Source organism: Capilliphycus salinus ALCB114379 (assembly GCF_047276495.1).
Taxonomy (GTDB): Bacteria; Cyanobacteriota; Cyanobacteriia; order Cyanobacteriales; family Microcoleaceae; genus Capilliphycus; species Capilliphycus salinus.
Window position 1 is genome coordinate 4655042 of record NZ_CP178543.1, and the last position, 115343, is coordinate 4770384.

General features: G+C 43.4%; 85 protein-coding genes, 1 tRNA gene, 1 pseudogene and 1 riboswitch (2 of these 88 running past the window's edge). Of the genes and pseudogenes, 35 read left to right on the top strand and 52 right to left on the bottom strand.

Translation table 11 applies throughout. The features are described from left to right. The 3 genes from ACL6C3_RS18800 to ACL6C3_RS18810 form a co-directional block, all read right to left on the bottom strand. Positions 1 to 1067, bottom strand: the start of a protein-coding gene (locus ACL6C3_RS18800) for a transporter substrate-binding protein (RefSeq protein WP_413160562.1). It extends 2881 nt beyond the left edge of the window; 1067 of the gene's 3948 nt are visible here — the first part of the coding sequence; its start codon is at positions 1065 to 1067; its stop codon lies beyond the left edge, outside the window. Positions 1068 to 1616: 549 nt separating this feature from the next. Next, on the bottom strand, positions 1617 to 3212 hold the full coding sequence (locus ACL6C3_RS18805; protein ID WP_413160563.1) for a protein kinase domain-containing protein: 1596 nt from the start codon (positions 3210 to 3212) through the stop codon (positions 1617 to 1619). A gap of 82 nt (positions 3213 to 3294) precedes the next feature. Beyond that, on the bottom strand, positions 3295 to 4593 hold the full coding sequence (locus ACL6C3_RS18810; protein WP_413160564.1) for an ABC transporter substrate-binding protein: 1299 nt from the start codon (positions 4591 to 4593) through the stop codon (positions 3295 to 3297). 43 nt (positions 4594 to 4636) lie between these two features. Here ACL6C3_RS18810 and ACL6C3_RS18815 point away from each other — a divergent pair, with 43 nt between their 5' ends. Continuing rightward, positions 4637 to 5389 carry a class I SAM-dependent methyltransferase gene (locus tag ACL6C3_RS18815; RefSeq protein WP_413160565.1) on the top strand — a complete coding sequence of 251 codons (753 nt, stop codon included), beginning with the start codon at positions 4637 to 4639 and terminating at the stop codon, positions 5387 to 5389. Here ACL6C3_RS18815 and ACL6C3_RS18820 read toward each other — a convergent pair. Further along, the gene (locus ACL6C3_RS18820) at positions 5372 to 6040 is read right to left on the bottom strand and encodes a cupin (RefSeq protein WP_413160566.1); all 669 of its coding nucleotides are present in this window, start codon (positions 6038 to 6040) and stop codon (positions 5372 to 5374) included. The two genes, ACL6C3_RS18815 and ACL6C3_RS18820, sit on opposite strands and share 18 nt — an antisense overlap. Positions 6041 to 6343: 303 nt before the next feature. On the opposite strand from ACL6C3_RS18820, the gene ACL6C3_RS18825 reads away from it, so the two are divergent. The 3 genes from ACL6C3_RS18825 (at position 6344) to ACL6C3_RS18835 (ending at position 8548) form a co-directional block, all read left to right on the top strand. Beyond that, a complete protein-coding gene (locus tag ACL6C3_RS18825; RefSeq protein WP_413160567.1) occupies positions 6344 to 6868 on the top strand; it encodes a TlpA family protein disulfide reductase in 525 nt (174 codons plus the stop codon). 49 nt (positions 6869 to 6917) lie between these two features. Continuing rightward, complete coding sequence (locus ACL6C3_RS18830; protein WP_413160568.1) at positions 6918 to 7769, top strand: cytochrome c biogenesis CcdA family protein; 852 nt, start codon at positions 6918 to 6920, stop codon at positions 7767 to 7769. A 74-nt stretch (positions 7770 to 7843) separates the two neighbouring features. Continuing rightward, on the top strand, positions 7844 to 8548 hold the full coding sequence (locus ACL6C3_RS18835) for a calcium-binding protein (protein WP_413160569.1): 705 nt from the start codon (positions 7844 to 7846) through the stop codon (positions 8546 to 8548). 57 nt (positions 8549 to 8605) lie between these two features. Here the strand turns inward: ACL6C3_RS18835 and ACL6C3_RS18840 are convergent, their stop codons facing one another. The 7 genes from ACL6C3_RS18840 to ACL6C3_RS18870 form a co-directional block, all read right to left on the bottom strand. Next, positions 8606 to 9415, bottom strand: a complete 810-nt coding sequence (locus tag ACL6C3_RS18840) for an HAD family hydrolase (RefSeq protein ID WP_413160570.1) — start codon at positions 9413 to 9415, stop codon at positions 8606 to 8608. A 53-nt stretch (positions 9416 to 9468) separates the two neighbouring features. Then, a tRNA-Ser gene (locus ACL6C3_RS18845) sits at positions 9469 to 9559 on the bottom strand. Positions 9560 to 9605: 46 nt separating this feature from the next. Next, on the bottom strand, positions 9606 to 12098 hold the full coding sequence (locus tag ACL6C3_RS18850; RefSeq protein WP_413160571.1) for a ComEC/Rec2 family competence protein: 2493 nt from the start codon (positions 12096 to 12098) through the stop codon (positions 9606 to 9608). A 25-nt stretch (positions 12099 to 12123) separates the two neighbouring features. Continuing rightward, positions 12124 to 12600: a DUF4079 domain-containing protein gene (locus ACL6C3_RS18855; protein WP_413160572.1), complete on the bottom strand. Its 477-nt coding sequence runs from the start codon at positions 12598 to 12600 to the stop codon at positions 12124 to 12126. Between the two features lie 136 nt (positions 12601 to 12736). After that, on the bottom strand, positions 12737 to 13615 hold the full coding sequence (locus tag ACL6C3_RS18860) for a YihY/virulence factor BrkB family protein (protein WP_413160573.1): 879 nt from the start codon (positions 13613 to 13615) through the stop codon (positions 12737 to 12739). Between the two features lie 70 nt (positions 13616 to 13685). Further along, positions 13686 to 14984 (bottom strand): response regulator, encoded by a 1299-nt coding sequence (locus tag ACL6C3_RS18865; protein ID WP_413160574.1) that lies wholly within the window; start codon positions 14982 to 14984, stop codon positions 13686 to 13688. A 63-nt stretch (positions 14985 to 15047) separates the two neighbouring features. Further along, positions 15048 to 16853 (bottom strand): EAL domain-containing protein, encoded by a 1806-nt coding sequence (locus ACL6C3_RS18870; RefSeq protein WP_413160575.1) that lies wholly within the window; start codon positions 16851 to 16853, stop codon positions 15048 to 15050. A gap of 645 nt (positions 16854 to 17498) precedes the next feature. Between ACL6C3_RS18870 and ACL6C3_RS18875 the strand changes: the two genes are divergently transcribed. From ACL6C3_RS18875 to ACL6C3_RS18915, 9 genes are all read left to right on the top strand, one after another. Next, positions 17499 to 18500 carry a response regulator gene (locus tag ACL6C3_RS18875; RefSeq protein ID WP_413160576.1) on the top strand — a complete coding sequence of 334 codons (1002 nt, stop codon included), beginning with the start codon at positions 17499 to 17501 and terminating at the stop codon, positions 18498 to 18500. Then, a complete protein-coding gene (locus ACL6C3_RS18880; protein ID WP_413160577.1) occupies positions 18478 to 18663 on the top strand; it encodes a hypothetical protein in 186 nt (61 codons plus the stop codon). The genes ACL6C3_RS18875 and ACL6C3_RS18880 overlap by 23 nt, the downstream gene beginning before the upstream one ends. A gap of 80 nt (positions 18664 to 18743) precedes the next feature. Then, positions 18744 to 19130 (top strand): response regulator transcription factor, encoded by a 387-nt coding sequence (locus ACL6C3_RS18885; protein ID WP_413160578.1) that lies wholly within the window; start codon positions 18744 to 18746, stop codon positions 19128 to 19130. A 564-nt stretch (positions 19131 to 19694) separates the two neighbouring features. Next, a complete protein-coding gene (locus ACL6C3_RS18890) occupies positions 19695 to 20936 on the top strand; it encodes a response regulator (protein WP_413160579.1) in 1242 nt (413 codons plus the stop codon). Between the two features lie 295 nt (positions 20937 to 21231). After that, positions 21232 to 21759, top strand: a complete 528-nt coding sequence (locus tag ACL6C3_RS18895) for a chemotaxis protein CheW (protein WP_413160580.1) — start codon at positions 21232 to 21234, stop codon at positions 21757 to 21759. Positions 21760 to 21843: 84 nt separating this feature from the next. Beyond that, entirely contained in the window at positions 21844 to 23232 is a 1389-nt protein-coding gene (locus ACL6C3_RS18900) for a GAF domain-containing protein (RefSeq protein WP_413160581.1), read from the top strand. Beyond that, positions 23165 to 25801, top strand: coding sequence for a GAF domain-containing protein (locus ACL6C3_RS18905; protein WP_413160582.1), 2637 nt, complete (start codon positions 23165 to 23167; stop codon positions 25799 to 25801). Before ACL6C3_RS18900 ends, ACL6C3_RS18905 begins: the two co-directional genes overlap by 68 nt. A 104-nt stretch (positions 25802 to 25905) precedes the next feature. Next, positions 25906 to 28833 carry a response regulator gene (locus ACL6C3_RS18910; RefSeq protein ID WP_413160583.1) on the top strand — a complete coding sequence of 976 codons (2928 nt, stop codon included), beginning with the start codon at positions 25906 to 25908 and terminating at the stop codon, positions 28831 to 28833. Positions 28834 to 29349: 516 nt separating this feature from the next. Beyond that, a complete protein-coding gene (locus ACL6C3_RS18915; protein WP_413160584.1) occupies positions 29350 to 29631 on the top strand; it encodes a hypothetical protein in 282 nt (93 codons plus the stop codon). An 81-nt stretch (positions 29632 to 29712) separates the two neighbouring features. On the opposite strand, the gene ACL6C3_RS18920 is transcribed toward ACL6C3_RS18915, so the two are convergent. Together ACL6C3_RS18920 and ACL6C3_RS18925 are read right to left on the bottom strand one after the other, a co-directional pair. Beyond that, positions 29713 to 32313, bottom strand: coding sequence for an endonuclease MutS2 (locus tag ACL6C3_RS18920; RefSeq protein ID WP_413160585.1), 2601 nt, complete (start codon positions 32311 to 32313; stop codon positions 29713 to 29715). 198 nt (positions 32314 to 32511) lie between these two features. After that, positions 32512 to 32778 carry a type II toxin-antitoxin system ParD family antitoxin gene (locus ACL6C3_RS18925; protein ID WP_413160586.1) on the bottom strand — a complete coding sequence of 89 codons (267 nt, stop codon included), beginning with the start codon at positions 32776 to 32778 and terminating at the stop codon, positions 32512 to 32514. Positions 32779 to 32983: 205 nt separating this feature from the next. Between ACL6C3_RS18925 and ACL6C3_RS18930 the strand changes: the two genes are divergently transcribed. Continuing rightward, the gene (locus ACL6C3_RS18930; RefSeq protein WP_413160587.1) at positions 32984 to 36232 is read left to right on the top strand and encodes a PAS domain S-box protein; all 3249 of its coding nucleotides are present in this window, start codon (positions 32984 to 32986) and stop codon (positions 36230 to 36232) included. Here ACL6C3_RS18930 and ACL6C3_RS18935 read toward each other — a convergent pair. The 4 genes from ACL6C3_RS18935 to ACL6C3_RS18950 form a co-directional block, all read right to left on the bottom strand. Then, a complete protein-coding gene (locus ACL6C3_RS18935; RefSeq protein ID WP_413160588.1) occupies positions 36229 to 36690 on the bottom strand; it encodes an EVE domain-containing protein in 462 nt (153 codons plus the stop codon). The two genes, ACL6C3_RS18930 and ACL6C3_RS18935, sit on opposite strands and share 4 nt — an antisense overlap. 233 nt (positions 36691 to 36923) lie before the next feature. After that, complete coding sequence (locus tag ACL6C3_RS18940) at positions 36924 to 39314, bottom strand: FHA domain-containing protein (RefSeq protein WP_413160589.1); 2391 nt, start codon at positions 39312 to 39314, stop codon at positions 36924 to 36926. 145 nt (positions 39315 to 39459) lie between these two features. Continuing rightward, on the bottom strand, positions 39460 to 39795 hold the full coding sequence (locus ACL6C3_RS18945; RefSeq protein ID WP_413160590.1) for a hypothetical protein: 336 nt from the start codon (positions 39793 to 39795) through the stop codon (positions 39460 to 39462). A gap of 199 nt (positions 39796 to 39994) precedes the next feature. After that, positions 39995 to 41239, bottom strand: coding sequence for an RNA-guided endonuclease InsQ/TnpB family protein (locus ACL6C3_RS18950; RefSeq protein ID WP_413160591.1), 1245 nt, complete (start codon positions 41237 to 41239; stop codon positions 39995 to 39997). 228 nt (positions 41240 to 41467) lie between these two features. Here ACL6C3_RS18950 and ACL6C3_RS18955 point away from each other — a divergent pair, with 228 nt between their 5' ends. Beyond that, the gene (locus ACL6C3_RS18955) at positions 41468 to 41674 is read left to right on the top strand and encodes a transposase (protein ID WP_413168367.1); all 207 of its coding nucleotides are present in this window, start codon (positions 41468 to 41470) and stop codon (positions 41672 to 41674) included. A 231-nt stretch (positions 41675 to 41905) separates the two neighbouring features. Then, the gene (locus ACL6C3_RS18960) at positions 41906 to 42199 is read left to right on the top strand and encodes a hypothetical protein (protein WP_413160592.1); all 294 of its coding nucleotides are present in this window, start codon (positions 41906 to 41908) and stop codon (positions 42197 to 42199) included. Between the two features lie 23 nt (positions 42200 to 42222). Here the strand turns inward: ACL6C3_RS18960 and ACL6C3_RS18965 are convergent, their stop codons facing one another. The 6 genes and pseudogenes from ACL6C3_RS18965 to ACL6C3_RS18990 all read right to left on the bottom strand — a co-directional run bounded on the left by ACL6C3_RS18965 (position 42223) and on the right by ACL6C3_RS18990 (position 52275). Beyond that, entirely contained in the window at positions 42223 to 44196 is a 1974-nt protein-coding gene (locus ACL6C3_RS18965) for an adenylate/guanylate cyclase domain-containing protein (RefSeq protein ID WP_413160593.1), read from the bottom strand. Continuing rightward, a complete protein-coding gene (locus ACL6C3_RS18970) occupies positions 44193 to 46922 on the bottom strand; it encodes a PAS domain-containing protein (protein ID WP_413160594.1) in 2730 nt (909 codons plus the stop codon). The genes ACL6C3_RS18965 and ACL6C3_RS18970 overlap by 4 nt, the downstream gene beginning before the upstream one ends. Before the next feature lie 204 nt (positions 46923 to 47126). Further along, positions 47127 to 47240, bottom strand: a pseudogene (locus ACL6C3_RS18975) (histidine kinase); the annotation flags it as partial. After that, positions 47218 to 47979, bottom strand: a complete 762-nt coding sequence (locus ACL6C3_RS18980; protein ID WP_413160595.1) for a response regulator — start codon at positions 47977 to 47979, stop codon at positions 47218 to 47220. The pseudogene ACL6C3_RS18975 and the gene ACL6C3_RS18980, both read right to left, overlap by 23 nt. A gap of 10 nt (positions 47980 to 47989) precedes the next feature. Further along, complete coding sequence (locus ACL6C3_RS18985) at positions 47990 to 49195, bottom strand: response regulator (RefSeq protein WP_413160596.1); 1206 nt, start codon at positions 49193 to 49195, stop codon at positions 47990 to 47992. 326 nt (positions 49196 to 49521) lie between these two features. Further along, a complete protein-coding gene (locus ACL6C3_RS18990) occupies positions 49522 to 52275 on the bottom strand; it encodes a bifunctional acetate--CoA ligase family protein/GNAT family N-acetyltransferase (protein WP_413160597.1) in 2754 nt (917 codons plus the stop codon). A gap of 409 nt (positions 52276 to 52684) precedes the next feature. Between ACL6C3_RS18990 and pflB the strand changes: the two genes are divergently transcribed. From pflB to adhE, 3 genes are all read left to right on the top strand, one after another. Then, positions 52685 to 54913: a formate C-acetyltransferase gene (gene pflB, locus ACL6C3_RS18995; RefSeq protein ID WP_413160598.1), complete on the top strand. Its 2229-nt coding sequence runs from the start codon at positions 52685 to 52687 to the stop codon at positions 54911 to 54913. Between the two features lie 385 nt (positions 54914 to 55298). Then, positions 55299 to 56063 (top strand): pyruvate formate-lyase-activating protein, encoded by a 765-nt coding sequence (gene pflA / locus ACL6C3_RS19000; protein WP_413160599.1) that lies wholly within the window; start codon positions 55299 to 55301, stop codon positions 56061 to 56063. A gap of 419 nt (positions 56064 to 56482) precedes the next feature. Continuing rightward, positions 56483 to 59143, top strand: coding sequence for a bifunctional acetaldehyde-CoA/alcohol dehydrogenase (gene adhE / locus ACL6C3_RS19005; protein WP_413160600.1), 2661 nt, complete (start codon positions 56483 to 56485; stop codon positions 59141 to 59143). 258 nt (positions 59144 to 59401) lie between these two features. On the opposite strand, the gene ACL6C3_RS19010 is transcribed toward adhE, so the two are convergent. The 3 genes from ACL6C3_RS19010 to ACL6C3_RS19020 all read right to left on the bottom strand — a co-directional run bounded on the left by ACL6C3_RS19010 (position 59402) and on the right by ACL6C3_RS19020 (position 60846). Further along, the gene (locus tag ACL6C3_RS19010; RefSeq protein WP_413160601.1) at positions 59402 to 59671 is read right to left on the bottom strand and encodes a hypothetical protein; all 270 of its coding nucleotides are present in this window, start codon (positions 59669 to 59671) and stop codon (positions 59402 to 59404) included. Positions 59672 to 59908: 237 nt separating this feature from the next. Then, entirely contained in the window at positions 59909 to 60076 is a 168-nt protein-coding gene (locus tag ACL6C3_RS19015) for a hypothetical protein (protein ID WP_413160602.1), read from the bottom strand. Beyond that, complete coding sequence (locus ACL6C3_RS19020) at positions 60073 to 60846, bottom strand: class I SAM-dependent methyltransferase (protein ID WP_413160603.1); 774 nt, start codon at positions 60844 to 60846, stop codon at positions 60073 to 60075. The genes ACL6C3_RS19015 and ACL6C3_RS19020 overlap by 4 nt, the downstream gene beginning before the upstream one ends. 58 nt (positions 60847 to 60904) lie before the next feature. Between ACL6C3_RS19020 and ACL6C3_RS19025 the strand changes: the two genes are divergently transcribed. The 5 genes from ACL6C3_RS19025 to ACL6C3_RS19045 are packed head-to-tail and all read left to right on the top strand — an operon-like array spanning position 60905 to position 65131. Next, positions 60905 to 61225 carry a nucleotide pyrophosphohydrolase gene (locus ACL6C3_RS19025; RefSeq protein WP_413160604.1) on the top strand — a complete coding sequence of 107 codons (321 nt, stop codon included), beginning with the start codon at positions 60905 to 60907 and terminating at the stop codon, positions 61223 to 61225. A 36-nt stretch (positions 61226 to 61261) separates the two neighbouring features. Continuing rightward, positions 61262 to 62911 (top strand): WG repeat-containing protein, encoded by a 1650-nt coding sequence (locus ACL6C3_RS19030; protein ID WP_413160605.1) that lies wholly within the window; start codon positions 61262 to 61264, stop codon positions 62909 to 62911. A gap of 36 nt (positions 62912 to 62947) precedes the next feature. Further along, positions 62948 to 63436: a GNAT family N-acetyltransferase gene (locus ACL6C3_RS19035; protein ID WP_413160606.1), complete on the top strand. Its 489-nt coding sequence runs from the start codon at positions 62948 to 62950 to the stop codon at positions 63434 to 63436. Further along, complete coding sequence (gene pdxA / locus ACL6C3_RS19040) at positions 63426 to 64463, top strand: 4-hydroxythreonine-4-phosphate dehydrogenase PdxA (protein ID WP_413160607.1); 1038 nt, start codon at positions 63426 to 63428, stop codon at positions 64461 to 64463. The genes ACL6C3_RS19035 and pdxA overlap by 11 nt, the downstream gene beginning before the upstream one ends. 38 nt (positions 64464 to 64501) lie before the next feature. Further along, the gene (locus ACL6C3_RS19045; protein ID WP_413168368.1) at positions 64502 to 65131 is read left to right on the top strand and encodes a Uma2 family endonuclease; all 630 of its coding nucleotides are present in this window, start codon (positions 64502 to 64504) and stop codon (positions 65129 to 65131) included. Here ACL6C3_RS19045 and ACL6C3_RS19050 read toward each other — a convergent pair. The 5 genes from ACL6C3_RS19050 to speE all read right to left on the bottom strand — a co-directional run bounded on the left by ACL6C3_RS19050 (position 65112) and on the right by speE (position 72966). Next, positions 65112 to 66689, bottom strand: a complete 1578-nt coding sequence (locus ACL6C3_RS19050; RefSeq protein ID WP_413160608.1) for a VanZ family protein — start codon at positions 66687 to 66689, stop codon at positions 65112 to 65114. The genes ACL6C3_RS19045 and ACL6C3_RS19050 overlap by 20 nt on opposite strands. Before the next feature lie 233 nt (positions 66690 to 66922). Next, positions 66923 to 69022: a nucleotide-binding protein gene (locus tag ACL6C3_RS19055; protein WP_413160609.1), complete on the bottom strand. Its 2100-nt coding sequence runs from the start codon at positions 69020 to 69022 to the stop codon at positions 66923 to 66925. 768 nt (positions 69023 to 69790) lie between these two features. Next, positions 69791 to 70663: an EI24 domain-containing protein gene (locus ACL6C3_RS19060; protein WP_413160610.1), complete on the bottom strand. Its 873-nt coding sequence runs from the start codon at positions 70661 to 70663 to the stop codon at positions 69791 to 69793. 19 nt (positions 70664 to 70682) lie between these two features. After that, entirely contained in the window at positions 70683 to 71744 is a 1062-nt protein-coding gene (locus ACL6C3_RS19065; protein ID WP_413160611.1) for a branched-chain amino acid aminotransferase, read from the bottom strand. A 274-nt stretch (positions 71745 to 72018) separates the two neighbouring features. Continuing rightward, a complete protein-coding gene (speE, locus tag ACL6C3_RS19070; protein ID WP_413160612.1) occupies positions 72019 to 72966 on the bottom strand; it encodes a polyamine aminopropyltransferase in 948 nt (315 codons plus the stop codon). 457 nt (positions 72967 to 73423) lie between these two features. Between speE and ACL6C3_RS19075 the strand changes: the two genes are divergently transcribed. Then, positions 73424 to 74224: a class I SAM-dependent methyltransferase gene (locus ACL6C3_RS19075; RefSeq protein ID WP_413160613.1), complete on the top strand. Its 801-nt coding sequence runs from the start codon at positions 73424 to 73426 to the stop codon at positions 74222 to 74224. Between the two features lie 47 nt (positions 74225 to 74271). Here the strand turns inward: ACL6C3_RS19075 and murG are convergent, their stop codons facing one another. Next, entirely contained in the window at positions 74272 to 75345 is a 1074-nt protein-coding gene (gene murG / locus ACL6C3_RS19080; RefSeq protein ID WP_413160614.1) for an undecaprenyldiphospho-muramoylpentapeptide beta-N-acetylglucosaminyltransferase, read from the bottom strand. Between the two features lie 178 nt (positions 75346 to 75523). On the opposite strand from murG, the gene ACL6C3_RS19085 reads away from it, so the two are divergent. Further along, complete coding sequence (locus ACL6C3_RS19085; RefSeq protein ID WP_413160615.1) at positions 75524 to 76354, top strand: nuclear transport factor 2 family protein; 831 nt, start codon at positions 75524 to 75526, stop codon at positions 76352 to 76354. A 345-nt stretch (positions 76355 to 76699) separates the two neighbouring features. Here the strand turns inward: ACL6C3_RS19085 and ACL6C3_RS19090 are convergent, their stop codons facing one another. Then, complete coding sequence (locus tag ACL6C3_RS19090) at positions 76700 to 77512, bottom strand: hypothetical protein (RefSeq protein ID WP_413160616.1); 813 nt, start codon at positions 77510 to 77512, stop codon at positions 76700 to 76702. A gap of 1008 nt (positions 77513 to 78520) precedes the next feature. Here ACL6C3_RS19090 and ACL6C3_RS19095 point away from each other — a divergent pair. Then, the gene (locus ACL6C3_RS19095; RefSeq protein ID WP_413160617.1) at positions 78521 to 79258 is read left to right on the top strand and encodes a M50 family metallopeptidase; all 738 of its coding nucleotides are present in this window, start codon (positions 78521 to 78523) and stop codon (positions 79256 to 79258) included. Positions 79259 to 79352: 94 nt separating this feature from the next. After that, on the top strand, positions 79353 to 81440 hold the full coding sequence (pta, locus tag ACL6C3_RS19100; protein WP_413160618.1) for a phosphate acetyltransferase: 2088 nt from the start codon (positions 79353 to 79355) through the stop codon (positions 81438 to 81440). Here pta and ACL6C3_RS19105 read toward each other — a convergent pair. From ACL6C3_RS19105 to ACL6C3_RS19115, 3 genes are all read right to left on the bottom strand, one after another. After that, entirely contained in the window at positions 81434 to 86914 is a 5481-nt protein-coding gene (locus tag ACL6C3_RS19105; protein ID WP_413160619.1) for an AAA family ATPase, read from the bottom strand. The genes pta and ACL6C3_RS19105 overlap by 7 nt on opposite strands. Positions 86915 to 87184: 270 nt before the next feature. Then, complete coding sequence (locus ACL6C3_RS19110) at positions 87185 to 88129, bottom strand: SPFH domain-containing protein (RefSeq protein WP_413160620.1); 945 nt, start codon at positions 88127 to 88129, stop codon at positions 87185 to 87187. Positions 88130 to 88304: 175 nt separating this feature from the next. Continuing rightward, complete coding sequence (locus ACL6C3_RS19115; RefSeq protein ID WP_413160621.1) at positions 88305 to 88742, bottom strand: NfeD family protein; 438 nt, start codon at positions 88740 to 88742, stop codon at positions 88305 to 88307. A gap of 165 nt (positions 88743 to 88907) precedes the next feature. Here ACL6C3_RS19115 and ACL6C3_RS19120 point away from each other — a divergent pair, with 165 nt between their 5' ends. Then, entirely contained in the window at positions 88908 to 90842 is a 1935-nt protein-coding gene (locus tag ACL6C3_RS19120; RefSeq protein WP_413160622.1) for a PP2C family protein-serine/threonine phosphatase, read from the top strand. A 267-nt stretch (positions 90843 to 91109) separates the two neighbouring features. Here the strand turns inward: ACL6C3_RS19120 and tnpA are convergent, their stop codons facing one another. Then, positions 91110 to 91523, bottom strand: a complete 414-nt coding sequence (gene tnpA, locus ACL6C3_RS19125; RefSeq protein WP_413160623.1) for an IS200/IS605 family transposase — start codon at positions 91521 to 91523, stop codon at positions 91110 to 91112. 136 nt (positions 91524 to 91659) lie between these two features. On the opposite strand from tnpA, the gene ACL6C3_RS19130 reads away from it, so the two are divergent. Beyond that, on the top strand, positions 91660 to 91989 hold the full coding sequence (locus ACL6C3_RS19130; protein ID WP_413160624.1) for a hypothetical protein: 330 nt from the start codon (positions 91660 to 91662) through the stop codon (positions 91987 to 91989). 32 nt (positions 91990 to 92021) lie between these two features. After that, a complete protein-coding gene (locus tag ACL6C3_RS19135; RefSeq protein ID WP_413160625.1) occupies positions 92022 to 92390 on the top strand; it encodes a hypothetical protein in 369 nt (122 codons plus the stop codon). A gap of 112 nt (positions 92391 to 92502) precedes the next feature. Here ACL6C3_RS19135 and ACL6C3_RS19140 read toward each other — a convergent pair whose 3' ends face one another. The 11 genes from ACL6C3_RS19140 to ACL6C3_RS19190 all read right to left on the bottom strand — a co-directional run bounded on the left by ACL6C3_RS19140 (position 92503) and on the right by ACL6C3_RS19190 (position 103384). Beyond that, on the bottom strand, positions 92503 to 93492 hold the full coding sequence (locus ACL6C3_RS19140; RefSeq protein ID WP_413160626.1) for a methyltransferase domain-containing protein: 990 nt from the start codon (positions 93490 to 93492) through the stop codon (positions 92503 to 92505). Positions 93493 to 93628: 136 nt separating this feature from the next. Continuing rightward, complete coding sequence (locus ACL6C3_RS19145; protein ID WP_413160627.1) at positions 93629 to 94078, bottom strand: hypothetical protein; 450 nt, start codon at positions 94076 to 94078, stop codon at positions 93629 to 93631. Positions 94079 to 94137: 59 nt separating this feature from the next. Further along, entirely contained in the window at positions 94138 to 96471 is a 2334-nt protein-coding gene (metE, locus tag ACL6C3_RS19150; RefSeq protein WP_413160628.1) for a 5-methyltetrahydropteroyltriglutamate--homocysteine S-methyltransferase, read from the bottom strand. A 64-nt stretch (positions 96472 to 96535) separates the two neighbouring features. After that, complete coding sequence (locus ACL6C3_RS19155; RefSeq protein ID WP_413160629.1) at positions 96536 to 97192, bottom strand: hypothetical protein; 657 nt, start codon at positions 97190 to 97192, stop codon at positions 96536 to 96538. A 65-nt stretch (positions 97193 to 97257) separates the two neighbouring features. Continuing rightward, complete coding sequence (locus ACL6C3_RS19160) at positions 97258 to 98226, bottom strand: hypothetical protein (RefSeq protein ID WP_413160630.1); 969 nt, start codon at positions 98224 to 98226, stop codon at positions 97258 to 97260. A gap of 66 nt (positions 98227 to 98292) precedes the next feature. Beyond that, positions 98293 to 98673: a DUF1636 domain-containing protein gene (locus ACL6C3_RS19165; RefSeq protein WP_413160631.1), complete on the bottom strand. Its 381-nt coding sequence runs from the start codon at positions 98671 to 98673 to the stop codon at positions 98293 to 98295. Positions 98674 to 98948: 275 nt separating this feature from the next. Then, positions 98949 to 99097: riboswitch (cobalamin riboswitch) on the bottom strand. 209 nt (positions 99098 to 99306) lie between these two features. Then, complete coding sequence (locus ACL6C3_RS19170) at positions 99307 to 99804, bottom strand: DsrE family protein (RefSeq protein ID WP_413160632.1); 498 nt, start codon at positions 99802 to 99804, stop codon at positions 99307 to 99309. Positions 99805 to 100024: 220 nt separating this feature from the next. Next, positions 100025 to 100696 (bottom strand): restriction endonuclease, encoded by a 672-nt coding sequence (locus tag ACL6C3_RS19175; RefSeq protein WP_413160633.1) that lies wholly within the window; start codon positions 100694 to 100696, stop codon positions 100025 to 100027. 18 nt (positions 100697 to 100714) lie between these two features. Next, positions 100715 to 101872 carry a DNA cytosine methyltransferase gene (locus ACL6C3_RS19180; protein WP_413160634.1) on the bottom strand — a complete coding sequence of 386 codons (1158 nt, stop codon included), beginning with the start codon at positions 101870 to 101872 and terminating at the stop codon, positions 100715 to 100717. A gap of 40 nt (positions 101873 to 101912) precedes the next feature. Further along, the gene (gene murQ, locus ACL6C3_RS19185) at positions 101913 to 102830 is read right to left on the bottom strand and encodes an N-acetylmuramic acid 6-phosphate etherase (RefSeq protein ID WP_413160635.1); all 918 of its coding nucleotides are present in this window, start codon (positions 102828 to 102830) and stop codon (positions 101913 to 101915) included. Positions 102831 to 102985: 155 nt separating this feature from the next. After that, positions 102986 to 103384, bottom strand: coding sequence for a DUF3110 domain-containing protein (locus ACL6C3_RS19190; RefSeq protein WP_413160636.1), 399 nt, complete (start codon positions 103382 to 103384; stop codon positions 102986 to 102988). Between the two features lie 227 nt (positions 103385 to 103611). On the opposite strand from ACL6C3_RS19190, the gene ACL6C3_RS19195 reads away from it, so the two are divergent. After that, entirely contained in the window at positions 103612 to 104730 is a 1119-nt protein-coding gene (locus tag ACL6C3_RS19195; RefSeq protein ID WP_413160637.1) for a class I SAM-dependent methyltransferase, read from the top strand. A gap of 197 nt (positions 104731 to 104927) precedes the next feature. Continuing rightward, positions 104928 to 105698: a calcium-binding protein gene (locus ACL6C3_RS19200; protein ID WP_413160638.1), complete on the top strand. Its 771-nt coding sequence runs from the start codon at positions 104928 to 104930 to the stop codon at positions 105696 to 105698. A gap of 268 nt (positions 105699 to 105966) precedes the next feature. On the opposite strand, the gene ACL6C3_RS19205 is transcribed toward ACL6C3_RS19200, so the two are convergent. After that, positions 105967 to 106908: a peptidoglycan DD-metalloendopeptidase family protein gene (locus tag ACL6C3_RS19205; protein WP_413160639.1), complete on the bottom strand. Its 942-nt coding sequence runs from the start codon at positions 106906 to 106908 to the stop codon at positions 105967 to 105969. A 522-nt stretch (positions 106909 to 107430) separates the two neighbouring features. Between ACL6C3_RS19205 and ACL6C3_RS19210 the strand changes: the two genes are divergently transcribed. Next, complete coding sequence (locus ACL6C3_RS19210) at positions 107431 to 108639, top strand: HhoA/HhoB/HtrA family serine endopeptidase (protein ID WP_413160640.1); 1209 nt, start codon at positions 107431 to 107433, stop codon at positions 108637 to 108639. 28 nt (positions 108640 to 108667) lie between these two features. On the opposite strand, the gene ACL6C3_RS19215 is transcribed toward ACL6C3_RS19210, so the two are convergent. Continuing rightward, complete coding sequence (locus tag ACL6C3_RS19215; RefSeq protein ID WP_413168369.1) at positions 108668 to 109024, bottom strand: DUF760 domain-containing protein; 357 nt, start codon at positions 109022 to 109024, stop codon at positions 108668 to 108670. A gap of 1128 nt (positions 109025 to 110152) precedes the next feature. Between ACL6C3_RS19215 and ACL6C3_RS19220 the strand changes: the two genes are divergently transcribed. Then, positions 110153 to 110860, top strand: a complete 708-nt coding sequence (locus ACL6C3_RS19220; RefSeq protein ID WP_413160641.1) for a response regulator transcription factor — start codon at positions 110153 to 110155, stop codon at positions 110858 to 110860. 15 nt (positions 110861 to 110875) lie between these two features. On the opposite strand, the gene ACL6C3_RS19225 is transcribed toward ACL6C3_RS19220, so the two are convergent. Together ACL6C3_RS19225 and ACL6C3_RS19230 are read right to left on the bottom strand one after the other, a co-directional pair. After that, positions 110876 to 111988 carry a response regulator gene (locus ACL6C3_RS19225; RefSeq protein ID WP_413160642.1) on the bottom strand — a complete coding sequence of 371 codons (1113 nt, stop codon included), beginning with the start codon at positions 111986 to 111988 and terminating at the stop codon, positions 110876 to 110878. 65 nt (positions 111989 to 112053) lie between these two features. Then, positions 112054 to 115343: the 3' portion of a PAS domain S-box protein gene (locus ACL6C3_RS19230; protein WP_413160643.1), read on the bottom strand. 628 nt of this gene lie beyond the right edge of the window; the window shows 3290 of its 3918 coding nt (coding positions 629–3918); the start codon falls outside the window, past its right edge; its stop codon occupies positions 112054 to 112056.

Sequence of the window (115343 nt, forward strand, 5' to 3'; positions counted from 1 at the left end):
AAGGGTTTAATTCGATTCGGTGTAGAGTATATCACTTCAAATTGTCCGTTGGGTAAGGCTTGACCAATCCGACAAACTTTGGAAACATGATGATTGGGTTTGATACAGACAAATCCTCCCGGAGCCGCAAAACTGACTCCGTAGGCCGCTACCCGAATGCGATCGCAATCAAAGGAATTTGCCAATTCTACCGCCTGTTTCCACAGATAAACTTGGGTGTAAGCCGCTTCGATGGGATCGCTCGTTACCCGATGTTGGCCATATCGGGCTTGAAAGTTGGCGACAAATTGCCGATTTTCTGGAGTGTCGAGATTTTGAAAGTAACTCCAGCAGCTTAAATGACCCACTGCGGCTTCTCCGATTTCTTGCAGTTCCGTTTCCGTCACCGAGGTGGCCAGAATCGGGATGTCTTCGCGGCTTAAACCCGCCTGTTGAAATTGACGGTAAAACGCTACGTTGCTATCCCCGGTTAACGTGTTGAAAATTAGATCCGGTTGGGCTTGTCGGATACGAGTAATAATTGCGCTAAAATCCTGGGTTCCCAGAGGTGCATAGGCTTCACCGACGACCTTTCCTCCCAGTGCGTTGAGTTGAATTTTGACTAATTTATTCACCGTATGGGGGAAAACATAGTCCGAACCCAGTAAATAAAATCTTGATCCCAGATTTTGCATTAACCAATTGACCGTCGGTTCGACTTGTTGGTTGGCGCAAGATCCGGTATGAAAAATATTCGGGGAGTTTTCTAATCCTTCGTAGTGGACGGGATACCACAGTTGAGCATTGTAGGCTTCCACAACCGGTTTGACGGCTTGACGGGCGGCTGACGTCCAACAGCCAAACAGAGTCGAAACCCGATCGTGCTGAATCAGTTTTGTCGCTTGGGCCGCAAATTTGGCCGGATCGGATGCGCCGTCTGCAATGACGGGTTCGATCACCTGGCCTAAGACACCTCCGGATTGATTAATTTCAGCGATCGCCATTAATTCAGCATCAACGAGCGGAGATTCGCTAATTGCCATCGTCCCACTCAGTGAATGCAATATTCCGACTCGTACACCTGGCATAGCTTGTCATTGGTTTAAAGAACAATCACCCCGGACGGGGTTTTCTGTTTGCACCCTGTTGTTCTAGAACCGATTTATGTCGAATACCATCGCACATCACGCTTGAATTTCAAATAGGCGGTGGGTGTAGATTGCTTAAATCTACTCCGGCGCACGATCCTAGAAATCCTTTGGATACATTGACTTTTTGGCTATGGAGACATTGTAGGCAATGTCTGTTGATCTACCCATCACCCCTCTCGAATGGCTTTAAGTGCTTTTTCTTTTCAGAATCTTTCACTCTTAGCCATTCCCAAATAAAACTTCCCTGAGATAAAAATAGTTCAGAAGCACAGTGATCATGCTTCCTAATCTTTCAATCCAATTTGAGTTTTTCGCTTCAACTGTACCCACATTTTATAGCATTTGGAGAACAGTTTTTAGGTTAAAAATCGATAAACAATCGGCGATTCTCTGGATGCTCACCCCGAGCCTGTAGATTTCATAATCTTTCTATATTACCATTTTTGTCAAAAATATTAACGATTTTTTAGAGAAGTTAACACTACTTTACACAATTCCGCAATCAACCACCCGCTCGGACATGATCTGAGCGTGTCGCCACCACTGGCCCGAACCCACAATCCCCATGCGGGACGGTAAATGGCCAATGGGAGCCGAACGATCAAATCTAAAGCCGGCTGTTGGGTGATGAGGATTGTAACTCAACCAACCGAGGCTGGCGCAAAATAGAGCATAATCCCCCTCAACCTCCTCATAAATGCGAGTCTGGACGCTAAAGCCAAACTGTCCGCGACTGTACTTGACCCACAGGCGATCGATTGTTTGCAAATCCTGACAAGGCAATTTTTTTAACTCTTGGGGATGAAGATAACAAGAACTCCGATAACCCAACGCCTGACCCAAAACCAACCAAGTTTCCTCATCTGCGGCTTTCCACTGGTGAGTCGCCAAAAGACGCTGTAACTTGGTATAATCGACCCCAACCGCCGAATCAAGCTCATCGTTCAAAGGACTCAAAGCCGGTAAAAATTGACTGACAATATCCGGTAATCTCCAACCCGATAAAGACAGAGACTCCGAAGATCTTTGGCGAGACGGCGATCGCTTCACCGGAGTCAACCCTGTAGAAGTCGAAAGTTTTGGCTTATTCATCGCTTGTAAAACAATATCGGCGCTGGCGTAGCGATCTTCTAGCTTAAAAGCAACCAAACCATCCAAAATCTTCCCCAAACGTTCACTCACCCGATGTTGAGACGTCAGAAACTCACGCCAAACCCAACATTGCTTATCCTCATCGTACAACTGCCAAGGCGAAACACCCGTCAGCAAATACAAACAACTCGCCCCCAACCCATACAAATCACTCGCCGCAAACGCCTTACCTCGGGTTTGTTCCGGCGCCATAAACTCGGGAGAACCCACCACCGTTCCCGTTTGGTTCATCGCCGTCTCACTCAGCAGTTTCGCCACCCCAAAATCAATTAAAACCCATTGCTGTTCCTTGCGGCGTACAGGCGGCAAATTTACAGAAACCGATGATAAACTGGTCTTAGAAAGAGCGCTGCGAGAAACAATCAATTCGACCGGTTCAAACGCCCCAATTTCCCCTTCCCCACTCAGGGCAGAACGTCGTAAAATATTGGCAGGTTTGATATCGCGATGGACAATTTGGCGATCGTGAATATATTTCAACACCGGCAGCAAACCCCGCAACAGATCCCAAATTTGCGCCTCGTTAAAGATCCCCTTTTGTTCAAATTCTTGCTCTAAGGTTTTTCCGGCAATGTATTCTTCAACCAGAAAAAGCTGTTGATTTTGTTCAAAATGCGCCAACAGTTGCGGAATTTGCGGATGTTCGCCCAACTGTTCCAAACGCACCGCCTCCTGACGAAACAGTTTAGCCGCTTTTGAGTAACGGTTAACTTGGCGCGCGCCAAAAACAAATTGTTTGATCGCACAGGGCGGTTTAGAAGGAATTTGTTCGTCAACCGCCAAGTAGGTTTTACCAAAACCCCCCTCTCCTAAAAGCTGAATGGGACGATAACGATTTTGCAATAACAGATGTTCGCCGCAACTTTGACAAAATTTTGCTGTATCAGGGTTAACAGGATGCAGACATTGAGGATTAATACAGTAACTCATAACAGATGGTTCCACAGACAAGTTGAATCTCGATCAATATTTTGCCCGGAAGAAGGCAATACGCGATCGGATCGCATCTAGGTTAAAGCATCAGTTTCAGCCGACTTTCCGCCTGTTTTAACGCATCTTGGGGGTTTTCTCCGAGTAAAGACGCTTCGATCGCCCGTCCTAAATTTTCCGATATACGACGGTATCCGGCAAGAATTGGCCGCGATCGCGCCCAGGCCATCTGTTTTAAAAAGATTTGTAAACTCGGTTGTTCGGATAAAAAATCTTGATACTTTTGACTCTGACGGGTTTTCAAATTCACGGGTAAATATCCGGTTCCCAAACTCCACTCGGTTTGAAATTCCTCACTCAACACGTATTCTAAAAACGTCAGGGCGGCTTCTTGCTGTTGGGAGGTGGTTTTCATCACAAACAAATGTTCGCCCCCGACAACGGTCGCCTGTTGGTCTTTGGCGGGAATGGGAAACACGCCGTAATCAATTCCCGCAGACTGCAAAAATCCTAACGTCCAAGGCCCGGTAATTTGCATTGCCACTTTACCGGAAATAAAGTTATCCTGTTCGTAGCCCCGCTCAGGGGGAGAAAGAATCGCCGAACCGTCTTTGAGGAGATCGGACCAAAACTCCAAAGCGGCTAAAGCACCCGGATTCACTAAATCTACTTCGTCATTTTCAATTAATTCTCCATTGGCGCTGTACATAAAGGGTAGCCAGGTAAAAACCGTCCATTCTCCTTTTCCCAGAGGTAAAACTATCCCGTGTCGGTCGAGTTTTCCGTCGCCATCGATATCTTGAGTGAGTTTTTGGGCGGCTTCTGTAAATTCTTCCCAGGTTAAAGGGAGTTTGGTAATTCCCGCTTTTTCAAACAAACTCGGACGATAAAATATAGCGGTATTATTGGTAGCCATCGGAACAGACCAAGTGTGTCCGTTCAGTTCCATTGCTGGCAATAAAGCCGGATCAATTTCTGCTTTAATGGGGGATTTATTCAGCCATTCTTCTATCGGTTCAATGGCGTCGAGTTCAACCAATTGGCCTGTAATTTGCGGACTGTACCACAGAATATCGGGTGAGGCGTTTCCGACAACGGCCGTTAAAATTTTTGGCATTTGTTGATCGGGTTGACCGATATAATAGGCGTTGACGTTAATTTTGGGATGGGTTAGATTAAATTGATCGACTAATTTTTGAAAGACATCTCGGTTGGGCGGGGGATTAATTCCGTGCCAAAGGGTTAAATTGATCGCCCCCGCTTCCGTTGGGGTTTGAGGTTGACAACCGCCACAGATCAACAAGCATATACAGAGGAGAATCACTCCCCAGGTTGTTAACCCCCGATGAGAAATTGGCAAAGACCGAGAGAACATTTCCATGATAAGATTTTATTTTTGGAACTACCTGAGTTTTTTCTTGCTCATGTTATCATTTTCAAAGCCTAGTATTTTACAGAGCTATCAGCAGGATGCTTTTCATCTCAAACAGCACTTGCAAGATTATTTTAACTTGGATCGAACCACTCTCGAAGCACAACTCAAGTCGGGTCAGCAATTGCTCGCCGAACTGGGTCATCGGGATTTTGACTGGGAAAATGCTACTCTATTTTACCGCGAAAAAGTCGGTGAGATGTATTTATTTGAGTTGGGCGCCTGGCATCTGTCGAGTCAAGACTACATCGGAGATACCTTGCGAATCATTGGCGATCATGCTCAAGGGGATGTGTTAGACTTTGGTGGGGGAATTGGCACTCATGCGATCGCTGCGGCTTTGTCTCCCGAAGTGGAACGGGTGATTTATTGCGATATTAATCCCATTAATCAAGCTTTTGTTAGCTATCGGGTGGAACAATTGGGACTGAGTGATAAAGTTAAGATTCGGTCGGAGATTTCATTAGAAAATCAGTTTGATACGATTCTTTGTTTTGATGTTCTCGAACATTTACCCGATCCCTCTCAACAGTTGCTCACGTTTCATAAGTTGATGCGCGATGAAGCTAAAATTATTCTCAATTGGTATTTTTTTAAAGGGGAAAATCAAGAATTTCCTTTTCATTTAGATGATCCGGAAAAAATCGAGCTATTTTTGAGAACCATTCAGCGTCATTTTCTGGAAGTTTTTCATCCCTATTTAATTACCGCTCGCTGTTATCGCAAGTTAATTCTTCCAAACTAATCTCAATTTTAATCGAAGTTCTCTAACCCGGGGGGAGATTGAAAAGACGTTGGCTGTATGGCGATCGCGATTAAACTCGAACCTCTGGTTAAAGTTAGTTTCACCGTACAGGTTAAAGCTAATTGTGGGTTCGTTTCCGATGACTTCGACTTGATGAATGGCATCGGGCATTAAACACAGAATATCACCGGAAGTCAAAACTTGTTCGCCAACTAATTTGATTTGATCGGGGTGTTCAGAAGTTGGCGATCGCTGCCAAAAGGTGTTTTTTTCCTCTCCACTCAACATCGCTACAACTCCCCAGGTAGCGTGATTGTGAATCGGCGAAACACTCCCCGGAGACCAAACAACCGTTTGAATTGTAATCGGAAAATCCTGTTCGTTATAAAGCATTAAAACAGACCAACCCGTTACCGGATCGGGGGGTAAAAAATTAAACTGCAACCACTCAGAACGATTGAGTAAACGACGAACGAGGGGACAAATGAGGTGCAGTCGCTTTTGGTCGTCTTCAACTTGTTCGAGAATATCTTCTAAATCGGTAAGAAAGCGATAAAGCCGATAGGGACGGGATAACTCGCGATCGCGATTGTCTATATCCATTCTAACACATTGCCCCTCATTGTTCGCCAACCAATCTTGTTTGGTCATAACTTTTGACGCCTATTTTTGCGGGAGACTAAACAGATATACTGCTAGCAATGATGCGGGTTAAAAGTGATTTTTCGCTAAAGCCAAGATGAGTTTTTGCTGAGAAATCCTCGAATTGATTGCGGAAGCTTTCACGAGAAAATCATCAGAGTTTCATCAGCCATCAAGCTTGCTTTCATCTTCTACTCATTTTTCGATCCGTTAATGGAGTCAGCTTAAAACAACGACACCGAGAAGAACACTTCTTAACCGTCTAATTAACCGTCTAAAGCCATTTCATTTCAGGTCAAAAAGGATAATTCCATGAAAGTTCAATATCTTGCTACTCTTGCATCCATTTCACTGTTGAGTTTTGGGGCGATCGCAGGTTATGCAAATCCCTGTGCTGCTAAAACTCCCTCAAATACCCGAACAGAAATTAGCACAAATCCCTGTGCGGGCGCAAATCCCTGTGCATCCAAATCTCAGGTTGGTTCAGTTGGCGCACCTCTAGCTGAGGAACTTCAGGGAAAACCTGTGGTGGTTGATATGTTTGCGACCTGGTGTTCGGCTTGCAAAAACATCGCCCCAACTCTAACACAACTCAAAAAAGAATATGAAGGCAAAGCCCATTTTATTGTATTAGATGTCAGCGATCAATCAACCACCGCCAAAGCAGAAGCCAAAGCCAAACAGTTAGGACTCGGGCAATTTTTTGCAGCGAACAAAAGTCAAACCGGTACGGTGACGATTATTGACCCCGCCACAGGTAACATCCTCGCCCAACACAAAAATAACCCGAATCTCGCCGCTTATACCCAAGTTATTGATGCTGCTATTGGGCAATAAATCGGAGAAACTCTCAGTCTGAATTTTGGGCGAATCTCGGGAGAATATTATGAAATTAAGACCTCAGTTATCCGCTGAGAAAACGGTTGAAAAAGGGTTTAAACTCTCGAAAAAATGGCTGATTTATGGGGGATTGGGACTGCTTGCTTTGATTGTCGTGATTACTTTTGGAACGGTCATCAGCACCCCCATTGAACGGGCAATTTCCATCATTGAAAATCGATATCAGCAGTGGTTTATTCAACAAAATACAGCCAATCCCTTTGTATTGCTACCCCTGGCGTTTTTGGGCGGAATCCTGGCCAGCGTATCTCCCTGTATTTTGGCACTGTTGCCCGTCAACCTCAGCTACATCGGCACATTGAAGATTAAATCTCGGTGGGATGCCTTGACAAAAGCGGGTTTGTTTGTATTGGGTGCCGTCACCATTTTGAGTTTATTTGGCTTGGTTTCCTCCTTTGCGGGGGCGGTCATGGTCGAATACCGGGGCTACATCAATATTATCGTCGGTCTGCTGATGGCGGTCATGGGTTTGTGGTTAGTCGGGGTGGTTCAACTCCCTCTACCCCAAACGAACGTGAATTTACCTGGGGCTGGCCCCTACGGGGTGGGATTAACTTTTGCGTTGGTGAGTTCCCCCTGTGCGAGTCCGGTGTTATTTGCGGTGTTGGCTTATGCTGCGGCGACGGGATCTCAGGTTTTAGGGACACTGACAATGGTGAGTTATGCCCTTGGATACACGCTGTTGATTTTCCTCGCCAGTTTGTTTACTGGATTAATCAAACAAAGCAGACGGTTATTGCAACATTCTGAGGGGATTATTCGCTTCGGAAGTCTGGCTTTGATTTTAACTGGAATTTACTACCTTTTTACAGGTCTGAAATGGTTTTCTTGGGGATAAGAACCTAAGTTAATTGGGGTGCCAAATCTTCAAAAGGTCTGATTGTGTTAACGATATTGAAGGAAAGGTAACTGATGACTTCTTTAGGAACAAACGGCGACGATAATTTACTCGGAAGCGATTTTGCAGATTCTATCTTTGGTTTGGATGGAAATGATGTTATCCGAGGAGGCGGGGGAAATGATACCCTATTTGGTGGGCCTGGTAATGATTCGTTAACGGGAAATAATGCCAACTCTGTAACGGGTTTTGCGGGTGATGACTATATTTTTGCGGGTAAAGGAAGCGATCGCCTTGATGGTTTGGGAGGTAATGATACTCTTTTTGGTGATATCGACAGCGATCAAGTTTTTGGTGGCGACGGGTTGGATTTAGTTTTTGGGAATCAGTCTGAGGATACTCTCGATGGGGGTGATGATAATGATACTCTATTTGGCGGTCAGGGAAATGATAGTATAGCGGGAAGTTTGGGTGATGATTGGTTGTTTGGAGATGGCGGGAATGATACTTTGTTTGGGGGAAATGGTAATGATAAATTTGTTTTCAAGCCGGGAGATGGAACAGATATTATTATTAATTATAGTGCGGGTGATAGTATTGTTTTTGATGCCAGCGATGGAATTACTGCGGGTAGTGTAACGCTTGTGGATGGAACGGGTGCTAATAATGGCAGTTTGTTAATTAATTTGATTTCAACGGGTGAAACGTTGGCGATCTTACAAACGACTTCGGTTGCAGAATTTAATAGTATTGGTTTGATTGAAGTTGTGGAAATCTAATTGATCTTAAAAACCCGGTTTCTCCAATAAACTGGGTTTTTGGAACTAATCTCTGTTTTAACAACCGGGTTTCTCGAATAAACTGGGGTTTTGGGGTGTATTTTTGGTGAGTAATTCTGCAAGTTCACAAAATCCATTTACTTCTTCAGTTGAGGTTACATAAGCGGGTTTATAATTGAGATATTCGCTATAGTGTAAAATATTGGCAACGCCGACGGAGTGGGGGAATTTTTCCGGGTTAAATAGGCTTTCGTCGTTGGGACTATCGCCGACGGTTATAATATTTTCGGTGGAGAGTTGGGGGAAATATTGTGATAAAACTTTTAGTAATCCGGTGGCTTTATCTTGGGTTTGGGGTTTAATATGACATTGAACGGTACTGTAAGTAAAACCCCAATTTTTTTCGTGACAAATCTCGGCTAAGGTTTGCAGTTGGGATTGAGTTAATCCCCCCACATCAAACGTCCAGTCGGTGAGGCGAAAGGGGTTATCGGTTGATTCTTTGAGATGGGGAAATTGGGATTTTAAACGGTTGAAAACTTCGGCTAATTGTTGGCGATGTTCGGTGATATTGGGAATTGAAACTAACAATTCCGGAGTATCATTTGTACTCCCATAAAACAGTCCGCCATTTTCGGCGATCGCCCCGGAAACCGGAAGATAATTGTTTAACGCTTGTACCCATCCCGCCGATCGCCCGGTAATTAAAATCACCTCTATTCCGGCTTGAGTTAAACTTTCAATAGCTGCGATTAATTTTGGGGTAAACTTTCCCCCTGCGGTGAGGGTGCCATCAACATCGCTGGCGATCAGACGGATATTTGAGGATAAATTGGCGATCGCAGTCGAAACAGGTTTGAGGGTCATCCGTTGGGCGGTCAGTTGAGTTCAAAAACAATCCGACATCTAAATCTGATCAACGGAGAGGGTGGGATTCGAACCCACGAGGAGCCATACAACCCCTAACAGATTTCGAGTCTGTCGCATTCAACCAAACTCTGCCACCTCTCCAATTTGCGGGAAAACGGGTTAACGTTTCACCCATTACTGTATTGTATCATAAAAAAGAACCATCGGTTTGATCCGAGTGCAAAGTCGTTTCAAATCCGGCGGTGGGAGTCCATTGCACCGCACCATCGCGCCCCGTCCAAAACACCTGAGTTTTTCGCTCGCGCAACAGTTCAAGAGTTTCTGGGTCAATGGTATTGGAGGAGGCGATCGCAATTTTCGGCTGAAGTACCCTCAACATTTTGGGGTCGAGGCGATTTCCCGACCACCACAAAACTTGAGTTGGGCTGATAATTTCGGCTTGTAAAAGTTTAATTTGGTTATCGATATTAACATCGCCCAATAGCATCCATTTGAGGTCGCCAATAAAGAATTCTACAATGGGAGCTTCGGCGTCGATCAGTTCAATTTCAATCGAACCCAACTCCAAAGATTCTTCAACAGTCAGGGGTAAATAAATCCCCTGGCGAGACTCAATTGATTTTTGAATCGCAACCGAACTGACATAATAAGCTTGTTTAGAAGCGGGATTATCATAAAAAATTTGAACGGGTAATTTTTCTAAAATAATCGGCCAGCCAATACTTAATCCCAAGCGGGAATGAGTAGAGATAGAAAAATCAATCGAATTGACCCCTTGTTTTTGCAAAAAAGGTAAAACCGTGTAGCGAGCGGTATCTTGACCGCCACTATTAACTAAAGTAATATTGCCCCGATCTTGAATCACTAAAATCGGTTCTCCCGAAGTTGCCAAAACCGTAGCCTGAAATTGAGAAGCTTGATTGTACCAAATGGGAACCACAGCGATCGCCAGCGCCAAAGTCAAAGCGATCGTCGCCGGATGCAGTATCCCCGAAAATAGCCCCAAAGAAGTAGAATAGTCCTGTCTTCTGGCCTCTCGATATCTGCCGATCAGTAAAACAAAACCCAGGAGACTGTAGAGGGCGATCAGTTGAAATTCCGAGATCGACCCCACCGCCATCGAGTTTCCGGGGCGCTGGCTAAAAAAGCGAACCAGAGCGAGTAAAGCTTCGACGGGATACTCTAAAAAGGCAGAAAGAGCGGTTCCCCCCGTCGGCCAAAACAGGGCAACCATTCCCGAAAATAGGCCCCCCAAAGTAATTCCGGCCACAAGGGGAACTGTAATCACATTCACCAAAATGCTGTAGGGGGAAACCACGTTAAAAACGTAGAGTTGTAGCGGTACCGTCCAGATAGAAGCCGCCAGGGGAACGGCGAATAGAGAGGCGATCGCCGGGGGCATCCAGTCCAAGCGTTTGAGAATGGGGGGGACACTGACCAATAATCCCAGAGTGGCTAAAAAGCTAAATTGAAATCCCAAGTCCCAAATCCACAAAGGATTCCACAGCAGCAAGGCTACAGCCACGCCCACCAACACACTCAGGGGCCTGATTTGACGGTTTGTGGCAAATCCGATCAAAGCGGCAAATCCCATCAAAGCCGCCCGTAAGACCGAAGGAGAGGCCCCCGTTAAGCCCACATAGACGAGTAAGGCAACGGCGCCGATGGTCAAGCGCTGGCGGGGGGTGACGGTTCGGGTGAGAGCCAGTACCACCCCCAACACCAGGGAAACGTGAAATCCCGAGGCGGCCAAGATGTGGGCCAACCCGACTTGGACAAACTGATCGCGAACATCGTAGGGTAAATCCACGGCTCGGCGTCCCAACACCATCGCACTGACAACCGGGCCTTTAGGAATGCCCAAGGCTCGGGTTTGGGCGCGAACAATCCGCTGTCGAATTGCCCACCATCCCCAACGTTGACCGGAGGTGGATTTGACGGGGGTCAGGTAGCGGCCTTGGAGTCCGGCAAAGGCGCCCTGACGGGCCAGGTAAGCGCGAAAATCGAAGGCGCCGGGGTTGGATGGGGGTTGGGGTTTGTAGAGGTTTCCGGTAACGGCGATCGCGGCGCCGGGATGGAGGCCTGTGGCTTGGAGAAGGGGAACGGTGATGTAGAGTTTACCGCTGACGTCCCGGCTGACTTTGATCGGCTGATCGTTGCCCATGATTTCGTTGACTTGGGCGGCTTTGAGCCAAAATTGCGCCCGTCCCGAACGGGTGAGATGGGGGGGAGTGGTGACTTGGCCGCGAACGGTGATAATTAATTCCGGGGCGTCGTTATCGGTGATCAGTTGGCTGATGTCGTTGGGGGCAGGAGCGGGGGTGCGAATTTGCAGGTAGAGGCTGGCGGCGACGGCGATTAATCCGGCAAACAGCCAAACCGTTTCGGGAATGGGGGGGCTGTAAGGCGGGGGGGCGCCGGTGCGGGAACGAGAAAAGGAGGTCGGGGAGGTTTGTTCGACCTCGACCTCAAGATTTGCGGTGGTTTTGGCTTCTACTTTTTGGCGTCGGGGTTTCATCTGCGCCTGACGCTGTTTGCGGGTGAAAAACTCTCGCACCATTGTGGCGATCGCCAGCAGCAGAGCCAGGGCTAATACTCCTGATCTTCCCCAGGCAACGGCGCTACAGAGCAACCCCAGAATATAAGCCAAACCGAATATAATGACCGCCGTTTGATTCATTACTGCTTGGGACGCAGACCCTAAATTAGATGGACAAGCCCAACTTTAGCCCCAGTATGCCATGAATCAGCATCAGGCCGACAGCTAGGGTACCGATGTAGGCGTGGCTGATCCGCAGAGAATCTTTGTTTCCGCCAAAGCCGCTGAAGGCAATTACACCGTTGAGGGCGAGTAGACCCAGTAAGGCGGTACCGGTCCAAAAGTGTGGACTTTCGAGGATGGGTTGTCTTTGCATGACCAGGGAGAGGAGTCCGCCCGTATAGCCCAAGGCCATGAAGAGAAACATCCAAGGTGCGATTTGACGATGGGACGCGCGGCTTTTCAGCGAGACTTCTTTATCGCTGCTGATTCGTCCTTGCCATCCGGTGTAGGCTACGGCACTTCCCATCGCCAGAACGACTATTCCCATCATCACGGGATGTCCCCAATGGGTGATGGGTTCGGGAATCCCTAAACTTCGGAACTGACTCGCGATAGGTTCCAAGAGTTCGCTTAGATTCATCTTCTGCCCTCAAACAAAATTAATTGATTTTGACGTTTTTGATCGGATTTGATCATATTTGATCATACAGTTGATCGTCACTTTTGGAAGTTTTTCCCCGAGATTTATTCTGGGGTTGATCTCCTGTCCTCGGTGCCTATTCCCGAGTTAGGGTGGCGTTTTTGTTCGGTCTAATTTGCGAACCGTAGCGCCGCGACCACACTTGCGTAAATTCGGCGCCAAACAGGAAAATTTGAGTCGAATAAAATATCCAGATTAACACAACCACAAACGATCCGGCTGCGCCGTAGGCCGAGCCGATGCTGCTGTTGCCCAGGTAGAGGCTGATTAATGATTTGCCAATGGTAAATAAAATGGCGGTCATCAAAGCCCCGACGGTGACATCTTTCCAGGCGATTCTTACATCGGGTAAGACTCGATAAATTTGGCCGAAAAGTAGGGTGGTTAAGCCTAAGGAAATTGCTAAATCTATGAATGACCAGACGAAACTCGGGATGAATAAATGTTTTTCTAGCCAGCTTGTTGTGGCGGTTAAGACTGCACTAATAATTAGAGAGAGTAATAAGACAAATCCAATCCCTAAGACCATTAAAATTGATAAAATACGGGTTTGGATGAATCCTCTGACCGCTTGTCCGGGTTTCGGTTCGACTCCCCAAATTAGATTTAGGGCTTGTTTGAGTTGAGCAAAAACGGTGGTGGCTCCAAACAAAATGGTGACAATGGCGACGATGGTGGCGGTAATATTGGAGCTAGGACTAAATTGGTTTTGTAAGATGGTACGAATAGACTCGGCGTTTTCCGGGCCGAAAAAAGATTCTAATTGAGCAAAAACTTGATCTTGGGCGATTTGTTCCCCGACAATAAAACCAACGACTGCAATCACTAAAATTAAAATCGGTGCAATTGAAAAGATCATATAATAGGACAGGGCAGCGGCCAGGATGGGAACTTTATCCTGTTGCCATTCGTTAAAGGTTTCTTTCAGCAGACTCCAAATGGTATTGAGGTTCACGATGGTTCGGGAAAATCAGCAAAATTACAGTTGAGTTGAGCAGCCGGCAGATGAGATCTTTTCGCCGCTCTCAGCTTATTTTACCTTGATTAATTGGGATTTCTACAATAAACTCAGCCCCCTCTCCAAAAACGGAATTAAAATTCAGTTTTCCCCGATGTTTTTCGACAACGATTTGATAACTGGTCATTAACCCCAGTCCGCTCCCTTTTCCGACGGCTTTGGTTGTGAAAAAAGGATCGAATAAACGAGACTTCACGTCGGAAGAAATGCCAATTCCGTTATCTTTGATGCGGATGGCGACCGAGTTTTCATCTGGGAATTCTGTTGTCACCCAAATTGTCGGATTGTTCGACTCCATTTTCCCCTGGGCGAGTTTGGCTTCGATCGCATCAATCGCGTTATTTAATAAGTTTAAAAACACCTGATTCAGTTGACTGGCATAACAGGTGATTTTGGGAAGTTCATCGTAATTTTTAATAATTTTAATTTCGCCTTGATGATGGGGAAGTTTGAGCCGATGTTCTAATAAAAGTAAGGTGCTATTGATTCCTTCGTGAAGATTGACTAATTTAATGTCGGATTCATCTAAGCGAGAAAAAATCCGTAAAGCGAGAATGATTGTACAAATTCGATTCACTCCATTTTTCATGGATGCAATGATTTGATGCACGTCGGAAATCAGAAAATCTAAATCGATTTCTTCGGTCATGTCCTCAATCGCTTGGCTCGGTTGTGGATATTCGTCTTGGTAGAGTTTGATTAATTTGATCAGGTCTTGAATGTATTGGTGGGCGGGTTCGATATTTCCCGAGATAAAGCTAATGGGGTTGTTGATTTCATGGGCAATTCCCGCCACTAATTGCATTAAACTGACCATTTTTTCATGCTGAACCAGTTGGGCTTGGGTTACTTGTAATTCGTTTAAGGCGGTTTTCAGTTGGTGATTTTGATGGAGAAGTTGATTTTGTAAGTTTTGAATGGTTAATTGATTTTGAATTCTCACCAGAATTTCTTCGAGTTGAAAGGGTTTGGTTACATAGTCGGCTCCGCCCACTTGAAAGGCTTTTACTTTGTCTAAAGCATCATCTAAAGCGCTTAAAAAAATCACGGGAATTGAGGCGGTTTCTTCATTGCTTTTCAGCTTTTCGCAGACTTCATAACCGTTCATATCCGGCATATTAATATCGAGGAGAATTAAATCGGGTTTGACGGCTTGAACCGCAGTCAGCGCCATTTTTCCATTGATAGCCTGCCGGACATTGTAGCCGTATTCGGTCATCATTTTGGAGAGTAAGCGCAAGTTGGCAGGTGTATCATCTACGACAAGAATATCAGCTTTATAAGAAACTTCTTTAAGTGGATTCATAAGATTGAGGGAGCATAAATCTGGATTCAATACCTTCATATTTTGAGATGTAAACATGGCAGTTTAGGGAAAGAGTTGTTGATATTCATTCGATAACATTAACTTGATCGCCTCCTCACCGGCGAGGGGAGGAGAAAATAGATATCCCTGACCAAATTGACAATTTAAAGCGACCAGTTGTTTGAACTGGGTAACAGTTTCGATCCCCTCAGCAATGACGCTCATCTTTAAAATTTCAGCGATATTAATGATGACAGGAACCAGTCCGAGATCGGTCGATCTTTCATCAATTTGTTTGACAAAAGATTGATCGATTTTCAGGGTGTCTAAGGGAAAGTAATGTAAGTAACTCAGAGATGAATAACCCGTGCCAAAGTCATCAATTCCTAATTGAATTCCTCGCCGTCTTAAGCTTTGTAGGATTTCAATGGCAACGGGGGGATTTTCCATTAATGCGCTTTCGGTAATTTCTAGTTTTAAACATTGGGGACTAATTTCAGTTTCATCGAGAATTTTATCGACGTATTTCACCAGATCGAGTTGGGTCAGTTGTCGCGTGGAAAGGTTGACACTAATAAAAAAAGAATCATCAACCCGGTTTTCCCGTTGCCATTTTCGCAGTTGATGACAGGATTGAGATAATACCCAATTTCCTAGCGGGATAATTAATCCAATTTCTTCGGCGATGGGAATGAATGATTGGGGAGAAATTAAGCCTCGGGTGGGATGTTGCCAGCGAACCAGAGCTTCAAAACCGACAATTTTACCCGTATTTAAAACGACTATCGGTTGATAATAAACGACTAATTCTTCTTGTTTAATGGCTCGGTGGAGTTCGGTTTCTAGCTCTAAAATGTTAATGGCGGCGACGTGCATTGTTGAGTCAAAAATATGATATCGACCCCGACCTAATGCTTTGGCTCGATAAACTGCGGTGTCTGCATCTCTTAATAAATGTTCGGGATTTTTGTAGTCGGGATGTCCGAGGGCAATGCCAATACTCGCATTAATAAAAACTTCGTGTTCCTCCAGTTGAAAGGGTTGGGAAAGCACTTCTAAAATTGAATTTGCCACTTCGATCACTCGGTTTTTATTCTCGATGGGATTGAGAATAATTGTGAATTCATCCCCTCCCAATCGGGCTAAGATATCATCGGGATTGAGTAGGGTTTCTAAGCGACGACTAAGAGCAATTAGTAATTGATCTCCGACTAAATGACCGAGGGAATCATTGACCACTTTAAAGCGATCGCAATCTAAAAATAAAACCGCAAATTGAGCGTTTACATCTCGTTTAGCTTGGTTGAGAACTTGTTCTAATTGCTGCATTAAAGCTCGACGATTGGGCAATCCCGTTAAGGGATCGTGCAATGCCATTTTGAGGAGTTTAGCATTGGCAACTTCTAGCTGTTTGGTGCGCTGTTCGACCCGTTTTTCGAGTTGAGTATGAAGGCTACTGAGTTTGTTTTTAGCGTTTTTTAACGCCAGTTGGTTTTGGACTCTGGCTAAGATTTCCTCAAATTCAAACGGTTTGGTAATGTAGTCTGCTCCCCCGACTTTAAAGGCTTTGACTTTATCTAATACATCGTCCAAAGCACTGAGGAAAATAATCGGAATATCGGCGGTTTTTGGATCGCTTTTGAGGGAAGAACAAATTTGGTATCCATCGAGATCTGGCATCATTATATCGAGTAATATTAAGCTCGGCGGACAGGTTTGCACGGCCGTTAATGCCATTTTTCCACTGATCGCTTGACGAACTTCATAACCCTGTTCGCTCAACATGGTTGAGAGTAGACGTAAATTCATGGGCGTATCATCAACAATCAAAATATCGGCTTTAGCAAAATCAGGGTGGCTTTGATTCATTGGAGGTTGGGAGTAACTAGCTTAACAATCTGAATCCGATTCAGTCCATCCATAAATTTTAAAGAGTCCGGAGCGATAAAGTTGATTTTTATAAACTTTTTTTAGGTTGAATTTTTCAATTTTATAAAATATTGATTAAAGACAACCCAGATGTAACATCAATTTGATCGGAACCCGTGTTAACCCGTGTGACTGTTCGAGAAGATCGGGTCAGGGTGAACAGGTTCAAGTTTCATTGATGAGATAGACCCAGCCGATCAAATTATACCTTAAGCATAAACCGACTCGCAAATTTACAGAAGTTATTTTTAACCTCGAGGAAAGGACAACCGAGATTGAAGAAGAAATCTTCCTCGTAAATTTACTGAAAATCTGGCGAAAATTGTTGATTTGAACCCTAAACTAAAAGTGAGTAAAGGTAAAATTGCGGAAAGGGTATACAAAGATGATACAGACTCTCTCTAGGCGGGAGGAGATTTTTCGCAAAAGCCCAAAGAAACAAGGCTTATCCCCACAGACAGGATGAATGTCAAGTTGTAATTTTCTCACCTATCTGTGTGATAATAAAGTATAGAGGAGCAACTGAGTCCCCGATCAATTGCCCAGCCTCGCCAACAGCAAACCTGATGAGAAAATGAGGATCAGATGTATACTGAGGAATCTACTCCCTACCAGCGATTGGCACAGGAATTAGATCGCCGATGTCAACGAATGGCAACAGGTGACTTGTGCTTTTCTACCCATGATAAACAAGGAAGGTTTCACCTATTTTATGGTCGGTTACTCTATGTGACAGGCGAGTTTCATCGGGTAAGACGCTGGAAAAGAGCAGTTCTCAAGTATTGTCCGGATTGGCAACCTTCATCAGCCTTGCTTTCATTTGACCAGAATAAACCCTGGGAATATCAGATGCTTTATGAAGGGGTTGCCCGAGAACAAATTACGCTAACTCAAGCTAAAGTTGTCATTCGTCAAGTTTGTTTGGAAGTGTTATTTTGTTTAGCTCGATATACCGATATTAGTTTCTCATGGGAGCCTTATTCAGAAGAACAATCTCAACTTTCTCTCGGTTTAACCCTATCTTTTCGAGAAATTGAGCCAATTTTTACGAAAGCCGCTCAAATGCAGCAGCAGTGGCAAGCCGCCGGTTTAAGCAGCATTAACCCCCGATTATCTCCGGTTTCCAAAAAGAAATTAAACCCCGAAAGTTTATCGGGCATGGCAAGATATCTCAACGGACAATTTACCCTGTGGGATATCTCCTTGCGGACGGGAAAATCAGTCACAACCATCACTCGGGCTTTAGTTCCTCTGATCAAAAAAGGGGTTTTACAACTGCGGCAAATTCCCGATTTATCAACGCCTTTATCGGCAACACCCCCGGCAATTTCCCCTTCAAAACCTTCACCTCAAACCGGTCACACCCCCTTTCTGATCGCCTGTATTGATGACAGTCCGGTGATCGCAAAAAGTTTACAAAAAATTCTCGAACCGGCTGGCTATAAAGTGGTGGGAATTCTCGATCCCATTAAAGCCTTAGCTGAAATTGCCGAACATAAACCGGATTTAATCTTTTTAGATCTAATCATGCCCCAATGCAAACGGTTATACCGTGTGTCAATTTTTGCGAAATGCACCTTTATTTGAAAATACACCGGTAATTATTCTCACCAGTCGGGATAATGTGATCGATCGCAGTCGGGCTAAACTTGTGGGGGCTTCCGACTTCCTGACCAAGCCACCGAAGCCCCAAGAAACCTTAGAATTGGTACGCAAATATCTTTCTCGCTCCTCACGGGTTTTAACCTGAGGGGGAATTGGGGATTGAATAAAGTGTAAATTTTAAGTTAAATTGAAATTAAAAGTTTGAAGACTTGATGAGGTGATCGGATGACGAGTATATTAGTAATAGAAGACAATTCCACTGAAGCAGACCTGATGATTAATTGCCTGCGGCAATCGGGTTTTGACGTTCATAATGTCACCACAGCCGAAGCCGCAAAAGCCTTGCTGGAACATAAAATATTTGATGCCATTGTCACCGATGTGGTGTTGCCGGGTCAAAGCGGATTTGGATTGTGTCGGGAACTAAAAAACCAAAACAAAACCGCTCACATTCCGATTGTAATTTGTTCTAGCAAATCGGCAAAAATCGATAAAAATTGGGGATTAAAACAAGGAGCCTCTGCCTATGTAACCAAGCCAATTAACCGCGAAGAATTGATCGATACGGTTAAAAGTGTAACTTTGCCATCTGGACAAGCGGGACGGGTTTAAACTCGGCTTCTTTTTTTCAATTTTTGAAACAATTTTTATGAGAATTATATTGTTGTGTTGAAGGCGAAAACATTTGAGAATTGCTCAGAGGGTTTTCCGTCAACTCAACAAGAAATATTTTCATCAATAGAGAAGCGGACTCAAGGATTTAAAAAAAGAGGCTCTTGTCGCCGAAAAAATCCCTTTGAAAAAAGAGTTTAAAAAAATTAAATCTCGATTCCGATAACATCATCATCTCAATTTCCAATTAGGAGAAAAAACACGCGCCTCCTAAACTCTTTTAGTCTTGATGTTAATCGTCCCCAACTCGGGGACTTCAGGCCTCAATCCGTTCGACGGGGAAAACCGAAAAAATGCGATTGTTTCTTTCGTCGTACCTCAACCATAATTGTAGCCCGATCCGAGTAACCGGTAAATTCACGAGCGCGTTAATGATACAGTGAAAATACCAACTTTCAAGGCAGAGGTCAATTGATCTTGAACCGTTGAAGTTGGTAGGGGTTGTAGCTTCTATCAGATTTCTCTAGCATCGCTAATTTGGCGTCTACCCACTCCAAACCCACCATGACAATCACCGAATGTATACATCTGAAACGACTAGGAGAAGAACTAGAGCGGTTGAGTAAAAATACTGACAGCGGTATTTTAATTCTCAGCAGTCATACCGAAGAAGGAAGACTTTACATCAGCCAGGGTCAATTAGTCTATGCAACTTCTCACGTTCATCGGGTGCGTCGCTGGTCCAGGGCGGTTGATAAATACTGCCCAAAAATAACCCGCCAACTGTCGGCCCCTGTGAATACTTCTCTTTGGGAATATCAACTTCTCTACCAGGGAATCCGTCAAAAAGAACTTGATTTAACCCAAGCCAAAGCCGTCATCCGACGAGTCATTAGCGAAGTGTTATTTTCCATGAGTCGGCATATCGACTTGAATTTTCATTGGGAAGCGGACACTGCTCTAAAATCGGGTTTTTCCAAGCATCTGAGTTTTTCCGACTCGGAAGTTGAAAAAATATTACTTCAAGTCGCCCAGATGCAAACCCAATGGCAAACCGCCCATTTAAGCAATCTTGATCCCAATTTGGCGCCAATTTTAACCAAACCGGTGAACCCCAAAGCCCTCTCGGGTTTGGTCAAATATCTCAGTGGAGAGTTAACCCTGTGGGATATTTCCCAGAAAATTCAAAAGCCGGTGGTGAGTATCGCTCGGGGTTTAATTCCTTTAGTTCAAAAAGGACTTTTAAAGTTTAGAATGTTGCCGGATTTCCCCGCACCGACGGAGTGCGTCAGGGAACCGACCGAAAATTCAACCGTAAAAAGTGAGACTTCATCGACTCGTCAGCACCCTTTAATCGCCTGTATTGATGATAGTCCGGTGGCGGCTGAAACCCTCAAGCAAATTCTCACCCCGATGGGATGTCAAGTTTTAAGTATTCAGAATCCGGTGAAAGGATTGGCTCAAATTGCCGAACATAAACCGGATTTAATTTTTCTGGATTTAGTGATGCCAAATGCCAACGGCTATATTGTTTGTAAATTTTTACGCAATGCGCCGATTTTTCAGGATACACCGGTTGTCATTCTCACCAGTCGAGATACAGTTGTCGATCGCAATTATGCCAAACTCGCCGGCGCTTCCGATTTTTTGAGCAAACCGCCCGATCCGGGGGAGACTTTACAAGTCGTTCGCAAACATTTGGCTCAAAAATTTCCCCGCCTGAGAACTTACAACTTCAGATCGGCAGCAAAAAAACCGGTTTCAACTCCGTCTGAACCTTCTCCTAAACCGATGATTAATTCCTAAAAAGATGCGGACTTTTTAACCTTTTTGAAGGAATGATCAAGATTTGAGAGATTCCCATCAGTCTGGGTTTTAAAATTGGGTGCAGCAGAACGTTTTAAACCAGAGGGGAGCATCGACAAAATCGACGGATGAAAATACCCGAATAGACAGGATTAAAAACTCGATAAAAACTCTGAAACGTTTTTTTAAGTTCAAGCGGATTTTATAAAAGTCAAGTTAAAATAAGGAAAGTTAACCGAGAGTCGAAGCCATTACGCTCAATTCGGATAATTGATTCCATCACCAGAGACGGAAAATGAAGGGGAAATCTGCCAGTCCTACTCCCACCGAACAATATTTAAGCTTTTCGCTCAATCCCAGTCTGCAAGCTCTGTTGTCCGCCCACCAATTAGCAGAGATCATCCGACTCGATCCCTCCCAAATTTTACCCATTTCCGAGATGCCTTTGGCGGTGATCGGAGTCTGTCCCTGGCAAGGGGAAGTGCTGTGGTTGATTGATCTGGCTTATCTGTTTGGCTTCGATCCGCTAATGAAAGCCTCTAATTCTCAATCTAATTGTAGCATAATCAAAGCCAAAAGTCACCGAGGAAATCTGGGTTTATGGGTGGCTCAAGTGGGAGAATTAATAAGCTGTGAACCGGCAAGCATTCAACCGGCAGAACTCAGCTTCCGTCAACTGCAAACTCGGGGAAATTCTCCAACAGTAAAAGCATCAATCTCTCCGATTCAACCCGATTGGATTCTGGCAAGTTGGGCGCATCCCGATGGGATATTACCGATTATCGATCTCGAAGCAATTCTAAGTTCCTTACTGCCCGAATAACCTCAAAAAATCATCGATGAGTTGGTCAAACTCCAACCCTTTTTTACCCCAATTTATCCACCCTTAATCTTTTTTAAACCAACAATGACAAAAACGCCTTATCGCCCTTCCAACTCCCCCGAAAATCGCCAGCCCGCTGCAAATCGTCGGGCGATGACACCGGCTCAAACCGGGGCAATTTCTCCGCAAAACAGCACAGAAAACGCCAACCCCCAAACCCCAGAATCGGCCGTCGAAGTAGAAACATTATCGGCGATTGTGGTCGAATCCGCACCGACTCCCCCCTCGGGATTAAAAGCCAAAACCACAATATTAGCCAAAGAATTAAGTGTATTGCGCTCCAATATCGATCGCCGAGTTAACCAACTTCAAGCCCTAATTGAAAAAGAAGGGGCCGCGGCCGAACGAGCCGAACTGATTAACCAAATTACCTCCCGAATGCGGGAATCCCTCAACTTAGACGATATCTTCAAAACCGTCGTCGAAGACGCCCGGGCCGCCCTACAAAGCGATCGCGTCGTTGTTTACCAATTTGATGAGAACTGGAAAGGCACCGTTGTCGCCGAGTCCGTAGGTTTGAACTGGCCGATCGCCTTGGGCGCCGAAATTGCCGATCCCTGCTTTGCCGATCGCTATGTGGAATATTACCAAAAAGGCCGGGTCAAAGCCACCGCCAACATTTACGAAGCCGGACTCACCGACTGTCATCTCGCCCAACTCGAACCCTTTGCGGTGATGGCGAACTTGGTGGCCCCCATCCTCGCCAAAACCACCGAAAACCCCACCGGCCATTTATACGGACTGCTGATCGCCCACCAGTGTAGCGAACCCCGCCACTGGGCCGAGGCCGAAGTTGAATTTATGCGACAACTAGCCATTCAACTCGGCTACGCGATCGACCAGGCCCTACTATTACAACAACAACGGGAAGCCACCCGCATCGCCCAACGCCTCAACCAAATTAACGCCGGACTGCGGAAATCCCTCAACATCGAAGATATTTTAACCGCCGCCGTCGAAGAAACCCGGGACGCCTTAAAAAGCGATCGCGTCGTCGTCTACGAATTTGATGCCAACTGGAAAGGGACTGTCATTGCCGAGTCCGTTGACAACCAATGGCCGATCGCCTTGGGCGCCGAAATTGCCGATCCCTGCTTTGCCGACCGCTACATTCAGCCCTACCTGCGGGGACGGGTCAAGGCCACCGACAACATCTTTGAGGCGGGTCTAACCGAATGTTATCTCGGTCAACTCAAACGGTTTGCGGTGAAAGCGAATTTGGTCGCTCCCCTACTGGTCAATAATAAACTCATGGGGTTGCTGATCGCCCACCAATGTTCAGGACCCAGACGCTGGACCGAGTTAGAAATTGACCTGCTTCGCAACGTCGCCATCCAAGTCGGTTATGCCCTCGATCAAGCCTATCTCCTCGAAGAACAGCAAGCGGCCCGCCCAAAAAGCCAAACTTCTTAATGAAATTACCACTCAACTGAGAAATACCCCCAACCGAGAAGACGTTTTCGATACCATTGTTGAAGAAGCCCGCAGCGCTTTAAAAGCAGATCGGGCAATTATTTATCAATTTGATGAAGATTGGATCGGTACCGTTGTTGCTGAGTCTGTAGACAAACGTTGGCCGACAACAATGGGTCAAAAAATTGCCGATCCTTGCTTTGCCGGTCAGTACGTTAAGCCCTATTTTCGAGGTCGGATTAGTTCGATGGAAAATATCTACGAATCCGGCTTAACTGAATGTTATATAAAACTCCTCGAACCCTTTGCCGTTAAAGCAAATATTGTCGCCCCAATTATTGCTGAAACTCGTTTACACGGATTATTAATTGTTCATCAATGTTCCGGGCCGCGCAAATGGAGCGAATCGGATATTAACTTTGTTAAACAACTCGCCACCCAATTGAGTTTGGCGCTCGATCAGGTGATTTTGCTCCAACAACAACAAGAAGCAGCAGAACAAGCCCGTCGCCTCAATCAAATTAGTTCCCATATTCGCGAATCTCTCAACCCCAAAGATATTTTTAATACCACCGTTGAAGATACTCAAGAGGCGTTAAAAAGCGATCGGGTTGTTGTTTATCAATTTGATGCAAATTGGGCGGGGACTGTGGTTGCAGAATCGGTTGCTGTCGGTTTTCCTGAGGCGTTGGGGGCAAATATCGCCGATCCTTGTTTTGCTCAAAACTATGTTAAACCTTACCTGAAAGGTCGGGTAAAAGCCACAGATAATATCTATGAAGCCGGCTTAACCGACTGTCATCTTCGCCAACTCGAACCCTTTGCAGTTAAGGCGAATTTAGTCGCGCCCATTGTTGCCAATCAAAAATTACACGGGTTATTAATTGCCCATCAATGTTCCGGCCCTCGTAAATGGAAATCGACAGAAATTGACTTAATTCGACAAATTGCAATTCAAGTCGGTTACGCACTCGATCAGGCGTTTTTGCTCGAACAACAGCGGGCGGCGACGCAACAAGCCCGTCAATTAAGTGAGATTAGTTCTCGCATTCGTCAGTCACTTAATTCTGAAGAAATTTTTCGGACAACGGTTGAAGAATCGTTATCTTTGATGCAAGCGGATCGAATTGTTGTCTATCGGTTTGATGAAAATTGGCACGGGGAAATTTCCTATGAGTCGGTTAAACCTGGTTGGTTGAAAATCATAGAAATGGAAACCGATGTGCCTTGTTTTCCGGCTGAATATGTCGAACCTTACCGCAAAGGTAGAATTCAAGTCACCGAAGATGTGTTAACGGCAGATTTGAGTGATTGTCATAAAGAACAATTGCAAAAATGGCAAGTGAAAGCGAATGTGGTGGTGCCGATTTTAGTCGATCAAAAACTTTATGGTTTGTTGGGGGCGCATCAATGTTCGAGTAAGCGAGAATGGAGCGCGTCGGAAGTTGAAGTGTTTAAACAAGTGGCGCTGCAAGTGGGTTATGCCCTCGAACAAGCCCACCTTTTAGAACAGGTACAACAAGCCCGTCAAGCCGCAGAAAAAGCTTCTTTTGAACAGCAGCAACAGAATGAAATGTTGCAGCACCAAATTGAAGACTTTTTGGGGGATATTGAAGACTCGTTTAGTGGAGATTTGACGGTCCGGGCGCGAGTTTCTGAAGGGGTAATGGGAACGGTGGCGGACTTTTTTAATGCGACTATTGAGAACTTACAACGGTTGGTTTTGCAAGTGCAATCGGCGGCGACTGTGGTGACGCAAACGGCGGCCGGAAGTGAACAGGAAATTAAACAATTATCGAATGAAGCCTTGCGACAAGCAGAAACGATTAGTAATGCTTTGACTCAAATTAAAGTGATGGCGAATTCGATTCAAAATGTGGCTCAAAATGCTCAATCAGCGGAGATGAAAGTGCAACAAGCCAGTCACATTCTGCAAACTTCTGACCAGGCGATGAACCGCACGGTTGAGGGAATTGTTGTGATTCAAAAAACCGTTCATGCTACCGCGAGAAAGGTGAAGAATTTGGGCGAAGCGTCGAAGAAAATTTCTCGGGTTGTGAGTTTAATTGGGGAGTTTGCCAATCAAACCAATGTGTTGGCGTTGAATGCTTCAGTAGAAGCTACTCGCGCCAGTCAGGATGATCAAGGGTTTGCAACGGTGGCGACAGAAGTAAGAACTTTAGCCGAACAATCTGCTAGTGCATCGGCAGAAATTGAGCAAATTGTAGAAGAAATTCAAGCTGAAACACAAGAGGTAATTCGGGCGATGCAAGTGGGAATGAAGCGGGTATTATTGGGGACGAAATTGGTTAAAGATACCCGTCAAACGTTAACGGATTTGGTTGAGGTGAGTCGTTCTTTGCGCGAGTTAGTTGAACAAATTGCGACGGCCGCCACCGCTCAAGCCGAAACTTCCAGTCAGTTGTCCGGTACAATGCAAGAAGTAGCGGCAATTGCTCGTTCGACTTCTGAACAATCTCTTGCGGTTGCAGATTCTTTTACACAATTGTTGGGTGTGGCGGGTGAATTGCAAAAAGGTGTGGCTGAATTTACGGTCAAAAATGACTGATACACCCGTCAATTGTTAATGGTTTTTTTGATGTAGAGATGTTTGATAAAATGTCTCTACAGTTGACTATCTTCTGAATTTTTAACTTTATCTACCCTCCAAAAATGATTGATACTAATGACCAAGCTTATGAGTTTTTTGTGCAGGAATCTTTGGAACTCTTGCACATTTTAGAACAGGGGTTGATGACCCTGACTTCCGAACACGAAATGCCCAAACTTCACGCCCTGATGCGGGCGGCGCATTCGATCAAAGGGGGGGCGGCTTGTGTTGGGTTGATGGGTATTCAAGATATTGCTCACAACCTGGAAAATGCAATTCGGGCGCTGTACGCTGAGGATACGGTTTTTAGTTTAGAATTAGAGGAGTTATTGTTACAGGCGTTTGATTGTTTGCGATCGCCCATTCTTGAACAAATTGAAAAGGGTAAATGTCAGCAAGAAGACGCCGCCGAACGTTCTGAGTTGATTTTTCAAAAAATAGAAGCTTTACTCGGACATTCTTTGGAAGACGCCGCAGAACTTCCCGAAGTTCCGATGGAGACGGATATGACGGTTTTTCTGTTTAAAGAAGAAGTTCCCTCGGGGTTGCGGCGTTGGGAACAGATGTTAATTCATCCCGAAAATTACAATCTGGCTGACGAGTTAAAAAATCAAGCGGAAGTGTTTGCAACCCTCGGAAAAATGTTGAGTTTGCCGGGGTTTACGATGATTGCAGAGGCGACAATTAAAGCGATTCAAGTTAACCCAAAATACACTCAAAAAATTTGTAAACTGGCTTTGGCGGACTTGTGGGCGGCTCAAAAAGCGGTGTTATCTGGCGATCGCATTCAAGGCGGAAAACCGAGTGAAATTCTGTTAAAGTTAACCCAAGTTCAAACCCCAAGCGCGAGGAAAACTTCCTCTAAAACTTCCCCGAAATCTCCCGAAAAAAATAGAAATCCGGTGCCGTCGGGTTCGGTGTCAAGTTCTTCTCAAACGTTGGCTAAAACTTCTTCAAAAAACGCCTCAAAATCCCCCGAAGAAATTAATAATCTTCCGTCTGAAAATTCCTCTAAACCTCCCGAAAACCCCCAACCTCAAAAGACGGTTCAACCGTCGGTAACAGAAACTTTGACCGAGGAAACATCAATATCTCCTTCCATTTCTGCGGTTTCTGTTCAACCCGATAATCAACTCACTTTGGGGGTGCGAGTCGATCTGAACCGTTTGGAACAGATTAATAATTTAGTCGGAGAATTGGCAACTCAAGATAATAGTTTTTTATTACAAAATCAGCAAGTCAAATCTTCTTTAGAAATTTTAAGTAAAAGTTGGAATCAGTTTCATAAGTTCATGGGGAGGCTGCAAGAAATAACCGAGTTTAATACTTCCCAAAATCCCCTAGATTTCCAGTCCGGCTACGAAGCCGGTTTGTTGAAAACCGACCTGCAAAAAACCTTAGATGAAATGGAGAAAGTCGAGCAGATTTTGTATGAAATGAAACTGCTCAATTTTCAAAGCAATCAACTTGTGAAAAAGCGACAACAAACCTTACAACAAGTTCAAAAAAATCTCACCGAAACTCGGATGATTTCTGTAGAATCTCTGTTAAATCGATTTCCGCGTATGGTCAGAGATTTATCAATTCGCAAACACAAAAAAGTAAAACTCAACCTGATTGGTCAGAAAACCTTGGTGGATAAAGCGGTGTTAGAAAAACTCTACGATCCCCTGGTTCATTTAGTTAGAAATGCCTTCGATCACGGGATTGAACCGCCAGAAATTCGCCAAAAGAAAAACAAACCCCCAGAAGGAAAAATAGAAATAAAAGCCTACAACCAAGGAAACTATATTTATCTCGAAGTTCAAGACGACGGTCGGGGAATTAATCTAGAAAAAATCCGCAAAAAAGCGATAGAAAAAAAACTGATCTCGAAACAAGATGCCCAATACCTCAGCAAAAATCAGTTGTATGACTTGTTATTTTTGCCCGATTTTTCCACCCAAGATAAAGTAAGCGATCTATCGGGGCGAGGCGTTGGACTCGAAGCCGTTCGCCGTCAAGTAGAAGCTTTAAAAGGTAATATTACCATACAATCGGAAATTAATGAAGGGACAAAGTTTACCCTGCGTTTACCTTGGTCACTCACCATTACCAAACTGTTAGTCTTTCAAACCGATGGCAATTTATTTGCTATTGCGATGGATACTGTGGGGGCGATTATTTCGGCTTCTCCCGAAGAAATTGAGACGGAGGAAGACGGACAAATGTATAATTGGTTAGGACAAAAAGTTCCTTTAATTCAGTCGGTTTTGTCAAAATATCGCTATCCGGGAATTCCGATAAACCGCGAAAAACCTCATCTTCCCACTTTGGAACAAAACCCCAACCGACAATTTTCGGGAAAAGTAATGGTGTTGCTGTTATCGGAGGGATTAGAAACGATTGGCTTAAGAATTGATCAGGTTTTAATGGAACAAAACTTGACCATAAAACCCTTCGGAAAAGCGTTAAAAGCGCCCCCCTATTTCTACGGCTGTACAATCTTGGGAGATGGTCGTTTGGTTCCGGTGATTGATAGTGCGGTGTTGTTAGAAAAATGGCAACAAAACCAAGAAGCAACGACCGAAAAAGTGATGTTGATTTCCGGTGATCTGAAATTAACATCCCCCGAAAAAGGGACAATTTTAGTGATTGACGACTCCCTGACAACTCGTCAATCTTTGTGTGCAACATTGCAGCAAGAAGGATACACTGTTATTCCCGCCCAACACGGTAAAGAAGGGTTAATTAAACTGCAACAATATCCCCAAGTTCAGTTGGTGATTTGTGACTTGGAAATGCCGGAAATGAATGGGTTAGAATTCCTCAGTCATTGTCGCCGCCAATTTTCCCGAGAAAAACTTCCTGTGGTTATGTTAACTTCTCGTAAAAGCGATCGCTATCGTAAATTAGCTCAACAGTTGGGGTCAAGTGATTATATGACAAAACCCTGGGCAAAACAAGAGTTAATTGAGATGTTACAAAATCAGCTTGTGATTTCAGATTAACAGGTTTTAAGATTTTGGTGCATCAAATCATTAACGTTTTTGCTTTTTTGGTAAGATTCATGGGTTTGATGCACCCAACGCACTTTAATCTTTAGGTTGATGATTTGATGAACCCGAATATTACTTTTAGCTTCTTCCTTTGGTGAGACGACAGTGTGGGTTAGATGTCGCTACAGTAAAACTATCAATCTCAAAAGCCCAAAATAGTATTTTTTAATACAGCTATTTTTTGGAAATTCGAGTAAGTCATCTAAAAAAATTTCGGAATGTTACAGCCAAAAGACTGAATCTAGGGGATTAAGCGGGTTGAGATCGCGGAGTCCCCCGAAGTATAAATTATTTTAATCCGAGCCTCAAAACCCCTCACCAAGCGAAGAAAGCCGGATATTGGTGAGTCTAAAACTGCTAATCCTTCGCTGGATAGGTTGCCGGAATCAAACGCTGTGGGTTAAAACCAAGTATGGGTGTAACCCCTCACTAAAGAGGGCCAAATGATGAACTCAGGAGAACAAACTTATGCAAGATACAGTAGAATGTCCCAGATGCGGTAAACGGACCATTGTTCAGCGTAATCCCGATGTTTTTCAATGTCTCAACTGTGACTTTCAGCGAGACTTCTCTCGGTCCCAGTTGAAAGACAAAAGTAAAACCGCCTATACCAGCCAACCCAGCGGGGGATACAGCTATAGTAGTTCTGGAGGCGGATACAGCAAAGCAGAGTATAGAAAAGATGACTCAGAAGGAGGAATTCTTGGTTTTCTGATCTTGATGATTGTGATCGCCATATTCGCCCTCTAAGGGATGTTTTGAGATGGCGATCGCCAACTCACTAACAGAAAAGGAAGAAAAAATTCTACCATTACTTTGTCGTCATCATTCTTATTTGAGATAGGCGACAGTCACGCCGGCGCCGCCTTCGGCTTGAGGGGCCAACTCAAAACGTTCGACTAAAGAATGATTTTTAAGCAATTCGTGAACCCCTCGTCTGAGTTGTCCTGTGCCTTTTCCATGAATAATCCAGATCGCCCCAAAATCAAGCATTTGACCTAACATTCGATCGATCTCAATTTCGGCTTCTGAGACTCGTTTTCCGCGCAAGTCAATTGTATTTTTAGACGTGCGAACCGTTGCTCTTTTCGCCGGTGCAGAAGTTGTTGTTTCGGATGCTGAATTTTTGGTATTTTCTGAAGTTTTTGTTTTCGTGGGAATCTCAGCTTTTTGACCGTCGAGAGACTCAATTTCTGCTAACCCAACGTTCATTTTCATGATCCCAAACCGAACCGTAAGCTGACCATTTTCATCGGGTTCGTTCATTACTTCTGCGGTTTGACCAATACTCGGAATCCGAATGCGATCGCCAACTTTGGGCTGAAATTTCGGTTTTTCGGGCGGTTTTTGTTTGCGAGACGGAAGACGTTGTTCGGCAATTTGATCTAAAGCTTCGGTTGCTTTTTGGGCATCTTGGGCTTTGGGTTGACCCTGTTGTAAACGGCGAATTACCCCGGCAATTTCACCTTTAGCCTGAATTAATGCCTCTTGAATGGCTTGTTCTTGCTCCCGTTTGAGTTCCTGTTCTCGCTCTTTTAAAAGAGTCGATTTTCGGATTAATTCTTGATGCAAACGTTCGGTTTCTTTGAGTAATTTACTGGCTTCTTGGGCTTTGGTTTCCTGCTGTTTGCGTTGGGCTTCTAACCCGGCAATCACATCATTAACCTCTTGGGAAGTTCCCCCCACATAAGACGCCGCAGTTTCCAGAATTTCCGGTTTTAACCCCAAGCGTTTGGCAATGGTTAACGCATTTGAACGTCCGGGAATTCCCCACAATAAACGATAGGTGGGTTGTAGGCTTTTCTCATCAAATTCTACGCTGGCATTTTCAAAGCGATCATCTTGATATTTTAAGGCTTTTAATTCGCCAAAGTGGGTGGTGGCGATGGTGACTAAAGCAGAATCGGCTAAATATTGTAATAGTGCCGTTGCCAAAGCGCTTCCTTCTGTGGGGTCCGTTCCCGCCCCAATTTCATCGAGTAAAATTAGAGAATTGGAAAGATTAACTTCTGGATTTTTTATCTGTGCTTTGATCGTTTCTAGAGAGTCTATTTCTTCTATTTCTTCGGTATTTTCTGAGTTTTTAACGGGTTCTACCTCATTTTTTTGATCTTCTGGTTCTAACTGTTTTTCCGCAGAAAGGGCGTTTAAAATTCGACTAATTCGACGAATATGACCCGAGAAGGTTGATAAACTTTGTTCGATGGATTGTTCGTCGCCAATATCGGCTAAAACTAAATCAAACCAGGGCATTTCTACGGGTTCTCTGGCGGGAATAAATAACCCGACTTTTGCCATTAATGCCGCCATGCCAATGGTTTTTAATGTCACCGTTTTACCGCCCGTATTCGGCCCGGTAATCGCCACAACTCGGATCGAAGGTTTAATATTAACATCAATGGGAACAACGGGGGTACCTTGTTCGTGTTGTTGCTGCCAAACTAACAGCGGATGGCGCAATTGTCGCAGTGTTACCGGGTTTTGAAACTTGGTTTTGTCGGTTTGAGAAGGCAGAACGAATTTAACAGTTTCGTCTTCGATTTTTAGATTGGTAAAGGTGGGCGGATTGGCTTCTAACCACAAACTATAACGCGCCCTGGAGACGGCTAAATCAATCGTTGTAACAATGACTAATAATCGTTCTAAATCCGGTTTGACTTCGGCAATTTGTTCGCTTAAAACCTGACGAACCGCTTCTTCTTCAACCTGTTCTCGACGCTGTAATTGTCGCAGTTGGTTGTTGAGTTCTATCGTTGATTTCGGTTCGATATAAAGGGTTCCGCCTTTGGCTGAAGTATCGTGAACAATACCGGGAACTTGATCTTTTTGGGGGGCTTTTACCGGAATTACAAAGCGATCGCCTCTTTGGGTGATTAGCTGTTCTTGAATTGCTCCGGCTTTGCGTTGTAAAATGTTTTGCAGAATTTCATAAATGCGATCGCGTGTACTTTTGAGTTTGGTCCGAATTTCTGCTAATTTGGGATTGGCGCGATCGGTAACGTCGCCGCGATCATCAATACATCGGTGAATTTCTTGTTCTAATTCCGGGTAAGTTCGCAACTCGGAGACCAACTCCGCCAGCACCGGAAAATCTTCTTCGTGGGCGTCGATTTGACGGCGAAGCTGTCGCGCACCGGCTAGCGTTGTCGCAATTTCGAGAAGTTCCTCTCCCGAAAGTATACCGTGACGTTCAACACGTTCGAGGGCGTCGCCAATATCTTGAATTCCCCGCAGTGAAAGTCCAGTGGTTAGCCGCAATTCCAGTTGATAGGCTTCTTTGGTTTGCGCCAACAACTCGAGTGTTTCCGAGGGGCTTTGGGGAATGGGTAAATTGCGCGTTACCACCGCCCCTAGCTTGGTTGTCGCAAAGGTGGCGAGGTGATGACACAAACGCTGCCATTCCAATAGTTCTAAGGTTTCTGCTTGAATCAACGCCGCTAACTGTCCCTGTGTAATTTCTGTACTACATTCTAATATATTTTTGGCGATTTTTTCATCGGTGGGGGTTCGGGTTTTTACCCAAGTTTGAGAAAGCGATCGCCTAACTTGACGAGTTTACTGTTTTGAAAATAAGTCTTCTAGATATAGCTTCTAAATCTGCAATTGCTTCGTCTGAAAAAGAGTAGTTGCTCATTCGGACTGATATTCACGCCGAATTTTTTGTAACAAATTTTCCATCACAACTTCTCCATCTGTGACTTTTCCTTTAGAAATTTGTTCGGTTCCAACTGCAATCTTTTGACGCAGTTCTTCCAAACGTTTCTCATTCAAAGCGCGATCGCGTTCTTTCAGCAGTCTCAATGCTTCTTGAACAACTTCATTAGCTGACTGATAGCGCCCGCTTCTCACTTGTTCTTCAATGGCTTGTTCGACTTCTGGGGTTAACGATAGACTCATAACCGTGTTTTGTATTGATGAGTATATCTCAATTATAAAGGCAAAAAGGCGATCGTAATCTCGGCTCGTTTAATTCTGGTGATTCCCCCTGCGGTCGGTGAAGGGCGATTAAGTTACTTTACAAAAGAATAGTTTGTAAGCTAAAGGAATAGAAAGGCTGTTGAGGTCTTTCTAAGCCTTTAACTTAATTTAACGTTTTTCAACGATGAATCGGTCTATTTTCTCGGTTGCTAGTTTTTGTGTTAGTTTGGTTGGATGCTTAACCCTGTGGTTCTGGGAGTTGAATCTACCCCCGGCTTGTCGTCAGTTTCCAGACAACAGATTTCCAACGATATTCAATCTCATTTGTGGTCTGATGGTATTGGGGATTAGCTTCGGACTAACCGTTTATATTAACGATATTCGAGACCGTCAAATTAATGAAGAAAAACTGCGAACCAGTGAAGCTCGTTTCAAACAAGCCCAACGGGTTGCTCAGGTGGGAAGTTGGGAATTTATCCCCTCTACAGGCGAAATTATTTGGTCAGAAGAAATGTTTCGATTATTTGGACTCGACCCCCAACAAAACGAACCCAATTATACTGAATTTATACAACTGGTTCATCCAGAAGATCGCGATTTTTTAAACGAGACTATTGAACGAAGCCTCAGAGAAGGAATACCTTTTGAGAGCGATCATCGAATTATTCGTTCAGATGGTTCTGTACGCCATTTAGAAGGTCGAGGGAATGTGATTCGCAATGCTAAAGGTGAAGTGATCCGAATGTTTGAAACCGGGCGAGATATTAGCGAACGCAAACAAATTGAAATCGCTTTAGAACAAACTAACGCCTATTATCAATCCCTAGCAGATGTTTTACCCCAATGTGTTTATCGAAAAGATGTAGAAGGACGGCTGACCTTTGGAAATCGTGCCTATTTAAAAACATTAGGAAAATCCTTAGAAGAAGTAATTGGATGGACGGTTGATGATGTTTATCCGCTCGAACTCGCGAAGAAATATGCCGCAGATGATCGACGAGTGATCGAAACGGGAGAAGTGCTAGATATTATCGAACAACATAAAGCACCAACCCGTGAAAAAATAACATATGTTCAAGTTGTAAAAGCTCCCGTTCGAGATGAGTCAGGAAATATTATCGCCACTCAAGGTATTTTTTGGGATATTACCGAACGGATTCATTTAGAGCAAGCATTGCAGGCGTCTGAAGCGAAACTTCGGGATGTTCTCAATCGGACGATCGCTTCGATTATTAGCTATCGTATTTTTGAGGATGGAGAGTGGGAATATCTCTACGTTTCTGCCGGAAGTGAAGTTATTTTAGGATACACTTCCGAAGAATTAATGGGCGATATCACACTTTGGAAATCTCGAGTAATTCGTGAAGATTGGGAAACGGTTTTTGTGCCGATTTTAGAAGAATTATCCGATGAAACGACCGTATCTGTAGAATATCGGTTTCGCAGCAAAGATGGCTCTATTCGATGGATTGCGAGTAATTTAACCGCCCGACGGGATTTAAGTTCTCCCGCCTGGATTGTGACCTTAGTCGGAACCGATATTAGCGAACAGCAAGCTGCACTTCGTGAACGCAAACAGCTTGAATTGGCTTTAAAAGAAAGTGAAAAACGTCTGCGTTTGATTTTAGATAGTTCACCTTATGCCATTTTTCTGAAGGATTTACAGGGATGCTACACCTATGTTAACCCCGCCTATGAACGGATGACGAACTTAAGTCAAGATCAACTTTTGGGTCAAAGCGATTATGATTTTCTTCCCCCTGAATTTGCTGAAACTTGCGACGCCAGCGACCGAGCGGCAATTGTTGCTAAACGTCCGATTATTTTTGAGGAAGAAGTTCCATTTAATCAAGGAACTCGTACTCTATTAATTACCAAGTTTCCGCTTTTAGATCCAACCGATCAATGTTATGAAATCTGTGGGATTGTTCTCGATATTAGCGATCGCTTTGCGGCTGAATTGGCCTTAAAAGCCTCTCAAGCCCAATTACAAGATGTTTTGAGTAATACAGCCGCTGCTGTTGTCAGCTTTCGACTGTTTGAAAATGGCACTTGGAAATATGACTATTATTCCCCCACCTGTCAAAACATTTATGGCTATTCTTCCGAGGAATTTTTAGCCAATCCCAATCTCTGGCAATCTCGGGTTTTACCGGAAGATTGGGAAACCATTCTAATTCCAGCTTTTGAGGAAGCTCTAACCGGAACATCCCAAAAATATATTGAATACCGTTTTCTTCATCAAAATGGTTCAATTCGCTGGATTGGAGAAAATGCCAATATTCGCCGAGATGACACGCAAAACTGCTGGATTATAACCGTCGTCAGCATCGATATTACCCACCGCAAACAAGCGGAATTTGCACTTCAGCGACAAACTCAACAAGAAAAAGCATTTAACCGATTTGTACAACTGATTCGCAACTCTTTAGACTTAAAAACAATTTTCTTAACCGCAGTTCAAGAAGCAGCAGAATTGATCAATATTAATCGGGTTGCTGTCGTTCAATATCAACCCGAAAATCAATGTTGGGTACATCGGGAAATTTATAGTCGCGATGGGAATCTCCCGGAGACAAGAGATTTAAGAATCCCGGATGAAAATAACCCAATTGCCGAACAATTAAAACGGGGTGAAATCGTTAGAATTGATGATACAAACACAATAAGCGATCCGATTAATCAGGGAATAATACAAGATTTTCCGGGTGCTTGGTTGCTCATTCCTTTAGTCGTTAATGGGATAGTTTGGGGGAGTTTCAGTCTGTTAAAAAATAGGTCTGCTTCTGCTTATCAAGATGAACAAATCGCCCTCGCTTGTCGGTTTGCCGATCAACTCGCGATCGCCATTCAACAATCTCAATTGTACGAAAAATTACAACAAGCCAACGAACAATTACATTATCTCGCCAATCACGATCAACTCACACAAATTCCTAACCGTCGTTATTTTGATGAATATTTAGAACGGGAATGGAAACGTTGTGTTCGAGAACAAACACCCCTAACCTTGATTTTATGCGATCTCGATTATTTTAAGCGATATAATGATACATACGGTCATCCAGCCGGAGATCAATGTTTATTTAATGTCGCTCAAACCCTTCAGCAAACCATTCGACGTCCGGCGGATTTTGTAGCCCGTTACGGGGGCGAGGAGTTTGCCATTATTTTATCAAATACCAATGCAGAGGGAGCAATTCATGTTGTTGAAATGATTCAAGATCAAATCAGAGTTTTAAATATTCCTCATGTCAATTCTTTGACTGAAAATCGAGTCACACTCAGTTTTGGGATTGCTTGTACTTATCCCACTGTTCAAACTTCTATTCAAGCTTTAATTGATACCGCAGATCGGGCACTTTATCAAACTAAAGAAAGAGGACGGAATAGTTACTCACTCCTGTTTTTACAACGGGAAATTGAAAGTTAACAGTTATCGGTTTTTACCCCGATAATTTTCTCGGCAATATCCGCAGCTACCGGCATTACCGACAAACGATTTCCTCGTCTAACTAATAATAAATCATCCGGTGTAAATTGTTGTTTGAGTTGAGCCAAAGTAATCACATTCGGAAACTGTTCAACAAATTCTACTCTAACGGTTTGCCATCTGGGGTTCTCTGGAGTTGATTTTGGGTCATAATATTGACTGTTTGGATCGAACTGAGTCGGGTCAATTATCTCTGTTTCAATCACTTGAACTAAACCTGTAATTCCGGGATATTTTGTATTAGAATGATAGAAAAAAGCCAAATCTCCCCGAGCCATTTTCCGCAAAAAATTACGAGCTTGATAATTGCGAATCCCATCCCAAACACAGGTTTTTTCCTGCTTCATCGTCTCTATACTATAAACATTGGGTTCCGATTTAATTAACCAATAATTCATAATTTAATGGGCTGTCATCCGAAAAATAATTCTAGGGTTTGAATTCCGGTTATCAAATTAATTTAGAAGAATCACTCAGAGCTTTTCTTCTCTCTTGAAGCTGGATTAAATCCAGTTGACTTTCCCATTGGTTTAACTTATCGTTTTAGTCCCAGAGTCAACTAAACCAGTAATTGTTATCATCCTAATAGATCCCTTCCCCCTTGTCAATTTATCCCCCATTAAAGCTAATTTTAAGAGGACAAAATATCCTTCCGCTTTTGTACCAACCAAGTCAGGGCCAAATAAACGACCAGATGTAAAATTAACATCCCCCAGTTTAAGCCCAAATTTTGCCAAGTGGGGTCATAAACAGCAGAAACTTCAATAGGTTGAGGTACCGTTGTCCCGTCGGGTAACTGTACGGGTTCGGGTATCAACGCATTCACATTCACCAAAGAACCATAAGCCCCAATAGACCAACGACTTAACATCAACCAAGACACCACTCGCCCCAAGCCTTCCATCTTAAATAAAACCCCAGAAAAAATAATTTGGGGAAGTAAAATCAACGGTAAAGCACTATTAGCCTGGGAACTATTTTTCACCATCGCCGACACCATTAACCCCAAACTCATACAACTAATTAGGGTTAAAAAACTGGTAATACTCACGCCAACCGGCCATGAAATTAACTCGGGACTCGGATGTTTGAAGCAAACTAAAATAACAATACTCATTAAAATTGTTTGCAAAATAGCCAAACCCGACAGCACAATAAACTTAGACCAGAGATAGGAAACTAAACCCAAATTAACCAGCCGTTCTCGCAGATAAATCGCACTTTCTTTAACCACTTCTTGCAGAGAACTCGATAACCCGACCCAGAGGGCGGCCGAAGTAAATACAAATAAAACTTGTCGGGCTAAAGAGGCAATTTTTAAACTCGGTTCGCTGACAAACGGATCTTGATCGCGGATGGCTAATCGGATTAAAATAATCCCCACAGGTGCCGTTAACAGGTTCAGCAATAAATTGACCGGATCGCGTTTGGTCAGTTGAAAATAACGCTGCGTTAAAATGGTTAATTGTTCGGGAATAGAAGCCTGTTTCGGTGGCGGAGGTGCAATTTTTGTGGCGGGAGGTTCCCCAATACTCAGATGATTGGCAACGTATTGTTTATACTCATTAGAACGCTGAAATTGAGCCGCCCAAGCATGAGCGTTACTTTCATCTTCGAGCAAGTTATAAATATCGGCAAAATCATCGCTTTCGATTTCAAAAAACTCAAACGCTTGTCGGGGCGGGCCGAAATAACAGAGGCGTCCTCCCCGTCCCAAAAAGATAATGCGATCGCAAAGTTTAATATTAGCAGTGGCGTGAGTTACTAAAATAACAGTTCGCCCTTGATTTGCCAACTTTCGCAACAATAACATCATCTTTTTATCTAAACCGGGGTCGAGTCCCGATGTCGGTTCATCTAAGAAGAAAAGCACGGGATTGGTTAACAGTTCAACCCCAATACTGACCCGTTTTCGTTGACCGCCACTCAGTTGACTAACCAACACCTGACCCCGATCCAACATTTCAATTTCATAAAGGGTTTTCTGGACAATTTCCCGCACGTCTACATCGGGGGGAAGTCGTAATTTTGCCGCATATTCTAAGACTTCTTTAACGGTTAGATTTTGATGAATAATATCATCTTGGGGAACATAACCAATTTGAGTTCGATACAAAGAGAAATTTTTGTGTAAACTTTCTCCATTAATATAAACTCTCCCTTTCGTGGTTGGACTAATGCCTAAAAGGGTTCGCATCAACGTCGATTTTCCCGCCCCACTCCCGCCAACTAACGCCACAAATTGACCGGGTTCAATGGCAAAAGACAGGTCATTTAATAACACTCTGGCTTTATTTGAACGGTCTTTAACGATGCGTAAAAGTCGCTGGGCATCCAAACGAATTTGAGTTCCCGTATCGGATAATTCTAGAGTATCTCCCTGACGAATTAGGGTAAACGGGCCGATGCGAATGGTATCGCGATCGCCAATTTTTACCGATTGTTTCACCCGTTGACCGTTGACAAATACGCCCTGTTTGCTATAGTCTTTGAGTAAATAATCTCCGCGACCGTCCGGTTCAATCGTGGCGTGGCGGCGAGAGACAACCGGGGAGTCTAAATGTAGGGTTGCCCCCGGATCTCGACCCAATAAAACCGAACGATTTTCTAAAGAAATGTATTCGCCAGTAAACTGAGTTTGTGAAGCTAAAGTATTCGGATTAAAATAACGCAGTCGAATTAAATTTTGTGGATTTTGACCGATTTTGATTTCAATCCCATTATTCAGTAAATAGCCCTCAAAAGGAGTGATGCGAGTATGGTTAATAAATAATCCGTTGGTACTCGGTTCCTGTCCGTTTCCGTCATAGATCCAGTAAGACTCTCCCTGACGACGAAAAACCGCATGACAACCGGAAATCACTTGCCATTCGGGAGGAACAATCAGATCAACCGATAGACGATCTCGCCCGAGGAGATGGCAATCTTCAGTCAGTTCAAAATGAATAATTTCCCCTTGATTATTTAACTCTAAATAAGGGGTGGTTTTAAAGTTAATCTGCTTCCCGGGCGCGATCGTCATTGCTGTATTTTTACGTTCAGTTAATGGTTTAGCATAGCAGATTTACTGGGGTTTTAATCTCTGCGGATACAAATTAGGGGCGACATCAGCCACCCCTTTCCCCGTCGATCATTTGAAGTCTCTATCAACAAAATAATCATTCTTTCTAAGCAACTTGGGTTGAGTCCCGTCGGATATCTTCAACTTGGTCAATTAAAGCTTTAACAACGGCTAAATCCGGGTTAGAATAGCGTTTATCGGTGAGGTAGTCGTAGGCTTCCCATTCTCCGGCAACTTCGCGATCGTACCAGATAAACCAGTCTCGGTACAGTTCACCTTCGTCGATATCGGGACACAACGACAGCCAATCATCTCCGGTATAAGTATCGGCGGTTTCCGCGACTAAGTGCAACCAGGCGGTTTTCAAACATTCTTCTAAATTCTTCTCGAAGGTAGAGCGATCTTGAATCAGAGTTTGGGTAATATTTTGATTGGTTTCCATATAGCTCACTGTGACTCGATGACTTTACTGTACAAAAGGGTTTGGGGTGAGTGGAATGTTGGGTGTGACACTCCGCAAAGCGTGACATCTGAGGTGTTTGTGATGATGTTTTCCAAGCCCGATCAACCTAACACGCCCATTCTTCCCAGATAGACAGTTGAGACACTGGCACAAGAAAATTGAATGAACTACACCCAGCCTATAGAGGCGGTCGTTTCTGACGCTTCTTTGTCCAAAGTTGCTTCATGCTTCCGCAGTCAGTAGAGCTTTGCGACTCTGCATCTAAAGAGGCTGGTTCCCAACCCCTTGCCCAAGTTAAACAAACCTGGGCAGCATTAATGTCTCGATCTTCGTTATGACCGCAGTGAGAGCAAATGTGAACCCTATCATTCAAGGTCTTGGGCGTTAACTCCCAACATTTGTTACAGCGTTGCGTCGGCTTTAATTGCTGAGTTGGAGCTTCTAAAAATACTCCACCCGCTTCGATAACTTTATACTTGATTGATTCTCGAAGCATACCTATAGCAACGTCCAGTAAATTACGGTTAAGTCCCGCCTTCTGTCGCTTTCTCTTACTGCCTTTCTTGGCTTTACGGGTCATACCTTTAAGATTTAGTTTCTCAGTAGCAACCAAGCTATTACCGCTTACAATTTGTGCCGCTACTTTATGCGTCCAGTCTTGCCGTTGATTGGCAACTTTTCGTTTAATCTTTCCGATTTGTGCGTTTATTTTTTTCCATCGGCGAGATGCTTTAACTTTCCGTTTTTCCGGTTTGCGTTTGCGCCTCAACCCTTTTGACAGTTGAGTGATTTGTCCAGATGCCTGCTTCAGGAACTTAGGAGACTCAATCAAATCACCGTCGCTGGTAGCAACGGCAACTTTAGAACCAAAATCTAAACCGATAGCACCTTTTCCTGTTTGCCTAACCGAACAGCACTCAACGGTTATTGACGCATACCATTTTCTGTTTCGCCAAAAAATAGTACAGGTTTTTGGAATTCCCCAAGTTCTGGCTTTTCCTCTCATTTGAATGGTGATATCTAAGTCTCTTAGATTGAGATAACCATTGACTCCGTTATTAGTGGTAACTTTCCAGCTTTGTTTGTTGGGATAGTCCCATCCAGAATAATGGCGAGAGGATTTGAATTTGGGATATTTTCCTAATCCTTTAAAGAAACGTTTGAAGGCAAAATCAACAAGCTTTAAAGTCGCTTGCAATGTCTGAGAACCAAGCCTTTTGTACTCAGTCCAAACCTGCTTAAACTCTGGAAGCGAGTTCTGTTGCTCAAAGTAATCAACTGAATGATTGAACCGTTGGTACTGCGTTTTTCTATTGGCAACCGCAGCATTATAAAGACAGCAGTGCATTCGTCGCGCCCAGTGCAAGAGTGATTCTTGACGACGATTTGGATAAAGCCTGTACGTGATGCGTCGTGTTACCATAAATGTCATTGTAGCGTTGAGTCGAACAAGTGACAACTCATTACAGAAAAGGAGCGCACTCTGTATTCTCAATTCAGTTACACAGCTATTTCGTAACCGCTTATAGACGGAAATGTCTCACTAATCAGATGATTAGCCGAATAGATGACATCGTGGCTCGTGTACTTCTAAAAAAATGATTGCATCCTTCTAGAATGTAAGGGAGAATCAGACCACGTTCACTTTCTGATAGATGTACATCCTAAAAATAGTATTTCGACTTTACTAGGATCTATGAAATCTGCTTCTAGCCGAATAATCAGAAAAGAATTTGAGTCTGATCTTAGACCTTACTTCAAGGATTGGAAGAAAGGCTTATGGGGCGATCAACTTTATATTCGTTCTACTGGTGGTGCGCCTATTTATATTCTTAAAGAGTATATTCACGCACCATAGTCGAGGGTGATTTGTTCGCTTCGCTCACGCGCTATCCTGCTCCGCCGTACAGACGACGGAGATAACCGCGCTTCAGTTTTGATATACTTTTGATTTATTCGGTGCGGAGTGAACAGTTTTCTCTCGGTATTCTATCCTACACTATAGAGTAAACGATTGAGGGAAAATGGAAACCGGGGTTAAACGCCAACAGCAAACCCCAACAATTTTGTGATTTCAATGGGAGAGAAAATGTTTAAAGCTGTCGGATCGCTAATTGTTATTTCTATCGTCGGTTTATCCGGTCTTCCCAAAGTCGCCCGAGCCTCCTCCGCTTATGATATTGTTTGCGAGTTTAAGTATAAAGTCGGAGAGGGGTCTTGGGTGTACGATTCGACTCAGGGAACCACAAGGGCGATCGCCAAAGCCAGACGGAGAAATTATCTAGAACGTCAAGAAGAAAAAGCCTCAGAAGCCGGACAGAGTTTTGAGGTGATTTATATGTTTTGTCGCGATCCTTGGGGAAATAGCAGCGATAGCGATTAAATCGTTGTATCATCTGCCATTTTTTAGTATTTATCCAACAGAAAATAAGTCGTCATGTCTCCTTTTCCTTTAATCGGAATCGAACCCCGTAAAGCAAACATAAATTTATGTTTTAAGCGATCGTAGACTTCGCTGGTGACTTGAATTTGACCGGGAACGCCGTTAGATTCCATCCGAGAAGCCACATTAACCGTATCCCCCCATAAATCATAACTAAACTTGCTCAACCCGATCACCCCCGCAACCACCGGACCCGCATGAATGCCAATTCTCAGCAGAAAATTATTTCCGGTTTTTTGATTAAATAGAGTCAGATTTCCTTGCATATCCAGAGCCATTTTCGCGATCGCTTCTAGATGTTCCTGGTGATAAAGCGGTAAGCCACCGACGACCATGTAAGCATCTCCAATGGTTTTAATTTTTTCTAAACCGTAGTGTTGGGAAAGCCGGTCAAAATGACTAAAAATACTGTTGAGAATTTCCAAAATATGAGCGGGAGTGGCTTCGGAGGAAAAATCAGTAAACCCGACCAAATCGGCAAATAAAACGCTAACATCCTGAAAATAATCGGCAATAATTCCCGGTTTTTTTTGCAAGCGTTCGGCTATGGGTTGGGGGAGAATATTTAAAAGTAATTTTTCAGTTTGTTCTTTTTGAGATTGTAATTCTTGTTGGGCTTGTTTGCGTTGAATTAAAGACCCCAATTGAGTCGCTACGGCTTTAACGAGTTCGAGAGTTCGTTCTTGAGGTTTGCTCTTGGTTTTCGTAAAAAAAACTAACACCGCCAGCATCTGATCTTCGACTAAAATTGGCACCCCAAAACCCGATTGTAAACCAATTTTGGGTAAGACTTCCGAATACAAATGAACTTCGGGTTTACCCGTCGCCCAAACTCGTCCCGGTAAGCCTTCATCCGGTGCAAAAGTTAAATCGAATCTAAACTGTCTAAATTGAGTCGCTTGGTTTTTATCCAGATGCCAAGTCTGACTACACTCTAAAAAAGTTCCTTCAGTATTGGGTATCCAAACCTCACCATAATCCCAATCAATCGTTTGACAAACGGTTGCTAAAACTAAATTCAAAGCCGAGTCTACATCCACCGCTTCATTAATGGCTTGAGTGACTTTGAGAAGCAGTCTAATTTCCAGTTCTCTTTGTTTGGGTTCGCTAATATCGCGCACCGAACCAATCATCCTAACGGGATTTCCTGAAATATCCCATTGAGCTTGTCCGCGAGTCAATACCCATTTATAACCGCCATCGACACAACGCAACCGATGCTCAACAGAATAAAGGGGAATTTTTTGTTTTAAATAATCATTTAAAACCGTTTTTAGGCGTTCCCAGTCATCGGGATGAATAAAATTTTTCCAGCCTTGATTAAAGAGAATATGATGATCTTCATAACCAAAAACCTCCTGAAACCAAGAGGAAAGAAACATCTCATCGCTTTCAACTTTCCACTCCCAAATGCCATCTTGATTTCCCTGTAGGGCGAGTTGCCAGCGTTCTTCACTTTCGCGAAATTGCTGTTCAACAATTTGTCGCAGATGGATTTCTTTTTGCAGTTTGGTATTTTGTTCGCTCAGTTGCAATTGTAGCGATCGCAACCGCAAATGATTTTCAATCCGAGCCAAAACTTCAGTCAGTTGAAACGGTTTAGTAATATAATCAACTCCCCCCATTTCAAAGGCTTTAACTTTATCGGAGGCTTCATCCAATGCGCTCAAAAAAATAATCGGAATTTCTCGGGTTTCCGCTTGCTGTTTGAGGAGGCGACAAAAATGATAGCCGTCCATTTCCGGCATCATAATATCGAGTAAAATCAAATCGGGAGGACTCGTCTGGACGGAACGCAACGCCAAAAGACCGCTCGGTGCAACCCGAACTTCATACCCCTGGCTGGTGAGCATCCGCGTCAACAGCGTTAAATTGATCGGGGTATCATCAACGACTAAAATACTTTTTTGAGGAGCAGAAGGCGACAAAGAGTTCATGAGCCTATAGAAGCAGATTGATCGGTTTTCGGTTCAGTTAAAGCGAGTAACTGCTCGTATTGATACCGATCCACTAAATAAATTAAGGTATCGGCAAGGGATGGATATTGGGGATGAATTTGCTCAATCAGGCTTTGCATTCGCTGGCTGCGTCCTTCAATGATAGCTTGATGAAACTCGGCTAACCACTCTATTGGTAATTGTGCCAGATCTTCCGATGTAAGTGTCACAGAAGGGACGCCTTCTGCAACGGGAGCAACGCCGGACTCCCGACAAATGTAATGGACTCCTAAATGTTGAGCAATGCGCGCGAAAATATCTCCTTCTAAAAAGGGTTTGCGAAGAAAATCATCACAACCGACAGACAGAGCCAAAGATTTTTCTCTATCAAGAATTCCGGCGGTGATGGCGATAATTTTAGTCTTGTCAATTTTGTTGGGAGATGGTATTATATTATCGGGCGGATTCTCGACTCGCCTCGCTGCTTCTAAATCGCGAATTTGACGAGTTGCTTGATAACCATCGATCGCAGGCATTCGTAAATCCATAAAAATCAGGTGCGGTTGCCAACTCGACCAGAGTTTCACGGCGTCTTCACCATCTTTAGCCCCCCGCACTTCAAACCCCACGGGAGCGAGCAATTCGATCAACAGTTGGCGGTTGTCCTGGCGGTCATCAACGATTAAAATCCGATAGCGGGGTTGGTTGGGTTCGAGGGCGATCACCCGCAGACGCTCGGAGGAGGGGTTAGAAGTTTCATCTTCGCTAATTTCAACCGGAAGAATAAACTCAAAAGTCGTTCCCCGTCCCAACTCGCTACTCACCATAATTTCTCCCCCCATCAAGTGAACAAATTGCTGAGAAATTTTTAACCCCAACCCCGTTCCTTCTTGGGTTTGTTGACCGGATGAAGTTTGCACAAAAGCCTTAAATAAGTCTTGGCATTCATCGGGATCAATACCCACTCCGGTATCTTCTACCTGAAAACAAAAAGCATAAGTTCCCGTCGGTAAAAAACGGGGAGAGGCTGATACAAAATTAGACCAACGAGGTAGAACCCGCAGAATAATTTCACCTTTCGGGGTAAACTTAATCGCATTACTGAGAAGATTAATCAAGATTTGGCGCAATTTCATCTCATCAGTACAGATGAATTGAGGAAGATTTTCCCGGTACTCAAACTTTAACTTCAGGTTTTTTTCATTGGCTTTTTGAGTGAACATTCTCTGCAAACTTTGGAGGAGATGAAACAGATCAAATTTGCGGGGTTGCAGTTTCATCCGTCCGGCTTCTATCTTCGACAAATCTAACACTTGATTAATCAAAGTCAGCAGATGTTCACCGCTATTGTGAATCACTTCTAAACTGTCTTGTTCATCAACAGATAGATGATCGCTGCGACTGAGGAGTTGAGAGAAGCCTAAAATCGCGTTTAGAGGCGTGCGGAGTTCATGGCTCATATTCGCCAGAAAAGTGCTTTTGGCTCGGTTGGCGGCTTCTGCGGCTTCTTTGGCTTGGCGGAGGGTGATTTCAAACTGTTGACGTTCGAGTTCGGCTTCGGTGCGGGTGGCGAAAATTTTCATAATCATCTCGTGATCGAGATTAATTTCTAGAGGAGCGCCATCCATGATATAAATTAAGCCGATCGATTGACCTTGAGAATTGGTTAAAGGGACTCCCCAATAACTTTCTACACCCAAATTAGCTAAGACTTTATTGTTGGGGAAATGTTGCTGAATATTATTCGGATGATAGCACCAACCTTGATTCATTAGAGATTCGCAGGGGGTGCCATCAACATCATATTCAAAATTTTCTCTAAGATTATCCCCGTCCCAAACCGCCAATGTTCGTAGTTTTTGTTTGGTTTCGTCTGTTGCTTCTGCTATCACCGCATATTGAACTTGTAGCACTTGAGCTAAATATTTAACGCAGGTGCGAAAGAATTCTTCACCGGTTTTACAGGCGATTTCTTCAGAAAATAATCTCAGCGCTTCTTCCCGTTGTTTGTAGTCGCTAATATCTTGTAAAGTGCCATACAAGCGGACAATACGCCCGAGATCATCTCGCTGAACTTGGGTGCGAGAAATCAGATGATGAATGATCCCTTCTCGGTCGAGGGTACGAAACTCAATTTTAGCGGTGATTCCTTGTTCTAAAGCTTCTATTGTTGCTTGTCGAACTCGGGCGCGATCGTCGGGATGAATTCTTTGTTCGATTTGCTCTAAACTCGAAAGGGAATCGTTGGGATTAATCCCCATCAGTCGATACATTTGCTCCGACCACCAATATTTATTTTCAATTAAATCCCATGACCATCCCCCAACTTTGGCGATGCGTTGAGTTTGATTGAGTAAAGTTTCACTGCGGCGCAGTTCTTCTTCGGCTTTTTTTTGAGCAAGTTCTGCTAAAATACGATCGCTAATATCTTCTTGAACGCCGATAAAATGAGTTAAATTCCCCTCGCCATCGTGTACCGGAGAAATGGAAAGTTTATTCCAAAACGGTGTACCATCTTTGCGATAGTTGCGAACAATGACGTTTGTTTCTCGACCTTGGGAAATGGAGTCGTGCATTTCCCTTAAACTCGGTTGATCGCTATCTCTTCCCTGCAAAAAGCGACAATTTTCGCCAATCACTTCATCGGCGCTATAGCCTGTAATCCGTTCAAATCCCGAGTTAACATAGGTTAAAGGCTTATCATGGCTTTGAGCATCGGCGATCACAATGCCGTTAGAAGAAGCATCGACCGCCCGTTGTAGGAGCCGTAAATGGGCTTCGCTGGCGGTGCGAATGGCGATTTCTTGTTGCAGTCGGCGATTTTGATCTTTGAGTTGTTGTTTGAGTTTTTGGTTGGTGAGATGGGTTTCGACTCGCGCTAATACTTCTTCGATTTCAAAGGGTTTACTGATAAAATCAACGGCGCCTGTCCTAAAGGCTTTGACTTTATCAATGGTGCCTTCTAAGGCGCTAATAAATAAGATCGGAATATTGCTGGTTTTGGGATTGGCTTTTAAGTTTTTACAAACGGTATATCCATCGATATCGGGGCATCATTACATCGAGGATAATTAAGTCGGGTTGACTCATATTCGCCGACAGTATCCCGTGTTGTCCGCTTTGAGTAGCTCGGACTTTATATCCATGATTTTGTAAGATTTGTACGAGTAATTTTAGATGATTGGCATCATCATCAACGATTAAAATATTACCCGGAGTTGGCTTGCTCTGTTGGGTCAGGGTTTGTTGCAAGGTTTGATACTGTCTCAAAGAGAGTGTAACTGTGGTAATTAATTTTTCTTGGGTGAGTTCGAGTTTGGTTTTATAGTCGTTAATATCGTAGTTGAGAATAATTTCAGCTTCCGGCGCTTGTCCGGGATGACCGGTGCGGAGGATAATTCGAGTGAGTTGATTGTTGAGGGTTTCTCGAACATATTTGACCAGATCTAAACCCGCTTCATCGGTTTCCATGATCACATCAACTAACAACATTGCGGTGTCTGGATGTTCGAGGAGCAGGTGTTTGGCTTCGGCTGCACTATAGGCGGAAATAAAGTTAAGGGGTTTTCCGGCAAATGTAAACTGTTCTAAGGCGAGTTGGGTGACTTCATGGATGGAGCGATCGTCATCAACAATCATCACTTTCCACCCTTCTCTTTGGGGTTTTAAAGATAGATTTTCCTGTTCTTCTTCGCTCCAAATCATCTCGTCGTCTGGGGGGGGAGTGGTCAGATCTGCTTCGGCGTTGGACTGGTTTTGCTGGAAATTGATTCTCTTGATCATACTTCCTCGGTTATTCCTCGAGTTCTATTGGTAAATTTAAAATAAATTTTGTTCCTCGGCTCACTTGACCATCACATAAAATTTGACCTTGCAATTTTTGGGTAACTAAATTATAAAGAATATGTAATCCTAAACCGCTCCCACCACTGGACCGAGCGGTGGTAAAAAATGGCTCAAAGATTTTATCTTGATATTCTACTGGAATTCCGCACCCATCATCAACATAGATAATCATTAGTCTATCATCTTGACTGTAAATGTCAAAGTGTAAATGTCCGGTTTCTCCGGGTTGATAACCATGCTGAATGGAGTTGATCACTAAATTGGTAACGATTTGGGCAAACGCTCCGGGATAGCTATTAATTTTTAAGGTTTCTTCTCCGGTAAGGGTTAATTTGTGTCCGGATTTTTCCAGGTGAGGGCTGAGGCTAATAATAATTTTTTCCAGGTAGGGTTTTAAGTAAAATTCTTGTTTTTTAAAATGGCTTTGATCGGCGGAAACTTGTTTTAAACTTTGGATTAAATCTGCGGCCCTTTGTAAATTGTCAAGTAAAATATGACTGCTGCGTTTTACCCGGTGGATATGATTGACAACAATTGATTTTTTGAGTTGACCTTGATCGACTTGTTCTTCAAAGTTGTGGGCTTCATTTTTTAAGGTGGAAGCTAAGGTAATGCCAATCCCAACCGGGGTGCTAATTTCGTGAGATAAAGCCGCAACTAATCTCCCCAGCGCCGCCATTTTTTCAGATTCGATCAGTTGAGTTTGAGTTCTTTGTAAATGCTCGACCAGTTGAGTTAATTCGGCATTTTTTTGTTTGAACTCGGTTTGCAGCTTATATAAACTTAAATGAGTGTTAACTCGCGATAACAGTTCGGGAATTCTAATCGGTTTCGTCAGGTAATCAACCGCTCCCATTGAAAAGGCTTTCACCAGATCGAACAGTTCGTTTAAAGCGCTAATAAAAATAATCGGAATATCTTGGGTGCGGGAATCGGCTTTGAGGCGATCGCAAACTTCATAGCCGTTGATATCCGGCATCATAATATCAAGTAAAATCAGATCGGGAGGGTGTTTTAATGCGGTTTCTATAGCCGAATAACCATTAAGATCCGAGTTAATATTGTAGCCTTCTTTAGCCAGAATTTGGCTTAAAAGTAACAAGTTATCTTCGGAATCGTCAACAATTAAAATCGAGGGTTTTCGAGGGTTCATTCCGTCCTAAAACAATAACTATTTCCAGGGTTAAATTCTGAATCAATTGATTAAACTTTAACGCACCCCAACGGACTCAATCAATGGGTTAAAAACTAACCGCATTGCTACTTTATAGATGTTTCATAGACATTCCCCCGGTAAAAATGGGAAAGATTAGCAACTTGAACCAACTGATTAATCGCAACCATCGGGGATTGCTTTGTGTTCGTCAGTTGCAGCCCTTAACCCGACATACCTGTAATTATGGTAACTTAGATCGGCAAAAAAAAAGGTACGTTGGCGTACCCCCTTGTCAGATTCAAGCTATAATAACAAATAAACCTTTAGAGTTCAATTTCCGCCCGGAACATCGGTTCGCCCAGGACTCGCTTGAGGCTAAATCCAAGATGTTCGCACACTTTCTGCATGGCGAAATTATCGGCTAAAATCTCGGCGGTGATCCGATTAATATTTTCCTGACGACCAATAGACAACAGTTGTCGCAGCAACTCACTTCCCAAGCCTTGATGTTGAAAGCGATCGCGAATCAGCAGGGAAAATTCGGCTTCGTTGACTCCGTGAACTCGACTCAAGCGCCCCACCCCGACAATTTGTTCTTCTTTGGTTTGGGGATCGGTGTAAATCGCCACCAATGCCATTTCACAATTATAGTCGATAAAGCACAGCCGAGATAGGCGATCGTGAGCAATTCTGCGACTCAATTTTAACAGATGAGCGTAGCGCAAATAAACGCTTTCTTCTGATAGGCTTTCGTGAAATTTTACCGCCATCGGTTCATCTTCGGGACGGATCGGACGAATCACCAAATCGACACCTTTTTTAGAGGTCCAGTGGGTAATATATTGATGGGGGTAGGGACGAATTGCCGGTTTGGGAAGCTGTGATTCTGGGGTTTCGGAGTCGTGTAAAACAACTCGCGCATCCAAAGCGACCAACCGATCTTCTGACGCCAATAACGGGTTAATATCTATTTCTTTGATCGCCGGATGTTCGACGACCAAATGAGAAAACTGCACCAATAATTGTTCTAACGCATCCAGATCAACCGGCGCCCGTCCTCGCACTCCCAACAGGGCTTTATAGATTTTCGTTTGTTCCATCATCCGACGGGCGAGGGTGGTATTGAGAGGCGGTAAAGCCAGGGTTCGATCTTTAAACACTTCCACCAATTGCCCCCCGGTTCCAAACAGCAACACCGGCCCAAATTGCGGATCTAAACTACTTCCCAAAATTAGTTCATAACCGTCTAATTTAACCATCGGTTGAACGGTAACGCCCTGAAAATGTTCCGCCCCGAGGGTTTGACAAATGTTGTTTTTAATAGTAGAATAAGCGTGGGTTACGGCATCAGAATCGAGCAAATTGAGTTGAACGCCCCCGACATCGGTTTTATGGGTAATGGTTTGAGAATGCAGCTTCAAAACCACCGGATAACCGATCATTTCTGCCGCTTGAATTGCCGCTTCAACGGTTTTGGCGATGTGAGTTTCAACGATGGGAATCTGGTAAGTGGCTAACAGTTGTTTCGACTCAAATTCTGTTAGCAACGTCCGCCCCTGTTGGCGAACCGATTGTATAATGTGTTGGGCGCGATCGCAAACCAAAGTTTCATCGGTGACAACGGTCGCGGGTAAACTGGGCGTCTCGTACAAACCCCGCAGGTTATAACTCGACTGCCACATATAGTTAAACATCCGCACCGCAATATCGGGATAGGGAAACGTCGCAATCCCCGCTTGGTTGAGAATTTCCGCCCCCGCTTTCACCTCCGCCCCGCCCATCCAACTGGCGAGAATGGGTTTTTTGGGGCGATGTTGGGAAACAAAGGCTTTCAGTTTTTCTGCGGTTTGGGTCGGGTCGGTCATCGCTTGCGGCGTGAGGATAACTAACAACCCGTCGCTGTTGGGGTCTTCTGCGGCAATTTCCAGCGCTTTGGCGTAGCGATCGGGGTTGGCATCCCCTAAAATATCGATGGGGTTGCTATGACTCCACTGGGGTGGTAAGATTTGATTGAGGTTTTCGACCGTTTCCCCAGAAAGGTGGGCGAGGGTTCCCCCTTCTAAAATCAGGGTATCGGTGGTCAACACTCCCGGCCCGCCTGCGTTGGTTAAAATCGTCAGGCGCGAACCTTTGGGGCGGGGCTGTTTGGCGAGAACTTCCGCCATTGAAAACAGGTGAGTCAGGTTATAAACCCGCAACACGCCGCAGCGACGAAAGGCCGCGTCCAACACCTCATCGCTTCCGGTTAACGCCCCCGTGTGGGAGGCTGCGGCTTGGGCGGCTTGGGCGGTGCGTCCGGCTTTGATCACGATGATCGGTTTGGTGAGGGCGACTTCTCGGGCGGCCGACAGAAAAGAACGGGCGTCGCCGATGGACTCCATGTAGATCACGATGCTTTGGGTGCAGGGATCGTCGCCCAAATAATAGATTAAATCACCCCAACCCACATCGAGCATCGAACCGATGGAAATAAACGCGCTGAAGCCGACGTTTTCTTGAAAGCTCCAATCTAAAATGGAGGTACACAGGGCGCCGCTTTGGCTGATAAAACCGACGTTTCCGGGTCTGGCCATCGCGTGGGCAAAGGTGGCGTTGAGTCCGGTCAGGGGGTTCATCACGCCCAAACAGTTGGGGCCGATGATGCGGAGGTTTCCCCGACGGGCGATGTCCAAAATTTGCTGTTCGAGGGCGATCCCGTTGGCGCCGATTTCTTTGAAACCTGCTGAGAGAATAATAGCACCTTTTACGCCCGCCTTCACACAATCTTGAACGACGCCGGGAACGGTGGCCGCAGGGGTGGCGATCAGGGCGAGATCGACCGGTTCGGGAACGTCTGCAAGACTGGGATAGGCTTTGATCCCCAGAATGCTGCTGCGTTTGGGGTTGACGGGGAAGACGGTCCCGCCAAAGGGACTGCTGATCAGGTTCCAAAGCAGGGTGCGTCCGACGCTGTGGGGTTTTTCGCTGGCACCGATGACGGCGACGCTACGGGGGGCAAAAATGGCGTTGAGGGGTTGGTGGTCGTCGCGGAGGATATCCTGGGCGGGATCGGTTGTGGGGGTAATTGTTGCTGACATGGACAACTCCTTCCCTTGAGTTTATGAATTTAGCTCAAGGCTGTTGTTGAGTTTGTATACTTGATTACGGTTGGGAATTTGGGCTGAAGTTTTGGCAAAATATAGACAAGAAAATCAATCGTTTGATTGGCTCTAATTTCAGTCTAGAGTTTAGATTGCTGTTTGAATTTACTCCAGTATTATTATTGCACTTTCAGCGAGGTTTGTCATCCCCCAATTGCTGGAAAAGGTAATATAAAGGTTAAGAATGGGTTGTCAGTCTGAAATCTCGTCTGTTGATTTCATTTTAAAAGTTTTTCAAAGTAAAGAAATGTAAAAATGGCAGGAGTGTAAGCAAAAATATCGTTAAGATGAAAGTATCAAGCGTGAGAGCCGCAATTAACCCGCTTGAATTTTGGAGGTTTATTTTATGTACGAGCAATGGAAAAGTTTTGTGCCGGGTCAATGGACAACTGAAGTCAATGTTCGAGATTTTATTCAAAAGAATTATACTCCTTATGAGGGAAATGATTCTTTTTTAAGTTCGGCCACTGAAAACACTCAAACGCTTTGGGAAAAGGTTAAATTTTTAATGGCACAAGAACGGGAACAAGGGATATTAGAATTAGAAACCAAAACCCCTTCTACTATTACCTCTCACGCTCCCGGTTTTATTGCTCAAGACTTAGAAAAAATCGTTGGACTGCAAACCGATAAACCCCTCAAACGCGGAATAATGCCCTACGGCGGAATTCGAGTCGTGCGGGGGGCTGTTGAGGCTTACGGTTATCAACTCGATGCCACCACCAACGAAATTTTTACCCGCTATCGCAAGACCCACAATGATGGGGTTTTTGATGCTTATACTCCCGAAATGCGATCGGCGCGTCACTCCGGTATTATAACAGGTTTGCCGGATTCCTACGGCCGGGGTCGAATTATTGGCGATTATCGTCGCGTGGCTTTATACGGCATTGAACGGTTAATTGCGGATAAAAAAGAACAGAAGCAATTACTGGAAGTTGATGTTATTTTAGATGATGTTATCCGTCAACGGGAAGAACTTTCAGAACAAATAAAAGCGCTGCAAGAGTTACAACAAATGGCGGCGAGTTATGGGTGCGATATTGGCAAACCGGCGGCGAATGCCCAAGAAGCGGTGCAGTGGACGTATTTTGGTTATTTGGGAGCGGTAAAAGAACAGGACGGCGCCGCGATGTCGTTGGGGCGAGTTTCTACGTTTTTGGATATTTATATTGAGCGGGATTTACAGCAAGGATTAATTACAGAAAGCGCCGCCCAAGAGTTAATTGATCATTTGGTGATGAAACTGCGAATGGTGCGTTTTCTCCGCGCCCCGGCCTATAATCAACTGTTTTCCGGCGATCCCACCTGGGTCACAGAAGCAATTGGCGGGATGGGTTTGGACGGGCGACCTTTGGTTACAAAAAGCAGTTTTCGCTTCCTTCACACCCTGTACAATCTCGGCCCCGCACCCGAACCGAACTTAACCGTTTTGTGGTCGGAAAATTTGCCGGATAACTTCAAGAAATTCTCCGCCAAAATCTCAATTGATACCAGTTCAATTCAGTATGAAAGCGATGATTTGATGCGCCCCGAATACGGGGATGATTACGGCATTGCTTGCTGTGTTTCGGCGATGCGAATTGGCAAACAAATGCAGTTTTTTGGCGCTCGGGCGAACTTAGCAAAAGTGTTATTGTATGCGATTAATGGCGGTAAAGATGAAAAATCCGGCGAACAAATTGGCCCAACTTACGCGCCGATTTCTTCAGAATACCTCGATTATGAACAGGTATTGGCGAAGTTCGACCAAATGTTAGAATGGTTGGCGAAATTGTACGTCAATACGTTAAATGTCATCCATTATATGCACGATAAATACTGCTACGAACGCTTAGAAATGGCGTTGCACGATGCAGAAATTTATCGGACAATGGCTTGCGGAATTGCGGGGCTGTCGGTGGTGGCGGATGCGTTATCGGCGATTAAATATTCTCGGGTGAAAGTGATTCGCAATGATAGCGGTTTGGCGGTAGATTATCAGGTCGAATCCGACTATCCCAAGTTTGGGAATAATGATGAAAAAGTCGATGAAATTGCGGTGAATGTTGTTAAGTTGTTTATGGATAAACTCCGCAAACATCCCACCTATCGGAATGCGGTTTTAACCCAGTCAATTTTGACGATTACTTCTAACGTTGTTTACGGTAAAAAAACCGGAAGCACCCCCGATGGTCGTCAAGCCGGAGAACCCTTTGCACCCGGCGCCAATCCCATGCACGGACGGGATAGTAACGGGGCGGTTGCGGTGTTAGAATCTGTGGCAAAATTGCCCTACGAACACGCCCAAGATGGGATTTCTTACACCTTTTCTATTGTACCGGAAGCGCTCGGAAAAACCGATGAGGCGAAGGTGAATAATTTGGCGGGTTTGTTGGGGGGATATTTTAGCAATGGCGGTCATCATATTAATGTGAATGTTCTCAATTTAGAGACGTTGCTGGATGCGATGGAACATCCCGAAAATTATCCGCAGTTAACGATTCGGGTGTCGGGATATGCGGTTAATTTTATTAAGTTAAATCGCGAACAACAGTTGGATGTGATTAACCGCACGTTCCACAAACGGATGTAGAATTGGGGCGGGTTGTAGGGTGGGTTCTGATTTAACCTAGAATTCCAACAGAAAACGGTTATAAACCCTCCCCTTTTTAGCTTCTGACTTCGCGCCTTCTGAAAGGGGGGCGGGTTTACAGAGGTTGTCTGTGGGAATCATCACTTAAGTCGGAACCCGCCCCTACAGCACTTCGGATTGATTAGTTTACAGAGGTTGTTTGTGGGAATCATCACTTAAGTCGGAACCCGCCCCCTACAGCACTTCGGATTGATTAGTAGGGTGGGTGAGCGTCGAGAATTTATAGGAGAATTACCAGATTTTTTATCTCACCCACCCTACCCTAATTTAAAAAGGGGAATTTCCTCCCTTTTGCTTGATTTGTTCTCAAAAATAATGAGTTAAAATGACTTTAGAACTTTCGACTTTGAATAGTAAAACCGAAATTAGCGGACGAATTCATTCGATAGAAACTTGCGGGACGGTTGATGGCCCTGGGATTCGGTTTGTAATTTTTACTCAGGGGTGTTTGTTGCGGTGTCAATATTGTCATAATCCCGATACTCGCAGTTTGCAAGATGGAAAATTAGTGACGGCTAAAGAGATTTTTGAACAGATAAAAAAATATCGGTCTTATATGAAAGCTTCGGGCGGGGGTGTAACGATTTCTGGCGGCGAACCGTTGTTACAACCGGAGTTTGTTGGGGAAGTTTTTCGCCTCTGCAAACAGGAGGGTATTCATACGGCGTTGGATACGTCGGGTTTTCCCAAGTTTGAGGACGCAAAAAAAGTATTAGAATTTGTGGATTTGGTCCTGTTGGATTTAAAAGCGTTTTCTCCCGAAACCTATCACGACGTTACAGCCGTTTCCCTCGAACCCGTACTGAGATTTACCCATTATTTAAACGAGATTCAAAAACCAACTTGGGTGAGGTTTGTGTTGGTTCCCCATTTAACGGACAATCCCCAAGAAATTGCTGAATTAGCCCAATTTGTCTCGACGTTATCGAATGTGGAGAAAGTGGAAGTTTTACCGTTTCATAAAATGGGCGAGTACAAATGGGACGAAATGGGTTATGAGTACAAATTGAAAGATACTCCTGGGGCGACGGTCGAACAGGTTCAACAGGCGATGGAAATTTTTAAGCAGTTTGGCGTCAAGGTAGAGTAATTTTTTGGGGTTTGAAAATCTAACCCCCCAACGTTACTTAAGAAATATCACTTCTAATTTTAGCACTTTTTCCGCCAACTTTCCCAAACAATCTGAATCCAGCAAAACCTTAGATTTTACCGAAAAAATATATCTTCTGCAAGCCCAAATGAAATCTTAAAACGAATGTTAAGAAATTTGCAAATCTCTGCAAAACATTCGAGGATGAAATAAGATAAAGGATAGAGGCAAGTAGAGAAAACAAAAGAACACTCTACCCCGGTCGGCAATGCGTTAAACTAGATCGTGAAACGGCTCAGTTGTTTTTTTTCACGCCAATCCGCAAACTATCGAAAACCATTAGCTTGTAAACATTTCCAGATTTTGAATCTGGCGAACATTATCAACTCTTCAACAGAACTTTTATCTGAGGTAAAGATATGGTTAATCAAGTAACCAACATCGAAGAACTCGAAACCCTAATCACCCGAGTCAAAGCGGCCCAACAAAAGTATGCTTCCTACACCCAAGAACAAGTAGACTACATTTTCAAAAAAGCGGCTTTAGCAGCCAACGCAGCCCGAATTCCCCTCGCAAAAATGGCAGTCGAAGAAACGGGAATGGGTATAGTCGAAGACAAAGTGATTAAAAACCATTTTGCCTCAGAAATTATCTACAACAAATACAAAGCAGAAAAAACCTGCGGTGTGATTGAAGAAGACAAATCTTTCGGCTTCCAACGCATCGCCGAACCCGTCGGAATTCTCGCCGGAATTGTCCCCACAACCAACCCAACTTCTACGGCAATTTTTAAAGCGTTAATTGCCCTAAAAACCCGCAACGGTATTATCTTTTCCCCCCACCCTCGCGCCCGCAATTGTACGAATGAAGCCGCCCGAATTGTGTTAAAAGCGGCGGTAGAAGCGGGGGCGCCCGATGATATTATTGGTTGGATTGATCAACCCACTGTTCCCCTGTCTCAAGCGTTGATGCAGCATCCCGACATCAAGCTGATTTTAGCCACAGGCGGGCCGGGAATGGTGAAAGCGGCCTATTCTTCGGGTAATCCTTCGTTGGGGGTTGGCGCCGGAAATACTCCCGCATTAATTGATTCTTCTGCCCATATTAAAATGGCAGTTTCTTCAATTATTTTAAGTAAAACTTTCGACAACGGCATGATTTGCGCCAGCGAACAATCAGTTGTTGTTGTTGATGATGTTTATGATGAAGTCAGAGCCGAATTTGAAGCCCGGGGCGCTTATTTCTTAACCCCCGAAGAACGGGAACGTTTGGGCAAGAAAATCATCGTTAACGGGCGCTTAAATGCGGAAATAGTCGGTCAACCCGTTGAAAAAATTGCCGGACTCGCAGACATTATCCTCCCCGAAGGTACTCGGGTGATTATTGGCGAAGCGGAAGATATTAGTTCCAACGAACCTTTTGCCTTTGAAAAACTTTCCCCCGTGTTGGCAATGTATCGGGCGAAAGACTTTGAAGAAGCGGTGGAAAAATCGGAAAAATTAGTTGAATTTGGCGGACGGGGACACACAGCCGCCCTCTACACGGCCCCCTCAAATACCGACCATATTAAACGCTTTGAAGATGCCGTCGAAACCGCCCGAGTTTTGATTAATACGCCGTCTTCTCAAGGCGCAATTGGCGATATTTATAACTTCCGTTTAGACCCCTCTTTAACCCTCGGTTGCGGAAGTTGGGGCGGAAACTCGGTGAGTGAAAACGTCGAACCCCGTCACCTTTTAAACATTAAAACCGTCGCCGAACGTCGGGAAAATATGTTATGGTTCCGGGTGCCGCCGAAAGTTTATTTCAAATACGGGGCATTATCAACCGCCATTCGCGAATTGGCCGGAAAAAAACGCGCCTTTATTGTTACCGACAAACCCATTTATGAATTGGGAATGACGGCAAACTTGGAGGAAGTTTTGGAAGAAATCGGGCTAAAATACGACGTCTTTTATGATGTTGAACCCGACCCCTCCCTCGATACGGTACAACGGGGATTGGTGTTGATGAATACGTTTCAACCCGATGTAATTATCGCTATCGGTGGGGGTTCTCCGATGGATGCGGCGAAAATTATGTGGTTGATGTACGAACATCCAGACATCGAATTTGAAGGCTTGGCAATGCGGTTTATGGATATCCGCAAGCGGGTTTATGAACTGCCACCTTTGGGGGAAAAAGCGACAATGGTTGCCATTCCGACAACATCGGGAACGGGTTCGGAAGTCACTCCTTTTGCCGTTGTAACTGACCGCCGAAATGATATTAAATATCCGTTGGCGGATTATGCTTTGACCCCAAATATGGCGATTGTTGACCCGGAATTAGTGTTAAATATGCCCAAGTCGTTAACGGCATTTGGTGGGGTCGATGCTTTAACTCACGCCTTAGAATCTTATGTGTCGGTGTTGGCTTCTGAATATACCAACGGTTTGGCATTAGAAGCGATTCGGTTAATCTTTAAATATTTGCCGAGTTCCTATAACAACGGTGCAAAAGATCCGAAAGCCCGAGAAAAAATGCACTATGCTTCTACAATGGCGGGGATGGCATTTGCTAACGGTTTCTTAGGGATTTGTCACTCGATGGCGCACCAATTGGGGGCGATGTTCCACGTACCGCACGGGTTAGCAAATGCGCTGATGATTTGTCATGTGATTCGCTACAATGCTACCGATGCTCCGTTTAAACAAGCGACGTTCTCGCAGTACAAATATCCCAATGCTAAATGGCGCTATTCTCGGATTGCTGACTATTTGAATTTGGGCGGCGAAACGGAAGCAGAAAAGGTTGATCGCTTGATTTTGGCAATCGAAGATTTGAAGCGTCAAGTCGGAATTCCAAGCGGAATTAAAGACGTGATCAAAGAAAGTGAAGCGGAATTTTTGGCGAAAATTGATGAATTATCGGATCGCGCTTTTGACGATCAATGTACGGGTGCAAATCCCCGTTATCCTCTGATTAAAGACCTGAAGCAATTGTATCTTGATGCTTATTATGGTCATCCGTTAGTTGAAAGCCAACAAAATGGTAAAACGGCTGTTGAAAAAGAACCTGAAGTTGTAGCGACTAACTAACAGTTAGATTAGGGAATCTTCTCTTAGATCCCCCCTAGCCCCCCGATTTTCGGGGGGTTTTTAACTTATTCCCTGATTGGGGTTGCTAAGTTTAAAAATTAGATGATATCCGGTTGATTAATTCTGTAAAAGTGCTGAATTTAAAAACTGAAATCAATTTTCACCGTTTTTCCAGTTTCTTGATTATAAAGTGTGAGTTCCATGACCCCATTAAACCGTTCGGCTTTTTCCACCACCCAAGCCGTCTGAACCAGAGCGTTAACTTGGTCCGGGTTGGGGCATAATTACTTCGGCACCGGACTGGGCTTTTAAGATAATTAATGTCCCCAAATTGGTAGACAATTGAAAGCCTATTCTTTCGGTGTCAATTGCCGATCGCGAATAGTTACAATTAAACAGTTGAAAGCTGTAATCATCCGTTCCCGATTCATCAATTTGGCAGGATACAGCCGATGATTGTGCGATCGCTGGAGCGACCAATTCACTCCCCAGAAAAAAGAACAACGACAGAAATAGAAATTTGATCATGGTATTTATCCAAAGATTTCAAGTATATTTTTTAGCCATTGATCCCGAGCAATTTCTAAATCATTTATAAGCCAGAAGTCTATCCTAAATTCTCTTGGCTCAACACCCCGTGCAAATTATTACTTAATTTTGCCAATTTCTCGGCCAAATAACTCAATGATAATCATAATAGGCGGGTGTACGCAAAATTACCTCAACCTAATCTTAGTTTACCGCATTTTCTTCAAGTCGTTTTTCTCAAACCTTTTCATTGACTGCACCCACTTGATCGGTTCCGGCTTTGATCGGTTTAATGGTTTGATCGCGATCGCCAGAACAACCCGGTTCACCTTGAAAATATTCTAAATTTACTCCCGCTTTTTTCTGGAAATCTTGGGGGATTAATCGCCCATTTCCCCTTCTCAACTGAGAGTAGAAGTGTCTGGTTTTGTGAAAATCATCAGATGTTGTTGAGGTAAAATATCTTTGGTTTCTTGCCAAACTAAACCCACCGCTTGCATTTCTTTTTTAACTTGCTTTTCGCTCATTTTGTGCAACCCTTTAATCATAATCCAGGGATTTTCTTTGCGATATTCCAACAAAACAACCCGTCCGCCCGGTTTGAGAGCTTGAACAATTCCCTGCATCATTTCTCGGGGATATTCAAATTCGTGATAAGCATCAACCAATAAAGCAATATCAACCGTAGATTCCGGTAAATTCGGGTTGTCAACTTTACCTAAAATTGTTTCAATATTGGTAATATTTTCTTGGTCGATTACAAAATTCATTAACTCTAACATTTCCGGTTGAACATCAACAGACAAGACCTTACCTTCGGGAACTAACGGACTAATTCTAAAGGTAAAATAACCCGTACCCGCACCAAGATCGGCTACAATATCAGTGGGTTTAAAATCGAGAGCGGTAATCGCTTTTTCAGGTGCTTCTGAGGTCGTGCGACTCGGACGTTCTAACCAAGCCGCCCCCTCATGTCCCATAACTTTAGCAATTTCTCGACCCATATAAAACTTACCAATTCCGTCGGGACTGTGAACAGATCGTTCCTGATAAACGTCATCAGAATGCGTAACAGAAACGGACTCCAACACAGTACAAGCGTTGAGTCCGATGGCGAACAGAACCGAGAGGAAAATGAGCGTGACTCGATGAAAAGGTTGACGGAAAATTTGCATGATAATAAGTAACTAAATTGAGGTAATCTTAACCTATTGTAGAAGAGGATAGCAATTAATGCGTCAAGAACATAATAAACTCGTGCGCGATCTGATCCCCGAAATTATTCGCCAAGCCGGTCATCAGTGCGATACCATTATCCTTTCTGAAAGCGAATATCGTCAAGCATTGCGGGATAAACTGCTAGAAGAAGCCCAAGAAGCAGCCACCGCAAACGGTAAGGATTTAATTGAGGAGTTGGCGGATTTATTGGATGTCATTGATGCTTTGATGGAAAGTCATAATATTGAGCAAGAATCGATTTTATTAACTCGCGATCAAAAACGTGCGGAAAAGGGCGGATTCACTCAGAAAGTCAAATTATTATGGACTGAGTAACGGTTTGGTTAATTGACATAAATTCTGAGGTTAATTATGTTTTATGACATTCAAAATCATTGGGCTAAACCCTGTATTGTAGAGTTGGCTAAACGCAATCTCGTTAGTGGTTATCCCGATGGAACGTTTCGCCCAAATTCTCCGGTTACACGGGCTGAATTTGCGGTATTAATGTTTAATTGTTTTTCTAAAGCTCCCATTATTCGGGAGTCTATTAATTTTAAAGACGTTGCCAAAACTTATTGGGCGTATAATGCCATTCAAAAGGCAACTTCTCGGGGGTTTTTAGTCGGTTATCCCGATAAAACTTTTAAACCCGACCAACAAATTCCTAGAGTACAAACCATCATTGCTTATGCAGGTTATCAGAAGTTAGAGATTCCTGTAGAGCGAGAAATTTATGTAAATACAAGTCTAGATCAACTGTTAAAACTCTATTTTGAAGATGCGCCTGATATTCCGAGTTATGCTAAACTTTTAATGCTAAATGCTGCTGATCATTATTATGTTGTGAACTACCCCAATTCCAATAAATTAAACCCGAATAAAGCTTCAACCCGAGGAGAAGTTGCGGCGTTAATTTGTCAAGCTTTAAAGTTTTGGGGTGTCGTTCCGATCAATTATATTGCAATAACAGAACCCCTGGCGATATTTCCTCAATATGATTTGACTTCTCCCTTTTCTCAAGGGTTAGCGGTTGTCAGTAATCGCTTAGAATATCCTAATTTTGGTGATCAAAATATTGTCATCGATCAAAAAGGTCAGACTGTTATCGATCTTAAACCCTATGATTGGAGTAGTCAACAATTTTCTGATGGACTTTTACAAGTCTCTGTCAATGGAAAGTTAGGATTTATTACCACAAGTGGAAATCTTGTAATCTCACCCCAATTTGAGCAAGCATCTGATTTTTCTGAAGTTTTTGCTGCGGTTAAAATTGATAATAAATTTGGCTATATTGATCCCAGTGGAACCGTTATAATTACACCTCAATTTGATGAAGCAGACCAATTTAAAGATAACATTGCTCGGGTGAGTTTAAATCAAAAGTATGGTTATATCAACACACTCGGAGAAGTGATTATTCCGATAGAATATGAATTCGCCTCAGACTTTTCCGAAGGACTGGCAAAAGTTAAAATAGAGGGAAAATTTGGTTTTATCGATACTCAAGGAAATGTGGTAATCTCACCTCAATTTGAATTTTGTGACTCTTTTTCTGATGGATTGGCTCGTGTGAACTTAGAAAATCAGTATGGATTTATTGATAAAACAGGTAAAATTGTTATTAAAACCTCAAATTATGTGGACTCTTTTTCAGAAGGACGAGCCGCAATTTTAGTGAATGATAAATGGGGATTTATTGATCGAAACGGTAAAATTGTAATTTCACCGCAATTTTACGGCATAAACTATATGCAGCGTCCTGTTGTTCAAGGGTTTTCCGAAGGACTGGCGGCTGTAAGATTAGGTGCAATTTGTGGATTTATTGATCAGAATGGAAACTGGATTATTCGACCAAAATTTAGCGATGCTGATTCGTTTTCAGAAGGTTTAGCTGCTGTAAATTGGGATGGAAAATGGATCACTCGTCCTATCGGATATGACAGTTCAGCAATACCTGTTGATTGGGAAACCGTTTTAGAAGATGGAAAATGGGGTTATATCAAAAATCCTTTGAAGTAATTTAATTTTATTGATCTGATGATCGAGGTAAAATTAATGAATCATCAAATTGAATTCCAAAGCGTTCAACCTGAAAATGCACCTTGGGATCTGTTATTATTAGCAGATCCTTATGATAAAAACGTCAAAGAATATCTAGAAAAAGGAATTTGCTATATTGCCAAAATTGCCAATGAAATTGTTGGTGAATTTGTTTTACTCCAAAAAAATAATCAAGTTTATGAACTGATGAATATTGCTGTTCTCCCCGAATATCAAGCTCAAAAAATTGGTAAAAGTTTACTGGGTTATGCGATTTCAATTTCTCAAAAACGGGGTGCAACAGAGTTAGAAGTTGGTACCGGAAATTCGAGTCTGTCTCAACTGGCATTTTACCAAAAAGCCGGATTTAGAATTGTCGGTGTGATACCTAATTTTTTCATTGACAATTATGAGGAACCCATCTATGAAAACGGAATTCAATGTCGGGATATGATACGATTAAAGCTAAAATTGAGTGAAGTTAACGAAGAAAATGCAATTTAAACCTCATCTCGCAGTCACATTAGGCGATCCGGCCGGAATTGGCCCCGAAGTTATTTTAAAAGCTTTAGCCGATAAAACTTTAACTTCCGAATGTGAGATTACCTTAATCGGTCATCGCCAAATTGTACAACAAACCTATGAAAAGTTACGCCCTATTTCTTCAAATTTAGCCCATCTAGATGATTTGAATCTATTAGAAATAGAAGCCAATGAACACCTCGATAAAATCACACCGGGAAGCGGAAATCTTGCCAGTGGTGCGGCGAGTTTTGCTTATTTAGAAACAGCAATTACCCAAACCTTAGCCGGAAAATTTCACGCCATTGTTACCGCACCCATCGCTAAAACCCACTGGAAAGCCGCAGGACATCACTATCCGGGTCAAACGGAATTACTCGCAGAAAAAGCGGGAATTAAGCGGTTTGGGATGTTATTTGTCGCCAAATCTCCTCAAACCAATTGGACACTCCGCACCCTTTTAGCCACGACTCATATTCCTTTATCTGAAGTTCCAACAACTTTAACCCCCGAACTTCTCAGCTTAAAATTAGACTTGCTGATTGAATGTTTAGCAGAAGATTTTGGGATAAAAAATCCTAAAATTGCCGTTGCCGGTTTAAACCCTCACAGCGGGGAAAATGGACAGTTAGGAACGGAAGAAAAAGACTGGATTATTGACTGGATAAAACAGCAAACTGTTCGCTATCCCCAACTGCAATTAGACGGCCCAATTCCGCCCGATACGCTGTGGGTAAAACCGGGTCAAGCTTGGTACAGTTCCCCCAAAAATGCCCACGATGCCTATCTCGCTCTCTACCACGATCAAGGTTTAATTCCGGTGAAATTAATGGCGTTTGATCGGGCGGTTAATACAACCATTGGTTTACCTTTTATTCGCACGTCTCCCGATCACGGTACGGCTTTTGATATCGTTGGAAAAGGAATAGCGGATGCTTCGAGTATGAAAGCGGCGTTGCAATTTGCGACCGAATTAGCGAATCAAAGATTAAAGAACATTAACAGTTAGTTTCACAATTTACCCTTGAGAATTACCCAGGATTTATGATGAATACGACCCAACTTAATCACACCGAAAGTTTACCCCTTGTTGTACAATTACATCCGGTAATTGAGATTACAGATGAACAATTTTTTGAATTTTGTCAAATTAATCGAGAGTTACGCATTGAACGAACCGCTCACGGAGAATTAGTGATTATGTCGCCTACAGGATCAGAAACAGAAGAACGTAATTTTGATCTCATTGGACAATTATGGATGTGGACAAAGCAAGATGGAACGGGTGTTGGCTTTGGTTCTAGTGGAGGTTTTACCCTTCCAAATGGCGCAGTGCGCTCGCCCGATGCGGCTTGGATTAAAAAATCGCGTTGGGAAGCCATTTCTTCAGAACAACGTCAAAAATTTGCTCCCATTTGTCCGGATTTTGTGGTTGAATTGCGTTCGGCTTCTGACCGTTTAAAACTATTACAAGAAAAGATGCAAGAGTACATCGAAAATGGTGCAGAATTAGGATGGTTAATCGATCCGATCCAAAAGCAGGTTTATGTTTACCGTCCCGAAGTGGAAATGGAATGTTTGGAAAATCCCGCAACGGTTAGCGGCGATCCGGTGTTGTCGGGATTTGTTTTAGATTTAAGTAAAATTTGGTCGGGAATTAGTGAGACTGAAACCTAAACCCAAAAGAGGCTCTCAGGACGAGCAAAGTTATTATTGTTATCGCGATATTTAAGGCTACATTTTCCCAACTCCAAACTCCATTAATGCTGCTGGCTAACACGCCTTCGATGAGAAAAGCCGGAATCACAACACCGCCCAAAGTTAACAGGAGATAAAATAAAATATTACCCCTTAAAACCCCTGATATTAAGGTTAAAATAACTCCGAGAGGAATGAAAATTAGTCCGTGATAAAGCAGCGAATAAAGTTGATTATTTTGGGGATTGAGAGGCATTTTTTCAGATAACGATGAAAAAACAGTCCAAAATAAAGCGGCTTCTGGTGTAAATTTTATGGTGTACAAGTTCTCAATACTGTCTAGATAAATCTGCAATTCCGAGCCGGTGTAGCTGATGACCATCTGATGGGTTTTTGGTTTGGAAAATACATTAAAAATCTGAACTTCGGGTTCCATTCCATTTCGTCCAGTGATTGGATTTCGCAAACGCAACCGTAATTCTGAACCGGACTGTCCGAGGAGAAAATTTCGATGAATTAAATCGCTGGAAATCGTGATAATCCGGGCGGGGCCATCTTGGGTAGAGTTGGAAGTTGTAATTTCCGTACTCAGGGTAAATTCAGAGGTTTGTCGAATTTTTTGGCTTAACGTTTTGACGGGTTCGGTGCTAATTAAAGCGTGATTTCCACCTAGAAAAATACCTTGCTCATTCACCTGGGTTGAGGGAGTTTCTATCCATTTTAAATCGGGTAGATTTCCGGTTTGATCGGAATAGCTATTTTTTAATTCGGTAAAATCGTAATCGGCAATTAACGAGTCGGCGATCGCATCACAAGAATTGTTGTCTGAAAAAAGTTGAGAAATTTGGGCGGGTGAGGCGGCTTGATTGGAAATACAAAGCCCAGTAATTTGACCTTCCCAACTGCGATATCGGATTAATTCATCACCAATAATTAAAGGAAAATTATCTTCCCAATTCTTCAGTTGAGTGGCGGGTTGTAAGTTCCATAAGAGCAAACTCACAATCATCACATATCCAATCAATAAACCCGTCAAACTGGGGAGAGAAAGCAGAGGTTGAAAGAAGCGATACAGAGAAACCAGAAAAGTTGCAGGTGTTTGTTGAAGCTTGCCTCGAATGGCGTAAAAACTCAAACTTCCTAAACCACCACTGAGACTATTAGAAAGTAAATCGACGGATGTCGGCGCACGGGAAGGTAAAAAGACTTGTAAAAACTCAACGGATGATGATAGAATTAGACTGCAAAGCAAAGCGAGCAAAATACCATCTGAGCGGTTTAACTTGTTGCGCTCTGCCAAAGCTGAAAACCCAAAACCAAAGGGAATAAAGAGTAAGAGATTTGAAAATAAATCCGTCCAGCTACTATGTTTCGTCAAGCGATCAATAATAAACTCTAAAGACAGGTTGGGGGGAAAAACAAAGTTGAACGGTAAAAGCGTTGTAAATAAAATCAGCAGGGTACTGACCAGAAGAATTGTACCTGCGGCGCTTTCAAGTATCATCAACAAATTCTTTTCCGAATAATTGTTTTTCATCGGTGATTAAAGAGGATTAATGTTTGAATTGTACGGCGATGTCTGGCTTAAATCAAACTAGAATTAGGGCGGGGTTGGGTATCGGAATTCAATCTAAGTCTAGCATCCATACCCGGCTCAATTATAACGTCAGGATTTCTAATTCCCAAACCGACTAAACCGGAAGGTCAGGGACATTGTACCCCAAAACCTCCCGAATATCCTGGTGAAAATTAACCCGATTCATTTTTTCTTTAAACCCGAGCCATAAAATTCTTAAAAATAGTCCCCATATCATCGCCTCCCCATTCCGAATTAACCACCAAACCAATTCGACGAATGAGAAGGGGTTGTTTTAAGTTCGGATAAATATCAGTTAAAGCGCGATAAAGTACAGGTTCATCGTCAATAAAAGCCCTGTAATTCATGCCATCAAATATCACTCGCAGGTTGTGAGTTACGCCCCAACGAATCCGATCCCCCACCGGAGTCCAAACCGCATCATAAACATCCTCAAACCCATCAATACAGAAAAACGAAGAAATCGAAGCCCCCGCCTTGGCACTCAAACAATTTGCCACAATCATATAATTACTTTTATCTTGCCAAAACATCAATCCGCCCCGCCCTTCAGTTTGATGATTTTTATAGAGTTTTGGAGGCGTAAGATCAACTTCCACATCGGCAAACAGGGCATCATCCCAGTCTAAAGTATAAGCGGTTCTACCCGGATTGGGATTTTCCCAACTCGCCTGAACTTTTGCCCGACCTTTTCCGGTAATTTTAATCCTTCCTTTCCCCAATTCTTTCTGCCAAACTTTATCCCCTTGGGTTGTGGGTTTCCCGGTTAAATCTTGAGATTTACCCGCAAAATCTTCGGCAACAATCACCCGTTTTCCCGTTTCGCCCCAAGGGGAAGTTAGATCAATTTCATTCGGCATATCAACGCTACGGGGATGAACTTCAAAATCTCTAAAATAAAGCCGTTCATTCGATTTTTCCGCTGCAAAACCGACCCCATTCGCCTCTTTAAAACGCAAATCTCCAAAGGAAGTATCAAACAATAACTTGCCGTTGAGATAAAGATTAAAACTATTGCCATCATCCAAAATTTGCACGGAATTCACCGTATTGGGCCGCAAAGATAAAGCATTACTAACGGCGATACTATTCCCCTTACCTTGTTGTTTAATTTGAAGTTGACATTGAGTTTCACTCAGCCACAAACACCAGAAATTTTCGTCATCCTGTACGCGCCACAAAAGAGCAACAGGTGTTATAATATTTGAAGTTTCAATTAAAGCGTGAATCAATCCGCTGGTTTGACGGGGATTCAAAACTGCAAAACTATCGGATTTGATGGCGATCGCACCTTGGGGAGATAACAGAAAATCCCCTTGAAAAACCCGCCACTTTCCCCCGACTTCGGCCGGCGCCCCGTTGAGGGAACCTTGACCCACCAAGCGATCGGCCCCCTGAGCCGTACCATACCACCTCGCCAAGCGGGGAATTTCCACAATTTGCGTACCGTAGACTCGGGTATCGATGCTGAAGCCAACTTGTCCCAAAACGTTTTGATAGATCGCCGCGTAGACGGTTTCATCGCTGTTAAACGGATCGATCGCCAAAGGACGCAGATCGGGATAGGCCGTCAGTCCAAAAGCATTCGGAACAGAACAAGCATAGTAAGCGGCCCCTTTTTCCCGTAAAATCACCACATAATAAACGGGTAGGTTTTGCAAGCCTTTAAAAGCAGACTGAAGACTTTTACCCACCCGAGTCCAAAGTTCACCGTTTTCTAGGCCCCTACCGTGAACGATAAAGGGGTTTCCCTCGCCCATCGGATCTACCGGAACCGCACGGGGAAACCACCCCACCGCTATATTTTCATCCCGAGGGGGCGGTTGAAAGTGTTTGGGGGTGTGATTGGCCCAAGATTGCCACCGCCGCCACATTCGTTGTTTGTGGGGACTCGCGGCCAAACCGAATAATTGTTGTAGGGGAGGGCGCGAACCGCTCCCGGCGACCCAACGCAGCGATCGCCCCAGGAGAGACTGCTGAATGTCTCCCCCCGGCGAGGTTCCCTGACCATTCAGCATGAACACGGCGAGAGTCAAGCCATTGCGACGACGGTAAGGCCCGTAAGCAATTCCCTGGCGTCCCCAACCCGGTTTCAACAAAAAAGGCAGGCGCAAAGCCTCGTTATCAATGGTGATCGCTCTTTCTACGTCGCTTCCGTGACGCTGTACGCCGCTTGGTGAGACAGTTCCGACCGTTTGACCTGGCAAACGTCGATCGGCGTAGGAGTCGGTTATTGACTTTTCAATTGCGATCGATGGGTCTTCATTTTTCATCGTTGAACTCTAGGTTTTCGACTTCGATATTGTTGAATTGAGTTGCTTTTCAGTCATTTTAGACGGGTGAAAAAGTTTCTATTCTTGACAAACAAAAGTGTAAAAATTCATCTTTTGATCGGTCTCCTAAACTCATTCAACTACAATCATTAACCCCTCAGTGCATTTGTGAGCGCTACTGTTGTCATCCGGTTCGTTTCTGTTTTAACACATCTGCGATGTAGACCCAACATTTGAGATCGGTTAAAAACTTCTATCCTAACTCTCAACTCCAAGTCGTTTTGAGAACAGGTAAAATCTGCCGGAACTGATGAAACTCCTCCCCGGCAACTGTTGCTAAAACCCAATAGAATATTCACGAATCGTTAAATTGAATTCAGATTTTTCTCGGACTAAGGCGAGTCAGTTCATCGTTAACAGTAGAGACAATTCATTTATCAGTATTGTCAACTTCTAAACTTCTACTAATCCGGTGTTTGCTTGTACAACATTGTTGCCGAACATGATAACTTTGACAATAAGCTGATTCAACCAATTCTCTTAAGATTAACCGTAATACAATCCCATTTAAAAAACAATCGTACAATCGCACCTTAATTAAATCTTTACAATCCCAGGGATTATCACTCAATTCACCTTTACATAACCCCGGGTTTTGTAAAGTTCTGGCTGAGATGAAATCCCAAACGATTTGCGACTAATGCTTCCTCCCCCCGACTGCGTATCAGGGAGATCGATCAAAAAATTATCGGTTTAAACTGGGGGAAATTAGGGTTGAGTAGACTGTTCTTGAGAGGCGAAATAATAGGGCCAAAGGCGATCGCAAAAGAACAAAGTTCCCGAACCGACACAGACAGGAATTGCCAATAAATTCACAAACGGAATTGTAATTAACCCCAAACAAACTAAGGCAAAACTTCCGCTGGCGGGTAAAGCTAACCGAATCATTTTTAACTTTTCTCTAAACTTTAACCGTCGCCGTTCCAAAGGCGCATCTAAAAAGTCTAAACAAGTGATCGTAGCCGCTAGGGAAATACCGCCTATCGTGAATAAAATTGAGCCGTAAACGGGTAAAAAATTGAACAAAAATAAAGGAATTCCAATCAGCAATTGTAGGGCTAATTTTTTCAACTCAAACAAAATCGCCCGTCCGATATCTTGGAAAATACTGGTCAAACTGTTTGGGGGAAGAACCGGCGGTTTACCCGTTCTTAATTCTTCCAACCTTTCCGACAGTTGACCGTACCAGGGCGAACCCAAAATTACCCCAAATTGCAGCAAAATAAACCCGATGACTAACAATAAAGCCGTCACCAAAACAATTCGGAGTAACCAACCCAAAATCACCGCAGATACATCTAAATATTGCAGCCATGTTGGTAAATTGGCGACCCAAGTATCAATGCGATTATCTAAATTAGAAACCAGAACCTCAATCCCATTCAAACCCGGAAACAGTAACCCCACATACAGGAGAATACCGACAACAATATTAACGATAATCGGAACAATCACATACCCCCAGAGTTTGGGCGTGCGGATAAACAAACCCAACGCTCGAAAGGGGTAAGTGAAGCCGAAAATCAATCCTAAAGGGGCATGAATGAGCGAGGGCGGTTGTTTTGATCGTTGCTGGTTCATGCTCTATTAAAAACTCAAATTAAACTCGCACAGCCCAACCGTAAGGGTCTTCACATTTAGCCCTTTTAATGTCTTCCAATTTCTCGCCCACCGCCCGACTGTATTTATATTCAGAAACGCTCGGTAAAACCAAATCTCGCCCTTGATAATTAATCGTCGAAATCGGAGCAATGGTCGCCGCAGTCCCCATACCAAACGCTTCCATCAAAACCCCGCTATCAAAAGCTTCGGCAATTTCATCAATAGAAACCAAGCGTTCCTCAACTTTAACCCCCATATCTCTAAACAAAGTTAACACACTATCTCGGGTAATTCCATTTAAAATCGTTCCGGTTAATTTGGGAGTAACAACCACATGATCAATCACAAACGCCAAATTCATCGTGCCGCATTCTTCAATATATTTGTGATGAATAGCATCCAACCAAATTACATTATCATAACCCTGAGCTTTTGCCTCTTTATCGGCTAACAAACTCGCCGCATAATTCCCCGCAACTTTCGCCGCACCCGTTCCCCCTTCACAGGCGCGAACATATTTATCCGTGACAATTAATTTAACCGGATCGGAATAGTAAGGCCCCACCGGACAACTAATAATAAAAAACTTGTAGCTTTCAGAGGGTCTTAAACCAATAAATTCATCGCTTGCAAAATAAGTCGGTCGGATATATAAACTCCCTTCTCCCGTCGGAATCCAATTGGCATCGAGGCGAATTAATTCCGTTAAACCCTCCTGAAAAACCTCCTGAGAAATTGGAGGCATACATAATCGTTCTGCCGATAAATTAATCCGTTGAAAATTCGCTTCCGGTCGAAATAATAACGGTTCTCCGGCCGGATTTCTATAGGCTTTCATCCCCTCAAAAACCGCTTGACCATAATGTAAAGCCGAAAGAGAAGGCGCCATTTCAATCCGTCCGTAGGGAACAATTTTGGCTTCCTGCCAACTGCCATTTTCGTAGGAAGCCACAAACATATGATCGCTAAAGACTTTCCCAAAGGCAACCTTCCCATTCAGTTCGTCGAGACGGGAATGAGCGACTTTTTCAACCGAGAGGTGAGGAGCAACTGTTGACATATGCGGTTCTATCCTAAAATAACCTTAATTTGATCTAGGATAACCTTGAACAGTCATCAGTAACCAGTGTAGGGTCGGGTTCTATCAAAAATCTGTATTTCCTAGCAATAACTTGCATAAACCCGCCCCTACAACAGTGGGGCGGGTTTATATGGGTTGTCTGCGGCACAACATAGATAGACTCAGAACCCGCCCCTACAACAGTGGGGCGGGTTTATATGGGTTGTCTGCGGCACAACATAGATAGACTCAGAACCCGCCCCTACAACAGTGGTTACTGGTCGCTGACATTTCCCTTCCCAAAGAACTTAGGCGGTTCGGCGAGGGTGTAGACTTGAGTTTCTTCGGCGATCGCTTTGCGGATATGCAGGGGAACTTGCATCATTCCCAGAAGCGCCACCCCGTCAAACATCCGAAACCCGCCTGTGGTTTTCTCGGCGATCAGTTGATCGACTTCCTTGGGGTCGGGGCGAGTGTTAATAGGTTTCGCCGACGCCACCGCAAACCCCCAAGGCGCCCCGTAGGTAGAAATGTAGCTACTGTAGGGAACAACGTGAGGAAAAACAGCGTTAACCGTGTGGACGAGGCGAACATGAAGTTTCATGCTTCCCGGCGACACTGGGCCTGCTTGAATAACCAGAAAACCATCCTCCGCCAGACAGTTGCGGATTTTTTCAAAATATTCTTTGGTAAACAGCTTGAACGATGGCCCTTCTTCGATGGGGTCGGACAGATCGGAAATGACCACATCCCAAGGTTCATCGTTGGTATCGAGAAATTCTAACGCATCGCCGATCACCAGTTGCAGACGCGGATCGTCAAAGGCGTTGGCGTGCATTTCCGGGAGATATTCCCGACAGGCGTCAACCACTTCTCCGTCAATATCAACCATCAAAACCTGTTCAACGGTTTTCCACCGCAACACTTCCCGAATGGTTGCCCCTTCTCCGCCCCCGAGAACCAACACCCGGCGGGGCGAGGTGTGAGCGATCATCGCCGGATGAACCAGAGGTTCGTGGTAGAGGAACTCATCCCCCGTGCAAGACTGCCATTTCCCATCGAGAACTAAGCCTTTACCATAGGCTCCCGTTTCGACGATGTACATCTCTTGATATTCTGTTTTTTTGTAGGCTAGTACGTTCGTGACCCCGTGAGCGTAAATATCCCAAGGTGTGATGTATTCCGTGATCCAAAAATCGGCCTGAAGTTCGTTACCAGACATGACGCCCCTCCCGTTCGAGCAAATAAATTCCCATCTAGCCAACAATCTGTAATTTTTATCACAAAATTACGGGGAATTCAATCTCTCTAGCGTTGAAAATTCCCGGCCACCAAAAGTTAAATCAGGCGGCGGCTTGAATGAGCCATTCTTTTGACCGATGGGATCAAACGCCCGATCTGTGTTATTGTATATTTGTTGTTTTTTCTACTTCTCAATTCTAAAGAATTCGTTAAATTGATGAGTATTCCTACGGATTGAGTGTACTTAACCCCTGATCCCCAAAAAATGAATTGAGAAATTGTCGTGAAATGCTCGAAAATCGATTGTAGAGTCAATCAGAAATTTCCCCCCAGGAACCCTGTTGATGACGATACCGTTTAAACTTTGTTAAACTTAAAAAAAATTTATCAATAAATACTGCATACTGTTAAGGAAAGACCCAACTCCTAAGCGTCGAATGAGTATCCAGACAGCCAAGAACACACCGACCCCCTTCGTGAATGATTGGGATGTCCATCTTTACGACCGTCGCCACCGTTATGTCTCTCACCTCGCCACTGACTTACTGAAACTGCTTCATCCAACTCATGGAGAACACATCCTTGACTTGGGTTGTGGAACGGGTCATCTGACCTATCGGATCACCAGTTGTGGAGCGGAGGTCATTGGTGTTGATAGTGCCGTTTCTATGATCGAACGAGCCAGTCATTCCTATCCCCATCTGAAGTTCGCCGTCGTCGATGCGGCTTCTCTGGGAATGAACGAACAATTTGATGGCGTCTTTTCCAATGCGGTTTTACATTGGATTAAAGAGCCGGAGAAAGTCATTGAAGGAGTTTGGCAAGCCTTAAAACCGGGAGGACGGTTTGTAGCCGAGTTTGGCGGAAAGGGAAATGTAGAAACGATTGTTAACGGGATCTGTGAAGCTTTAGACGAGGCTGGATATCCCGAAAATCAAAAGTTAAATCCCTGGTATTTTCCCAGTATCGCCGAATACGGAACTCTCTTGGAACGTCAAGGCTTTCAATTACAAGTCGCGACTTTGTTCGATCGCCCGACTCGTTTAGAAGACGGAAAAAATGGTCTGCGAAATTGGATTGAAATGTTCGCGAGTTGCTTCTTTCATAATATTCCTGCCGAACAACAGGATAAAATTTTAAGGCGCATCGAGAAGAAGTTAGACTCGAAGTTGTATCAAGATGGAAGCTGGATCGCTGATTACAAACGAATTCGCATCAAAGCGGTTAAACTCCATTAACAGCTACAGCATCGGAAATTTTTCTGGGGTTTCTCATCATCTGTTTCTTATCTGTTTTTCTTCCCCTCAGTATTCAACACCTGGGCGATCGCCGAAGCTAATTGTTCGGCGCTATTGAGTACCGCTAAATTTGCCGTTGCGATCGCCATGTCTTGCAATTGTTGGGGGGATTTCAGCAGATGTGATACCTTACTTTTGAGGATTTCGCCCGTGAGGTCGGTTTGACGGAGTAACAACCCCGCACCCGCATCGGCGAATACTTTGGCGTTGTAGGTTTGATGATCTTCTGCGGCGTAGGGATAGGGAATCAAGATCGAAGGCGTCCGAGTTACCGCCAACTCGGTTAGGGTTCCCGCCCCCGCCCGACTAATGGCTAAATTCGCCCGTTTGAGTAAAGCCGGCATATTATCATAAAACGGCATTGCTAAATACTGGGGATGCTGTAAACTGTCCGTATGGGGATCGTTGGTTCCGGTCAGATGCACCACCCAAGCGCCCGTGTCAAACCAAGCCGAAGCCGATGAGCGAACCAACTGGTTCACCGCCACCGCTCCCTGACTGCCGCCCACAACCACAATTAGCGGCGCGTTTTCGGGGATAGAAAAGGGCAAAGGTTCGGTTTCGCCCAAAAACCCAGAACGAACCGGCGTTCCCACAATCGCCGTTTTTTTGGCTTTGGGTAAATACTGGGTTGAACAGTCAAACCCCAACGCCACCAAGTCGCACCACCCACTCAACAAACGGGTGACTTTCCCAGGTAAAGCGTTCGACTCATGCAGAATTACCGGTAAACCCAAGGAACGGGCCGCTAAAATGGCGGGGGCGGCGATGTAACCTCCGGTTGAGAAAACCCCCTGAAAGTTTCCTTGTTTGAGGAGACGGCGAACTTGTAAGATCGAACCTGTTAAACGGGTGAAGGTTCGCAGGGTTCCCAAGCCAAACCGTTCCTGAAACCCTTGGACGCCGATGGTGTGTAGGGGATATTGCTGAGGAACAAGTTGGGTTTCCAAGCGGTCAGGTACGCCTAGCCATTCGATCTCATAGTTTGATAATTGGGTGGCGGTGGCGATCGCCGGAAATAAATGTCCGCCCGTACCGCTAGCTGCAATCAATAATCGCATGAGTGTATAGAGTTGGGTATATCCACAAACAGAGTTGTAAGATTTAAGTTACCATTAAAGTTACCATTCTTGGGTCTGGTGAACCGGAAAACTCACACTGTGCATTCGGGTTAACGGGTGTAGAAAGCCGCTAATTCAACATTTATTGAAATCATTACTGATAACAAAACCGTTTCTTATGACGATTTTTCCTTCTCTGCAACTGTCTTCTCTTGTCTCTCGTCGTCGAGAATTTTCCCCCCTGCTTTCTGGGTTACTGGGTGTCGTTTTCTGGGGTGCGACAGGGGTTGTTTTGGGTGAAGTTCGCGCCCAAGAACCCCCGGAAACCGCCCCCGCCGAATTAACCACATTAATTGAAGGAATTGAAGCCGCAGCCAATCGTCAGGATGTGAACGGGGTGATGCAGTTTTATGGTGAAAATTTTAGCACAACTGACGGGTTAGATCGTCGCAGTTACGAACAAGTATTAACTCAGCTTTGGCAAAATTATTCTAATTTGAATTATCAAACCCAATTGCAATCTTGGGAACGGGACGGTTCGGCAATTGTGGCGACTACGGTGACAGAAATTACCGGAACTCAAGATTTTAACGGCCGAGATTTTCAACTGACTTCGACGATTACTTCCGAGCAACGCATCGAAAATCAAAAAGTTGTTCAGCAAGACGTGTTAGCCGAACGCAATCAATTAACGAGCGGAGAAGAACCGCCTACGGTAACATTAAGAATACCAGAACAGGTTAAACCCGGTCAAGAATATAGCGTGGATGCGATCGTTGAAGAACCTCTGGGCGAGGAAATTATGATCGGAACGGCAATAGAAGAACGGGTGACGCCGAGAGCTTATTTAACCGAGTTTCCTTTGGAGTTGGAGTTCTTACCGTCGGGGGGTGTTTTTAAAGTCGGAACCGCCCCAAAAACGCCGGGAAATAATTGGATTTCTGCGATTTTAATGCGTCCGGGTGGGATTACGTTGGTGACGCAAAGATTGAAAATTGTTCAGCCGTAAATACAAATCAGTAGGGTGCGTCAAATAATAATTTTTGCAATTACCAACAGAAAAAATAAAAAATTGACGCACCATATTATTTTGTTAATCTTATCAATTTGTTGGCGATACCCGTAGGCTATGTCAAATAATAATTCTTGCAATTCCCAACAAAAAAAATAAAAAATTGACGCACAATTAGCCCTCGGTTCCCTCAAAAAATTCTTGTGAAAATTCCCAACACAAAACCCGAACAATTGACGCACCATTAGCCGTCGGTTCCGTCAAATCCTTCTTATTCAAATTATCAACAAAAAGACACAGTGTTTACTGTGCCTTTCAAGAAACTGGAACAGTTAAATTGAACTAGGATTTTTTAGCCTTTTTCTGAGCAATCAGACCGCCAATAGCCAGCAGACCAACAACCATTCCGGGTTCGGGAACGCTCTTGTTATTGTTGGGGTCAAAGCCTTTATTGCTCAGTAAAAAGGAGTGGTTGTCAGTTTCAAAACCACCACCTGTGGAGGAAAGCTGAGTTAAAACAATCCGGTCAAACAAAGAATTTACATCTTCAGCCCAAAACTCTAAATAAGCATCCGCTTCATTCCAGAAGTTTGTTGCACTGTGAGAACCTTTAACATCTTTCCAAGCCGCATTCAATTCAGCTTGACCTTCAACGGGTTGGTTGACATTATTTCCCGCAGACTGGAAAGCACTGATGAGCGTATCCCCTTTGAAGAACTCAATTCGGTTGTTCTGACTCACAGAACCCCAGTTCAAACCAAAATAATTAGCGGTACTTTTGAGGTCAATTGTGACTCTATCTCCAGAGAAAACGGCAAGGTAGGGGTTGGTTTTATTAACAGTTCTATCAATGTTTTCAGGAACCCACTGGTCAGCAATCACAGAGCTTTTCTTGCCATTTTCAAAGGTGTAGGAGGCAAAGTCATTGCTAAAATTTGTGCTAGATTTGCTGCCTTGCACGTTAGGAATTAAATCGTTGAAGTCAATAGTAGCGGTGTTTTCAACTGGAGTGGCAATACCCATGTTGCCATTTTCACCGTAGGCAACACCTTGGTTCATCCGAAACATCACACCTGCATGAGCAGTATTGGCAACCCCGAAAGTAGAGAGAGCAGTAAGAGCGGCGAATGCAACAGCTTTTTGTGTAGTTTTCATGGCTTTTCCTGAGGTTGATTAAATTCGTCTTGTGGTTCTTATCTACATAAATAACAAGAAAAACAACTATATGGCAATGGGTTGTTATATGTTTTACACAGTCTTTAAAATAGGAATTTTCCGGTTTTCAAGGATTGGAGTATACCCGAAATTAATAACAAATAAAATTATCGGTGTTTTCACGGAATACGAGAGCAAAATAGAAGTTTAATCAGAAAAAATACTTATAAAGATGTCTATATACAAAAAAACTCAATTCCATTGGGAATGACCTCAAGTATCTTTAATCAAAGCATTTGGTGTTTTTTGCTCTGCTCGCAGCAACGGAGATCATATCCGTATTTTCTCGGAGAATAGATTTTTTTCCCAAAGAAAAGAGATTCTTTATAGGAGCTTCACATAAGATTTGGCTCTCTGTGTCGATCATTTACAGCACAGGACAGTTAAGCTTGAGCATAGGAAACCATAAGTTGTTTTCGGCTTGGCTTCCCCATTGAACAGCGAGCCGGAGTAATAGATCCACTAATATCATTATTATTTCTGCCATTCAATTGTGACAAGGGGTTGATACTCCTCATTTTTAATGATGGGGGCGAGTTCTTTGGCGTTTTTCTTCTCATCTAAGGCTTTGGCGAGTTCAAAAACTGCTTTTTCCCGCTTCTACTCCTGTCGAAACCGTTCCGGTTAAAGAAAGTTCTATATCAGTGTTGAGAACTGTCCAAATATTACGCCAGACTTTTCCCGCCATTGTTAAATTTTCCTGAAATTAACCGTTTGCGTTGAAATGAGTCTTTTCAATTTTAACACCGTTTTAAAATATGATATTATGAAGTATAAATATTTAACCTTTAGTTAGACCCTACACCGGATTTGCAGTTAGCTGAAATTAGAAGCTAAAATAAAAAAAGCATTCATCGCCATCAGAAACGCCGAAGTTCTATGATGTAGATAGACGATAGAACTTGACTGTGATTTCAATCTAACCTACATTTTACCGACGCTTAACCAATGAAAAATCTAAATCTACAACCCTTTGAGGGAACAACCGGAAACCGCAACCAAATGGGGATAAGCTGGCTAATTGGCGCCGCTGCTGTTACCCTAATTTTGTGGCAATTTTCCTGGGGAGATTATATCCTTTATCCCTTTTCAATTCTCGCCACTTGGTTTCACGAAATGGGTCACGGACTGACGGCGTTACTCCTGGGGGGAGACTTCCGAAAATTGGTGATGCTTCCCAACGGTTCGGGCTTTGCGGTGCATTCCGGTTCGTTATTTTTAGGACCCATTGGACGGGCGTTGGTGGCTGCGGGTGGACCGTTGGGGCCGGCATTTGCGGGGGGATTATTTATTATTTCCAGTCGTCGCTACAAAAATGCTCATATTTGTTTAATGATTCTGAGCGGATTGTTACTCCTTTCTGTGTTAATCTGGGTGCGATCGCTATTTGGTATTGTGGCGATTTCTCTGTGGGGTGCAGGCCTGTTATTTACCGCCCTAAAAACGCCCCATTGGTTGCAAGGATGGACGATTCAGTTTTTAGGGGTGCAGGCGATTATCAGCACCTACCATCAACGGGGTTATTTGTTTATGAATAAAGCCGTTATCGGAGGTCGAATGATCGTGTCTGACACCGGACAAATTGCCCAACAACTGTTTCTACCCCATTGGTTTTGGGCCTGTTTAATTATTCTGATTTCTGTAGGGATTTTTGTTCAAAGTCTCAGAATTGCTTACCGGAAGTAAGCGGGAAACAGTCGAGAAGTTAACCGAGAAAATTTCAGAAAAACTCGGCAAAAAATTCGCTATATTTTCTAGCGTGTATCCAGGGGAGACTTCTATGGTTTCAAACTTATATATTGCAGCAGTAGACTCCGACAGTGGTAAATCTCTTGTGCTATTGGGCATAATGGAATTGCTATCTAAACGGATTAGTCGGTTGGGTGTTTTTCGTCCAATTATTCATCGTAGAAATAGACCCGATCCCGATATCGAATTAATTCGCACTCGTTATCAACTGGATTTTCCCTATGAATCTCTCTACGCTTTAAATCACGAACAAGCCCAACGTTTAGTGGCGGACGGACATTATGATGAACTCCTGAAAACCATTCTTGAAAAATACAAAGCTTTAGAACAAGAATGTGATTTTATTGTTTGTGAAGGCGCCGATACCGTTGATGTGACTTCCGCCTTTGATTTTGATTTAAACGTTCAGGTTGCAAATGATTTGGGTTCAGCCATTGTCATTGTCGCCAACGGACAGGGAAAAACCCCCGAAGAAGTCGTTGATGGAGTTCGCACCGAACGAGAAGCTTTTATCGAAGAAGGATGTACAATTGCAGCAACGATTGTTAACCGAGTTTTCCCCCAAGATATTCGCACAATTACCCAACAATTTCAACAGTGTTGGAATTATGAAGATCCGGTTTTTGTGTTACCCGAAGAAGAGATTCTTTGGAAACCAACCCTTGCAGAAATTGCCCAAACAATTCAAGCGAAATTCATTCACGGCGACGGCGAAAAACTCAACCGGGAAGTCCATGATTTCAAAGTCGCCGCGATGCAAGTTCCTCACTTCCTCGAACACATTGACGAAGGGAGTTTAATTGTTACTCCGGGGGATAGATCCGATATTTTATTAAGCTGTTTGGTGGCGACTTTATCGGATAATTATCCCAATATTGCGGGAATTATCTTAAGCGGAAATCTCGAACTTCCTACCTCGATTTACAAATTAATTGATGGGTTTACCCAGTGGAGCGTACCCATTATGACTGTAGAAGCAGATACCTTTGAAACGGCGACTAAAGTTAGTCAAGTTCGGGCGCGAATTACCGCAGATAACCCCCGGAAAATTGCCACCGCTTTGGGAATATTTGAGTCCTATGTAGAGGGTTCAAAAATTGCCGAACGCATCTCGGTTTCCCGTTCTCATCGCCTGACGCCGTTGATGTTTGAATATGAGTTAATTGATCGGGCGAGAAAAAATAAGAAACATATTGTTTTACCGGAAGGAAACGAAGAACGAATTTTACAGGCGACTGAAATATTATTGCGACGGGGTGTAGTCGAGATTACGCTGTTAGGTCAAGAGTCAGAAATTAACAAAAAAATTGCCACTTTGGGTCTAAATTTAGATGGGGTTAATATTGTCGATCCCAACAATTGCGACTGGTATGAAGACTATGCAGAAACCTATTTTGAACTGCGAAAACATAAAGGAATTAGTCGAGATTGTGCGGCCGATGTGATGCACGATAATAGTTATTTTGCCACCATGATGGTGTACAAAGGGGTTGCCGACGGCATGGTTTCGGGAGCGGTTCATACAACGGCTCATACCATTCGTCCGGCGTTGGAATTTATCAAAACTAAACCCGGATGTTCGATTGTTTCCAGCGTGTTTTTAATGAGTTTAGAAGATCGGGTTTTGGTGTATGGAGATTGTGCGGTTAATCCGAATCCCAACCCCCAACAATTGGCCGATATTGCGATTAGTTCGGCGATGACTGCGAAAACATTTGGGATTGAACCTTTGGTGGCGATGTTGTCTTATTCGACGGGAGAATCTGGGAAAGGGGAAGATGTGGATAAAGTCCGCCAAGCGACTCAAATTGCTCAACAATTACGCCCGGATTTAAAAATAGAAGGGCCGATACAATATGACGCCGCAGTGGATGAAAATGTTGCCAAAACGAAGCTACCCGGAAGTGAAGTCGCCGGACACGCAACGGTGTTTATTTTCCCCGATTTGAATACCGGAAATAACACTTATAAAGCCGTTCAACGTTCGGCGAATGCGGTGGCGATTGGCCCGGTTTTACAGGGGTTGAAAAAACCCGTTAACGATCTCAGTCGGGGGTGTACAATTACCGATATTGTGAATACCGTTGCCATTACCGCCATTCAAGCTCAATCTCAGTGAATCTCAGCAATTTTGAGGGGAATTTCGATTATAAATTCGGTGCCTTTACCGATTTCTGAATGGCATTGAATTCGACCCTGATGTCTTTCTTCGATAATTTGCCGAGAAATTGATAATCCTAAACCTGTACCTTGACCTACGGGTTTAGTTGTAAACAGATGGTTAAAGATTTTGTGTTTGACTTCGGGTGAAATACCCGGACCATTATCTTTAATTTTAATGCAGATCATGTGTTCTTCTGCGTTGATTTCCGTTTGAATTTTGATCTGATGGGAAGTCACCAGATGGGGCTTTGGCGTTAACTGTTCGCTGGCTTCGTCAAAAGCATCAATAGCATTGGCAATTAGATTCATAAAAACTTGATTCAACTGTCCGGGAAAACAGAAGATTTTGGGGAGATTTGCATATTGTTTAATGACTTCAATTTGAGAGCGTTTTTCATTGGCTTTTAGGCGATATTTTAAAATCAGCAAAGTGCTATCAATTCCTTCGTGAATATTAAAAGCAACCTGACAATCTTTGTCAGCCCGATAAAAGATTCGCATCGAACTACTAATATTGCGAATTCGTTCCACTCCGGTTTTCATCGAGGAAATTAAGTCGGGTAAGTCTTCCAGGATATAGTTTAAATCAATTTCATCCGCATGAAGATCGATTTCTTCGTCGGGTTCTGAGAACTTTTTCTGATAAAGTTGCAAATGTTCAATTAAGTCTTGAATGTATTCTTCGGCATAAGAAATATTGCCCGAAATAAAACCAACTGGATTATTGATTTCATGGGCAATTCCCGCCATTAAATGTCCCAATTCCGACATTTTTTTACTTTTAATAATTTCCAGTTGTGCAGTTTTTAAATCCTGAATATAACCTTCGAGTTGACGAGCATAATCTTGAGATTTTTGATACAATTCGGCATTTTCTAAAGAAATAGCAGCTTGAGAACACAAGAGTTGTAAAATTCTAATTCTGTCCGGTGTAAACGCTTCGCAGGTCAGGCTATTTTCCAAATAAAGAATGCCGATTAATTGACCATGATTGATAATCGGCGTACACAAAATTGATTGAGGTTGATGTAAAATAATATAAGGATCGGCTGTAAATCGAGTTTCATTTTTGACATGGTTGATGACTATAAATTTTTTAGTTCGCCAAACATAATGAACTAAAGTCATCGGAATTAAGGGTTTTTCTTCGATTAAAATTGGATAGAGATTACAATCTTGATTGATTTCACATTGAGCTTGAATCGTTAATTTATTTTCGAGCAACCGAACCAAACATCCTCGTGATGCACCTGCATTTTCCATCATTACTTGCATCAAAACCGAGAGTAACTTATCGAGTTTAATTTCACCAGACAGAACTTGAGACGCTTTCATCACCGTTTTTAAATCCAATGCTTCGGAAATATTGGTTCTATGAGCCGTCAAGGTTTGTAAGTTTTTCTCAGCAAAAAGAGAGGTTTCACTCAAATGAATCAGGGTTTTATCGGGATTGAGATTAATTTTTTTCTGCTCAAGAATTGAGTCGAGAAGTAGGGGATAACGTTTTTCTAAATCTTCAACTTTGGCTTGTGCGCCCCAACGACTATAAGCATAATAGGCTTCGATCATGTAAGTTTGAGCAATTTTTTCTTTATTCCAGCTTAGATAAAATTTAGCCGCAAGTTCATTGGCGAGGCTTTCTTCTTGGATAAATCCCTGTTTTTTCGCTTCGGCAATGGCGGATTCATACATTTCTATGGCGGCTAATTTTTCATCTAAAACCCGATATCGTTCGGCTTCAACCAGATAAAATTTATTTAAAAAGTTATCGGGGGCGTTTTTAACAAATTGCTTGATTTTTTGCTGATTTTCTTCGACTTTTTTTAGGTTAAATTCTAACTGATTAGGGCTTAACGTTTCCGCCCCAGATAACAAGGCGAGTGACTCGTAAAAATAAAGGAGAATAACCAGAAATAATCCTTTAAAATTTTCAACATATTGATAGGCGAACTCTGCATTTTCTAAAGCCCGTTCAACGTCACCAAACAGGTAACAAAGAATCAGTTTATTACAGGAAATATAATAAAGCATATCCCGATTTTTAGCGTCTTGATGAACCGAGATCATTAAATCTTCATTGTAAGCAGTTCCCTTTAAAATACAGGGATTTTCGCTCTCTCCCAGTAAATTCAATACCGCCTGATGAAAAACTTGGTTTTTATACAGGGTTTGTTCTTGTTTGATTTCGGCGATCGCCTGACTATAGTTGGTTATTTCTTGCTGTAAGGCGTTGAGTTCTTCACCCAAACAATAACGGTGATAACAGTAGAGAAATGCACAATAAGAAGCAAACTCTAATTCTCCCGTTTCTAAACCTTTTGAATAGCCGTTGAGCAAGGGAGATAATGTAGAGTTTAGAGGTTCGATCCAAGGATTAATTAAACCATAAATCACCACAGAAGCCCGGGCTTTAAATTTATAGGCATTTAACTTTTCGATGAGATTTAAAGCCAACTGACCCATTTGATAACCCGAGTCAACATCTCCCATTCCTGCCGATAAAATCATACCATAGCTCGCATATCCAAAAGTAGATTCGGGGCTGTTTCCAAACTGAAGTGATAAATTGACTTGTTGAAAAATAATTAATGAATAAAGCGTCGAAGAAACAACATAAGCAGGTGTAGCAATTTTAGAGAGAATATTAATCGCCGCCTGTTGGGTTGGGTTATTCATTAATTTTAAATCAATCAGATCGGAAATGGGAGTTTTGGCTAAAGCGGCTTGAATGGTTGCTAAACTTTGAGCGACATCTTCTGAAGTGGGGTTTTCACTCAGCCGAATTCCTAATTTTTCTAAAACCTGTAGTCCAGTTTGAACCGCTTCCAACATTTGATTTTGAGCAATATGAGCCAGGATTTTCACCTGATAAACTTTAATCGTATCTAAAAACACTTTAGCCTGTTGTAAAACCACCGTTATCCACCGTTGCATTTGCTCAAATTCACCCAGTAAACTGGCGGCTTCTGCGGCCGAAGTATACAGGTTTAAAGAGAGTTGATAATCTTGCCAATCCCATGTTTTTGTCAGTTCTATTCCCACTTGAAAATACTCAAGTGCGGCGTCATAAGCAGTCGATAACTTGGCTTTTTGTCCGGCAATTCCGTTTAATTTCGCGAGTTGATGCTGTTCGGCTTGGGTTGTTAATAAATCTTTTCCTAAGTTTAACTGGTTGACCACATCAAAAATATTTTCGTCTCGTTCCCTGAGATTATTTAACAGCAGTTGACCAATTTTAAGATGAATAGCTGATTTTTCGTCTTCGGGAATCAGATAATAAGCCGCCTGTTGAATGCGATCGTGTAAAAACTTGTAGGAAATTTCAAAGGGTTTTTCTTCTGATTTTAAAAAGGCTTGAAAATCCTCAGAGATGAACGGTTCAGAACTGGGAAAAAAATGATAGACTTCGCTGGTGGGCAAAATCAACCCCTCTTCTAAAGCAATCCATAAATTTTCGGCAATTTCTAGAGGGCATTTTTCACAAACAATCGATAAAGTCTTCAAGTTAAACTCATTACCGATACAGGCGGCTAGCTGAAGAATATATTGAGTTTTTTGGGGTAATTTTCTCAGTTTGTCTCGGACTAAATCGACCACATTTTCCGTGAGAGATAAAGCGCGAATTTTAACTAAATCGCACTGCCAATAACCGACTTTATCGTTAAAAGTTATAAGTTCTTCTTGGTGTAAAGCTTTCAAAAATTGCGTGGCAAAGAAAGGATTTCCACGAGTTTTTTGCATTACCAATTCTGCCAGGGGAATAGCTTGTTGCGGAGAACAGTGCAATGTATCAGCAATCAAATATTTAACATCATCGAGTTGCAAAGGTTCGAGGGTAATCGTATTAACCAATACCCCCTGTTTTGCGAGTTCATTTAACGTTAAAATCAAGGGATGAACCGAACTGACTTCGTGATCTCGATAAGCTCCAATCACCAACAAATATTGACTATCGGTTTCGCTCATTAATAACTGAATCAACTTTAAAGAAGCAGAATCGGCCCACTGTAAATCATCTAAAAATAAAACCAAAGGATGTTCTTTGCTGCTTAAAACCTGAATAAACCTTTTCAACAGTAAATTAAACCGATTTTGAGCCGCAGTTCCTAACAGTTCAGTGACGGAAGGTTGTTGTCCAATAATGTCTTCCAATTCGGGAATAACCCCGATCAAAATTTGACCATTTTCGCCCAAAGCCGAGAGAATTTTCTCTTTCCACCCTTGAAGCTGAGTTTCACTTTCACTCAACAGTTGTCTCATTAAATCTCGGAAGGCTTGCACGAAAGCGCTGAAGGGAATATTACGTTGAAATTGCTCAAATTTACCCTTAATAAAATATCCTTTTTGGCGAACAATCGGTTTATGAACTTCGTTAACAACTGCGGTTTTTCCTATTCCTGAAAACCCCCGAACTAATAGAATCTCTCTTTGAGATAAACGCCCAAAATTCTCCGCCCCCTCATAACCAATAACCCGATCAAATGCGGCCAATAAAGTGGCAACTTCTTGTTCTCGTCCGTAGAGTTTTTCAGAAAGAACAAAGCGGTCGCTAAGATCTTTTTGAGCAATCTCAAACCGTTCTATTTTCTGATATTTCTTCAATTGTTGCTGACAAACTTGTAAATCCCATTCAAGTCCCCTGGCGCTTTGATAGCGTTCTTCAGCCATTTTCGCCATCAATTTCATCACAATATTAGAAAGGACTTCAGGAAGATTGGGATTAACTTCAATGGGCGGAATCGGTTTTCTCGCGATATGACAATGAACTAATTCCATCGGATCGTCAGACTGAAAAGGTAATTTTCCCGTCAGTAACTCATAAAACGTAACACCCAAAGAGTAAAAATCTGTACGATAATCAATCCCCCGATTCATTCGTCCGGTTTGTTCGGGAGACAGATAAGTTAAAGTCCCTTCTAAAGCGTTGGGATTTTGAATGGTGCGCGTTTCTTTGGGGAGCAAAGAAGCAATACTAAAATCAATCAGTTTTACTTCTAATGTGTTAGGATGAATTAAAATATTTTGCGGTTTAATATCTTTATGAATAATTCGATGTTGATAAAGTTCGGCCAGAATTTGCGTCAGTGAAATGGCGATTTTTAGAAACTGCTCCAAATTTAAGGGCTGGCGATTGATATATTCAGCCAGAGAAACATCTCCGCCATCCGCCATCACCAATACTAAACTGTTGCGATAGTTTTCCAGAGCCATAGGACGAACAACCCCGTCAATTTTTAAATTTTTAGTAATCGTGTATTGATTCCGAAATTGCAGCAATTCTTTGAAGCTGGGATATTTATTTCTCAGAAACTTCAGAATAACGGCTTTTTGATCGCAAATCCTTTGAGCGCGATAAACTAGAGATTTATATCCTTCATGGATTAGATCTAGATTTTGATAGCCTAAGAGTTGAAGGGATGAATCAATCATTGTTTATGCTCCGGGAAATTGATCTCAAAAACTAAAAGCACTATTATCAATTGCTGGTCAGGACTGTGATCTCCATCACCACTGATTTTCGATTTGGATCACAAATTTTACACAAACAGAATAGTAAGAAAGCCAACTGACTTTTCTATTGCTCCGACTTAATCTTTAGGATACTACATTCTGAAAAAATTCTCATCATCTAAAAGCTTCAAAAAAAATAGGATAGGTTTCACCTACCCTAGCCTTGAATTAAAATTCATAATTTCTCGATTAAAAGGGCTTATTCAAATCAAGATTTTTCGGTTCGTTGCCAACAATTGCCTTCATTCCCTCCAACGTAGCGGGAATACTGCGGGGATCAATAAACATCACCTTGCTGCTTTCACTATTCCCGATGGTCGTTCCCATATCCATATAATTTTGAGCGAGTAAAAATTGCAGGGCTTCTTTGGCGTTGGGATCATTATTGAGAACCTTAGTAATAATTTGCAGTGCTTCGGCGGTGGCGTGGGCTTTCAACACTTGAGTTTGACGTTCGGCTTGGGCTTCTAAAATCATCGCCTTTTGATGGGCTTCCGCATCCAAAACCCTCGCTTCTGCATGACCTCTCGCACTATTAATCGCAGAATCTCGTTCCCCTTCAGACTTTAAAATCGCCGCCCGTTTTTGACGTTCAGCCGACATTTGCAACTCCATCGCATCCATCACCGCTTTCGCCGGACAAATATCGCGCAACTCAACCCGAGTCACTTTCACGCCCCAAGGATCGGTGGCAATATCGAGATCTCGCAACAACATTTCATTGACTTCCGTGCGGGCGGTAAACGTTTGATCGAGTTCAAGTTTACCCATTTCCGAACGAATTTGAGTGCGGACTAAATTTTCCATCGCCGCTTGCAAATTATTAACTTTGTAGCAGGCTTTTTCTAAATCCATAATCCGCCAATAGACCACCGCATCGACACTAATCGAAACATTATCGCGAGTAATACACTGTTGGGGAGGAATGTCTAAAACCTGTTCTCGAATCGTCTGTTTATAAGCAACGCGATCCAAAAAAGGCACGACAAAACTCAGACCCGGTTTCAGTTTCCGACCGTTATATTTTCCCAAGTTTTCAACCAACGCTTCATCGCCTTGATTAACAATTTTGACCGATCCGGCCAGACCAGAACCTCCCAAAGCCAGCAGAACCAATAAAAAGAATTGTTCCATTTTGAGTTCCCTCAATTTGTGCTAAAGTTTAGCAGACAGAAATCCGTTCAATTATCGATTACAAATTACAAACAGACCCAAATTTAACCAATACTCCTCTATTATTCAATCTACAGTTTCAGAAGGTTTCATCTCGGAAATCTCCAGATTTTTTCAAAAATTAATCCAATCTTAATCATTCGGAAGCATTCAGTAAGTTTTCTGAGATGACAATCAATGTATTGCCTTCGCGTCCAATCACAATCACCCTTTGATGGGGAGCGAGCGCCATTTCTCCGGCTTCCAAACGCGCCCGCCAAGAATTCCCTTCATACAAAACTCGACCGGTTTGACCGGGTAAAATTTCCGTTAAAGTTTCCGCTTCTTGTGCATCTTCAATGGTAGCAACTCGGCGACTCGGAAGCCATCGTCGCAACCCAACAATTGAACCAACCGATAAAATCATCCACAGTAAAACTTGTACATTGGCATAGGGAACAATTAACGACACTCCCGCCACCACCAGCGCACTCAAACCCATCATTAATTCTACAAAAGCCGTCGGTACAAACAACTCCATCAAGCACAGCAAGGCGCCAGCCAATAACCAAAAGAGTGTAGGATTGAGTAACATAGGCGATGAGCATGAAAGAGAACACAAGACCTACGCACCGCAGGGGTGAGACTGAACTGATTGTTCTTTCATGCAGAGTACAACTCAGAACAATCAAATAGAGGCTACAATCATTTTATATTTGAATTTTTCTAATTTGAGTCCTTAAGCAACATATCTTGACTTGTGTCCTTACAGAAACTTTTCCAAATTAGCAGTGCATCGCAACCTCCGATTTACTGTCCAAACCCCACCTGTCCGGAACCTCGCAACCTCATTGGCGCTCAAGTTTGCGAGACTTGTCAAACTCGGTTAACCTATCGGTATCTGTGGGCCGTCGGTTCAAGTGCGGCTCAAATTCAACCCGGACAAGTCGTCGGAAATCGCTATTATGTCGGTGCGCCTCAAGTCTGGCTCGATACCAAGCCCGCCGTCCCCCCAACCCTTCCCGAGTCCGTATCCGATGCGATGTTACCTTATTTGTACCTGTATCCCCACCGTTTGCATTTACCGGGAGTTTACGGGATTTATAACTTGGGTTCGGCTAATGATAGCGAAGAAATTTTATTATTAGATAATATCCCCACCGATTCTAAAGGTACACTTTTGCCGGCAATGGTAGAAGTTTGGCCGAAAACTAAAAGTGTTCGTCAGGTTTATTGGTTGTGGCAAATGTTGCAACTGTGGACGCCGTTATCGGAACAGGGGGCGGCTTATAGTCTATTAGTTAAAGATAATCTTCGCGCCGAGAGTTGGCGAATTCGATTAATACAATTACATCGGGGAAAAGTTCAGCCAAGCTTAAAAGATTTGGCAGAATTTTGGTCAGCTTTTATTGAAACCGCCCAAGATGAAGTGCAGAAACCCCTGCAACAGATTTCCAAACTGATGCAGACTTCTCACACTTCAATTGAAACCATTTCCGATGAATTGAATCAACTTTTGCTGCAACAAGCCGCCCAATTGCCCTTACATTTAGCCGTAGCCGGTCGCAGCGATACGGGGCCTGTTCGACCGCACAATGAAGATAATTGTTATCCGACACAACTCGATTTAGAACAGCTTGATAGTTATCCCAACAATCAGTTAATTCCTTATTTAAGTCTTGTTTGCGACGGGGTGGGCGGTCACGATGGGGGCGAAGTTGCCAGTCAGTTGGCGGTGAAATCCATTAAACCGTTAATTGCCACATTTATGGCTGAAATTAACGAACAAGAAAGCTTAACACCCCCGGATTTAATCGTCGATCAACTGCAAGAAATTACCCGGATCGCCAACAATGTGATCGCCGCCCAAAATAACGAACAAAAACGGGAATTAAGGCAGCGCATGGGAACAACTTTGGTGATGGCGTTACAACTTCCCCAAAAGATAAAAACCCCCAAAGGTTCCGAGTTGAAAAATGCTCACGAATTGTATATTGTTAATGTCGGAGACAGTCGCGCCTATTGGATTACTCGCGATTCTTGTCAGGCGTTAACCGTCGATGATGATGTGGCAACCCGAGAGGTTAAATACGGTCGGAGTTTGTATTGGGAAGCCGCTCAACGTCGGGATGGCGGGGCGTTAACTCAGGCGGTTGGCACCAAAGAAGCGGAATTTTTGCGGCCAACAGTGCAGCGATTTATTATCGAAGAAGACGGCTTATTATTGTTATGTTCCGACGGATTAAGCGATAATGATTGGGTGGAAAAATCCTGGGCGGCTTACGGCCCTGCGGTGTTGCAAGGCGAAAAATCTTTGGAGTCCGCAGTCGAAGGATGGATTAATTTGGCAAACACCCACAACGGTCACGATAATACTTCGATTGTATTAACTTATTGTGGCGTTTCTCCGCAGAAATTAATTCTAATTGATACCGCAGCCAAACCCAGTATACCCGATGAAATCGAATCGGAACCGACAGAAGCTTCCAAGGCGTTAATGTACGATGAAGAAGAACCCGAAAAACAACCCCAACCGACAGCTTCGGGTTTGAAAAAATGGCAACAAATTCTACTGGTTATCGGGATAGCGGTGTTGGTCATCGGGGGCGGTTTAACCATTTGGTGGCAAATTAATCGTTCGACGGAATTTGAACCCGAAAAAGAAACCGTACAAAGAAGTTCAGTCGTCGGTTAAAAGTCTCGTAGGGGCGGGTTCTGAATTGATCTATGTTTTCCCACAGAAAACTGATATAAACCCGCCCCTTTTCAGTCATCAGTCAGATCGTGTTTTCAGTTTTCAGTTATCAATGGATAATTGACAATTGATAATTGATCATTAATTAATGAGGTTTAAGACCTCTCCTTTCAAGGAGAAAAAAGAAAAATTATTAGTCGTGCGTAAAACCCCGTCCCTTGTGGGCGGGGATGAATGCACGACAAAATGGATGGGTTCGATGCCGATTCATTTTGTATGACCTCGTTGTTTTTGAGTTTCAATGTACTGTTGTACTGCCTTTTCCGAGGCTCCACCCACAGACGAGTAAAACGTACCATCGCTCCACATCCCCGACCCCCAAAAGCGGCGTTTTTTAAGTTCTTTAAATGTATTGAACAGATGTACAGCAGAAATGGATTTCATCGTTTTGGCAATTTCGACTGGCGCAGTCATATGATCAACTTGCACGAATACATGAACATGATCGGGCATGATCTCCAGTCCATGAAGTGTCCAACTATAGGTCTTGCAGATTTCGCCAATAATGCGTTTTAACTCGACCTCTACCGCGCCTTCAAGAACTTGATGGCGGTATTTGGGACAGAAGATGATGTGGTATCCAAGACAGTGTTGAGCGTGGGAAGAGGACAGTATTTTCATAGATTGGTGTTTACCAGTTGAATATATAAGGTTTGTGCTATCCTAAATATAATCACGATTTCTCAGGTCATTCGTTCACCGCCGATTGGCGGCGGTGAAGCGCGGATGACTCGTACCCTGCGTAATACCACCACCCATGAAGCGCACCGTTTCCATCCCCGTCGATTTGCCCCATGAGAGGTTTTTACCCCTGATGGGGTTTTGTGCTGACATCTTTAATCAGCACGTTGACTGGGCATTGAAAGAACGGACGTACAACAAAAACAAGGCTCACAAAGCAATGTATGCTCTTATCAGATTGCAGTACCCGGATGTGCCTTCTGCACTATTGCAAACGGTTCGGGATAATGCAATGGAGGCAGTCAAAGCTACCAAGTTCAAGCGGCATCCCAGAAAAAAGCCGACATCAGGATTGCGCTACGACAAGCGGACTTCGGACGCTAAGAGGACATCAGTTAACCCTTAGTTGCATTGGCAAGCGTGAAAAGCTCATCTTGAATGTACCGAAATACTTCCAAGAAGTCTTTGAAGCTTGGGAATTTTGTGCGGCTACACTTAACTTACTCAAAGCAGAATAAACAGTTCTGGGTGAGGCGGGTTTTTGAAACAGAAACCCCAACGCCAGTAGAAGGGGAAATTCAAGGAATTGACCGAGGACTGTACCACCAAGCTGTTACCAGTAACGGGCAATTCTTTAGTTCATCCCAGATCAGGGCAGTACAAAGACGTTACCTATACAATCGTCGTCAACTCCAGCAAAAAGGCACTCGTAGCGCCAAGCGTCGCTTAAAAGCAATGTCTGGATGCGAGAAAAAGATTGTTTGTTCTCAAAAGACTCTGTGCGGACACTTATTATATCAACATTAAAAACAGCAGGGCAATTGAAAGGGCGGGGCGGACGTCCCAAGCCGGGAACCTCCGACTGGGGTTAGAAGTGCGATTGCGGAAAATCAATTCACCCCGAACCCGCCCCGACAAATTACACCTTCACCGAAAGCTGTTCGCTGTTAGCGGTTTGCTTTTCGCGATCGCCATTGGCCCGCACAGCCCGAAACATCCCGAACCGGCAAAGTCCCGCCCCGAAAGCCAACCGCATCAACAGCAAAGTCGGCACTTCCCGCACGGATTTTAGAAAACCCGACAGCCCAAACCGCATCCATCCCAGGGGCCGAACAATTCCCTGCCAAATGGAATCAATCCAGGAGGGGAGGGTTTCTTGCGTCCAATCTGCGGTGATTACCTCGCCTTCTACCAGCCCCGTTTCCGCCAAAAGTTCGGAAAAGCCCTCAATGCTGGAAAACGCCGGGTGGGACCACTGATCGAGGAGTTGGCGCATCACCGGTTTTTCCCAAAAATTCAGGGGAATTTGACGGTCATCTCGTTGGTTCCAGTCCGCGACCACCAACACCCCGCCCGGTTTGAGAACCCGCAGCAACTCTTTGGCAAAAATCGCTTTATCCGGCATATGGGGACCCGCTTCGATGGACCAAACCACATCAAAACTGCCATCGGGGAAAGACAGCGCCATCGCATCATCAACCTGAAATTTAGCGCTGAGTCCTTCTGGAGTTAATTCTTGGGCGCGTTTCACCTGTTGGGGGCTGATGGTGACGCCGGTGACGTCAAACCCGTAATCTTTGGCTAAAATACGGCTACTTCCGCCAATACCGCAACCCACATCTAAAACCGTTGTATTTGGGGGTAATTTATCCAAGCCTCCCCAACGGACCATTTCATGTACAAAGTCTTCTTTTGCTGTGATAAAATCCTTATTTTGGGGCGGGGAACCGTAATGGCCGAGGTGGATGTGTTCGCCCCAGTAGTATTCTAAAATGCCGTCTTCGGTCCATTCGTCGTAGGAATTGGCGACAGAATCGGAGGATTGATAACGGCGGGCGCTGATTAGATAAAATCCGATGCCCAGCGTTAGGAGGATTAGGAAAAATCCCAGGATATAAAATAAACGCATTGAAATCTAGAGATCATACTTTTTTACAGTTTCGATCTTAATTTAGCACGTTTTCGCTCGGGTCAATGACAACTTTCCGGAGTAAATTTATCAACTAATTATCGAAATTGAATTCGACGCTTTTTTAGGGAAAGAACTAATTTTTGGGAGAATATTTAGAAAATTGATTGCTCCTAAAATCCGAATAACGAGTCAGGACTTGATCGTAACATTCTGGGGGAGAAATGGGTAAATCGGTGAGATAAAAGAAATTAACGGCTTGACCCGACTCCAACAGGAGAATTAAATCTTTTTTGGGGTTATAATTGTCAGCGGCTTGCAAGATATGACCCTTCATAAAATGCTGTTGCAAGATGACTGTATCCGGTGTTGCTAACCAGGCGTTGAGAAAGGGAGCAAGGCGACGGCGACAGACAAAATGAGCGGGAAATGTTTCGCCGACAACATTAAGAGTTGCCGTATTGGTGCTACAAACGACTACACCACGCTCACTTTTAAGATAACCCATCCAAGCATTATAACCCAGGGCGATTAAATTGGTTGCGATGAAATTTTGTTGCCAGTCTGTTTGCGATTGATTCATCATCGATGCTTAAGTTCGGCAAGGGATTTTCAGGGTGAGTTGAACCCACCCTTTTTTGAAAGTTACTCGTTTTCAGCTTGGGGTTGATTTTCGACTTCTATACCTGTTTTTGAGAGGAATTTTACAGGGATTTTAACTGTTGTTGACTCCTGTTCTTGACGGAGGTTTAAAGCTGCTTGAACCATATTTCGAGTTGCGGGAATCACTTCTTGCCAGTTGCGGGTTTTTAAACCACAATCGGGATTCACCCAAATTTGGGAAACGGGCAAATATTGTCTGCATTTTTGTACATTTTCTTGGAGCGTTTTCAAAGTCGGAACTGCCGGAGAATGAACATCATAAACACCCGGCCCAACTTGATGAGAATAACCCGCATTGGTCAGTTGCATCAACGTTTCATTATTACTGCGAGAATCTTCTATCGAAATCACATCCGCATCCAACTGTTGAATTGACTCCATAATATCGCCAAATTCTGAATAACACATATGGGTGTGAATTTGGGTTTGAGGTTGAGCAATACCAGTACACAACCGAAAAGCATCAACAGCCCAACTTAAATATTCATTCCAACGCTGTTGTTTTAGGGGTAAACCTTCCCGCATTGCGGGTTCATCGACTTGAATAAATTGAGCGCCTGCCGCTTCTAAATCTGCAACTTCTTCCCGAATTGCTAACGCCAATTGAAAGGCTTGTTCTTGGCGGGAAATCTCGGTGCGGGGATAAGACCAATTCAGCATTGTTACCGGGCCTGTTAGCATTCCTTTGACGGGTTTTTCGGTGTAAGATTGAGCCACTTTAAATTCCCGAACGGTCATAGAATGAGGGCGAGAAATATCACCAAAAATAATCGGGGGACGAACGTAGCGACTGCCGTAACTTTGTACCCAACCGTGAACGGTAAAAGCGTAACCTTCTAACTGTTGACCGAAGAATTCGACCATATCAGACCGTTCAAATTCTCCATGCACTAACACATCCATTCCCATTCCTTCTTGCAAACCAATACAGTAAGCAATATGGGTGTCAATTTGAGCTTGATATTCGGCTTGGGTCAGTTCGCCTTTTTTGTAGCTTGACCGCAATTTTCGCACGGCTTTCGTTTGCGGAAATGAACCGATAGTTGTGGTGGGGAAGGCGGGAAGTTTAACTTGTTTTTGAATGCGTTCTGTGTAGGGTAGACTGCGTTTAAAGGTATCCGTTGTTAAGGCTTGCAACTGTTTTTTAACCCGCTCGTTTGCCGGACTAAATTGTTGGAAAGCATCCCAGTTATTTGCGATTAAATCTTCCGTGAGTTCTTGTTCGAGTTGAGTATTTTCTTCGGATAGGGTTCGGTCTAAAAATTCAACTTCTTGCAGCTTTTGTTCGGCAAAACTCAACACATTTCGCAGTGCTTCCGGAAGTTGCTTTTCTCGCGACGCATCGTAGGGAACAAACTGCAAGGAAGCCGAGGGTTGAATGGAAATTTCCGGCGCTAAAGTTTGAATTTCTGACAGCAGTGGAAATATTTTATCCGGGCGAATTTGCCAAACATTTCGGGCGTCAACAATGCCAACGCCCAAGCGTTTATCCCGTTTCCAACCCCGAGTTTTTATTAAGTCTAGATTGTGTCCGCGAGTGAAATCTAAACTAATTGCAGAAACGGGTAATTCGATAACCCAAGGATAGGTTTCTCCCAAATCATCAAAATAGGTGACAAGATGAATGGGAAGATTCGCTTGGGAAAGTTCGGCGTAGGCGGTTTGATAGTGGGGCTTTAATTGTTCAGCATTGCCAAAAACCAAGGCGGGTTCGTGTAACTGAACTTCGACCATTCCTAACGCTTTTAGTTCGGTTAATAGGGTTTTGTAGAGGGGCAAAATTTGCGTCAAGACTTCACCCAATTCTACGCCTTCTAACCGACTTAACCGCAGCAATGTTACCGGGCCGATAATAATGGGAATTGCCCGTTCTCCCAGGAAATTTTTTGCCCGTTTAACCGTTGCTAAAAAATCCTCAAAGTTGGCTTCGGGTTTAATATCGGCACTAATTTCAGGAACGAGATAATGGTAATTTGTATCAAACCATTTGGTCATTTCCAAAGCGGCGATACCCTCTTTTCCTCGCGCCATTGCAAAGTAGCGTTCTAACCCGGAAAAGGCTTGAAAACGGGCGGGAATTAACCCCAAACGAATCACCCAATCTAAAACTTGGTCGTAAAGCGTGGCATCTCCAATTCCAATCTTTTTAATATTGGCTTCGGCTTGGGTTTTCCAGCCTTGTTCCTCAATTTCTCGCGCCGTTTGTAACAGTTCGTCGGCGGTAATCTCACTCCGCCAAAACGACTCTAAAGCTTTTTTAACTTCGCGATTTTTACCAATACGAGGATATCCGAGTGTAGAGGTGGTAATTGCCATTGAATCTCCTTTTATTGTTGAGAGAATACTTGAGAACGTCTTCAGTTGAGACTTTCTTTAAACTTCAGAATTTTTGACCGCAACCGGGGGGACGGTAGCCCGACTGAGAAGGAACGGTTTGAATGATTAGCCCCATAAATAGACTGTGAATCGCCGATAAACTCATCGCCCAAACCGCATCTTTTACAAAAATTCGCCACAATATTTCTGCGGTAAAACCATGTCCGCCCATCAAATCCGCAATCAGTACAATACTGCCTTCAAACAGGGCATAACCGCCCACAATTGCCACAATTAACCAAATGAGATAACCCCAAAAGTTAATCCGGCTAAATCGGGGTCTGAGGGTAATTAATCCCGTCACAATGATTGTACCGATTCCCATTACCAAACCCCAGGTAAACAATTCTTTTGTTTGAGGATATTGGCGGATGGTAAAACCATACAATTGATTGGCAAACCAAATCATTAAAGCGGTGAATATCGCTTTTTTGCGGGGGAGAGTATTGCCAGTAACAGCCGCAAACCCAACTAAAGGAACGTGGGGATAAATTACACTGCTGAAGCTGCCAATTCCGACTAGGAAAAACGACCAACTATCACCTTTGGCGATGGCATTCCAAGCCGCTTCCCAGAGGCTTGAACTGCCTGAAGGAAAGGGTTTAATTGATTCCGAATGGAGAATGAAAGAGCGTTCAAAACGCTTGACATCAGATCTCATCTTTTCTCCTATTTAGAGGAGAGTGAGGCGATAGAAAATCTCTGGACTCACTCTTATATTTTATCTTAATTTCGAGAAACCGTTTGACGATTTTTTAACAGCCATTTGCCGATAATTCCGAAAGTAATTAACCCCAAAATTGAGGATGGTTCGGGAATAGCTGCCGCATGAATTACCCCAATTGCTTCTAAATCAAAACCGCCAGAACCCGGAATTGGAGTTTGCCAGGGGTCATAAATCGGATTGCCTTGGGAGTCCAAGAAAGCGCCGTTCCCCGGAATATCAACGATGCGAACATAATTGATATTATTCAGGTCAATTTCTCCGGAAAAAGTTGCCAGAGAATCCGTCAGTACATCCAGGTCAAAAGGAGTTCCCCAAGAACTTTGAACAAATTCTTCGTCGGAAATCACAACCCCATTATTAACGTGTTTTCCCGCCAAATTATAAACCTGGGTTGCATCCAATTGTCCGAAGGGTTCGAGGGGGTTTTGAGTCAGAGAAATACTGGGAAACCGCAGAAAATCAGTCCCGTTACTGGAAACTTCCACATAAGCTAATTCGGCGAAAAGGTTGCCCGTTTCTGCAAACCCAATTCCATTTTCAAATACGGCAAAATCGGCCCCCGCTTTATTTACAATAGGCTTGTCAAAGGTTAAAGTAATTTGACCGGGAGAAACGCCTGCTGCAATTTGTTCGGCGGTTAATTCTCCCAAAGAGGCAATCCCGTCAAAAGCGGCTGTAACCGGCCCCAAGGTTTTCTCTGGGGTTAACCATCGTTCTTCGACTCCCGGCGTGGGTTGATAGTCTATAAATTCTGTCGCCCAACCCACAAATATCGGGTTAATACTATTATTCTGCGTCACCAAACCTTCACCATCAGAACCGATAAATCCTGGAATGCCGGAGTCTATTTTTCCGGGGTCGGATGTTGACCCAGAAAAGGTTGCGGCTGCCGCTTCGTGGGCGGTTAAGGTTAGCAGAAATAGGGTCAAAAATGAGCCAATATTTTGAACCCATGACAAATTTTTCATTTGAGTTTTTCCTTTGAAAATTTCTTGAGTTTGACTAATCGTTAACTTCGGCAAAAGTTAACTAACTTACCGATTGAGTTGGGGTGGAACGCAAGCAATAATTCGCTGTTTTAGGAGTTCGGGTCGTTCTTTTCTGGGCAATTTTCCATCCGGTTTTAGATAATATTTGCTGGCACATTCTAGGATTGAATGTGCCGCATCCGGGGAGGAAAGATTTCCAAATAAATAGGTGGGTTTTTGGGACGCAGAAAAAGCAACGACACAGGAACGTTTGCAAGCGCTCATGCAGGTAACGGGTTCAATTGAAAATTCAGCTTTCAACTCCCAAGTTTCGGAAAGTTGAGACAGTTGCTGATGCAATTTTTCCCCGCCACTTTCCCCAACGCGCTGGTTTCCTTTCCAGACACTCGCACAGGCCGTGCAGACAAAAATTGTGTGTTTAGTCATTAGAAATTGTCGGGCGAACCTAACCGGAACACCCTATTTTTTGGGAAGAATTGACCATCTAGAAACTAACTCCAATTTCGTTAGTTCGTGCAATCGAAATAGGCAATATTGACCTCAAAAAAATTGAGGCGATTCTTCTTTTTTGCAAATTGCCATCGCAGCTTATTCTGGAGGTTTTTCCCGCTCCAAACCAGTGCTGTGACTCAGATGAAAACGTAACGTATCGAATTGTAAAAAGACTAATCCAAACACTATCTGTACCTCGCAGACGCGCAAATAAAACACTATCAATCGGCGGGCATTCTGACTCAGAACCTTGAATTAAGATTCATCACAGTTGCGGGACAGCGACGGATTTGCACCGAACTTTCCCCCTTGCGTCTAATGGCTGATCCCCATTAGAACCGATAGGCGTATGATATCACATCTGTGAGATTTTGGACAAATTTTTATTTAATAATTAAAAAAAGATTTTCTTCTCCCGGTAGGAGAACGGTCGGGGATGAGGTTCTGACCCTCGAAAGAAGAATCACACAATTAAGTTGAGTGACTTGCCATTATAAATCACTCAACATCGCGTTTAATTTTCTCTAATTTTTGCAGGAAAACTCCTAGAAATTCATCTTTGAACTGTTAATATGAAACCGTGACCGTGTTGGGATCAAAAAGAAGTGGCAGCGCTGCTCCTTGTTCTCCGAGAACAACACCTTCAATAAAGTCCGCCTGAGTTAATCCGGCTTCGCGAGAGCAACTCGGACAAACAATAACTTTTCCTCCATCTTGGATGAACGCTTGCAATTTTTGATGAATATTCAAGTTACTGTTACCTTCGGTTGCGGGAAGTCGCTCTCGATCTACTAAATATACACCCCGCACATTCAAGAATATTGTAGTCGGTTGATGTCCCTTTTTCAAGGCATTATGCGCCAGAGAAATCGCCATATTTGCTGTCCATGTATCATCGGTTGTTAGGTTAACAAACAGTCCTCCTCGCTCCACCTGGTTTTCAGTTGCTTGAGCCGATGTCGTTTCCGATAGAGCGGGTAAATGATTGGCTGTAGCGATGAAACTTGAACCCACTAACCCACTCAAAATTGAAGTTGTCAACAGAGAAAGAAATTTAGATTGCATCGGGTTGGCCTCCGACAATTTCTTCAAAAACAACAAACCCGCCGTCATCAGAACAGCAGGTTGCTAGGCACTGAAAAGTTTCTATCAGCCTTTTTTAGCTGGTTTGAGGACGTATGGAATAACCTTTTCACGGGTTTAACTTAATTATTGAGCGACAAGCCAACCCTGTCAAAAGACGGCCTGTCAAACATTAAAAGACTGTAATATTCACGCAGGCATTTTATAATAATCTTCCCCTCAACAAATTTTCAACTCCTAATGTCTGCTTCTGTGCTTGTTCAATTATTCTTCTATACTGTAATCTCCACTGCAAAGCATTAGAAATCGTTAGATAGCCAAGTTCGGGCGGTTGATTGATAATCCGATCTGCTAATAATTCACGTCCAATTTCATCCAAAGGTAAATTACGTTCCTCTAAAAAAGCAATGATATCATCTTTGTTTCCTTGACGGCGTAGAATCTCTCTTAAACCGTATGTGGTTTGATAGTCTCCGGTGCGTTCCTTTTCTACAAAAATAGCGTGTTGAAAATTTAAAGTCGCAGTCCGAGATTCGTGAATATCGAGTTTTTCATAAGCAAAAACAAGGAGATGATAGCCGAGTCCGTAGATTTTATGACTCGCATCACGAAACGGACAGGAAGATTGAGGTTGACGAATTGAGGTTACTTTTAAATCAACTTCTAATTCAGGAAAATCAATTCCACTCGCAGCACTTCCCAACGTGTAGGAGTATTTAATTCGCAAATATTGATTAAATGTTTGTTTTACATAAGTTCCCACCGCCTTCCCATCTGTGATACCGTAAAGCTGAGGAATGGCTCTAGTTCTCAACTCCTGAACAAAGTTTCCGGCTTCTATTTTGAGAAGGGATAAAGTTAGCACTCTCGTCATAACCTTAATAATTCCAACTTAAATCGGTAACTTTAATTGTTCCCATTTTTTAGATTTAAACTCAATATTTTTCCGACCTATTCGCCGACAAATCCATTCAACACAAGCGGGAACCACCGCATTTCCATATAACATATATTGATCATAAACCCTCGCCACTCTACACCAATGATCGGGAAAACCCATTAATCGAGCATACTCTATATTGGTCAAGCGCCGAAACTTGTTTCCCACTTGGTAACGTTCATAATGTCTGGAAGTTGATGCGGTTAAAGTTGAGGCTACCCCATTAATTCCAAAGATTGTATAGCCCAAACGAGCGCCTCCTCCTTGATTGTACAAAATCTCAACACCGTTACAATAGCGATTTACAACTGTACTTTTTTTAATTCGTTCTCGGGTATCTGCGGTAAAATCAAACTGTGTATCTATGTCCGGTTCATCTTGAAGAATATCTTTGAGTTTTTGCGGGGGTTTTTGGTTAACTAAAGCCGGAATTTGGCGAGTATACATTTGGTTTTGATAGGCAATTCCCCAGTTATGATTTTTAGTTTGTTGTTCCAAAACAATCGGCTGAAGACATTTTTCTAAGGTTTCAATACCCGTGTCTAAAATATCCCAATCCTCTTGAGTGAGTAAAACCATGAATTTTTCAAGATTCGGGAAAGGGTTCTTTGTTGTCGATTTTGTTCCTAAAATAAACACGCGATCGCGATTTTGAGGAATTCCAAAATGAAGCGGATTAATCAATCGCCATTCGATAAAATAATCTAGGGAAGCTAAAGCATTTAAAATCACCCGAAAGTGATAGCCTTGTTCCATTGTCAGAATTCTTTTGACATTTTCCAGTAAAAAATATTGGGGCTGTTTTTCAGCGATAGTTTCAACAATGCGTTCAAATAACGTTCCCCGAACCCGATCGCGAATTCCCTGTTTTTTTCCCGCCGGACTGAAGGGTTGACAGGGAAATCCGGCCGTGAGAAAATCATGTTGGGGAATAGTTGATAAATCAATTTGGGTAATATCAGCTAAGACAATCGAATTTTGTCCGAAATTACTTTCATAAACCCGACAACTCAACTCATTGCAATCATTCGCCCAAATGGTTTCAATATTGGCGGCTTCCATTCCCAAACGAAAACCACCAATTCCCGCAAATAATTCAATCGCTTTCAACACGCTTCTCCAGATTTCTAAACCCGATTTCTAAAAATGATCAACCTTGCTGACAACTTAACACCGCTTCCCGCAAATTTCCCCGAAACTTTTCTAACAACTTCTCTCCGTCTTCCGCTTCCAACCCCGTCCAATACATCAGCAAAGCCAACTTCACAGACAAACCACTTTTATCTAATAATTCCCCCGCTTCTTGGCGGCTAACACCCGTTAAATCGGCGATAATTCTTAAAGAGCGATCGCGCAATTTCTTATTCGTCACCGCCACATCAACCATCCGATTTCCGTAGACTTTCCCCAACTTAACCATCACGCCGGTTGAGAGAATATTTAACGCCATTTTCGTTACAGTTCCCGCTTTTAACCGAGTTGAACCCGCAAGAATTTCCGCCCCAACTAACAAACGAATATCAACATCAACCTCAACTTTTACCTGTTCTTTGGGAACGCAAGCGATAAAAATCGTCTTCGCCCCCCGCTGACGCGACGCCTCCAACGCCCCGAGAACATAGGGAGTTGTCCCCCCGGCGGTAATTCCGACAACCACATCGAGATCGGTAATGTGGCGGTGGGCGATCGCCTGTTTCCCGTCTTCGCTGCTATCTTCGAGATCTTCGGAACTCCGCACCAACGCCGCCGCACCCCCCGCTATAATGCCCTGTACCAACTCGGGAGGGGTGCAGAAGGTGGGCGGACATTCGGCCGCATCCAACACGCCCAGACGCCCGCTAGTCCCCGCTCCGACGTAAAATAAGCGCCCGCCGTGACGCATGGCTTCAGCGATCAGATCGATAGCTTGGGCAAGAGGTTCTCGGGAATGGGCGATCGCCAACAAAGTTTGGATATCTTCTCGGTTAAATAAGTCTACCAACTCCAGAGAACTCAACTGATCTAAGTTCTGACTGCTGACATTAATCTGTTCGGTTAAAAGATGTCCCCGCGTCTCGGAATCATTCATGTTCTCGCCTTTAAATATTTATATCGTGTTTATATTGTGAAAAATATATTGTTGTTTAGTGTTGCCGTTTAACACCCATTTTACCCCAAATGTTCCGGCAATTTTTAGGAGTTTATTAGCCTTCGCGATCGCAGATCGTGAAAATAGCGACTCTCTTATAATAATCCTTCCAATCTCCGTCGGATATTGTCGAGTTCATCGGGAGAATATTCTACCTCGGACTCGGGCTTTTGCGTGGGTTTTTGCGTGGGTTTTTCCTCGGACTCGGGTTGCCAATCGGTCTGTTCTACGTTACTCTCAGGAGGAACGGCCAACTCACCCGCCTCAATCAGTTGCCAGTCGTAGTTAACGCTGCGACAAAATTCTTTGATTTCCTCATCCTCTATGGCTTCAACGCTGGGCGCCGGAAAATCTTGAGCTTCTAACAGGACGGCGAAGCGGGTTGCATCTTCCTCTTGCTCAAACATTAGCACAGTGTTGCGATCGCCCATCTGGATGGTGTGAATTCCTTCGTTCTCTGTTCCTGCATTAAACAGGAGTACGTATACGCGCATAGGTTCCCAACCGTTTGATGACAACTTTTTTATTCTACCGATCTGATGCCCGTTACTCAACGAGCAAACCACATCATCATACAATATCATTATTGGGGTTCGGTTTCAATTTGATCCGCTTTCAGCCCCGAGTTGAATTGAATTTCTGGTCAGCCCGATTCATTCATGGATCGTCCACGTTCACCTTTTTTTCTCCGATTTATACAACTCGACGAACTTATTATAATATGATTCTTAATGATTTTCAGCAACTCGATCCAAGCCTGCAAGTCTTCATCAAAGATCAAGTTTCATTCCCTCAAAAATTTCCCTCTGTCATCAGTCCACAGGATGAAATGTATTTGTTTGCGCTCCAAAATCATCGGATTCCCGAAAAAGCAAGAATTCGATACTATTTTAATGGTCGCCGAATTTTTGATGCAGTCGATCAGGTCGTTCGGTGGAAATTTCAAGGATTTAATCGGATCAATTCCTTTTTGGATTTTGCCGGGGGTTACGGACGTTTTACCCGGTTTCTTTTGCAAGAACTTCCGCCGGAAAAGGTTTGGATTTCTGATATTTACAGCGATGCTGTTAAGTTTCAACAGGAACATTTTGGAGTCAATGGTATTGTTTCAACCGTTCATCCTGAGAATTATTTAGTTCGGCAAAAGTTTGATTGTATTTTAGCTTGTTCTTTTTTTAGTCATCTCCCCGAAAAAACCTTTACCCTTTGGCTAAAAACCCTTTATAACTTAATCACTCCTGACGGGATATTAATGTTTAGCGTTCACGATAGAGACTTATTACCAACCGAGTCAAAAATTAACTCAGATGAAATTTTATTTATCCCCGAAAGCGAAAGTCGTTCTCTCGATGTTAACGAGTATGGAACCTCTTATGTCGGCGAAGAATTTGTCAAACAAACGGTTAACCAAGTCAGTCAAGGGGAAGCAATTTGCTATCGTATTGCTAAAGGGATTTGTCGCTATCAAGATTTATATTTAGTCGCTAAACCTCCGATTCCAGAGTTTTCGAGTTTACAATTTAGTCATCATCCTTGGGGACGTGTAGAACAAGTTAACTACACCCCGGAAGGAGAACTTAAAATCAAAGGAACGGTATCAGAAATAAATCCGAACAGTCAAATCGAAGGTATTTTTATTTTTGTCAATAATCAATTGATTAAACAAGTCAAACCCCAAAATAATTTGGATGAAAATTTAATATTATTTTGGTCAATAAAAGCTCAGATTCCGGGTTTATCTGCCGAAGATGTCATCTCGATCAAAGCGATCAATACCAGAGGTTTGGAATGGGTTTTTGAAGCGGCAACTTTAGAAGTCTTAAGGGCTGCAACCCCTTAACCTCCTAGAATAAAACCCCCAAAATCAGGAATTCGACCGTCGAGAGACTGTCCCCAACCGAAGTATCAAAAAAACAGCTATATTTTAAAATTTATAATTTTTTTATGAAAAAAGGGAACAAAAATGTGTTAAAAATTATCCTGAAGTTCTATCAATAGAACCGAACAAACGTTGTAGCTGTTTAACTTTAAAACCTCATGTCTGATCAGACTCCCGAAATTTTTACAGAAGAAATTGATACCCTACGAGGGGGAGCGGATGCCGATACTTTTACGCTGCGAAACAACAGCGATCAACTGAATGTCTTATTATTAACGCCTCCTGCAACCCACCAGGGAAGTTCTCAAGCCGAAGAAATGCTCGGTACAGAAGAGAATGATGTTATGTATGGTCGTCAGGGAAATGATACCATATCGAGTTTTACAGGCGATGATTTCCTCAACGGAGAATTGGGGGATGATTTGCTATTTGCGGGTCGAAATAATGATATCTTAATTGGAGATTCCGGTGAAGATACTATGTTTGGCGATCGCGGAGAAGATACCCTCTATGGCGGATCGGCAGGGGATGTGATGTTTGGCAATAACGAAGATGATACCGTCTTTGGCGATCGCGGGGATGATACAATTTATGGGGGTCAAGGTGATGATGAACTTACAGGCGGAACGGGTAGCGATTTAATATTAGGCGATCGCGGAGAAGATACATTAACCGGCATAACCGGACGGGGTAAAGGCTATACGTTAATTGAAGACTTTGACCCTCAAGAAGATACGATTCAATTAGTGGGAAATGCCGATACTTATGAGTTGGTTGATACTGGGGATATAGAAACAAATAGTTCTGTCAATTTACCCTCAGGAACCGGAATCATTTATGAAGATTCTGACGGTTCAAAAGAACTGATCGCCGTCATCGAAGGCGACACCTCCCTCGATCTCAACGCTAACTATTTTGATTTCTTCTAATCAGAAGAAGGTGTCAGGTTTTAGGTGTCGGGTGTCGGGTTTGTAGGGGCGGGTTCTCAATAAATTGATCATCTCCCACTCTCAACTGATATAAACCCTTCCTTTGAGTCGGGGAAAAACTGATCGTGGGTTGGGGGCAAGTTTATGTAAGTTATTTCTGGGTAAGATCAATTTAGTTAGAACCCGCCCCTACGCTGACTATTCCCTGTTCCCTTTCCCCTATTGCCTATTGCCTGTTGCCTGTTGCCTGTTGCCTGTTGCCTGTTCCCTAATAACTGGTGACTGGTGACTGGTGACTGGTGACTGGTGACCGTTCCCTGTTCACCGTAAAATAGGGATCGGGATTTTCGGCCACCCAACCCAACTGAGAGTTATAGCGAATTTCAAAATGAAGGTGAGGTTCATCGCTATCCGGTTGTCCGCTGATGCCCACCTTGCCTAAAATGGCACCTGTGGCGACTTTCTGACCGACGGTAACATTAATCTCAGATAAATGAGCATAACGGGTCTGTTTACCCGATTGATGATTAACCACCACTAAATTACCATAACCGCTTCGATCGCCCGTAAAAGCCACCACACCCTCACCGACGGATAACACGGGCGTACCAATTTTAGCAACTAAATCCAGACCACTATGAAAAACAACCTGTCCGGCCGTCGGATGTAATTGCCAGCCATAACCCATTTGTACAGCCGCCTTAGCCGGTAAAGGATAACCCGATAAAACCGCCTTAGCCGGAACCACAGGGCCACCGGGAGTCCAATTCACCCCCGGAACAAACACCACACGGGGTTGAGACTGACAGCCATTGACTTCAAAAATCACATCCGCCCGGGCATTGTAAGCTTGAGCAATCTCCTGTAACGTGCTACCGGGGGGAATTTCAACCACAATCCCATTGTAGGGCGGAATCACAATCACTTGTCCGACAGACATTTGATTTTGTCGCAAGGCGGGATTCATCCCCAACAGCGTCGCCGGAATCAAGTTATACTGACGGGCAATACTTTCGAGAGTTTCACCCGAGCCTATGCGATGTTGTTGTAACCGAGACAAAACCGGAGGCGGACAAACATTAGCCGAGTTTTGATCTCGAATCAATAAATCGTTAGCCTCAGCCGCTGTAGGAACGAGTACAACCGCCGACAAGGGAATCATCAACCCCAACAGAGAAGAGACAAAAATGCTGAAGTGTTGGCAAATCATATCGGCTTTTAGCCTCATTACACCTTTAGGATAAGCGAATTAACAAAACAATCTTCGAGCAAAACAAAGCCAGACCCGACAAGTGAGCGATCTCCATCGCGAAAAATTCCCCCGATGTCAGGGTTCCTAGCTCTCCTGATCCTACCCTACCCCGATGGTAAAGAAACCAAAAATAGAAAATTGTCTCTCTCAGCTTAAAGAATTTTGGATAAAGTGGAAATATAAGACTAAACGGGAGATAATTCATAGATATATTTTTTCTCCCTCGAGTAGAATTGGGTCAACACGGGTCTGTTAGGGGGTGAAATCAGCAAGGAAGAAAGGGGAATCTAACCGGGAACCCTTCTGGCATGGGCAATTGTTATGGATGCTTACCGTTTATCGCTGACATCTTTCACGGCTCGATCGTGATAGATTCAAAAAAAGGGTTAACCCGACCAGTTAGTTTGATTTCCAACTTTAAGTAGAGACTCCAGCAAATTCATTGCCTGGGGAGAAGACGTATCCATCGGAAAAGTGCAGATGAACTTGTCTATAAAACAACTCACAGTATACTTGGCTCTACTCTCCATCGGTGGAGGTACAGGATGGTTAGGAAATCGCTACCTGCAAGCGAAACACCTCACTCAAAACTCGCCCGCCGTTCCTGTTGTTCGTCAGTTACCCACGAATACCGAACCTTTGGTTCCAGAAAATCGGGTCGTTGAACGCAGCAGTCCGAATTTTATTGCTGAAGCGGCGGAAATTGTTGGCCCGGCGGTGGTGCGAATTGATGCCGCCCGTCAAGCTAGAAATGGGCCAGGTGCTTTGAATAACCCATTATTTAAACGGTTTTTTGGCGATCAACTTCCCGAGGCGAATGAACGGGTACGACGGGGAACGGGTTCGGGTTTTATTGTGGCCTCCGATGGTCGTTTGATTACCAATGCTCATGTTGTTGATGGGGCTGATACCGTGCTTGTTACCCTCAACGATGGTCGCACGTTTGAAGGGAAAGTGAAAGGGGTTGATGATTTAACCGATATTGCGGCGATTAAACTCGATGTTAAGGATTTGCCGGTTGCTCCGATGGGCCGCTCCGATCGCATTGTTCCCGGACAGTGGGCGATCGCCATCGGGAATCCTTTGGGCTTGGATAATACGGTAACGGTGGGGATTATTAGCGCGACCGGTCGATCGAGTTCTCAGGTGGGGATTCCTAAAAAGCGGGTGCGGTTTATTCAAACCGATGCGGCGATTAATCCGGGGAATTCCGGCGGGCCGCTTTTAAATGATAAAGGAGAAGTGATCGGGGTGAATACGGCGATTCGCGCCAATGCCCAGGGGTTGGGGTTTGCCATTCCCATCGAAACCGCCGTCAGAATTGCCAATCAGCTTTTTGAAAAAGGGAAAGCCGATCATCCCTTCTTGGGGGTGCAAATGGTGGAGTTGACGCCCAAGATTAAGGAGGAAATGAGCGAACAGGTTGAAGTGAAGTTGTCTCAAGATCGGGGGGTCTTGGTGGTTCGCGTTGTCGAAGATTCACCGGCCTTTAAAGCCGGTATTTTAAAAGGAGATATTCTCCAAAAAGTGAATAATGTACCCGTTAATACTCCCACTCAAGTCCAAGAAGAAGTGGAAATGCGGGCGATCGGCGAGGAGTTAGCGATTGAAATTAACCGCCAAGGAAAGGTTCAAACCCTCAAATTGAAAACCACTGCTTTTCCAGATTCGGCTTTATCTGGGGATTGATACTAAAAGCAAACAAGGGAGGAGAACTTCACTCCCGTTTTTCTTTGTTTTGAGAACGCCGAGAGGTTGAAGACCCTTGACCAAAACTTTCATCTAAGTGCATCCGCTGTTCCATCTGACGCAGAAAATACCCCGTCATCATCGCTGAGGCTAACAACCCCGCGAGGTTCTCCCGACTGGTTGTAATTTGTACGTCAAAGTCGTCCGAGGGTAAAACCCCAATCAATCCCTGAACGTTTTTCGAGATAATTTCTTTAATTTCAGGACTGGCTGATTGGGCAATTTGAGACAAAACCTCTGGATGTTGATGTTGTAAATAGCTCAGTAAAGCGTTTTCGGAGGTTTCGTTCCCATTGGATTTGATAAAGTCGGAGTAAAAGACCATGAGGTGATTCCGAATGTCTGGCTGCTGTACTTCTAGTTTGAACTGCATCTATCGACCTGAGCCGAGACAGATGCTTCCTATTTCATCGGGATGTGCTTTCTATTGTGAAAAATAGCGAGTCTTACCTTCCCTCTATAGGCAAAAGTCCTAGTTCTTAAGACTCAAATGCTGACACCCTGACTGACTCCTTGACAACTGGCTTTTCGTTATCTTGATTGTTTGGTTTTCACAATCGGAGTGAGTTGTCAGTGTTGGAGTCCTCCCTTGGATCAAGGCAGGATGGTGTTCAATTTTCTGATTGATTCATCAGATTCTTAGGCAAGCTTCAAAAATGTCACCCACAAACCGGACTAGCCTGAAAGCTGACTTTTCACTCAATCCCACTAAGTGCAATCTAAACTGCTGTGTCTACGATAGCACAACTCGATCCCTGTCTACAAAAAAAACCGGATTAGTTTGGCCGATCGGGGAAAGTGGAGTCGCAAAACCCATTGTATCTCTGCTGTATCTCTGCGATCGTTGCTCTGCGCTTGGGTTTTTCCATCGAGTCGCCCGTTCTAATCGAATTAAATGTTGCCCTTCCCTGACTGAATTTGATCTCTAATTATCGCCCCCGGTCGAGCGCGAAGCGAGAAAACATATTTTAATCGTTCAAGATCAATTTTTGTATTCAAACTAAAGCCGCCTATTTTACAATATTACCAAAAATTTTTAAAGATTTCAACCCTAAAAAATATTTTTTTTCCAAATATTGGCTAAGATATTTTAAGTTTTTTGATAGTTTTCGGGTTTGAATATTTCCGTTCAGTTTCAGGTCGGTTTCAAGTTCTAGAGTCTAGATCGAAAAGGGTCGATAGGTTATAATACTTCTATGAAATTGAACAAATAATACTAGAAAATGCTCTTTACAGTGGCCAGCGAACCGTGACCAGTTGTTACACTTGTCAGGTGTTAGTTTACACTTGGCCGGGTTCGGGGTTGACGGTTGAGCGCACGCGAACGGGTCGCTGTAAACTGTCTCTCCACTTCCGAGAGCTATCTCTAGCAAATATTTAACAATTTCATCTAAGATAGTGTCCTAGAGTCTTGAATTGATCTTTAGTTAATCCCATTGAGAGATCAACAACCATGAAACACATTTTGATTGTAGAAGATGAACCCCTGATTAAAAATAATCTCAAAGAATTCTTAGAACTCGAAGACTATTGGGTTTGGGAAGCAAGTTCGGGGGTTGAAGGATTAGAGATTTTTGAACGGGAATTGATCGATCTGGTTATTTCAGATATTTTAATGCCGGAAATGGATGGTTTTGAATTGTGTTCCCGGATTCGGAACAGTCAAACTGGAAAGTTTATTCCCTTTATTTTTTTATCGGCTCAAGCCGATTTTTCTTCCCTGAAAAAAGGCTACCAATATGGAGCGGATGAGTATTTAGTTAAACCCTGTCAACTTGAAGAACTGAAGCTCAAAATCGATGCGCTGTTGGAGCGAAATCAGCGAATACACCAAGAAATTACCAGCCTCCTGCAAAAATCGACTGTTGATTTCAACAAATCACCTGAAACCCCAAAACCTCAATCAGAAAATCAACAACCTGAGTTTTCTTTTCTATCAGAACAGCTTACTATAACCCCGGCTGAAGAACGAGTCTTTTTTGAAGTGATTCAAGGTTTCACGAATAAAGAAATTGGCGAGCATTTATTTATTAGTCATCGCACGGTTCAAGCTCATCTGCGAAATATTCTCCGGAAACTTAACCTCAGCAATCGTTATCAACTCGTCCGTTTTGCTTTAGAAAATGGCTACAAACCCCAACAAAATCTGGAGAATTGCTAAATCATCAAACGGCTTTTAATACTGGGGTGAAACTCCACCAATTTCCAGTGTAAAAATTGCCCCCTGAGGATGATTATCGGTGACGTAAATTCGGCTGCCATGAGCTTCGACTACCATTTTACAAAAAGCCAAACCCAACCCCGTTTGAGAAATATTTTTCATTGGAGTTCCGACTTCGTATTTTTCAAAGATACTGGTCCGCAATTCTTCACTAACTCCGGGACCGAAATCTATCACTTTAATTTTCACTCCGTTTGCGTCTAAAAACTCCGCTTTGAGGATAATTTTACTCCCGGACGGAGAGAACTTTAAGGCGTTAGAAAGTAAATTATCAAGCACCCGTTGAAATAAAGGCGGATCGACATTAATTGTACGGGGTTGTTGAGGAATATCACTCAGCAACTCAATTTCTTTGGTGCTGGCGAGATCGGCAAAATTTTCAACAGCAGAGCGACAGATTTCACCCAGATCAAGATCAGAACGATCCAAAACCATTTTACCGGATTCCAGTTTAGCCATCGTTAGCAAACTATTAATTAAACCGTTAAGTCGTTGAGAAGCCTGTAAAATTTTATCGGTTTTTTGCTCGCGTTTTTCGGGAGTTAATTTCGGGTGTTTGAGTAACTCCGTTTGAAACAGAATAGAAGTGAGAGGATTGCGCAGATCGTGAACGATCATATTCACCATATCTTCGCGCATTTGTAGGAGAGATTGCTGTTCTTTGAGCAAGGTTTGTAAGTGGTCATATTGTTTTTTTATCCGAATCATCGAATCCACTCTTGCTCGCAATTCCACACTATTAACCGGTTTACTTAAAAAGTCATTCGCTCCGGCTTGTAAACAAATTACAAGGTCTTTTTTTGAACTCAAAGCCGTGATCATAATAATCGGTATGTGTTCCCATTTTGGATTGGCTTTGATGCGCCGACAGACTTCTATGCCATCGAGTTCCGGCATCATCACATCCAGCAAAATAACATCGGGTTCTAGAGTATCTAATCGTTCTAAAGCCTTGACTCCACTATTCGTATAATGCAAAAGATAAGTGTCTTCATTGAGGAAAGTTTCAATGACATCAAAATTGTGGGGTTCATCATCAACGACTAAGATAGAAGCGGCACTATTCATGGTTCGAGGGAATATAAAGTTTGTTATTGAATCTGTCTATTTTTGATAAAAGTTAGATTCTAATTTTAGTTTAGCAAGTTTTGAATCGTACCGAGCAATTTTTTTAATTTTAACGGTTTGGTCATCAATTCATTGGCTCCGACTTCCCGACATTTTTCTAGATCTTCAGTCATCGCCAATGCAGTCACGGCAATAATTGGAACTTGGCTCAAAGATGGGTCAGTGCGAATTTGACGAATAGCTTCTAGTCCGTCCATTTCCGGCATCTGAATGTCCATTAAAATTAAGTTGGGTTGATATTTTTTGGCCATATCAACGGCTTCTCGACCGTTTTTGGCAATGATTAATTGATAGTTATAGCTGGTTAAATAATCGTAAACCGTATCAATATTAGCCTGATTATCCTCTGCTAATAAAAGCAATGAAGACGATTTTTCAGGTGGGTTTGGTAAATCGATACTCAAGGTTTGAGAAGCAGAAACAGAGGTATTTTCCTCGGAGATAGAGACTTGATTATGATGGGAATAAGGAAGATAAATGCTGAAACAACTCCCCTCACCGAGTTGACTGCTAACACTGACTTCACCTTGATGTAATTCTACAATTTGTCGCACCAAAGCCAGTCCCAAACCCGTACCTGTATATTGACGGTTGAGGCGACTATCAAGCTGAACAAAGGGTTTAAACAGTTTATCAAGATTTTCTGAAGCAATACCAATCCCCGTATCTTTGACAGAAATTTTTAGGGAATTTGTCTTTTCGCTTTCCAATTCTGCGGTCAAAGTAACTTCGCCTCCTTCTGGTGTAAATTTCATCGCATTACTGAGAAGATTAATTAACACCTGACGCATTCGCCGTTGATCGACGGAAATCTTTTGATTGAGTTCTGGAGCAATTTCTGTTGTCAGTTTAATCTGTTTTTTAATTGCTGGTTGGCGCACAAAAATTAAACTTTGTTCGAGCAGTTCTGTGAGGGAAACCGAACTGATTTCGACTTCGAGTTTTCCGGCTTCTATTTTGGATAAATCCAGAATATCGTTAATTAAATCGAGCAAATGTTGACCGCTAATTTCAATAATACCGATGGCTTTTTGTTGATCGGGAGTGATCGAGCCAAAAACCCGATCTTGTAAGCCTTCTGACATCCCGATAATCGCATTTAGAGGAGTTCGTAATTCGTGGCTCATATTGGCTAAAAATTCGTCTTTGGCTCGGGTTGCTCGTTCTAATTGGAGGTTGGTGAGTTCTAAGCGTTCGTTGGTTTGGCGCAGTTGTTTTTCGGCTTGTTTGCGTTCGCTAATATCTCGACAAACACAAATTAAGTTTCCATCTTCTGTGAAAGTGAGAGATAATTCTTCAGTAAAAGTGCTACCATCTTTGCGCTGTGCTGTGGCTTCCCCTCGCCAGTGACCCTGCTGGATTAAAATTGGAAATACTTCTTGTTCTAAGCGTTGAAGTTCGGCTTTTGAATATAATTGTTGCCAACTTTTACCGACTAATTCTTTCGGGTGTTGATAACCAAATAGTTTGAGATGAGCTTGATTGAGATAAGTATAGGTATCTCCCGATAAAATTGCAATACCATCAATTGCAGCTTCTATCGCTGCTAATTTTTGTTTGAGGGTTTCTTCTGTTTTTTTCTTTTGAGTAATATCGTTACGAATGGCTAGATATTGAGTGGGTTTTCCGCTACTATTGAGGAAGGGAATAATGGTAGAATCTACCCAATAATAACTACCATCTTTGGCTTTGTTTCTGATTTCACCCCGCCAGATTTCTCCTCGGGAAATAGTTTGCCAAAGAGCGGTAAAAAATTCTTTTGAATGATAGTGAGAATTAATTAGGCTATGGGTTTTACCGATTAATTCCTCTTGAGAATATTGGGAGATTTCACAAAAGCGATCGTTAGCATAGTTGATCGTTCCTTTCTCGTCGGTAATTGCAACAATAGCCGATTGATCCAAAGCGGATTTTAAATCTGATAATTCTTTGAGGGTTTGCTGTAGTTTTTTATCCGCTTCTTTGCGCTCGGTAATTTCCCTAAAAATTCCATCACTTTGGATCAGTTTACCTTTTTTATAAACTCCGTTTAAATTGCCTTCTACCCAGATTTTTTTTCCTTGTTTGGTTATCAGTTGAACTTCCAAATTAACAGCAGAACTCCCATTGATTATAGAGTTTAAAACTCGTTGACAATGAAAAATACAAGATTCACAATCGGGATGAATAATATCAAAAATAGATAAGTTGTCCAGGTCGGCTTCAGTATATCCGAGAATATTTCGCCATGTTTTGTTCACAAATAAAATTCGTCCATCTGGCGCAACACTCTGAATTAAGTCCGGCGCATTGTCAAAGAAATTTTGGAGTTTTGCTTCTCTTTCTTGTAATTCTTCGGTTCGCTGTTGGATTTTTTCTTCTAGTTGTTGGTTGAGTTGAAGAAGGCTTGTTTCCGCTTGTTGTTTTTCTTGAAAAAGTTGAGCTTGATGGATGGCGATCACCAGTTGTTGCGCCACATTATCTAAGAAATCAATCTCTGTATTTTGCCATTGACGAAAATGATCGCATTGATGTCCGATTAATAATCCCCACAATTTATCGTTAATAAAAAGCGGAACAATTACACAAGCTCTTACTTGATTATCTACTAAAAAATTTACATAACAATCGGGATATCCAACCTGATAAATATTAGAAATATCATGTGTTTTCCCATCGGAGTAATAGGAGATCAAATCTTCTTGAAAACAATCATCTTGAATCACAATCCCCAGAATATTATTCCAATTTGAAATAGATTCGGCAACAATTTTACCCCGAGAACCCGAATAAAGCTGACAGACCACCATGCGATCGCAATCCAGAAACTCCCGAATTTCTGTTACCGTTATTTGCAGGATATTTTCTAAATCCAAAGTGGCTCGAATACGATTGGTGATCTGAGTCAGTAATTGCTCCCGTTTCACGGAATTGGTCAAGTCTTGGGTGCGCTCTTTAACTTGGTGTTCAAGTTCCTGATTGCGAGTGACAATCAATTCTAATTTTTCGGCTTCTAGATAAGATAATTTTTTCTCTAAAACTTCAACTAACTGATAAACTTCTAAAGGATTAATGGCTTGTAATAAAGTGGTTTGAGTCACAATTCCGAGTAAAAATCCCTGCTCAGAAGTGACAACAACACGACTCACCCCTTTTGCGTACATCAACATTCGGACCTCCCAGAGAGAATCATTGACACCCACAGAAAAAACAGGAAAACTCATCACGCTTTTGGCTTGGATTTTCTCCAAATTTAAACCTAAGGCTTGAAACTGTACGATATCTCCTTCGGTCACTAAACCAACCGGAACTAGAC

Excerpts from the sequence above, each read along its gene's own strand:
- ACL6C3_RS18875 (WP_413160576.1), top strand. The coding sequence starts at position 17,499 with ATGTATACTGAGGAATCTACTCCCTACCAGCGATTGGCACAGGAATTA.
- ACL6C3_RS19155 (WP_413160629.1), bottom strand. The coding sequence starts at position 97,192 with ATGAGATCTGATGTCAAGCGTTTTGAACGCTCTTTCATTCTCCATTCG.
- ACL6C3_RS19065 (WP_413160611.1), bottom strand. The coding sequence starts at position 71,744 with ATGTCAACAGTTGCTCCTCACCTCTCGGTTGAAAAAGTCGCTCATTCC.
- ACL6C3_RS18940 (WP_413160589.1), bottom strand. The coding sequence starts at position 39,314 with ATGACGATCGCGCCCGGGAAGCAGATTAACTTTAAAACCACCCCTTAT.
- ACL6C3_RS19020 (WP_413160603.1), bottom strand. The coding sequence starts at position 60,846 with ATGCAAATTTTCCGTCAACCTTTTCATCGAGTCACGCTCATTTTCCTC.
- ACL6C3_RS19050 (WP_413160608.1), bottom strand. The coding sequence starts at position 66,689 with ATGAAAAACAATTATTCGGAAAAGAATTTGTTGATGATACTTGAAAGC.
- ACL6C3_RS18815 (WP_413160565.1), top strand. The coding sequence starts at position 4,637 with ATGTTATCATTTTCAAAGCCTAGTATTTTACAGAGCTATCAGCAGGAT.
- ACL6C3_RS19090 (WP_413160616.1), bottom strand. The coding sequence starts at position 77,512 with ATGAAAACTACACAAAAAGCTGTTGCATTCGCCGCTCTTACTGCTCTC.
- ACL6C3_RS18950 (WP_413160591.1), bottom strand. The coding sequence starts at position 41,239 with ATGGTAACACGACGCATCACGTACAGGCTTTATCCAAATCGTCGTCAA.
- ACL6C3_RS18805 (WP_413160563.1), bottom strand. The coding sequence starts at position 3,212 with ATGAGTTACTGTATTAATCCTCAATGTCTGCATCCTGTTAACCCTGAT.
- ACL6C3_RS18820 (WP_413160566.1), bottom strand. The coding sequence starts at position 6,040 with ATGACCAAACAAGATTGGTTGGCGAACAATGAGGGGCAATGTGTTAGA.
- ACL6C3_RS18990 (WP_413160597.1), bottom strand. The coding sequence starts at position 52,275 with ATGTCAGCAACAATTACCCCCACAACCGATCCCGCCCAGGATATCCTC.
- ACL6C3_RS18945 (WP_413160590.1), bottom strand. The coding sequence starts at position 39,795 with ATGGAAACCAATCAAAATATTACCCAAACTCTGATTCAAGATCGCTCT.
- ACL6C3_RS19140 (WP_413160626.1), bottom strand. The coding sequence starts at position 93,492 with ATGCGTTTATTTTATATCCTGGGATTTTTCCTAATCCTCCTAACGCTG.
- ACL6C3_RS19010 (WP_413160601.1), bottom strand. The coding sequence starts at position 59,671 with ATGATCAAATTTCTATTTCTGTCGTTGTTCTTTTTTCTGGGGAGTGAA.
- pta (WP_413160618.1), top strand. The coding sequence starts at position 79,353 with ATGGTTTCAAACTTATATATTGCAGCAGTAGACTCCGACAGTGGTAAA.
- ACL6C3_RS19085 (WP_413160615.1), top strand. The coding sequence starts at position 75,524 with ATGACGATTTTTCCTTCTCTGCAACTGTCTTCTCTTGTCTCTCGTCGT.
- adhE (WP_413160600.1), top strand. The coding sequence starts at position 56,483 with ATGGTTAATCAAGTAACCAACATCGAAGAACTCGAAACCCTAATCACC.
- ACL6C3_RS18980 (WP_413160595.1), bottom strand. The coding sequence starts at position 47,979 with ATGATCAAGAGAATCAATTTCCAGCAAAACCAGTCCAACGCCGAAGCA.
- metE (WP_413160628.1), bottom strand. The coding sequence starts at position 96,471 with ATGGCAATTACCACCTCTACACTCGGATATCCTCGTATTGGTAAAAAT.
- ACL6C3_RS19170 (WP_413160632.1), bottom strand. The coding sequence starts at position 99,804 with ATGCAATCTAAATTTCTTTCTCTGTTGACAACTTCAATTTTGAGTGGG.
- ACL6C3_RS19225 (WP_413160642.1), bottom strand. The coding sequence starts at position 111,988 with ATGAATAGTGCCGCTTCTATCTTAGTCGTTGATGATGAACCCCACAAT.
- ACL6C3_RS18925 (WP_413160586.1), bottom strand. The coding sequence starts at position 32,778 with ATGAGTCTATCGTTAACCCCAGAAGTCGAACAAGCCATTGAAGAACAA.
- ACL6C3_RS19195 (WP_413160637.1), top strand. The coding sequence starts at position 103,612 with ATGATTCTTAATGATTTTCAGCAACTCGATCCAAGCCTGCAAGTCTTC.
- ACL6C3_RS18840 (WP_413160570.1), bottom strand. The coding sequence starts at position 9,415 with ATGACCCTCAAACCTGTTTCGACTGCGATCGCCAATTTATCCTCAAAT.
- tnpA (WP_413160623.1), bottom strand. The coding sequence starts at position 91,523 with ATGAAAATACTGTCCTCTTCCCACGCTCAACACTGTCTTGGATACCAC.
- ACL6C3_RS19115 (WP_413160621.1), bottom strand. The coding sequence starts at position 88,742 with ATGTTACTCAATCCTACACTCTTTTGGTTATTGGCTGGCGCCTTGCTG.
- ACL6C3_RS19025 (WP_413160604.1), top strand. The coding sequence starts at position 60,905 with ATGCGTCAAGAACATAATAAACTCGTGCGCGATCTGATCCCCGAAATT.
- ACL6C3_RS18930 (WP_413160587.1), top strand. The coding sequence starts at position 32,984 with ATGAATCGGTCTATTTTCTCGGTTGCTAGTTTTTGTGTTAGTTTGGTT.
- ACL6C3_RS19075 (WP_413160613.1), top strand. The coding sequence starts at position 73,424 with ATGAGTATCCAGACAGCCAAGAACACACCGACCCCCTTCGTGAATGAT.
- ACL6C3_RS18810 (WP_413160564.1), bottom strand. The coding sequence starts at position 4,593 with ATGGAAATGTTCTCTCGGTCTTTGCCAATTTCTCATCGGGGGTTAACA.
- ACL6C3_RS18915 (WP_413160584.1), top strand. The coding sequence starts at position 29,350 with ATGCAAGATACAGTAGAATGTCCCAGATGCGGTAAACGGACCATTGTT.
- ACL6C3_RS19210 (WP_413160640.1), top strand. The coding sequence starts at position 107,431 with ATGAACTTGTCTATAAAACAACTCACAGTATACTTGGCTCTACTCTCC.
- ACL6C3_RS18965 (WP_413160593.1), bottom strand. The coding sequence starts at position 44,196 with ATGAACTCTTTGTCGCCTTCTGCTCCTCAAAAAAGTATTTTAGTCGTT.
- ACL6C3_RS18900 (WP_413160581.1), top strand. The coding sequence starts at position 21,844 with ATGACAAAAACGCCTTATCGCCCTTCCAACTCCCCCGAAAATCGCCAG.
- ACL6C3_RS18910 (WP_413160583.1), top strand. The coding sequence starts at position 25,906 with ATGATTGATACTAATGACCAAGCTTATGAGTTTTTTGTGCAGGAATCT.
- murG (WP_413160614.1), bottom strand. The coding sequence starts at position 75,345 with ATGCGATTATTGATTGCAGCTAGCGGTACGGGCGGACATTTATTTCCG.
- ACL6C3_RS18905 (WP_413160582.1), top strand. The coding sequence starts at position 23,165 with ATGCCCTCGATCAAGCCTATCTCCTCGAAGAACAGCAAGCGGCCCGCC.
- ACL6C3_RS18960 (WP_413160592.1), top strand. The coding sequence starts at position 41,906 with ATGTTTAAAGCTGTCGGATCGCTAATTGTTATTTCTATCGTCGGTTTA.
- ACL6C3_RS18870 (WP_413160575.1), bottom strand. The coding sequence starts at position 16,853 with ATGAATCAAAGCCACCCTGATTTTGCTAAAGCCGATATTTTGATTGTT.
- ACL6C3_RS19215 (WP_413168369.1), bottom strand. The coding sequence starts at position 109,024 with ATGGTCTTTTACTCCGACTTTATCAAATCCAATGGGAACGAAACCTCC.
- ACL6C3_RS19110 (WP_413160620.1), bottom strand. The coding sequence starts at position 88,129 with ATGGAACAATTCTTTTTATTGGTTCTGCTGGCTTTGGGAGGTTCTGGT.
- ACL6C3_RS19045 (WP_413168368.1), top strand. The coding sequence starts at position 64,502 with ATGAATACGACCCAACTTAATCACACCGAAAGTTTACCCCTTGTTGTA.
- ACL6C3_RS18890 (WP_413160579.1), top strand. The coding sequence starts at position 19,695 with ATGACAATCACCGAATGTATACATCTGAAACGACTAGGAGAAGAACTA.
- pdxA (WP_413160607.1), top strand. The coding sequence starts at position 63,426 with ATGCAATTTAAACCTCATCTCGCAGTCACATTAGGCGATCCGGCCGGA.
- ACL6C3_RS19130 (WP_413160624.1), top strand. The coding sequence starts at position 91,660 with ATGAAGCGCACCGTTTCCATCCCCGTCGATTTGCCCCATGAGAGGTTT.
- ACL6C3_RS18850 (WP_413160571.1), bottom strand. The coding sequence starts at position 12,098 with ATGAATCAAACGGCGGTCATTATATTCGGTTTGGCTTATATTCTGGGG.
- ACL6C3_RS18935 (WP_413160588.1), bottom strand. The coding sequence starts at position 36,690 with ATGAATTATTGGTTAATTAAATCGGAACCCAATGTTTATAGTATAGAG.
- pflB (WP_413160598.1), top strand. The coding sequence starts at position 52,685 with ATGTACGAGCAATGGAAAAGTTTTGTGCCGGGTCAATGGACAACTGAA.
- ACL6C3_RS19220 (WP_413160641.1), top strand. The coding sequence starts at position 110,153 with ATGAAACACATTTTGATTGTAGAAGATGAACCCCTGATTAAAAATAAT.
- ACL6C3_RS18825 (WP_413160567.1), top strand. The coding sequence starts at position 6,344 with ATGAAAGTTCAATATCTTGCTACTCTTGCATCCATTTCACTGTTGAGT.
- ACL6C3_RS19160 (WP_413160630.1), bottom strand. The coding sequence starts at position 98,226 with ATGAAAAATTTGTCATGGGTTCAAAATATTGGCTCATTTTTGACCCTA.
- ACL6C3_RS18830 (WP_413160568.1), top strand. The coding sequence starts at position 6,918 with ATGAAATTAAGACCTCAGTTATCCGCTGAGAAAACGGTTGAAAAAGGG.
- murQ (WP_413160635.1), bottom strand. The coding sequence starts at position 102,830 with ATGAATGATTCCGAGACGCGGGGACATCTTTTAACCGAACAGATTAAT.
- ACL6C3_RS18985 (WP_413160596.1), bottom strand. The coding sequence starts at position 49,195 with ATGAACCCTCGAAAACCCTCGATTTTAATTGTTGACGATTCCGAAGAT.
- ACL6C3_RS19135 (WP_413160625.1), top strand. The coding sequence starts at position 92,022 with ATGTACCGAAATACTTCCAAGAAGTCTTTGAAGCTTGGGAATTTTGTG.
- ACL6C3_RS19175 (WP_413160633.1), bottom strand. The coding sequence starts at position 100,696 with ATGACGAGAGTGCTAACTTTATCCCTTCTCAAAATAGAAGCCGGAAAC.
- ACL6C3_RS19145 (WP_413160627.1), bottom strand. The coding sequence starts at position 94,078 with ATGATGAATCAATCGCAAACAGACTGGCAACAAAATTTCATCGCAACC.
- ACL6C3_RS19205 (WP_413160639.1), bottom strand. The coding sequence starts at position 106,908 with ATGATTTGCCAACACTTCAGCATTTTTGTCTCTTCTCTGTTGGGGTTG.
- ACL6C3_RS19060 (WP_413160610.1), bottom strand. The coding sequence starts at position 70,663 with ATGAACCAGCAACGATCAAAACAACCGCCCTCGCTCATTCATGCCCCT.
- ACL6C3_RS18865 (WP_413160574.1), bottom strand. The coding sequence starts at position 14,984 with ATGAATCCACTTAAAGAAGTTTCTTATAAAGCTGATATTCTTGTCGTA.
- ACL6C3_RS19190 (WP_413160636.1), bottom strand. The coding sequence starts at position 103,384 with ATGCGCGTATACGTACTCCTGTTTAATGCAGGAACAGAGAACGAAGGA.
- ACL6C3_RS18855 (WP_413160572.1), bottom strand. The coding sequence starts at position 12,600 with ATGAATCTAAGCGAACTCTTGGAACCTATCGCGAGTCAGTTCCGAAGT.
- ACL6C3_RS19035 (WP_413160606.1), top strand. The coding sequence starts at position 62,948 with ATGAATCATCAAATTGAATTCCAAAGCGTTCAACCTGAAAATGCACCT.
- ACL6C3_RS18895 (WP_413160580.1), top strand. The coding sequence starts at position 21,232 with ATGAAGGGGAAATCTGCCAGTCCTACTCCCACCGAACAATATTTAAGC.
- ACL6C3_RS19200 (WP_413160638.1), top strand. The coding sequence starts at position 104,928 with ATGTCTGATCAGACTCCCGAAATTTTTACAGAAGAAATTGATACCCTA.
- pflA (WP_413160599.1), top strand. The coding sequence starts at position 55,299 with ATGACTTTAGAACTTTCGACTTTGAATAGTAAAACCGAAATTAGCGGA.
- ACL6C3_RS19030 (WP_413160605.1), top strand. The coding sequence starts at position 61,262 with ATGTTTTATGACATTCAAAATCATTGGGCTAAACCCTGTATTGTAGAG.
- ACL6C3_RS19165 (WP_413160631.1), bottom strand. The coding sequence starts at position 98,673 with ATGACTAAACACACAATTTTTGTCTGCACGGCCTGTGCGAGTGTCTGG.
- ACL6C3_RS19055 (WP_413160609.1), bottom strand. The coding sequence starts at position 69,022 with ATGAAAAATGAAGACCCATCGATCGCAATTGAAAAGTCAATAACCGAC.
- speE (WP_413160612.1), bottom strand. The coding sequence starts at position 72,966 with ATGTCTGGTAACGAACTTCAGGCCGATTTTTGGATCACGGAATACATC.
- ACL6C3_RS18835 (WP_413160569.1), top strand. The coding sequence starts at position 7,844 with ATGACTTCTTTAGGAACAAACGGCGACGATAATTTACTCGGAAGCGAT.
- ACL6C3_RS19105 (WP_413160619.1), bottom strand. The coding sequence starts at position 86,914 with ATGATTGATTCATCCCTTCAACTCTTAGGCTATCAAAATCTAGATCTA.
- ACL6C3_RS18885 (WP_413160578.1), top strand. The coding sequence starts at position 18,744 with ATGACGAGTATATTAGTAATAGAAGACAATTCCACTGAAGCAGACCTG.
- ACL6C3_RS19095 (WP_413160617.1), top strand. The coding sequence starts at position 78,521 with ATGAAAAATCTAAATCTACAACCCTTTGAGGGAACAACCGGAAACCGC.